The following is a 115,343-nucleotide window of genomic DNA, read 5'->3' on the forward strand; positions in this document are numbered from 1 at the left end:
TGATGGCGGTAGCAACATTCTTAACCCAAGCTCTCAAGATCGATTTGTCTCTCTACGTTGAATACCCAATTGCCGCCAGGTTCCAATCCTACAAAAATCTTTGAGATCGAGAGTGGGAGCAGAGAGAACCGAAATAGTACGTCACTGCGAACCGGAGTGTCACAGACGCTGTTTTGGCATCGTATTTACATTCCGATTTTCGTTCGTGTCGTCAGAAAGGATAAGGCGGTTGGCGAGTGGAAAAAGATTCAGATGTTGCTCGACACCGGGTCTGACCACTCAACGTTGCCGCCCCCTAACTCGCTTCATTATCCATTTCTTCGTGATTGGAAAAAACACGCCCAGGGCAGTCAGAGGGTTCACACCGACTGCGGTGACTATTCGACTCAGATCGTTGATGTCCTGTACAAGATTGACGGTTTCAACGACGTCATGTTTTGTGGTTGTTTTGGATTCCGTAACGATCTTTTTCGCGCGAAAGAACGTGGCCTCGTCCATGGGCTGCAAGATATGCTTAAGAAACTTCGAAGCACGAGAAATGTTTCAAAGACTGACGAAGCCGCCAACCAGACAATGGAGACATGGTCGTCTAACCCGCTAAATTACTGTGGCCTCCTAAGCCTACAAAACGTTTTAGTGCACTTTGACGTTCGTGCCTATTATGACAAGCACTCTCCGAGTGGGTACATGCTCTCGCTTGAGTATCGCGGCGGCGGGAAACCCGATTCCCCGTAATGCAGAGATTTCCCAGCCGAGCATTGGAGCCACCTACGAACCACCAATCCGATCGAATCCTTGTTCGCGACTCTCGCAAGCCAAAACCGGAAAAACTTCCTTTCCGCTGTCTGACAGGCCCTCGATGCCGCGATCCGGCGATAATCGGCTGCAGCGTCGTTAAGTTTGATCTAGACTAAAAAACGCAGGATCGGATAATCCAACCCTGCGTTTGGGAGTTTTGGCTGGGTGCGATCAACAATCAGCCAAGGTTCTTACGATTTAGACCGCGAGCGGCCGGCTTTTGAGCTAGTCGCTCGTTTTTTTGTGCCCCACGGTGTTTTTCCAAAAAGTCACTTGAAAGCTGCCACTCCTGCCCCAGTCGCTCCAGTGGACAGCGAATGTCGCAATAGCGAACAGGCCAAGAACCGCAAGCAGCCCAAGTGCCGGAAAAAACAACCACGGGTCAGAAAGAACAAACATAAGAAGTTCATTCATGGCCGCGTCTCCTTGTTTTTAGGGAAATGAAACGCGAGAAAACCGATTTCCCTCGCTCAATAACATGTATTAGGGCTTTGAGTCTTCTATCCAAGTAAATTAAGCAAATTAAGCAAATTTTTTGGTTATTACTCGGGCCGGGAGTTACAGGATCTGCTGGATATGCGTCAATGCTATGGATTCCCTTTACTTTTCCAAGGATCGAAAAAATTCAGCGACCGGGTTCTTCGCACCGCACATTGCCCGGCCAAGACAAGGGTATAAAAGCTAGACAATAAGGCAATTACCCCCCCCGCTGTCCCCATGCTCGACAGTCGAAACCAGGTTTTTGCTGGAAAAAACAGGTGTAAAGCACCTTCCGAATATCCAGAAAACAATCAAAAAACATTCTGAGAACTCTGAAAAAAATTTCGGCCCAGCCGGACATTTTTTGTTGACGGAGCGTCGTATTGAGTATTTATGGTTCAAATTATGGATGAAGATCAGAGAATAGATGACGAACTCCGTTCGCAAATTGCCGAAGAACACGGTTCGCAAATTGCCGAAGAACTCACGCCGATGGATCGGTCCGAGACGGCATTAGAAATGCTGCGGACGCTTGAACACGAATTTCGCGGAGAGCTACTCAGCCGACGGCAAATAGGTTTGTTTTCGGATTCGTGCGGGCTTCTCCGAAGAATCGTTCGCGGATTCTCCGGAAACACGCGGCTTCGCGAGAACATCCTAGGATTTATGGACGGATTTGAAGAAACGGCGTTAAACGACAAACAACTTGCGGCTTTAACGGATATCTTGGACGACGGAGCAAGTTTAGGCTTTACCCTCAACGACGGATTCAATGAAACAAGATCAATCGATGAAAAAGGTACCTCCTGGACCGAACGATCTACCGAACGTGAATCAGGAAAACAGCCAAAATCCGGACTTTAAGGATCGAATCGCCGACAGGACACTATTGAAGCCTGAATTCCATCCCATTTGCACTCGGGGTCAGGTCAACAAAAGAAGGAGCGAACGGAACAACGAGGCTAGATACGCAAAATTCAAAATAGAGTTGCCCGCTCTTGAAACTGCAAATTTTTACAACTTGATTGGGTTAAAAACGGGACGGGGCATGTCCTACGACAATTTTGTCGAAACGGTCACGTTTCTTGCCTTCTTGTTCCCAGATCAGTTTCGAAACAAAACATTTTCCGACGTAGCATCGCATCCAGATGCTTTCGAAGAATCTGAAGCTTGGAAACTGATTTGCAACAAATTGATTTCAAATCACGTTTCAGAGAAACGATATTTCAAAGCCTTCAAGAGAGCTAGAGAGGCGTCAGCGGCTACAGATGACGAAAACCGGAAACCCTGTGTTAAACCGATTGGCGTTTCAACGAATTCTTTGGCGACCAGAGATAACACACAAGTCGAACAGTCCGGCTTCTCGGATTCCGACTCAGCCATCGTTGCAAAACCACCCTGGCCTGCAAATGCCCCATTCGCGGAAGTTATCTTGAAAGCCAGTACGGCTAAGCGGGGCGACGCCACGCACTCCTCCCAGCCAGATGGAGTATCGACATCTGGCCAAACCGATCAGATGTCGAAAGATGAAACTGACGGCGATGCAGAAGATCGGCCGGGCGAACAGTCAGTGGTCGAGACTCCCTCCAAAGACTCTCGCGTAGGCTCTGGTCACAACAATCTCAATCCCGGTGACGATACGAGAGCTGAACAATTAGGGAACGATGAAACAAATGAAAGGATTCCCGAATTCCCGACTGACGATTCGTCACGTCATCAAGCAAAGATTGAGAGGGCAACCGTTGATACCGACGATGCCCCATCGCCAGCCAGTAAGCTCGCTCCAAGTACCGATGCCGGCGAGCCGCTGGCCTCGGAAGAAAAGCGAAGTAGACAATATGTGGCACCAAAGGAGAATCACGACTACCGCCGAGTGCTGGTGGTCGCAATTGGAATCATCGCATTTCTGATTACACTGTCGATTATCGATCGGCAACCTCCCTCAGCTCCGACCGACCACCTGACACCATCATCTGAAGAAAAGTACGCCGAAACGGTTGAAGGTACTGGAGACTTGTTGGTCACGGGCAAACTAACAGGCCAAGTGGTGGATGCAAAAACAGCTCAGCCCATTGTCGATGCTACAGTAACGGTTTACGAAGTTAACGGTCTGAGGCTACCTGACCTCGAAATTGTCACCGATGATCGCGGCGAGTATAAACTGGCTATTCCTGGTCGCTACGCCTCATTGCAGATAGATGTGCAAGCCGCGAAGCCTGACTATCGACAGCGTAGTAAACGCATCATTTCACTTGACAGTTATGACGGATCTCCTGTCGAAATAGTGTTACATCCGGATGAGACGAATGAATAAGTCACGAATCGCGATATTGGTACTCGGCTTTGCTTTTTTGGGATCAAACATCGCGGTGGCCCAGAATCGCTTAAGTGGTAAGCTTGTTAGAGTGCTATCTGACACTAATGCTAAACCGACTTACACCGAGCTTGTTGAGCTAACCTTGAGCCAAGGCATGTCATCTGAAATTGGAGAACTCGTCGACAATGGCAGGTTCTCTTTTTCCCTGTCCGATGCCAAGCCTGGCGACATTGTGACGTTTGATTTGGTAAGTGACGATGTCGCCATACTTTACCCGCGATACGGCGAATTCACCATTCCTGTTGAACAGGAACGGCGAGAGAACATTAAGATTGAACTGGTCGAAATTGGCTCGGATCTTCTTGTTAGAGAGAAAAATATCGAAACAGAGTTGCGGTGGCTCTGGCAACGACTTGAAAAATTGGAAGACGACAATCAACGACAAGAAGAGGCGAATAAATTAGTAGCCAGACTGATCAAATTAACCGATCGCCCCGAAATCGTGATCCGCTTTAAGTTCGAACTATGGGTAGTTCTGAACAAAGACAATAAACGACTTGCAGACTTGGTGGAGTTGGCTCTTGAATATTTTGTCCCTCAAGACTCAAAGGCCGTAGCGTCTGGTCCATTCCCAGAGGGCTCTAAGTGGCACGGCACCATTACCTACACGCCTCTCAATTTATTTTTGAATGTAAAACCGAGGACGGCTCTGCCCCAGGAATCGGAAGATATTCTCATTGCCGTAACCAGTTCATCCGAGACGTCGTTTTCTGGAATCCTTAACAGCAAGTCGTTTAAAGACGTGAAAATCTCTGGGAAGATTCAGAAACATCGACGATCCCGGACGGATTATAGCATCGTCATCATGCTCTACACGTTTCCGGTCAAGAAGTTTGAGGGTCCCCTGGATTCCGCCGCAGTCGGCGGCGAGCAAGAAATGCCGCGTCTTGGTTTCCCTACTAACACCGACAGCATCGGGTTTGAACGAACGCCGTAGGACGCCCACTAGAAGCTTCCGTCGGACGCTTCTATGGGTGGATAACCAAATCAGTGCCTATATTCGAACCCTTTCGATTTCGTCTAAGCTGACCTCGTCACTCGTCCGGTCGTATAGCTTTGTTGTCCTAGCAGACTCATGAGCTGCGATTTGCATTGCGTGTTCAAGCGAACCGCCATTTTGCAGATAGTTGGTGATGCCGGTGGCACGCCAACTGTGACAACAGGTTGACACGGGCAGGCCAGCTTTTACCGCCCGACGTTTCACCATCCGCAACGCATCGGTACGGTGCATTCGGTTGTTACTTAGCTTCTTATCGCGTGCGATCGTGCGAAACAGTGGGCTTTTTCGTTGGCCACTAAGTCCAGCCGCAAGGATATAGGCGTCGACATACTCTTCGACCAAGTGATGGGCTGGCACCTCGTGGTATTTCCCGCCCTTTTCGTGCAGCCTAAGCCACATTCGTCGCCCCTGCTGATAGAAGTCGTCTACGTTCATGCCAAGCGTTGCACTGACCCTGGCAAAACTGAACACCATCACGCCAATCAACGCCCGGTCTCGAAGACCGCCAATCGTTGACAGGTCGATCCCATCCAGCAGTAGCCTTGCTTCTCCAGCAGATAAAACCGGCGTCTTGCCTTTCTTCGCCACATGCTTGGGACCGCGAACAGAAGCAGCCGGATTAAATGGCACGATCTGGCCTATCACTAGATAGTCATAGAGCATCCGAATTGCCGCCAAATGAAGTTTGACAGTTGGGGCGCTCAGCTGCAACGTGAGTGATTCAATGTAAGTTGCGATCACAATCGGTTCGATCTTCTCAAACTGAACTCCATGACGTTCGCACCAACTAAAGAATCTCTTGACTGCATGCAAATATGCTTCGCGGGTTCCTTTATTTCGTATTTGTGCCGTGAAAAATTCGATGAAGCGCCGTTTCGTATTATCGCCGGCACGGTCGATGAGCAATGGCACTTGCAGGGAAATGCGGGTTACGAAGTTATTTGGGGCTTGGATCGTGAACTGGTTGGCCATATTTGAGTCCCATTTTTTTGTTCTCTTTCACGATGCCACAAACTGAACGCTTCAAAAAGGACATTTTGATACATGCTTGGAAATTTCGTGCAGGGTGTTGCACCGGTGCCACAGCAGAAATTGCTTGCGCTAAGCTTATGTTAGTGGCACACTGGGCAATGACTGGCAATTCAATCAAGGAGGAGAAATGACCGGACACATGCCAACAGTAGCTGAAGCGTGGAGATGCAAGCTCGATACGTCAGGGCGGATTGTTCTACCGCAAGCGATTCGCATGGCGAAGGGATTGGCTAATGGCGACGAGCTGATAGCCAGCTTTGAGGAAGGTACGATCGTACTTCGCACCTACGAAGAGGCGATGCAACGTTTGCAAGATGCGTTTTGCACCGGAATCGACGGTGACGTTAGTTTAGTTAGCGAATTGCTCGCCGAACGCCGCCAGGAAGCAGAGTATGAAGAGGGTCGTTGACGCTTCGGCGGTCCTTGCTGTTTGCAAACAGGAAGAAGGGGCCGTTGAAGCGAGACGAAAAATGCGGGGTGGTCTTATCTCCGCCGTCAATCTCTCCGAAGTGTATTACAAGGCTGCAAGTTTCGACAAGCAAGCGATTGCCAACGCAATCGTGCAAACAGCCGAATTGCAAGTAATTTCATTCGATCAACAGCAAGCGTCCATCGCTGCGGACCTTGCCGCCAGAACTAAAGGGGCAGGCGTCTCATTTGCCGATCGAGCCTGCCTCGCTCTCGGACTATCAGAAAATCTTTCAATCTTGACTGGAGATCATCTGTGGATCGAACTTAGGCTCGAAATTCAACTCGACTTTTTCCGTGAAAAGCCAAGTTGAACTCTGTGTCCAGCACTGGAGAGGACGACAACGAATAGATTCGGGGCGACAACCACTTCCATACTGTTGCCCCTTCTGATCCAATTCCCAGCCTCGTTATTCAGGATAGAATCTGTTATCTGGAGTGAACACTGCCAGATGCCAAGTCCTCGATCAAGCAATTTCTTAGCTCAGTCCATATCGCCCGCATCATAGAAACAGTAGAGCCCCTTTCCCTTTAGGTAGTCCACGACTGGCCCCGCAGTAGCACTTAAGTGAAGGTCGCCTTGAAGCGGCATTCGATGTGTCGAAATCAGTATTTTCGTATTAGTTTTCCGACAGCGGTAACCCCTGTAGTGAACTGATATTCCCGCCCCCTTTACTGCGCAGCCTGATGGTGACAAAGCATCAAAGGCTTCGCACAGATCAAACCACATCTTCTCCGCGTCCTGAATCAAAGCTTTGATCTCAGGCTTCTCCAAATCCTTTTCCCGCAAAACATCGCTGCTCATAGCTGCCTCACTAAAGAGTTACGCATACTTACTCTGAGCATGTCGCACGGAAAGGCTCAACGCAATAAAATAACGCGTTTGTCGCCAAGAGATTCTGAATTACGAAAACGCCCGACCGGGAAATCGGGTGCATTTCCATGTTCGCGTAATTGATGGTCGAGTATTCAGACTAGTAAGTACATCCAGGATCGACTAGCACATCTCCGAGTGCCTCGTCTGCTAATTCTCCGAGTTCGTCTAGTGGGTGATCTGAATTACCACAACAATCGGTCACTCCAAATCGCGATCGAATAGAATCGACGTCACTTGCCAACATGTTGCCGTGATTCGACTCAAACTGTTGCCGCAGCTTCTGAAATTCTCCAACAATCCCTTTTCTTTCTTCAGCATCCGTCGCGGACAATGATGACCAGCGTCGCTCAAAGTTCTCTATTGCCGCGAGTATTCTATCCCCGTCTTTCTTTCCGATCGAATCAGACGGAACGAACCAGAGGAGAAAACTCACGAGAGACGCAATTCCAAAAACAATTCCAAGAATCGCGACGAGGGAACCTCTACGGACATGCCAAGGTTGTTTGATCAGCCTTAAAAGTTCGGATCTGTCGTGTGCCAGGAGGTTCGCTATCAGTGCCTCTTTTGTTCGCCCCGAATGACTCACTCGCAACGAGCGACAAATCGCTCGGAGCTCATCGATACGCATCGTTTGAAGCTTTGCCACTGTTTTCATATTACGCACCTAAAGGACGTTCGCCTATGGCTACGGATACTTCACCGTCTTCGCGGCAACGCCATCGATTCGACGAACGATCGTGATGGCGAGCTCACATTTGGCAATTACATCAGTAGCCGCTATCACGAAGTGTATCCGTGTAGGAGTTAGCGTGGGTAGCACTTCCTCAAACGTCTTACGTAATGACACGAGGTTGGGCATCGAGTCGATACCGTGCGCGAGCTCAGCAATCCTTTCCGCGTGCGGCGAAACTTCCAGAGTCTGTCCTTCATAGGCATGTGCAAAAACGTTTCGCATGCGACGAAATATGTGCAAAGCTCGCGCAAGGGACGCGTCAATAATCCCTAATCGATACGCCATTATGATTCGGTTAGAAAACGTGCCAAGACCACGTTCGGAGTCAAGAAATTCATCCTTCTTCTCAACGCAGGGCAGCAACCGTTCACGAATTGCAGCACCTAGCAACTCATCCATTTTCGATGTAGCAACAATGACAGCTGCATGGTCGGGCATCCCTATAAAATGCTGCATGAACGTGCTGGCGCGGCGTAAAGCCTCAGCCAAAAGCGTCTTTGCGGTTTCCTCAAGTTGTTCGCGTGTTGGTTCGGTCATGCAGGAACTTGTTAGGCGAACGCCAGCAATGTGCTTCAGCGAGAGTAGGTTTCCAAGCAGACCAAACGGCGCTGCCGCCGCTCAGTACAATTGCTTGGTTATCGCGGCAAACTTGTGAGCTTGCCGACACTCAGATCATCGTAGCGACTGGCACCGCGCAAATCAAATCTGCGGTCCCCCGAACACTGAGCCAACATGTAGGACTCGAGCGCGACACGGGACTGTCGAGGAAGCGATCGGTCGGCGCAAGCAAGCGATAGAGACGACCAGGAGGCGCACACGATGCTGCCACCGGAACCAACGAGGCGACCGTAGCTAGAGACGATTCACGGCCAAACCGCACACCAATCTAGGACCGGGATAACCATAACTTACCAAACATACTGGGTGAGAATGAGTGGTTTTGGGGTGTTTTTTTTGGACTTGGCGGTGAGAACAAGTCTTCTTGAGGTGACTTGTTCTCACGTTTTCCTTCCCCAAGCGGTCCTTATTCATCGCTGATGAATCGGACAACGGCAAATTTTAAATTTCGCTTTGCTAGCGTTCAAATGCTCTTGAGATAGAAATTCAAAAATGTCGAGGTGAACGGTTGACACCGACTTGCCTGATGAAACTGGTGGACACATTGACCGATTTCCGGCAACTCTGTCTCAGGATGAGAGATTCAATCCACCTGAGTCACTTGTCCTCAAATTGCGAGCTAAACCTCGGCATTACCTGTTTTTCGGCGATGACAAGTCCAGTGATTACGGGATCGCCATCCTCAACTAACTTACCAGTCGCGTGGTCGGCCTCCGCGATGAAAACGACTCTTTGCGAAGCCAATTTCTGAAATCCTTGATCCAATCGCCTGCCCGTGATCGTGATGATGCATTCGATGTAGGTCAACGTAATGCCCTCGGATGGATTGAACGAAAGTCGACGCAGGTCGCTATACGGGAGAGCCTCACGCTGGCCGGTCTTCAGGATGAAAACAATCATGGGTTCTCCACCCCAAGCCTTTCGGGAAATCCCGAAAGCCCGATACGGAGCTTCTTCTTCGAATTGATCCGATTCCTGATTCGAAGGGTCAGTCGTTAGACCGAATCGATCTAAGATGCCGGTGGATTCTGGACGGCCCATATTTACCTCGCATGTTGTGGCTGGTGTGCTGATACCCATTCCCTGATTCGTTCAATCTGCTTGGCTGCAAAGCGTTGGGCTTGCGTCCGAGCACGTTCAATGGCTTCTTTCAGTCGGCCATTCGCCGCGATTTCTTCCTGGACTGAATTGGGAATGAGATCGCTGGCGTTCATCGCCTGATGGCTTTGCTTTACTGCTTGGCGGAGTGCCACACGATCGTCGGTATAGATGGTTACTTGCTCTCGACCACGGCTGACTGATACGTATGCCTGCTCGGGCGACGATGCCGGGAAGGAAAGGCTACTTTGGGCTACAAGCACTCGGTCGAAGGTCTGCCCTTGCGATGCGTACGAAGTAACTGTGGTCCCGTGGTCAAAATGCCCCCACTCTGCCGGCACGGTTTGCCCGTTGCTCAGCTTGAGGTCTCCCGATCCCGTAAAGCCTTTGAGCGTCAATACTGTTCCGTTGTTAAGTCGTTTTGCTGAAGAGTTTCGGTCGGGTCGGCGATTCTTGGTGATCCGCAGTAGATCCCCTTCCGCAAAATTTGAGTTGTGCGGTCGATAAACATCGAATGACTTGGGCGATTCGATAGGCACTGAAGCCATGCCATCCGGGGTGCCAGCAAGCACGCGGCCGTCAGCAACGGACTCGATAGTCAATCGGTCGCCCGGCTTATAGCCCCCTTTTCCCTTGGTCACAAATTCGACGACGTCTCCTGGAGAGTAACTAGTCGCATCGCCTCGCTGAGCTTCGGTAAGACGTTTGGACCGGAGCGTCACAATGCTTTGTTCTTTGCCGGTGATCTTCCCACGCGACCGAAGTTCACTTCGAATTGCCTCTGTTACCGATTCCCGCTCGGCATGGGTTGGGGCAACGACCAAACACGATTTTTTCACTTGAATGGAATCGGCATAGTCACGCGCAAGTTGTTCGTTGCGTTGTTGGTCATCATCGATTTCCTTGATGAATCCAAGTTTCTCCAATTGGTCCAATCCTGCATCGACATCGCCGCGACTCAGCGAGGTAACCGCGTGACGGTACTCGCCTCGTTGACGCCGAATCGTCGACACCTGATGGGGTTTGATCCCTGCATCCGACTCTAATAGCCTGAGAGGAAGCCCGCGAGCGACGGGCTGATGCTGCTGAGAGTCACCGCTGAGGATAATCCGTGCGTCGATCTGGCTCGCAACCCTGGTTAGCTCGGCCAAGTCTTGTGTCCCAATCAAGCCGGCCTCATCTACCCAAATGACCCCATGTTTCGCATCGTTTTGTTTCTGTTCATTTTTAAGAAAATACGCGAGCGTTTCGGCATCGAAGCCTTCTTGCTCCCGAAGCACACCATGAGCGGCCTTGGCCGTTGGCGCGAGAACCGTGACATGATTGCCATTCTTTTTCATCGCGTCGATTGCTTCGCTCATCAGGGACGTCTTTCCGCTTCCTGCAACGCCACGCAGGATCTGCAATCTGTCGTTTGATTCTAGAAGTCCGGTCACGGCTGTTTTTTGTTCGTCGCTGAACCACTCTCGCTCAATAGCGTGACCGAGGGCGAGTGCTGAAACCTGGCCGCGTCCACTGCGAGCGAAAGCCAGCAAGGCTTGTTCTTCGGCTAGCACTTTTCGTGTACTGAGTAAAGTGTTTTCACCCTCCCCTTCCTTTATCCAGTCACGATTGGCTACTTGCTGGTGAATATCCGCAACGCTTGTTTGGCCGATTCCGTGGCGAATTGCCTCGCGAAGCAACTCCCGTTCGCGAACGACCGATTTCAATTCAAAGCAGTGGTCTGTCGCAAAGTCCACTGCCTTTCCCGCCGCCTCCTTTTGTTTTTGTGGCACGTAATCTTTCGCAGCAATCGCCTTAAGCGTTGCAGCCTCTTCATCAGTCAGCCGCTGGCGCCAGAATGCCGGCAGTTGTCCCTCGGGAACCAGGTTGGTTGACTTTTTGTCGCGTGTCTGGGCTCCAAGAGAGCCTTTCGCCGCACTGTCGGTAACCCCTTTTTCTTCGGCAAGTTTTTCAATCAGGCTGGTACGCCGCGAAAATTTTTCGATAGTTTGCCGTGTGACTCCAGCGATCTCAAAGTCACGCTCGCTTCGTTCAACCGGATAGCCAATCGACGCGATTTTCCCAGCCAAGCGAGACTGAAAAATGGCCTCGTAATATCCTGAATCACGGACAACGGCGGACAGGTCGGCCGCTGTCCAGCGATTACCCGTATTCGTGGCGTTTAAGACAAAACCGTGTACATGCAACTGAGGGTCGGGGTGACCATCCACGGGCCTGGCGGTTGTGTGAAGCCAGCTCGCGCCTACCAAGTTGCCCGTTTTAGCGAGCGTCATTGTCCCCCGCTTCTGATTCACCCTGGTCTGAACATCCTGCTCTAAGCATGCGTAGGTCTCATGAGCGGCATCTTGCACTGCCTGGAGGATCTCTTGATCTTGAGTGACTCCCCAGAGCAGGGATACGGACTTAGGAGCAGAAAGCGTGATGTCGGTTCCGACTCGCCTATCCGGCCGGTTTCGTTGGGTAAGGCGTTTGTCTTCAAACGGCAGAAGGTTATCGATTAATCGATCAAAAAGTTCTTTTTCGACGTCACCTTCCAGCCCAAGCATCGTCGCCCCACGTCCGAACCATGCGCCCTTAAGTTGAGAGGGGCCAGAATCGTAGTAGTCACTGAATGCATAGTAATTCTTGGCGTCTCGCGAGCTTTTTGAGTGAGTAATCCGCATCGCGATTACCTAGCAGAGCAATGTGACAATTGTATGACAATCGCTGCTCTAACCCGATGCAGCGTCCGCAGGCTTAAGCGAACATTGACATTCACACTAGCCAGGCTCTCGATCCGGTTCGTTAATGGCCGTCGTGGATGTTGCTCGCTCAGTCAGATTGGCGAGGATCGACGTTTCTTGGTTTGCTCGATCGATCTGTTCAAGAGGTGCTACACTCGCATTCGCAACTCCAAACCCTTCCATAAGACGCCCAAACGTCATCCGGTGGTCGTCCGCAAAGTCAGTCGCAGCCTCAGCGAGTTGAGTCAAATCTCGGACTGCAGGATCATTTTGATTTTTAAGATTCAAAATCGTCGTTCGAATACCCTCAATGACCAATTTCAGCTCGTAGTTCATGTTGGCCAGTGACGCAACTTCACTCGTGGACCAGTCATCTCCCTCCCAGGCCCCCTCCGTATCGGCCTGATTGGTGCGTTTGACGCTGGGTATTTGGCGTCGCTTGCGAGTTTGTTTGCTCATTGTTCGTACTCCATTTCTGGCGGTTGCATCTGGGCCGTCTGCTCGGCTTGCGCCACTAGACCACCGAGAATCGAATCGTCGTGGGAAGGGGCGATTGCCGGAGCAATTTGCATATCCACCGCACTTAGCGGTTCAGTGATAGGCTCAACGCTCAGCGCGTTCGCGTCGGGCGATTGAAACGGCGGCGAGGACGAACCGCCATAAATAGTTGCTGTCTGACCATGAACCACAACATTTGCAGCTTCGTTTGCACCATGGGCAAGCCATTGGTCAAACGTGCCATCATCTCGAAAGAAGTTGTCTTTGGCGACTTTCAAGGTCACCACATCTTTGATGTATTGCGCCGCCGTGCTGGTCAAGTTTCGCAGAAATCCTTGCTTGGGAGGTTGACTGCTCATTTATCACCAGTTCTTTCGTTGTGGAGACCAGTAGGACGACCGAGACGCAGCAGCGGAGATCCGGGAACGCTTAACGTTTGATCGAAGCAAGAAAAAGCCGTGCCAGACGATTGAACCCAACGCCATCAACACGAACCATCGAGCCTGAATCGGTGAGCTGAGCGATGAAAACAATGCCACCAGTGCCAAAGCGACCGCCAGGTCAGATAACACGCCCACAGTAAGCTCTGATTGGTGCGGAAAAAAGCGTTTCAGTGTCCCCTGCCCCAGGCCGATTACTGAACCAGAGTGACTGCGGAGCAACGTACGGAACAGCCCGATACTCCACGCGACTAAAGACGCCAAGCACACAAACGCGGGTCGAATGGCGTCAGCCGAACCGGTACGCCGTTCCATTTCATCGTAGAACGCCACAAACAGGGCAACCGTAAAGATCGAGAGCCATGAGGCCATCGGCCCGGCAGTTCCAGGGCTCCGGGAAAAAAAGTGTAGGTTGCGGATCAAGCAGCCGGAGCAAACCAGTAAAATCGCAATACCGGTGCGCGCACTTTGTAGTTCCTCTTCCAGGTATTCCTCAGCTTCTTTTGTTGGGGGTGGTCGGTCAATCATGGGAACCTTAGCGTTGTTTGAAGGAAACGAGTCTGAAAGGGCTTCTCTCCTTACCAAACGTTCTGCCGCCCTGAGTAAGAAAGGCGTCCACGATTTTCTTATTGGATTTTCCGCCCCGCCGAAGTGCTAGAAAAAAGTCCGGCGGGCAGCGTGGCGTCAGCTGCTGACTGACCGAGACGGTGTATTCATCGATTCCGAACAGCATGTTCATTGGGTCGATTTTTCTTTCCGGCTTGGCTTCGCTGACCGTCACGAAATTCTCTCGGCTGGAACCCCATGCGTCTGAGAAATAAGAATTCGTACGGCTACAGGAATTTGCCAGAACTAACCGCGTATTAAAGTTCGCAAAAGTAGCCAACATGTGCTGCTCTGCGACGCTATCCCCTCCCATCGCTGACTGAATGAGGGGTAAATTTTGTGCCGAAGAAATGAACGCAAGCTTATGCGAACGGGCAACCGACTGGACTTTTGCTTCGAAGTCGGGATCCGCGATGAGGTACTGGCATTCATCACGCACGAGTGCCGTAATCTGCTTCGGATTTTTTCTGCGCAGCGCAGCTTCCATCACCATGAGCATGATTAGGCTCTGGAAAAGTATGCCGCCCTGTTGATACACAAGTACGGGAAAATCCATCACTACGCAGTAACCGTCCAGCGGCATCTCAGGCGTAAAGTTAGACGTTTCAGAGCAGACAGTTGAGTAAAGGGGATCGACCAAAAAGGGTGAAAGAACGGACGAGCATTGAGTGAGGACGGACCCCCTTCCTTTACTACCGATCGATATAATTTGTTCCAAGATGAATGACGCTGCTTGTGTGTACTGGCGACGTTCAGAGTCGGTTTGCAGGTTCCTTTCGGCAGCGGAAAGCACTTGGTAACAAAATGACGATTTAAATAACTTGGTTCCAACCTGTTCGAAACTACTTGGACTAGTGACAATAAATTGATAGACGTCTTCAACCGAAATTGGGGAACCATTTTTCTTCGCCATGTGACACAGCGTAATCGCGTACGTCATCATTTTTTCGAACAAGTTTGCCCAGTAGGCCTCCTCCTTACGCCCGCTCGATTTTGTAATCAAGTTGTTAAGACGCTGAAAAAGTTGCGTGGCAGTCGCGGGCGTACCCCCCGTTCGGGTGAGCTCAAAATAAAGGAAATTGAAAGTGAATTTTCCGGGAACCAAGTGTTTCAATTTATGCTCTTTGCCTGCCTTTTTAATGACACGAATTGCGTTTTCAGATTCATCGGCCTTGACGCAGGCCCATAGTACGGAAACGTCACGACGAATGATGTCCTCCATTAGGATCTTCAACAAAGAAGTCTTGCCGCTCCCAGAAGCGCCAATCGCAAAAATGTGTGAGCAGATGTCTTCTGTAGACAGACCAAGCATCTTGAGTGAGTCGGGTCGACGGAAAGGCCACATGAGAGTCTCCTAATTGATGACGTCTTGAAGCAGGTGAAAGGGAATGCCGTGTTTTCGATGCAACTGGATTTTCTTGATCAGTTGCTGCAACGATTCTTGCAACTGGTCATAACTCTTTTCGGCAGGAACCGTTACAGAGATGGAGATGCCGTCGATCGCAGTCTTGACCGTGGACCGTTTGATTTTCCGGCTGTCGTCTTTCCTAACCGCGTTAGCAATGTCTTGACGGCTCATGGTTCGGTTGGCGTGTGCGGTCAGCCAATCCAACTGCTCGGCTTCGTTGCGTGCCTTCTTTGCAACTTCGTAGAGTACGCCGATGCCAATCTTTTTGTCGCGAGCCAACGCCATCGCATCTGGGGAGAGTTTTTTGACAGACGTTTGGATTTTGCTCAACTTTGACTTGGAAATGTCGGCAAGCTTGGCTGCCTTTCCGAAGCTGCAGGCATGAAATGCCGCCAACGCCGCGACTCGATTGAGCGTGTCTTCGACGGTCTCTGAACTGCGAATCGAGTTCTCGTGCAAACTCCGAATTAGCATTTGCGCGGGCGGCGTACCGGCTGGAAAGACTTTTGCCTCAACGTACTCATCCCCGAGGGCAAGTATCGCGGCGAGTCGATGACTGCCAGCAACGATGGTAAACCGACTTTCACAAATTTGGACGACGATTGGTTGCAGTAAACCGTGTTCTGCAATGCTCACCTGCAATCGCTGAACGATCTGCAGGTCGAGATGCCGGCCGTTTTTGGGCGGGTTGATGAGCTTCGCGAAAATTCGTCGTGTTTCAACAACCGATTGCTGGCTGTCTGTTTGTGGAACAATCATCCTGATGGGGTCCTCGAAGGGTGAGCTGCGGTACTAGGTGTCCGTTACGTCCGCAAACCCCATTGGCAAGAAGGTTGCCAATGGGGTGACGGAATCAAATTCGACAAACCAACACGCTATTTGGCGATCGCTCGTTCAAACGCCAGGCGAGCCGTTACAAAAAGCGACCAGAGTGTTTTCCGAAAGGCATCACTGGTCGCAGCTGCCACTGCGACCGTGAAAAGGCCTCCCGTAAAAAGAAGAAACCCGAGTCCCGAAGCGATGAGAGTCGTCGGTGCAGCAACCGAACTAACCGTGGACTGGACGGCCGGCTTGACGACGTACTCACCTCCCGCAGCCAAGACCTTGTCGGGGTTGGCGAGCACTGCGGAAACCGCAGCGCCGCCAACGATCGTTCCTTTGTTGCGCCAGAGGAAGTCAAGTACTTCATCAGCCTTGCCACCTTTCGCCAGCAATTGGATGACTTCGCCCGATTTACCCGCTGCCTTCAAATCAGGTGCGAGCATGAGCAAGCGTCGCTGATTTTGTGGCGTTAGCCTGGATGAAGCGACTGCAAACTCGTCAGCAAAATTTACGCCACGGGTTACTGAGTTCTTTGTAGCGGTGCTTGCCGTTTTTCCAAAGTACCGCGATGCGTTCGAGGCACTTCGACGGGTTGCAGCCTCAGCCGATTCCTTTGCAATTCTCGTAGTGACAGTTTTGCTGGTGGCTTGAGTGGCCTTCTTTGTTCCTTGCGACGCAACCTTGCTGACGATGAAGCGACGCCCCGCCTTCAGAGCTTCCGACGCTGTACCCGCATGTGCAGGCGAGTTCGAGTGCCAGAACGTCAAACAAATGAATGCGACTGTAGTGGAAATGTGAATCGTTTTTGTCATGTGGCAGTTCATAATTGTTCCTTGTATGAAATTGGTAAATATTGTTTATTGTGTTGCATCCGGTTACGGCTACGGTTTAAGGGTCCATTGCGAATCAAGGCCGAGTCGCTTGAGAACGTCGTTAGCCCAATCCAAATCAATTGCTTTTTCACGCGTTACTGCTCTGAGCAGTTGGTTGTTGTGAGTCTGGAAACAAGAGAGCCACCGAGTGCCAACAGGACCGGTCGGCTGGGTGCATCGCTGGAGTACTGTACGAGATTGAACTCGAACTTCCTGCTTAAGCGTTTCCCCCGGCTTTACCGTTTCTTCGATGACTTTATCGACTGCTAGGTCGACGCCAATTCCAATCGCTAGGGCGCCGATCCGATTCCAGAATGAGATTTCACCGTTTTCATCGGTCAAGATTTTTCGGGAGATGCTTTCACCGACAATACCGCTAGCTGCGCTGGCTCCGAATTTGGCGAGCGAGCGGGAGACGGCACTGTCCACGCTTTCGCAGACGTCATCAATGACAGAATCGATTGCCCGGTTGATGTCTGCAACGTCAATCGCTTCGCACTTGATTGACATCGGGTCGAGCGGCACATCCGAGCGAATTTCAACAAGCAGGTTACTGTCGATATCAGCCAAAGTTCCATCCAATTCCTTCGAGAGGAGCTCCACGACTTCGCTTAGTTGAGCTGTAGACAGAACGTGCTTACGGAAAAGTCCTTCAATAAACTCCCGGTGCCCGCTCCGATTCGCCACGTACATTGTCTTGGACTTGAAGCTCAGAGCTTCCGAAACGAATTGGTCCAACCCATCTTCGGTCGTCAACTCGTTTGCCGAATTGACAAAACGCGAAAACATGGAATTGATTGCGTCCGCACGTTTAGCGTGCGCATTGTGAAGTGGCTGAATCGTCCCCAGCCAAGTAGCCTCGGCTCGATTCCGGGGGTTCGGAATCGTCGTGGGTTCCGGCTCGGACTGAGCGTGGAGCGGAGCGGCGGACGAAACTGCCATGACGATGGCGAGTGCCGCGACCAAACGAAATTTAGTGTGCATCAGAATCTTCCTCGAACAAATAGGAACTGGAAAAGCCGCACGAGTGACAACTCGTGCGGCGGATACTCAAAAAGACGCATCCGAATGCGCCCGTGGGAAACTCGGCTCAGGAGTTTTCGTGAGAAGTCCCGTCGATGATCGGCCGCAGAATGCAGTAAACCTTTTGCAAGCGGTTGTAGATCGTCTTGCGAGTGACGTTATGGCACGCTTCAAGCTGAGCCATGGTCAACTCTTCAAGGTGTCGCTGCTTAAGAAGCTCCACTTGGTGAGCTGTCAATTTCGCCATGCCGGAATGCAACCGCTCCACACGTTCTTTGTGGACAAGGGTTTCATCTGGCGACTTGCTTCCGTCGACACAGTCGTACCACCCTGGCAAATGCACTGGGTGAGCGAGTCTTTTCGACTTACGGGTGAAGTCTATCGCCTCATTGAAGTTGATCCGATTTAAGTACAGCATCAGGTTTGCGGGAGGTTCAACCCCATTCGCCTCCCAGGCAGCTTCCGCTTTAAGGAACTTTACGTAGCCACTCTGGACGACATCCTCGGCGTTGTGCTCCCCAACAATGCGACAATATTTTTCATGGAGTCGCCGTCCTGTTTCGCTGTCTAAAAACGATTTCGTTCGGCTGGGATCTGGTGATAGGGATTCATCAGATGTATTATCGATTTCTCGCCAATCTGAAACCGGTGATTCACGCACGCCTTGCGGTGGCGTGCGGATTCCAGTGGAAATATTCTCGACTTCGCAACTTCTTCGCAAATTTAAACGCATGATTGGATTCCTAACGGTGGAAAAACTTGGCCCCGTAGAAATCAATCCCAAACCGGCGGAAAACGTGCGCGAGAAATTATGATTTTTGGCGTCCGACCACTGAATCTATGGCCGTGATGATTGCCGCCTGGAATCGATCACAGGTTTCCCTAGCTGCATGCTCGCCGAGGCCTGACTCTCGCTTGATTGCACCGATAAAGTTTCGTCGTACGGTCGGTAGATCGTGCTCGGATGGTTGAGCCTCCCCCAACGATGCGGTAATGTCGCCCAATGCCGCTACAATGCTCCAGAGCTTTCCCTCTTTCGACTTGCATTCAGGATTCACGCGGTCACTTGCTTCTTCCACCACGCGATTGAAAGGAGCGATTTCGAGAAAACCTGCATCTAGTGTCGCTTGTTCAAAGGTCTGCTTGATGAATAGGTTCATTGCTTTGTTGAGGGCTGGATTGCTGCCAATGAAAGAGCCGCTGACGGCATGTTGTCCGACTTTCATGCCTTCTAGTGATGCGGACACGGCATCACCGATTTCAATTAGTTGCGTGGCGTTAAGGTGTTGGTGCATAGCTCATGCCTCCGTTCTCTGATGGGGTTTGCAAAACTTTAACACACAGAGATTAAAGAATACTTAACTAGAACCCGACCTCACATTTTGCATTGACAACATGGTGACAGCTTCAACTAAACCGATACGCTTGATTCGGATTGCATCCGTACTTGCGAACGAAGCACGTACTGTCGAAGATATTCGACAAGCATTCGCTGGCCGACCTGTACCACGGATCGTCAGACATTGGCGGGAAAATCAGGTCGCCATGTGCGTTGATGCCTGCTCCGTTTTTTGTGCTGAAGAAGGCGACGATCGTCGATCAATTGAGGAGAAATTGTCGATGGAGGATGCCATAGCCTTGGAGCGTTGCTGGGACTCAGAGGAAGCGACGACTAAGGCAGTCGCGCAGGAAGCTGCTCGTCAAGTCAACGTGTTTTTTGAGAGCATTTATGCCGAGCTTCGTGAAAAACGGATCCGCCACTTTTTAGGCCTGCTCAAAGCGACCCCGGAAGAACTAAAACGAATCGGGAGTTCGGTAATACAGATTGGATTCATAGATGTCTGGGAGAAGGGAATCAAGAAAGGGTTTGATAGAAATCAGTTCAACACTATCGATGAATGGCTTGGGTTTTGCGTCGTGTGCGCTGTCCATGGCTGGAGGAAAGGACATAGAAAAAGACGCATCGTGACTGAAAACGGGGTAATGTTTAGCGATCCTCCCTCTGAAGATTTACTTCCTGCAATTGAATTGGAAATCAGCGAGACGGCCAGAGTCATTACTGAATCGTGTATCAAGGATGACATAGACAAAGCGATTGTTCGAATGAGCATTGATGGCGCGAGTGTGTTTGAGATCGCAAAATACGTTGAACTTGATCCTGCCAACGTGCGGCGACGTCGGAAGAAAATTGCAGACTGTGTCAACAGCCGAATGGATACTGACGAATAAATGATCCACTCCCACGACCATATGTCTGAAGTCGCATTGGGCGAAAGCCAGGAGTCGGAATTCGTGCGTTTGCTAGGTGACCAGAACCTACAAGCACCGGAAGCAGTTGAAGCAATATCCAGGCTTACTGACAATAGCCAGGATCGAAACAAGCTGTTTTCGATGCTTTTAGTTAGTAAGGCTTTCGCTGGAAGCAGAGGTCTAAACTCTTTTAAGACCAACGATTTCTGTGGAATGCATGATTCGAGTTCCTTCTGTGAAACGTGCATTCAGACAGCGTACCGATTGGAATTTGTTGCAGCGAAACTGCGTTCTCCGCGATTGCTGGTACGGAAATTCATAGAATCACATGTGCACTCCTCCCACATGGTTCTCGCCACGGCGGAGTTGGACTTCGAGTCAAAGTACGAGGTTGAACTAGAACCGATTGGCAAGGGCTCGTTCGGCACTGCATATCCTGCCGTTCAGCTAAGGACGGGGAAGAAGTTCATAATTAAGTTTTTGAGAAATTTGAGAGCCGCAGATGCTGACCGATTCGACCGAGAAGCAAAGATTCTAGGGCAGCTTAAGCACAACCACATTGTGAGCGTTACTGATGCTGGGCACCGCGGAGTAGCTACCCCAGAGGCATACATCGTGATGGAGTATTACGAAGGCGGAGCACTTCAGCCGTCTTCGTTTAAAGATAATCCACTTCGAGCCGTGGATATCATTGCCAATTGCTCCTTGGGCATCTCGGTAGCCCATGGACTATCTGTAATTCACCGTGACATCAAGCCGCAAAATATTGTACTTGATACTGAAGGCAAGCCTGCGGTGGTTGATTTTGGTTTGGCGTACCAAGAAGGCAATTATCAGACAAACCCCGCCACGCTTTACGGCACACGTGGCTACATCGCTCCAGAGCAGCTAAAGAGTGAGTTCCCCTCAGTTGCTGGTGACATTTATGCGTTAGGGGCTACTTTAGTTTCGCTATTAACTGAAAACGACACGAACCCGTTTGTCCCTACCGATCAGCTCCATGCTATCGGTAACCGGTCCATTCGTGCTGTGTGCTCAAAGGCACTTATGACCGAGCCGGAAAAGCGATACGAAACGGCTCATCAGTTGGCCGAAGACCTGCGGCGAATTTCGGAGTATCGACCAACGAAGGCAGAATCGGCATCGATATACCGTCGCGGGCGAATGTTTGCGGTAAGGAATCCGTGGGGAACGCTTACATCAACGATTCTCGTTGCTGCGTTCTTGATACTTGTCGTCCTTATACAGGCAAATCGACGGACTGCCTTGGAGCGAGACCAGGCAACCCAACTGGAGGCGGTGCGTTTGCTTGATAGAGGTGAAACGCTCTGTGCAGCGGGTGATACAGCAGCGGGGCTTTTGACGATTACGCGGGCCCTAGGTGTTTGTGTTCCAGAACAGCAAGACGTAGTCACCAAGGCCCGCTTAGCTATTTCGGCTGAACTGAACAATTCAATTGAGCTTCAGCACATCGTTGGCGACATGCCCGGATTGGTGATGTCGTGCAGCTTCTCGCCAAATGGACGACTCGTAGCACTCGGTGACGACTCTGGGGAATTGCGTGTATTGAGGGTCAAAGATTTTTCAATGGTGAGTCGAATTGACCTCATGGATGAGTTCTCAACAACGTCGTTAACATCAATCAACTGGCATCCCACGGAGAGTCATCTGGTCCTTGTTAGCTGTGGGTCAGTTCTTCGATTGGTGGACATCGAATCCAGCCGCGTGACTGCAAGCTGGGATCACCAACAACACATTCACTCGGCCACATTTTTGGATTTGTCGGGCAGCCGTGTTCTCGTTGCCGGTTTTTCTACCGGTGAAGACTCGGTCTGTGCGGTGTACGGTCTTGAGGGCGAGCAATTTTCCAGTCATTCCATGCAGTTGGGGCGAGCTCGAACGGTGACCGTTGATCCCAATGGAAAGTTTGTTGTGACAGGGGGAAATGATCGGGTTGCAACCGTGTTTGACCTTGATGGCGAGGCAGGCTCAAATCGCATGAGTTTTCCTCACCCAGGGCCCGTTTTCTCCCTAGCTGTCGATGGAGTTAATAACCGGCTTGCAACTGGCTGCTTAGATGGGAAAATCCGGATTTATGATTTGCGAACGGGTGATCGGTTTGGCGAAATACTGCGGCATCAGGGGCCGGTCCGCAGCCTAGCATTCGATGATGCCGGTTCTTACCTACTAAGTGGAAGCGAAGATGGAACGGCCCGACTCTGGAGTGTTGCAGAGCCGTCATCATTCCGACCTGTTGGGCAAACGCTGTACCATCAAAGTGACGTTCGTTGCGTTTCATTAAGTCGTGAGGCCAATAGTCTTGTCACGGTAGGGTTTGACGGCGCCGCTAGGTTTTGGCAGCAGTCTCAAGACAGAGAAGTTGTTCTTGTGCATCCGGCCATTGTTTCTGCCAGTACGTTCAATTCGGATGGGACACAGATCCTTACGTCATGTTTAGATGCGACAAAAGAACGAGGCGGAGCGAGGGCATGGTCACCGCAGGGAAAGCAGCTTTCATATTTCCCTCACGAAGGGGAGGTGCTTGCTGCCAACTTTGTGGGAAGGAAAGAGGAGCATTGCGTGACCGTTGGTGTTGGCCCAATCAAACTGTGGAAAATTTCCGGTGCAAGCCCATCCAGACCAATTCGCGAATGGCCTGCAGCTGGGCTTATCGCATCGCTGGCAGTATCACCTAATGGTGAAAAAATTGCTTGGGTCGCCAAATCAAGTAAGCCCAGCCCAGGATCCAAGAGTTTGTATTTTTGCGACAACATCTGGGAGCCGGAATCCAAGCTGTCCGAAGTCGTCTTTCGTGCTGGCGGTTGGGTCGAGAATGTCAAATTCAGTCCTGATGGCACCAGGATTGCCGTTGATGGAGGTTATGTGGAATCTACAGCGAACGAGGTTGGGCAAGACAAGGCTGCAACCGCCAAGGTATGGGAAGTACCCGAACTCCGCGAAGTCAAACTCGATGCTGCTCACTCGGTTGAGGTTCGCGGAATCGAGTTTAGTCCCGATAGTAAATGGTTCGTAAGCCTGTCCTTCGACGGCTCTGCGATTGTATGGGATGCATTGAACGGCAAAGTTCATCGGAACTTGACTAGTTCCACTGCTCGAGTTTCAGCGGCAGCCTTCTCCCCTGACAGCCGATGGGTTGCCCTTGGAGGAGCGGATCGAACCGTAAGAATCTGGGACCTGCTAACCGGTGATCGAGTATCCGCGTTTACTACGCAAGCATGGGTTCGTCGAATTGCGTTCGGCAGTGCGGGGATGGTTGCAGTTGGAAGTGATGACGGCTTGGTAGAATTGCTAGATGCGAGAACCGGCGATTCGTTGGGGCCATTGATCAGGCACCAAGCCGCCGTAACATGCCTAAGCTTCTCGCCTGACGGGAGTAAAGTACTTTCCGGAAGCCGTGACGGCACAGCAAGAGTAGCAAACCTTCCAAATCCGATGACCGGCAACCCTGGATTGATCCAGAAACAATTGGAGCGGACCTTCGGCGTCGCCCTGTCATCCGACCTTTCGATTTCTGTTCTCAACGCAATAGAATGGGAAAAATTACCCGAGTAACTTGTTGGGCAAACTACCGCTTCAACCTACTTTCGCGGGAGCTATCGCCAATTGTTCGCGGGAAATTCCAGTCGGATGCTGTCGCGTATATTCAGCGGGCCCCCTAAGCTTCTTTAAGCCGACAGTCGAATTCTTCGGCGGTACGCCCATGCTCATCATATAAAGTTAAGCTATATTTTCTTGTTTCGCAACCTCCGGCACTTACGCGAACGAACCCTTGTTTATCCTTCAATGAGATTCCGTTGCCTCTCACATTTGAATTTAATGTGACTGAACTGCCGCATTGTTGATCCATTACGCTAATTGATGCTCCTTCGTCATCAACCGAAAGTGTTAGTCGTGGACAGCCTTCATTGTCCAGCATATGCATCACAACCGCACTGGATGCTCCAGTGCCAGTTACTTCAAGCGTGCACCGCTCCTGGCCAGCGTCATCAACTAACGCCAACAATCTTGTTTCGATTCTCTTCGCAGAAATCGTATCTTTCACCTTACTATACCCCAGTATGAACAAGAAAACTAAGTTTAGGCTACCTCAAAATCTCAGTATCATATCTCTGTGGCTATGCATGACAATAAGCTGCCGATACGCCCTGCGCTAGGCAAAAGCCTTAGTCTTGAAGTCATGCATTTTGGAATGGCGTGCTCCCTATCGTGTGCGATGGAAGCGACAGCGACCAACACAGAAATTTTAAAGTCCATCATTTTCAGTAAGCAGAAAACTCTGACGCACAGGCGTTATGCACTTTGATGCCCATGTCCATCAATCGAGCTGGGCCAAATCGGTATAATCAATGGCAATATTCCACCTCTCGGAAAGCTGTACTGGATCGACGGCAAAATAATCCAGGGGCGTGGCTCTGCAGGCAATGGCAACCATGGGTTTGGCTGTACCGGCAATGTTGTTGGGGTCGGGGGTACGATAACCGGTACTGGAACACAGCCAGGGGGCAGAGTATATGGCAGGGTGTCCGGTGAGTCAACCGGATCGACATCGGGGGGTGTGACCGGAATCGGGAGGGGGTCAGGTCTCCAGACCCAAGTATAACACAATGGTCGGTTGGGACGACGATCGAAGCAGGGCCTGGAGTAGTATCGGTATTCTTCTGGCCAACTTTTTGACGTTCCACTCGGACAATAGCAGTTAAAGTCACACAGCCCCGACGGTAAGCGAGTTCTCCGGCATGTTGCGAAAGCAACACCTGTCCACACGTACTCCTCGCCCAAATAGTCAACGCGGACAGGTGGGTTGCCGCCAGTATATTCATGCAGATTCCACGGACTACCTTCATACCCAATCGGATCCCTGGAGCTGAACCTTCCGAGCATTGCGTCGTACCATCGATTCCTGATGTAATACAGTCCGGCTGCAGGCGTCCATTCTCGGCTGGTGTAGGTGTAGCGAGTACCGTAGGTGCTGACAGAGCGGGCGGTGAAGTCAGCTTCAAAATAGCTGAGGTTTCCGTAAGGGTCGTACTCATAGCGCTCTTTGACCGCTCCCGACGCATCCACAACGGCGGTCGTATTCCAGTTTGCATCGGCAAGGTAATACAGCCGCTCGCCCAGGACTCCACTTGCTGGAGACAACGCTCGATCTCGCTCTACTAGATCGTCGATGTAACGCATTCCCCAAACGTACTGACGGTCAGGCGTGCTGGACACATCGACGTCTTCCTCGACGCACTGCCAAGCATCCGTAAAGTAATATCCACGGGTCCTAGCGAGCGCCCCAGATGAATACTCCTTAGCAACAACCCTGAAGTTGCGTCCGTCAAACTGGTTTTCTAGCAGCGTGTCTGACGTGGCGTCGTCGACCAACTTGGTCATCCGGTTCCAGGCGTCAAACGTTGCCGACATTGTCGCGTTTGTGCCCAAGTCCGGCCGCGGATTGGTTGTCGTGTTACCGTTTTTGTCGTACGCGGGAGTTGCCCAGATGTTGGTGGGCGTATTACTGATATCAGTAATCTCGTTCACCGCATTGGCAGTACGGGTTTGATTAAAGTCCCAGGTACCATTGCCGTTGTCATCTTGGCGGAAGGCTTTCCAATTGCCTGTTGGATCTAGCGTCCAGCACTGAGCGAGGTTAAGCGTATCGATCGCCGTATGTCCGGCATTCAATTCACCGCGATCAGCCGATTGCAATCGATCCAGCCCATCGTAATTGTATAACCAGTCATGCTGACGATTCGGGTCGGATGGATTTTCTCGCCATGTTCGGTTGCTGGCGCGGTCGTATCCGTACTCGATTCGCGATAGATCACCACTTGCTGATACGTCCTGCCAACGAACGTCTTTCACTCGCCCAAAGCGATCCATTCCAGAATAAATGTCGCCGGTATCGGGATCGTTACTCAGCGAGGGTGAAATCAACGTATACCGCAAATCCGCTTCGGTACTGCTCTGCTGGACAAACGTTCCTAAACCTAGATAGTCGTAAGCTGCTAAAACCGTTGTGTCATCATCAGCTAGGCTGGACACTTGGTTCAACTTGTCGGCAATCGATCCGCTACTGCCATAGTCGAGAGTGACTTCACGGCCGTTGGGATAGATTGTTGCTGTGGGGCGAAGCAGGTTCCCGCTTCCATCGGTGTAAGAGCGTCCTACACTGGGCGTGCTTACCGGATTCACTGCACCGCTATGCGACTGGAACGTTTTTACCACCTGCCCAAACCCGTCAAACTTTCGCGTGACTTCGTTGACGATCCATCCGCTACCGACCGTAGAATTATCGTAGCTGGTGATGTCCGAGACATTGCCCCGAACGTCGTAGGTTTGCTGGATTCTGCGGACATCTCCGTCGACGCCCGCCCCTAAGGTGGTCACGCGATCCTGCGTCTGACGCCCCAGTAAATCATAGTCGAACTGACGCGTTGAACCATTTTGATCGGTCAAGCTTGTTCGCTGCGATAAGCGGTTGTAGGTATAGCCAACCTGATCGGTCGGACCACTGGAGTCAGGGTAAATCTCTGCTCGCAATAATTGTGACGAAGCGATCTGGCTGTCGGCGAGCGTTGTGCCGTAGGTATACTGGGTCACTTGGTTACCAGTCGACGCATTAACAGCGATCAATGTTTTTAGTAGACCATCGGGTGTGTATGCAAACTGGGTCGTTTGGTTCTGGTCATCCGAGGCAGAGCACCCACCACTTGAACTGGAGCTTGCGGGCGACTCTACAAAATTGTCAACCGTTTCTGTTTGACGCCCTGCAGCGTCGTAGTTGATCCGTGTGATCTTGCCGGCCGGGTTGATCGAATCACGAAGCTCTGCCGCGCTGTTATAAATCTGTTGCGAGACTAAGATGGTGTCGCTGCTGGCTGGAATTGTCGCCGAGCGAGTTAGGCTCGCCCCACCGTTGGTTCCGCAGTTTGCTGTCGCGACCAACCGTCCAATTGCATCGGGATAACTGGCCATGTACTGGATGCGAGCGTTGGGGGTGACCGAAGGAGAGCCCAGTGCACCGGTCTGGGCTGCCGGAGCATTGTGATATCGCTGCCGAGTGGACGCCTGGATGACACTGCCAGCGTCATCATAAAGCATGTCAGTCTGCGTGAGGATCACATCCCCGGTAACATTTAGCACGTCGGCATAAGTTGTGTCGTTGCCGTAACCGACATAGGACTGAATAATGCGTCCAACGCTATCAAACGCTTGTTTGGTAAACTGTTCGGAGCCCCCGGCCATTGATTTGACTTGGTTGCCTGCGGCGTCGAACCAGGAGTTGCTGGTGAGGGGATTGCCAAGGGCTCCAGTGCTTGGATCGACAGCGTAGCGAATCGAGCGATAGACACGGCCCAAATTGTCGTATTTTGTTTCACTGCGGTCGACTAAATTCCCGGCTGCCGAGGTGTCGTAGCGGTCTGACTGAATAACTTGGTTGAGATTGTCGTAAACTACGCGCTGAAAAGCATCCAGCTCGCCATTGGTATCGACTCGGCGGTTTCTCCAGTCGTATAGGAACGAAGTGGTGCGGGTATTAACCGCATCGACGTACGCGATCTGGCTCGTCAGGTTGTTGTCACCTCCATCGGAACCATCGTCAAATACCGATGCACTGACTTGAACCATGTTGTTTCCAGCAGCACCGCCGCCAGTTGGGTCCGAAGCGGTAGCACCTGTGTCATTGGTTCCGACATACTTAGCAATAATATTGTCACGCACGTCGTAAACACTGCTTGTGATTGTGCCACCAGGAGAAATCTCTAAGTTGCGACGTTTTAGGCTATCGTAGCCGTAGGTGGTTTCGTCGTAGTTCGTCCCGCCCCCCCCTTCACCCGATGCAGGGATAGAATGGTAGACTCGCATCGAGGAGACAAAGCAGCAGTCGGTGTACTGCCATGTCGTCCATCGCGTAAAGGATGGCTGTGAAAAAGTGTCTGTCGGCTGCAGGCGACCAGAGGTGGATCCGCGAGGGACTTGAATCTCCTGAAGGGTGTTTCCCCGAGCGTCCCGCTGTTGGATACGAACGGGATTGATCAGTGTATACGTGTAAGCAGGTCCGCTGCCCGTTGCGTATCCACTTGCGGTCCAAGTCGCATGCTCGGAATCCTTGTAAACCGTCCAGTTAGCACGACGAACCACTGTCGCAGTCCCAGCCAAATCGATCGTGTGGGCTGGCCCCAGATCTTGCGTCGTGCGGCCCAGGGAATCGATCTCATAGTCATAAACTAAATGTTTGCCCCCGCCGCTAGGCGTGCTCCATCCGGAAGGCACTCCGGAAAGCAAAGAGGTATCGGCATCCACGATCCGCTGCAGAATGGATCCCAACACTGGATCATAAACAGTATGGGTAATGAATCCCCGAGCGTCCATCGACCAAGTTTCATTGCCTTGCTCATCAAAAGCCTGTTTCTGAGTTGTAGCGGTTCCTGGTCCGTTCTGCGCAGTCGACACAACCGGCAGAGTTGCCGTCAGCTGGGAGACTTGGACCTTATCGGTGTACCAGTCGAAGGCAAAGCTGGTCGCAATCGGGTCGGTGCCAGCATCGTCACGGAAACGTGACTGTTTTGAGACTGGGTAAATAGTCGCCCCGCCCCCGGATCGCTGCGTGTACTCCAGCTCGCTTTGTAAGACGGGCGTACCGCCACTACCCTTTTTAAGCGAGGTCGATTCTAAGTAACCTTCCACGCCGCCGCCGCCTGTCGAAGCATAGTAGCTGCGAAGCTGGATCAGGCCCGCATTCGTACGCAAGGTAACACCCAGGTCGGCATTGCTGGGATCGAAACTAACAATTGACGAAGGAGAAGCGACTTGAGCCAAGCGTCCGTCACTGTCATAGGAGCTAGCGGTCAGCCATTGGTCGGAGCCTGACTGCACTTTACTGAGTAAGGCTTGACCAATGTAATTCGTGTAAACGGTCTGGACACGCCCATCAGAGCGGGTTTCGGTCGTTTTGCGACTCCAGTTATTGAAAGCATCGGCGTGAAGACTTTGTTCATAGGCAAAATCGATGGTGATTGCCCCTCGGTCGACAATCTCACGGCTAACGCGATGCTGAGAATCATACTCAAAACAGTACTTTGAGTACTGCAACAAGACGGCATTGCTGACCGCAGTGGGGTCAAGCGAGTTAGCAAGCATTGCCGCATAGCCGTCAGGCTCGACAACGTAACGCAGCCCATGCTCAAACCCGCTTGTGGCCCCAGATTTGTAATAACGATAATAGCTTTGCTGAATGTTTGCCCAGGTAACGCCCGACGGTTCCTGAATGCGGACTCGCATCAAATCGCCAGAGGATCCATTGGCGTTGGAGCCATCGTAATACTCGTACGTCGCTCGACGAACATTGACCCAGCCGTTATCGTCGACTTGCCGCCGGTAGGTAACCGACGTTGTTTGCCCCATCGCATCAAAGTCATACTCGAATTCGGTCGTAACGGTTTCTGTATCGACAATCGTTTGGCGTTGGATTGTCTGAATTCTCCCTGAGTCAGAATACTTCACGACTTCGGTCTGTTGCCCAGCTGCATCGGTCATGCCGAGCAACTGTCCTGGCATTGGCAACGAAGAATTCGATGACGACGAGCTCATTGCAGAAGAAGAACTGCATGGTTCATCGCCAAAGTCTTTAAAAAACCAAACTTCCCCGGTGGGTTGAGAAAGCACGTAGCGACGGTTGTCGCAATCATGCGTCAAGGTCGACTTAGCGCCGAAGCGGCCAACAAACGACGGGCTGCCAGGTGAACCAACATCGTCAAACCATAGAGCATTACGAGTGCTCCTGGCAAAAGCAATTTCGCCATCCTGCCCCTTGAGCAAGTACGGCCAAGCTTCCGTAATCCAGTTATAGCCGAGTCCGATATCGGTCTGTCCACTTAGTTGGTTGCTGTACTGCCTGCGCTGCGCCCAGGGGCCACTTGCTCCGGGAGCTCGAAGATCCGTAACGGCTAGTTGTAGCTCACCATTGAAGTACCGGACCGGTCGTTCGCTGATGGGAAGCGGGCCGGGCGGCGGCATTTCGCAAGTGTCTTCCTCGGGGGGGAAATGGACCGAACCACGGCCCGGGGCCGACCCAGTAGCTAGACGACGAACTACTTGAGGGCGAGCCTCCACCGGACGACGAACTACTTGGAGTGCCTGAACTCGACGACCAGCCCGAACTACTTGAAGAGGGGCCGTCGCCAGAGGATGAACTACTTGGAGTGCCTGAACTCGACGACCAGCCCGAACTACTTGAAGAGGGGCCGTCGCCAGAGGATGAACTGCTCGGGGTGCCTGAGCTTGATGAAAAGCCAGAACTGCTTGAGGACGAGCCATCACCGGAGGAAGAACTACTCGGGGTGCCTGAACTCGACGACCAGCCCGAACTACTTGAAGAGGGGTCATCGCCAGAGGACGAACTGCTTGATGAACCTGAACTTGACGACCATCCGGAGCTACTCGACGACATTCAACCTGCCCAGTTTTTGGAATGTGGAAAGAGACCAACGTTCTTATCATCAGGCCTCGCCTTGCCACTGTCGACCCCCCCTACTAGGCGATTTTCGTTTTTTCTATTACTCAAGCAGGCGAACGATTCATTTCCGTTTTCGAAAGGGTCTCGAAAAACCCAAGCCATTGCTCGCCGGCTAGCTCAAGAGAGTACCTTTCGTTTAGCCACTCACGCGCGTTCTTTACCATTTGATTTCGTTCTTGGATTTCGTATGCCGCTCGCGATGCGTAGTAAACGAAGTCCCGAGGGTCTTTGCACAGATAACCTGTTTCGCGGTGTTTTACCAACTCTTGCCAACCTCCTCGGTCATCAACGATCAAAAGACATCCGCTGGCCATCGCTTCAAAAGCAATCCGAGGTAAATTTTCGTAGGTTTCTGATGCAAGAATCAGGCAGTGTGAACACTCGTAGACCGATTTCACAGAAACTTCGCCCGCAGGAAAAGCCCGGATCCAGTCTGGCTCTGTACCAATCTTCTCGCGAATTTTATTGTCAACTCCCAGCATGATTCCACTTTTCAAGACAGGAGCAACCATTGTCTCATAGATCCACAGCTGGGAAGGATGGAATTTTGCAGGATCGCTACGGGAAATTCTCGCGAAACGAAAGGTTTCGTCAGAGCGTTCTTCAGTGAAGGGGAAATCGCTTAAGTGGAAATATGGGTCGATTTTTATCGGACGGTAGCAGGCGTTGATTGCTCGCAGTTCTGCACCAACCTTGTCAATGACGTGATTCGTCTGGTAGACAAAGAAGTCAATCAACCCTCTCTTGTGTGCCTCTTTCTCCTTCTCAAATAACCAGGTCATGCAATTAACGAAGGTTGTCGTTCGTGCCAGTGCCCGAATTGCCTCAATGTTCTCCAAAAAACCGGAGTTGCAATAGGCGATCACATGCTTTCCTTCGCAAGCTGCCCAGTCACGGGGCCGATGGACGACGCAACCACGTTTTTCCATCTGCATCAAGTGACAGTTGTGATCTAACGGGAAAGTGTGAATCAAATGCACCTTCACTCCTAAGTGCTGCCAGACCCGAATTTGGTGATCTAGTTCCGTATCTGCTCCTCCCAATCGTGAAGGAAACCCAATTACGCAAATTTCGTCTATCACGCAAAACACCCTTTCGTGCGGTAAGCTGCTTGTTCGGCCTGCCCTCCAAGGAAGGCAGCGGAACCGATTTCTTGATCTACCACGAATTCTAGCCGGTACAGAGTAGCAGCCGATGCCAGCGAACACGAGCAATGCTCGCAGAAACCAATTGCAGGGCCTAATTCTAAAACCAATCCGAGGTGATTTTTTTACCTCAGGCCATCGGTGGCACCATGGAAACGTAGTGATTTAAGGCTCTATAGTCAGCTGTGCAAATTCTTGTATCAATTCAACAGGATTTAAGATGAACGGTCTAATCACTATTGCGACAAACGGTGAATGCCTACAGCGTGCGGTTGCCTTGTCAATATCCGCCAAGCGTTTCGGCGTCCCTACCGTGCTCCTCTACGCGCGGATTCAGCCAAGTCGCTACTCGACTTTTTTTGAAGAAGTAGTTGATGTGTCAAAGCACATGCCGATAAACCAAAGCAGCACACATCGCGATAGAGAGCTGAAGAAACTGTGCTATCAGTATTCGCAGCGATATGCGGCTTGCGCGTTCGCCAATGCGAACTCATTGGTCATTCGTGACCCTGCTCCCATGTTCCGTGTGCTATCCGAGTTTGGAATCCATACCCCTGGCGGATCAGTCGTGGCCGCCAAGCAAGCCTGGGCAACGCCAAGCGGCCTCTCGGCTCGCGAAGTAGCAACTGCTGTTGGGGTAGGAGAGAGCTCACCAATTCATACGCTCAACAGCGGGTTTTTATTTTGGACTCGTGGCCATCGGGCAGAGAAATGGTTTCATCGATTCGAATCTCTTTTTCATGACATCCTGGAAACGCCGCAGTATTCCGCGACAAAAAGTGTGAATGATGCCTTGTGCATGTCGCTGGCATTTGCCCACTTAGACATTCCACTTAACTTTTCTGACAGTTCAATCGGAGTTTGGGATGCAATTGATTTACAGTTGTGCATTAAGTCCGAGAAATTTCGGTGCAAAAAAGGGCACTTCTGGAATGGGCACGTGTTTCATCCATTTATTGCAAATTTCGGGGACGGCGCGCCGTCTGCGCTGTACAGGGAGTGTGTAAAGTATCTGCAAGATACGATCGAAGCGGCATCACTCCCCTTGTTTGCCCCCAAGCCTACAGGCGATGCCCCGAACGTTCTGTCTTCTTTTATTTGCCGGGCAAAGTTTGATGCGTATTCCATCAGCAGGGAAGAATACTCAGCGATCATTAGATATGTAAAGGAAAATAATATCTGCTCAGTGCTAGAGTTTGGCCCAGGAGCGTCTACGTGGGCATTTTTAGAAGCCGGCTGCAAAGTTGTGACCTGCGAAAGTAATCCGCGCTTCCTAAAGCACTACCGTGACGTTTTCAAAGAATACCCTGAAGTAAAAGTAATTGAGTACAAGGACGAAGCGGAGATTGAAATCCCGCAGCTTGGTTCGGCGTGCTTCGATCTTGGGCTTGTTGACGGTCCGGTTGGTTTAAGGCCTGAGGACCCTCGTAAGTTCTCGCGACTGAACAGCAGTGAGTTTACTTCAAGACGTTGTTCGAAATGGGTCTTGCACGATTCGCTGAGGCCTGGAGAACAGGAAACACTGAGGATTTTTCGAGAAAAGGGTTGGAGCCTGCGTCCTTTGGCAGGGCACCCTAAGTTAACAGAGGTTTCTCGCGGCTTGGACACTAGTGCAATCAATTCTGCTCAGCATGCGACTCACAAAATAAATAGCTCTGAGTCTATCTCTTATCGTTCATACGATTTTTCACACTGGAGCTCCCTTCCCAAAGTTTCGTGCCAGTGCATCACCTTTGGAAGGCCTGAATTGCTGAACGAAGCTGTGGAGTCATTTCTCCGGCAAGACTACCCGGGAGTAAAAGAGTTAGTCATTCTGAACGACTCCGAGAGCGTTTTGCTTGAGTGCTATGACGATTCACAGATTTATGTAGAAAATGTCCGACGTCGGTTCCGTACTATTGGTGAAAAACGCAATGCGTGCTGCGCGTTGTCCACCGGGGACGTGATTCTTCCCTGGGACGACGACGACATCTGCCTGCCCTGGAGAATATCGGTAACGATAGAGAAGATGATCAATCGACAGTATTCGAAACCCTCGCAGCTGTGGTACCTTGGTACTGATGGATTATCCATTCGCAAATCCATGGCCCATGCGATGGGTGGGTGGAGTCGAGAGCTATTCGATTCTGTTCGGGGATATCCTCATATCCAAAGTGGACAGGACCAAGCGATCGAGGGTTTGTTTGGTAAAACAGGACTGCGAAACGTGACACAACTAACCGAACACGATGTTTTTTACATCTACCGCTTTCCCGGCACAGGTAGTTACCACTTATCAGCCCATGGATACGGACAGGGCTACGACCGTGCTGGCAAGTTCGTTTCGGAGAACGTGCGACAGGGGACTTACAAAATTTCCCCGCACTGGAAATTGGATTACGTTGCAATGGTCCAAGACGCGATTACTTCACATTCTGGAAAGAACGGGTGCTGAATTGCGAGCAGTATGTCAAGAGGGGATGAGAATGAGATTTCTCAGCAAAACTGAACATCGAATTTCGCGACCAAAACGCGACCAAAATGGCACATTTGGTTGCCATTCTGATGCCATGCGAACTAAGTGTCCAAATGGCGTTAAGTCTGATTTTACCGGCCTTCTGACGCAAACAAGATGTGTATACCATGTGCTTTCCTGGCTAATAGCTAGATTCAGGTTCTAGTGCCCGCAAGGGCGTGGAGGTTCAAGTCCTCTCATCCGCACTCAAAACAAAAAACGGGATGTTCGCAAACCAGCGAACATCCCGTTTTTTCGTGTCTCTAGTCCTGGCGAGGTCTGCCATAAGACATTGTGTAGCTTTCAAGTCGCCGTTTGATCGTTTGGGTTCGGGACGTGACGTTTATAATTGAAGGGTTTGCAGCCGTTGACGAATCTACACGGGGCCGAGTGAACACGTAGCCCGGAGGGCGACAGATACTTGCCGGCGTCGCAAGCCGCCGGAGTGGGGATCGCGAAAAGGAAAGCCCAGCGGGCGACAGAACCATCCTTGTCTGTCGCCCGCTGGGCTTAATTTCGCACTCACGCAAGGTTTCCGTTGGCTTATGCCAACGGCAAGTATCTGCCGCCCGCTGGGCTAAAAGCACTGCACTCAGACTCGGATGGGCAGGGATGAAATCGTCACCTATAAGTTTCCCGTCCCGAGTGAAAGTCGTTTTAAGGGGGCGTTCTTTCGCAGAGCGAAAGGCGACAATCATTAAATCAGCAAGCCGTTACGCAGCGGGTTAGGGCTAGTTGCGTCGACGCTCCTAGCCCGCAGGCCTCTGCAAGAGTTCCGTTTCCGAGCTTGGCCCGGCGGACTCGCAATTGGCAGCTACCCTCATTGGGCGATCAAAAGGCTGTTCTCCGCCAGCCCCAAATCGCTTAGGCGATTTGGGGCTGGCGGAGAAGGATGAACTAGCAAAGAGGCATGGGGGTAGCTGCCAGTTGTGGCCCCGGACCGGGACAAGCCCGGCGGAAGCAAAGTAGCCAACTCCAAAAAGCGCAACTTCAAAATGCGTAAGCAAGGGACCGGGAGCACGGTCTGCAATCCTTCGCTTACGCAGCGGGTTGGGATTCGGCCCCGAGAGTCAGCCTCATTAAATGCCGGGTAGTAGCAATACAAGCCGCTTCGGTGATCGTTAATACGTCACTATTAGATTTCACGTCGCTCGCGAAAGCCTACGCTCTTTCTTCGCTTTCGATTAAGGCGACAATCCGGTTCGCCCTCGTGCGACACACGCACTGAGCTTGAACCGGCACGACAGGCATCGCTGTCCGAGGAGCGTTGCAAGAGCGAGCAAAAGTATGAAACCAATCACAGCGATCGGATCCTGTAGTCAACTTCTCTTCTTTCGACCAAATTCGCTCCCGGCGAATTTCCTGCCACGCGATGCATCTGTTGCTCAGCGGACAACGCTTAGATCCGCAATCAATTGACCTAGCTTGCGAAACACGGGCTGCGTTTGTGAAACTTGGAAACTCTTTCCACCTGCATATTGCATGTTACCGGGGCCGCCCAGCGGTGCCCAGGAATCAGGTTCCACCAAATTCATGATCGATTGGATGATTAGTGAAGAGGCTTGTGGTGAACCAAAGGGAATCGTGACGCGCCGTTGTTCGAGTTGCTGGCTCGCCTGTTGCTTGGAAACCAATTCCAGGCCCGCCGGATTTTCCAGCCATTCACCATCGATCCGATTTGCCGCCACCTCAAGGGCATCCGCAGCAGTCACGTTGGTAAAATCGGCCGTTAGTAAGGCGTTACGAGCGTTTGAGTCTGCCAAGGTGATGTTGCGTTTTAGTTGGTCTCCGATCTGTTTCGCGAATGCCTCCAAATTTCCACGCGTGATTTGAACCGAGACGATCTGATTGTCGAGTGGTTGGACGTAACGATGAGGCAGCGGGCGGAGCTTGAGTTGCCGAGCGAGTTGGCGATGGATTTCCGGCGATTGCCGAATCATCATAGCGCCTGGCAGGACTGCGATAGTGCCGTCGCCACCCGACGATTCCCAGCTGGAAGGTTCGACCGTTTCGAGTCGCGCTTTCACTGCCGATACATCGTTCCTAGGGATCGGAATTCGGTAGGCTAAGGTTTCCATCCCTTTTTTCTCCGTCGCTTCTTTGGTGGCGACAACCAAAACGGTGCGGAGGCGATACCATGTCAAACTGAGTGGCGCCAAAGCGGCATCCAGTTGGTCGGCCAGTGATGGTGCAGGTACGTCCGTGTTGATTTCCACCTCAAGCGTTAAGCCGATTTCCTCCAAACTGGCGCGGTCAATATAAAAGGGCGTGCCTATTCGGCTAAGAAAGTCAGGCAACGTTTCTTTGGGCTTTCCTGCAGTCGGCTCTCCATTTAATTTTGCCGTCAGCATCTGTTCCGCTGCCGCCGCAGAAGGTGTTGGGGCCGTCGCTGGCAGTGCCTGCAAGTAGTCCAGGTCGCTCTTGCTTAGTTTGCTTTTCGGAACGTTCATCAGCCTGCCATCGACGGTTTTCAGGCTAACAGAATTTTCGTCCTGAGAATTCAACACCGCGTCGATAGAAAACTGCCCTGTTGTGTCTTTCCAGGTTCGCTGTTCCTGTGAGGACCCAGTTGATTGGCAAAACAGAGCTAAGCCAATCGCAAGGCATAGCATCACCGCGTTACATTTTGACCAATGCATTGATTTAATTCCCATCAAGTCCTTAGCGGTGTGGGTGTGCCTTCAAGTTTCCTATGGCACAACCTCCGATACAAAGAGAAGTATCGCCAACTGCTCCAAGCTCTGGCGAGAGTGACTGCGTTGCTGCTAGGCCGAAATTCTCTAAAATCACACGAAGAACGGTCTTAGTCTTTCTTGCCCGTCGCTGATTTTACTGGAGGCTGCGAACGTTTTCTACTTCCTCGACCAGGATTTTTGCGATGTGAAAGGGGGCACGTCGTCGATGATCGAACTGTCTTGCGTGTGCTGGTCAAAGGTCAGTTCGGGCACGGGCGGCTAATGTTAAACGGCCTCGTGCAGCGGAGACTGTTTAGGTCGGCGCGGCCTCCGCATCAGTCAGTGGCTAGCCTCTTTGCCTCCGTGATCTAGGTACCCACTGTGGCTCATGAAGGCGGTGGCGAATTCGGTGGGCGCAATTCGCTCACGCGTCCTGGTTCGTCAATCGGTGTACGTCGTGCGAAGCCCCTCACCGTTCATCTCTCCTCTTTGGACCTAAACTGCTTCTGGTCGTGACCGTTTTTCCTGATTGCCCCCTTTTCCTTTCCGAAAAGTCCAAATTAGAATTCGGTAATTCGCGTGTGGAAGTAGTCGTCTTGCCGCCGAACAGCATGTCGCGCGACAAGTTGCCAGGTGCAAGAAATGCGAAGTTAGTCGCATGCGCATCTCCGCTACTCACGTTAGAATATCTTGAGCAACATCTAGCTTACGCAATGGGGACAGCTCAGAGTGAATGACACCGAAATAATGGAAGTTTTGTATAGGCTCGAATCGAAAATCGATGAAGGACTAGCGCAGATTATTGAACGTATCGACGCAATTGAAAGGCGTCGGCATCCGTCTCCCAAAACGAAGGAAGAATTGGTTCAAACGGTTCGGGACTTTTATAAATACCGATGCCCTTGCTGCGAACTCACTCAAATTCTAAATGACCGTGGAACTCCAAAAGAAGTTGCGCAGTACGATCATTGGATTTCTAAATCGCGGAATAAGGCAGATCAGATGTGGATCGTATGCCGAAAATGTAACTCGCGGCTTGAAGTAGATTCAGAGTTCAAGAATCGATCAGCGAATCGATTCAAGTCATTCCAGGAGCGAAGAGAGCAAAACGCAAAACCGTTGTTGGACTAGGGGCTTGCCACGCCGACCGGTTGACAGCTTCGCGTTCAAAGAACGGCAAGCCATCTCTAAGGGGGATTTCCCTCAGCGCGATCGTCTTTCCCACCGGCGCATATTTCGTACGCGCGTTACAAAGCATGCCCAGGTGATTGCACCCGCGTTAATAAGTGGGTGCCCTTTCCTTCTCTGTGATTTCGGTGCCCTCTATGGCACATTCGAGCGGTTACAAATTCGGTAGTCTCGCAATTCTCGCCAATTCGCTCATGCGCCCTCGTTAGACGATCAACGCACGTCGTGCGACGCCAACATCGTGTCGGCGTCGCGTAGCTTCTTGATAATCTGTTCAGGTGAATGTCGTCGTCGTTTCTTGCGCATGAAAAATCCTTTGCCGAAATTGGTTCTAGACTTTCATAGCACCTGGCTCAGGTTTTGGGGAGCATTCCAGTGACCCCTTCAACGGGATCCCTGAATTGATCTCGCATGCGAATGAGATGAGGATTGGCGGAATGCATTGAGAGCTGTAGTGGCACGCCGTCTTGAAGTTGATGGTCACTTTGGCCGGGCTCCCATGCCGCGACACCTTCTTGGGGATGAAAAACCCAAATGCGGTCAACCTTTTCATCTGCGGGCACCCATGCGGTCGCGTTGCCATCAGAATCCGTTTTCGTCAAGCTAAGCGGACGGTTTTGAATTCCAATTCTGGCCGCGGCCACCGGTTCGCCATTCTTGCGGATTTCAAGTTGGATCGGCCGTGCGTCGCGAAGTTGAATTCGGATCGGCTCGTTTTGTACGCTACGCAAATCGGCGGAGGAGATTCGCAGTGCCGCCTGCTGACGCAGGTCATTGCTCGCTGCTGAAATTTGCGTATCCCAGTGGCCTTCAACCCTTAAGAGGAAGTCCCCATTCTCATCGGTCAGAACTCGCACAGGTTCTGGCGAATAATCGTCGCACAGGATGGTTGCACCAACTGCTGGTTCCCCGTTTGCCATCCATACCTTGCCGGTCAAAGTAATGTCAGTCGCCAACGGAGACTGCCCGCAAAGAGTGGAGCAACACAAAAGCAGTGCGAATAGGATCGATGAGCGGAACCGCATCATTACTCTCCAAAGGATGTTCGTTGGTGTCCATTTCGAATGCCACAACGCGATTCAGAACCGATCTCGCCCAGACATGGAGTTCACCAAAATCTTCATTCTGGGAGGATGCAATATTTTGACCGTTGGTTAAAACAAATCGCGTCCAAGGATCGCTAATGAAATATCGTGGCCGTCAAGGATAACGGAACGACAGGGCCGTGCAACTTAAAAGCACTGCGCACGGAACGGTGGTTTAGGCGTGAATCACAGAATCGACCCGAGGAGGAAAAGGTGTTCAGGATCGTTTGGGAGCCGATGGTGGCAGGGGGGCGCACCGGTCGATGCAGCTGAATCACGCTGCGACGGCTGTTGCACAGGACGGATGGACAGTGGTCTGGCAAATGCTTTTATCTGGTTGTCCGAATCCAAGGTATCTATAATTCTTCGCACACTCGGTGCAATGACCTGCTGCAATTGGCGATCTTTTCTCACTGTTTGCGATCGATGCAGTCACAGTGATTTAGACGACCATTCAGTTGGGATCGTCGCGAGTTACGATGGTTGCGGATTGGTGGACGTGACGCTGGAAGGAAAGAACGTTCCCTGTTGGATGATCGGCAGCAGTCAAAGGTCATTCAATTCGGCAGTCCTAATTCAATCGTCCATCGATCAAGCACAAAACTGTCGGGCACCCCCTGAAAAGCTCTGTTCCCCAAGATCAAAGGTTCGATAAAGAACGATTCGCAGTGCTAATCGCAAAAACGAATTCCTCATTTTGTTTGTAGCAAAGTAAGGTGTTTTCGCTTGTTCTATCGCTGAGCCATTCTCGTCCTGGAATCTCTTGATTCCTCAATAAACAAGGAACATGTTGCAATGGATGAAACGAAACTAAACACGCTTGTTGGCAGTGTGCTTCACGATCTAGGGGGGGCATTCATCGTGCCGCTTGTACAGATCGGAGAACGCCTAGGTATCTACGAGAAACTGAACGAATTGGGACCGAGTACGTCGCACGAATTGGCCGAGTCGACGGGGTTGGCTGAACGCTATTTGGCCGAATGGTTGTGCGCTCAGGCCGCTTCAAACTACATCGCCTACGATGCGGAAGCCGGGAAATTTTCGATGACCCCCGAGCAGGCTTTTGTCTTCGCGAATCGCAGTAGCCCGTTTTACCTTGCTCCAGCTTTCGGAGCCGCCGCCGCATTTCAGGACAACGAACCGCAAGTGCGAGAAGCGTTTCAAACCGGGAGCGGCGTTTCGTGGGGCGATCAGACTCACTGCTTGTCATGTGCGGTCGCAAGGTTTTTTCGGCCGGGTTACGAAAATCACCTCATTCAAGCTTGGTTGCCATCGATCGAAGGGATGATTGCCAAACTAGAAAAGGGAATCCGAGTTGCCGACGTGGGATGCGGGCACGGAATAACGACAACAATCATGGCGCAGGTATTTCCAAATTCCGAATTTATCGGCTTCGATTTTCATAAGAACTCGATTGAAGAAGCTCGCAAGCACGCAGCGTCTCACGAATTAACGAACGTCAGGTTTGAAGTCGCTCTCGCTAAAGAGCTGCCTGGAAAGTACTCCCTCGTAACCGTTTTTGATTGCTTACACGACATGGGGGATCCGATCGGCGGCATGGAGCATATTCACGCCGCATTGGAGTCCGATGGCACGTGTATGATTGTTGAGCCGATGGCTGGTGATACGGTCGCGGAAAACATGAATCCAGTTAGTCGACTTTATTATGCTGCGTCGACGATGGTCTGCGTGCCGACCTCGCTAGCGCAGGAGACCGGCGCAGCATTGGGGGCTCAAGCCGGAGAGAAGCGATTGAAGGAAATCATCCTCGAAGGTGCTGGATTCTCTCACTGCCGTCGAATTGCAGAGACGCCCTTTAACATCGTGTTGCAAGCTCAGCCGTAGCACCAGAGTTTTCGGTGCTGCGAGTGTCGAGCCGACGCCGAATTGATATCCGGCACGTAGTCGAGTCTCTCCGAGACTCGTGCTTGCTGAGCTCTCCGCCTCGGAGAGGCGGAGCTACGAGGGTTGGTCCGCCGTGAAATTGCTGCCTAAGTATCGCCATTCGGTTCGGTGCATTGGCACGTAGTCGAGTCTCTCCGAGACTCGTGCTTGCTGAGGTTTCCGCCTCGGAGAGGCGGAGCTACGAGGGTTGGTCCGCCGTGAAATTGCTGCCTAAGTATCGCCATTCGGTTCGGTGCATTGGCACGTAGTCGAGTCTCTCCGAGACTCGTGCTTGCTGAGCTCTCCGCCTCGGAGAGGCGGAGCTACGAGAGAGGCAGAGCTACGAGAGAGGCAGAGCTACGAGAGAGGCAGAGCTACGAGGGGCGTGAAAAGAATAAGTGAAGAAAGTCTGGCTCCCCTCGCCCTCAAAACAAGCTCGCCTAATACCGGTTTGGTACTGGATCAACGGTTCGCCAGCTAATTCAATTAAGTACGATTCAAAGGCTTGTTTTGGGGGAGAGGGGCCGACAGCGTTGGGCAAGGAGTGGCATAACCGCTTGAAATCCGAGGCGTTCGCAGCGTCTTCGCCGCAAAATCGCCGCCTGGAAATCTCCCCCTCTCCCCCAAGCAAGCTCCACTAAATCAAACAAAGAGGCAGAGATCACGCAACGAACTAGCAGAGATTTCTTCCGCACCAAAGAGCTCGCTTAGGGGCGAGGGGAGCCAGACTTTCTTCACTTATTTGTCGCACGTCCCCCCGAGGCTCGTGCGATTTATTAGTTGGCGGTTTCCTAGCGGATTGCTGTGGTGTATCAAGAGACCGAAATCTCAACTGGCAGCTACCCCCATTTGCAATCGAGCCTGGCGGAGAAGGATGAACTGGGACGCAGCAATAGGGTAGCTGCCAGTGGTTGTACCGACCGGGACAAGCCCAACGGAAACAAACAGCTGCCGAAATCTTAACCCGCTGCGGCAGCGACCTAGGATCCTTCGCCGCACGACAGCAGCCGTCATCAATACTTTTCATGTCCTCCGCGAAAGAACGCTCCCTTCAAGCAACTTTCGCAAAGCGAAAGGCTACAATCTTTCGCCGCTTCCGATTAAAACGGCAGCCTACGGGCCCCGTCGATCTATTTAAAACGGTTTGGATTCGACGCGGGGCGGAGCCTAGTTGTCCTCTTTTGTTATAATTAGATGCATGGAAGAGACCTATCGAATTGATCCCAGCCTGCCCGATGACGAGCTGTGCGAACAAATTAAGGCCGCCTGTGCGCGAATGGAACAGACCTATGAGGACGGCTTCTATTCTAAGTTGACCGTGTACCGTCATTGGTCCAAGCATAACCCGGAACTGTCGGGTAAGATCGCTAGGCCGCGCGCCTACCGGTGGTACTTGCGCCGCGAGCTGTTGAAACTGGCTCGTCGAGGTGCCGAGATCACTGTCACGCGGTCGAGGCCACGCGTCGATCTCCGTTCGCCTCGTTTGTTGGAATTGGTCGATGAGACCGATTTCGATTTGACTCGGAAAAAGGTGTTTCTGTTCGGGCCGGAACGCTCGGATCTTTCCATTGAGCGACTGGAGCACTACACGGGAACACGGGCCGAAGATTTTCAGCGATATGTGCTGTTGACGAATTACAACATGCATATCGAAGCCTTCATGAACCAATTCCCGGATTGTGAGAAACCGAACCGCGACAATGTGCAAATGCCGGCACTGCATCACAAGCAGAACGACAACCTGGGCATCAGCATCGTGAACATCGGCGTCGGTCCCTCCAATGCCAAAAACCTGACGGATCATTTGGCGGTTCTTCGTCCCGATGCGATGTTGATGGTGGGGCACTGTGCGGGCGTTCGAAATCACCAAGAGATTGGCGATTTTGTCTTGGCGTCTGGATACATGCGCGGCGATCACTTGCTTGACGAATCGTTGCCCCCCTCCGTCCCGATTACGCCAAGCTTTTTGCTCAACCGAGCACTCGCCAGTGCGCTTGACGAAGCGGATTTGCCGTATCGGATCGGAGCGGTTTTCACGACGGCCGATCGCAACTGGGAACTGTCGCTGCAAAGAACGCTCGAGCATCTTCGTGTCAGTCGCAGCATCGCCGTTGACATGGAATCCGCGACCGTTGCGGCCAACGGCTTTCGCTACCGGATCCCCAATGCCACCCTGTTGTGCGTTTCCGACAAACCGCTGCACGGACAACCAAAGTTACCGACTTCGGCAAAAGCGTTTTATGCGGAAACTAAGAACCAGCATCTTGCCGTCGCCACCAATGCGATCCAAAGAATCAAACAAGAATACCCCGACGGCTTGCCCAATAGCGACATTCGAGCCCCCGAAGAATCCCTCCTAGAAGGTCCTGATGGGAGTTGTTAACCATCTGTCAGGTCAGGGGATTTGCGATTAGAGAGGTAGGCTTTTGGCTCTCCCCTTTTCTCTCATACTAACCGGACTGAATAGTGTCACCTTTCGCTCGGGACGTGCGAAAGAACGTCTTTTGGGAGCTACTTTCGCGGAGCGAAAGGCGACAATAAAAAATTCACAGTCTCTCCGCGAAAGAAGGCACTAAAAGATTTATGCCCAGCGGGCGACAGATACTTCGAATCTATTGGTACCCCTTTTCTCCATCATGGGTTTTCCAACCAGTCGCCGTTTACCAGTCTCGCGTTTCCATCGTGCCGATAAGCAGACCTTGCAACTTGGAGTCCTCGATTGTTTGGGAAATGAACCTCACCGCTCCGTCGCGAAAACCGACGTTTGTTCCGCCCGGATGAGGGCTCCCTATTCCATCGTTGTTCTGATTTATTCCTTCGAGGGCGACCGATTGTGGTAGTTCCGATGTTGGGTCCATCCAACACACCGATTGCTCGCGCTCGACAACCAGGATCAGATGCATGCCAAAGTCGTCGAGAGATTTTCCTACACCCTGTTGAAAGGCCGTGTTCTCACCTACGACGACCGAGTAGTTGGTCTGCCCGGGTTGGAGTTCCGCACTGGGGCACTGATACCTGAAGACGTTCAGGTCGTGGAATTGTCTGTTGTGTTCGCTGTCCCATGGTTCGTCGATCCGAAGTTTTCCCCACAGTTCCTGCTCGCCGAGATACGGTAGCAGCAGCACACGCCAACTGTGCAGTGGTTTGCCAGTCGCGTCGACGCTGTATGCCGGTGGAAGCGTGCCGTGCTCGCGTTCGTACAGCAGCATGCCCAGCGTAATCCGTTGGACGTTTTCCACACAGTCGATACGGTCATTGGCTTCGATGCTCGTCTGAAGTGCCGGCACATAAAGTATAGAGAACAGTTCGGCGACTTCCCGCGAACGCGCGCCGATGAAGAGATTGCTCAGCAACTTGTTGTTCCGTGGATCTAAGATGGGCCCGTTGATGTGTCCCGTTTCCAAGTCGTCAAATTGCTGATTAACCCGCTGCATGACGATATTCCAGTCGACAGAAAGATTTGCGATCCCGGTGTTAGGGATGGAGCCGTTGTTTTCCCATTGCGAGAATAGCTCCGCGAGCGATTTGTCGCCGTAAGCCATCGCCTGAAGGAAATCAAGCGATTGGTAGCGTTCAGCCAACAGCGTCCGGGACATGGGGATGCGAGGCGGAATAGCGTCTAGTTCATCAATTAGACGCCGTATTTGCTCTTTCGAAGGTTGCCTTTCTAGGAGGGAAGCAACACCGACCGTGGGAGCGATACCCTCGACCGCAATTCCGACCAGACGGTCCATTATTGTCCCTTGGTAGGTCGTGTGGCGTCCGAGGCGAACGCACGTAATCACGTCGTCGATCGCGCCGTCGATTTCGCCTGTTCCCAACCGATAGTTGGCTCGCGCAACGAGCATCCGGGCAAAGGAACGCGTCTTTTGAACTTCATTCAGCGAGGTCGTGTTTACAAGGGTTCCGTTTTCATCGATCCGTACGATCGGAAAACGGTACGCAGGATGTCGAACCGCTTCTGTCAACAGGTCCAGGATGGGGCCGATTTCTTCAAGCCACGGCTCCATCATCGGCAAGTCGTCGAGTGTCCAGGGTTCGTTTAGTTTCGCATCGAATTCAACTGCCTGAGTCTCTTCAAGCCCTTCATCGCTACAGTACTTTTTTAGGAAATCGTACGATTCGATATAGCTCATGCTGGGCGCGATTTCTGGATCGAGTCCGAGCTTCTCGTAGAATTGGCTGGCAGTGGACCGTTTCTGCCCGTCCTGCGTGACATCGCCTAACGCGCGGACAATAAGCCGATAACCATTGTTCTCGGTTTTTATCTCGGGCCCATAAAACTCGTCCTCAAACGCTGCGAAGTAATCGACTCGCGTACCTTCGCGGGTTAGCGGTTCGGTGATATATGTCGTCGCCCTCGATATCTTTAGCGGTGGCTTGCGAAAGAAGTTCCAGTAGACGAACACAGTGAGCAAGAGAAGCAGGATGCCGCCGTATTTTGCTGATCGAGCTAGGCATCCGAATGGTTTTCTATGCAGTATCGCCATTGCTTCGTTGACGTCTTTGATCGCGTCATCGGGATCGATCGACGTTGATTGGTCGTCCGGCAACGGCGGAGAGCTTGATCTATTTTCGGCCATAGTGGAGCTCCTGTTTGAGTTCATCGAACAACGCTCGCTCCTGTGGTGTTAGCGACGTCTCGTTCACCAATAACATCCGATCAAAGGGCGAAGCCGTCAGGTGATGCGACTGCGTTGGAGGAGATGATTCTGTGTAGATGTGGTTGAGAGAAAGGAAAACGCCCAATCCGCCCAGCAGTGCGCCGAACAATAGCCCCAGTAGCAGGCCGCTCGCGGCCGCATTGAACTGGGCAATTCGGATGTAGTGGGTCAGCGGGACCCTAACCGTCGCGGTCAGGCTCTCACAGGCCGTACTCTCGCCCAACAGTTCCGACCTCGCTCGGCTTTTGACTTCGTCGGAGAATCTCGCCTCACGACGTGGCCGCAGTTGAGCCAGCGTGGCTTCGATGGCGGAGATCTCTGGACGGTTTTTCGAGAGGTCTTTGTTTTCACGGTTCATGGCTTGCTCCTCCAATTCAAGATAGACTCTTGCGAAGCGTTTCGAGTCCTGAAACGTATCGGCGATGGACCGTTGACCGCGACGATTTCGTCAACCTGGCAATCTCCTCGAATGAGAGCTCGCCCCAAATTCTCGCGACGACGGTCTCACGCTGTTCAATCGGTAGTATTTTTAATTGTTCGGCCGCACGGCTCGCGTCAAGTCGTGTATCGACCGACGGTTCAAACCACATGGGCCGGTCCGTAGCGACGGACTCCTCCCGGGCACGAGAATGCTGACCTTTGTGGTGCATCGTGATCAGTTCATTACGAATCACGCTGTACAGCCACGCAACGACATTCTCGGGTGAATCGTTTGCCTTAACGCGACGGACTAATCGAAGAAAGGCCTCCTGAACGACATCTTCCGCCGAAACCTTGGACCACTGTCTTGCGAACAGCAGCAGCGCATCGGCGTGTGCATCCACGATTTCGGCAACGTTTTCATAGGAGCACCGCACATTCACCTCGTCACTGATTCGCCTGACACCTTGATGATAGACCGCGCCGCGACGAAGACTTCCCACTAAAAAAGCGAAAGGATTAAAAATAATTGCGGAATGGAGAACTACGAGCTTGTTTGGAGGCCGAGGGGAGCCCGGTTTTCTTTGCATGTCTCTAGAGACGAGGGTTCCGTAAGCATCCAACCCAGCAAGGCAATCAACCGGGCTAAACAGTGTCGCCTTTCGCTCCGCGAAAGAACGCCTGCAAGCGAAACTTTCGCGGAGAAACTATGAGGGGGGCTTGGAAGAGAAAAAAGGTTCGGCACACTCGTTGGGAGTTTGAATAGCTTTACAACTTCCACAACGAGGTACCGAACCCATGTCTAATGTTATCATGATTGGCTGCGATTTACACGGCCGTAACATGTTGCTCCGCTATGCTGTGGGCAATGGCGAAGCGCAGCAACTTTCCTACGACAACGACTCTAGCGGGCGGCGACGAATGGTTAATCGCCTCAAGAGTCTGGCCCAGAAACCAATCTGCAAGATTCGCCTTTTGCTTCTCACGCCTGCCTTAAAATTCACGCCCCGATCGGAAGGCTACAACTGTTTTTTGCTTTCGATTAAGTCGACTGGCTGTTAAATCAGGAGTTTCCGATTAGTGTTCAAATTGCAGGCGATCATCTGAACGGGGGCATGAGCCGATTAGGTTGATTCGGCCGGCGCACAGGGCAAGTATTGACTTCATCGACTGAGGGGATTTCATCTGGCAGGCTGGCTTTGTCCGGTTACTGATTCTCCCAGGTTCTGTTGTTATGGGGTTTCAGACGGCTCTATCGTCCCCTCGTTTGTCACGCGGAAGGTTGCATCGGAACGGACTGTTTTCGATTCGTCACTTCTGGCCAGCGAAACCTTTGTCGGCAAGCATCTTGTCATGGTCACGGTCATCTGTGGCTGCAATTCAACCTCGTCTCTCTGGTCGTTTGCTTCGAAGCGGATCGTTTCGGTTTTTTGGGAGTCATTGGTTAGCTTCAGCTGAAACGCCGCCGACTGTGGACGTCCAAATAATTGCACCGCATAGTAGGTGACACCATCCGTTGTCGCGACTGCTGCGCCCGTTTGGGTGATATAGTCGGCGAGCATGTTTTCTCGATGTGGAGGGGAATCGATCCAACCTTGAACAAATACTTCGATCAGGCTGGCAGCAGTAACGTCGCCGGTGTTCGTGCGATAAGCGATGTTCTCACGGACGATGCAGTAGTCGTAACCTGCCTTTTCCGCACGTTGTGCAGGTGTCATGCCGTTTGCTCGGTGCCCGTACTTGTCGGTTCGTGCCATGAACTCTGCAAACTTCTTAGCAGCTTGCATCAAGGGTTCATTTCGCTGCACCGCTTCTAATTGATTCGATTTGCGAAATTCATTGGTTTGATCAACGATGGCTCGCTGAACGGCCGTAATTATCTCCGTCGATTTCGCGCTTCCAGTTGCCGTCGAAGCTGGACGCGCATCTTGTCCGCTGGCGATCCCCATGGTTATGATCGACATCAATGAATAGAGTGAAATATGCGATATAAGATGGTTCATCATTGTCTCATCTTCGCCTTTGCTTAGAAAAACGGTGCGAGAGTTTAGTAACGCCGAGAATGGTGGGGGGTGGGATTGTCGATCGTCGTATTTGCTGCGATGCGTGCTTGCTCAGGTTCACCGGATATCGTCGAATTGTAATGCTCGATGCGGCGAATCATTTTACAACGCTCTTCTCCAGACTCTGCCTTCACGCTTCGCCGGTCGCAAAGGTTTTCCAGACAGTGTAAGTGCAAGCTCTACTTCATGCTCTTTGCGGTTGGAGTTGTACTCCAAGTTGGGGTACAGGATTTGAGCCGGGAAGTTTTGCACGAACGGTCGATTTCGGCTGCGCTGATTGAATTTTCTGCGCCGGTAAGCGTGAAGCCTTCAATATCCAGATCGGTGTCGAAGGTGGGTTCGGCAAAGTCCATTGGTTGCTTCTTATGTAAATCCGATTTTAGATGCAGCGGATGCTTAGTGATAATCCGTGAACGAGTTCGAACAAACTGGGCAACGATTTCCTAAGCCCCTTCTTCTACAGAACGTGCTTACGACAGTTCAGTAGCTGTCTCTAAAAGCGTAGAATCGCGGCGACGACGTCGGCGTCAGGGGGCATGAATTCGGGGCTGCATTGCAGCACATCGCCTCCGTTTCGCAGTGTTTCTAGGACCGCCTGATTCGTTTGTTCGCAGCGACCATCCCTCTGGCAAACCATCAACGAATCGACTTTGCCGGATTTCGCAGCTGCCAAGACCTCATCCAATTCAGCAGAAGCCTTGGAGTTCGCCAAAGCAGTCCCGAAGCGTTCATTGAAATCGCTATGGTCTGCCTTTAAGTGAGGGGTGATCGCCTTCTTAGCATGCTCGCGAAGTTCATCAGCGGTGCATTCGGAAGGGCTGCCATCGGCTTTTGCGTCTACGTGTACCTTGCCCGTTGCCTCGAAATGCCCGGTCACTTCGCTGGTGGCAACTACGACTAGCGGCAAACCTGTGTTATAGATCGCGGCGGCTACGTCATCGCCGACTAGGCACAGATATTGATCGCGGTCGGCCTCGATTTTACTCTCGCCTTCGCCTTGCCCGTGAAACATCGCAGTCGATGTCCCGGCGGTGTTGCCGACACTGCGATGACTGGTGTTCTGCAGGCTTACCTCCGGATCACGCGGCAATACCAATTCTTCGAATTTCGCTGGCAGTGTGGTCGTTTCGACCACGCTGAGCGATTCCCCGACAGCGCGGAACAGGCAGGCTTCGTCCCAGGAAAGCGAAAGCACGAAGTATTCGCCACCGGAATTGGATTCGCGGATCAACGGTTGAATAAAAAACGATTCGCCAATGAAAACCTTCTCATCGACGGCGCGATTGAGTCGAAACATACGGCAATCATCCCTGTTTAGGAAGATTGCTAGCCCCTCGCCTTGATGCTGCCAGAACTCGTTTTCGTCGGGTTTGGAAGCGAGGCTGTCCAGAAGGTCGTCATTATGCCCAGCCGCCTTCAGTTTCTCGCGAGCTTCTTTAAGCAAGTTCTTTAACCGAATAGGCCCTTGTTGAGTCTCACGTCCGCTGCGGTGTGTCGGCATCAATATAGAAACGCAGGGATCACCCGAAACCGAAGCGAGGTTCTTTAAGGCGTCCGGCAAAAGGGATTCAAGAGTCGTTGCGTCGCTTATGGTAGGCATGAGAGAATCCTTGGTAAGTGTAGCCGTGGTTGTTTCAACCACATCGTTCTGAAAACACGGTTGAGTAACCGCAGAAAACCTGTGCTGCAAACGAGGGGCCGCTTTCAGCAAATCGGCCGAGTTCGTCGGGGCGTTAAATCAAAAAGTGACCGTTTCCGAGTGGGAACTAGCGTCTGGTTACGGCAGGCACGATCGCCAGAGCGTGGGCAGACCGGTGATAAGTCACGAATCGATTTCACGTCTCCTCAAGCTTTCTCGATAGCAGCGGAGCTTGCGATCAGCCCGGAGAGAAATGCGGCATGTAATGTGCACTGAACTAGTGGAACCGCATTCAAGTTCACGGCATTGCCGCATTCAGTTTCACGGCATCAAGGACTGGGTTAGGTTGTTTCAGACGTCAAGTATTGGAGAGAATCTGTCGGAGCAGTAAGAGAGCCTGTCGGAGCCGTGCAAGGCCCCGACGAGACCGCGTCAGATTCCCAGCCGCCCGGATTGAGCGTGTGGACAATCGACAGCCATGCGGCGATCCCCCGCATTTCGATCGTAGGGTGAGGTCGCCTGCCAGTTGTGAGCGCGAAAGGTGCACCCGTGGAAACGGGCTCTTTGGGCAGCGTGCGGGCTCGATGGGGCGGCGCAATGAATGCCAGAGCAAGCGGACGGAAGTAGGTCGTGTGGATGCGGAGGCTGTTAACACGCCAGCTATCAATGTCACATCTCCAGCGAAACGCGATGTGAAGAGCTTCACGCCCTTAGCGGCCTACTATTTCTCGTTGGAAAGCACTTGCGAACAGGATGCATTTTCACGTCAATCTGGACAACACGGTTCCCTGCAAATTCTTTTTAACGAGCAATCGTCCGCTCTCGTACTTTAGTTGTTTGTGCTGCTGCGAGTCGTTTCATCGTGCAGGACCTGATCGATGACGATGCATGCACATAGGATGGCGACTTCGTTTTCGCCTTCGATCACATCTACGCCGTAGCTGTCGGTCCAGGACCATAACTTCTTGCTCACTCTTGCCACCGTCCGTCCCGATCGTTGAAACGTAAACTCATGCTCCCAAAAAGATCCGTCGATTGTGTAGTCGTTCGGGCCAGGCACGTCCAATGTGAACTTCTTTTTCAGCCAAGTCCATTCCTTGATCACCTCGGCAAATAGCTGATTGTTGATGAGGATTTGGTACCGAGGCTTCCATGACAACAGCTTTTGGCTAATGAACGCCAGCTCGTTGCGGTTGGGATCCTGGAAGGAGAGCTTGTTACCCCATGAGAACGCCACGCCATCGACGTAGTAACGGAGGTTCCCTTCGGCGTCATCAATGCTGAAATCATTGCCCCATGACCAGAACTTCTCTTTGATTCGAAAGATCATGTTTGCTCCATGTGTGAAATGAATTCCCGGCAGACAACTACAGGCTGATCCACAGCGTTGTGGGGGCGCTCCTTTTTCGAAGAGTGCTGCGGAGGAAAGCGTACGCGATCATTTTTCACTTCGTTTTAAGTACGCACATTGGGCTGGACTATGCAGCGGAAAACCCGTTCCCCTTCGTGTTCGAAGGCTGGGCAGTAACGTCCGCTTGAACGTGTGACGGTTTCCTGCGTCGCCGCCACTGCAGTCAGCTGAACTGCATTGAAGGTTCAAACGTTTTAGATCGCAAACAGATACCGGCATGCGGCAACTGTTTCAGGACGATTTTTACTGGTTGTTTTTGGCAAGCGGTTTTGACATGAGCACAAAAATGATCACGATCGATGCCGCTGCTAGGCAGGAGAGTCCTGTCACCATTGCTGGTGAAACTCCAAGTTTGAGCGATTGAATTCCGATCGCTGCCAGTCCCGCGATGCCGACTGCGGTTAGAGCCTCGCCTGCAATGACTCCCGATGAGAACAGCACGCCGCGGTGCAGCACGGTATCGTGCTCTTTCTCTGGTTTGCCTTTCGAGTAGAAGTGGGCGATCAAGCCGCCGATCAAGATGGGGGCTGCCAATCCAAATGGCAAATACATCCCGACCGCAATCGGCATCAAGTGAGCTCGGAACTTTGCTCCGCTGCGTTTCAGGGCTCCGTCGATCAATAGGATTGCGAATCCCAGGCCGGCACCGATTCCGATCATTTTCCATGGTAGTTCCCCTTCGCCTGCAAAACCTTTGGCGAGGCTGGCGAATAAACCGGCTTGAGGCGCGGACAGTTCCTTGCTTCCGATCCCGCCTCCATGTTCGTGAAGCAACGTCAAAACCGGCGCCATGACCAATGCCGCCACAGAGACTCCAGCGATCTGCATCATCTGCTGCCTGAACGGAGAGGCACCAACGAGGGAACCGGTTTTCAAGTCATTGCAAACGTCGCCGCTGGTGCAGGCAACACAGCACACGATCGCCGCAATACCAAGCGTGGCGACCATCCCGTCCATGCCGGTGTAATTAGCCAAGTACAGCAACGCACCGGCGACCAACACGGCCGTAATGGTCATTCCTGAAACCGGACTGTTTGAATTGCCAACCAAGCCGACGATGTAACTGGCGACCGCCGTGAAAAAGAAACCCATCACCAATATGACGACGGTCGATAGGAGAGTGATCCCCGTGTTGTGGGTGAACCAGTAATTCATCATCGCCAGCAACACGACGCATACCGAACCCAGCGTTAGGATGGCCCACGAAGGAATGTCGCGTTCCGTGTCTTTTTGCGTGACATCTTTATCGCCGGTCATCCCCTGCCATAGGTGTGCAATGGCAGCCACCAAACCATGTCGCACCGCGATCAGTGCGCTGAAACCGCCAACGACCATGGCTCCCACGCCAACATAGCGAAGCTGACTGCTCCAGATGCCATACGCTTGATCGACGGCGCTGTCAGCCCCTTCGCCGGTCAACCCACCGCCCAGCAGCGGAATCCCGATTAACCAAGCCATCGCGCCACCGATAAAGATCAAGATCGCCACGTTCAGTCGAACGATAAATCCAACGGCGATCAGCATCGGCGAAAGGTCGCCGCCGAAATAAAAGATCCTGGAACCGGCGACGCCTGCTGTTTCCAAACTGCCGCTAATAAGCCCCAGAAATCCACCAACAAGCTTTACCACGCCACCCAGAATTCCGCCGACAATCAAACTGGTTCCGGCGCCGTCTTTCTCCTCGGATGCGCCGGCTTGGAGTACCGCGGCACAGGCAACCCCTTCGGGGTATTTCAATTCGTCATTGTCGACGACAAATACTTTCCGCATGGGAATCATAAACAGGATTCCCAACAGGCCACCAGTGAACGCAACCAGCGTCACGGTCCAGTAATCGAATTCGGTCCAGTATCCGATCAGAATCATCGCAGGCATCGTAAAAATAATGCCCGCCGCCAAGGACTCGCCAGCCGAAGCACAGGTTTGAACTTGGTTCGCTTCAAGGATGGTTGAATTTTTAAAGAATAACCGGAACAACAGCATCGCCATCACCGCCGCTGGAATCGACGCCGAAACGGTCATCCCAGCTTTTAGCCCGACGTAAACATTGGCGGCGCCCATCACGACGGATAGGATCAACCCCAACACAACAACGCGAATGGTGATCTCCGCCGTTGATTTCAAGGCGGGGGCGGCGGGCTTTTCGGAAAGATTGTCGGACATGCGTCGGCTCGAAGGCATCTTGATGGCGTGAGAAACGGCAAAGCGAATGGGTTGTCGATAATTGTGATGCCACAAACGAACCGTGCAATCCGGGTCGTGTTGCAGAAAACGAAAATCCAAAGGAGAGCCAATTGTAGGGGAAGCGTTCCAGCAATTGTTGAAAGTGGTCCGGCAGAAAAAATGAGTGAACTCTTTTGTTGTTTTGCATCGCCCATTTAGGCGGCCGAGCTGGCAAAACCACGCGTCCTAGAGTGCCATCGATCGCCGCACTACTTTCTTAGCGGCACGGCGCAAGCCGTCCGGCCCCTCGCCCTGGAAATCCCACGTGCTCGCCGGTCGGCTCGCGCCGATCCGCTAACAAAGATCGCCGCACTACTTTCCTAGCGGCACGGCGCAAGCCGTCCGGCCCCTCGCCCTGGAAATCCCACGTACTTGCCGGTCGGCTCGCGCCGATCCGCTAACAAAGATCGTCGATCTACTTTCTTAGCGGCACGGCGCAAGCCGTCCGGCCCTCGTCCTGGAAATCCCGCGTACGTGCCGGTCGGCTCGGGCCGATCCGCTAACAAAGATCGCCGCACTACTTTCCTAGCGGTACGGCGCAAGCCGTCCGGCCCTCGCCCTGGAAATCCCGCGTGCTTGCCGGTCGGCTCGCGCCGATCCGCTAACAAAGATCGCCGCACTACTTTCCTAGCGGCACGGCGCAAGCCGTCCGGCCTCCGCCCTGGAAATCCCGCGTACTTGCCGGTCGGCTCGCGCCGATCCGCTAACAAAGATCGGCGAAGATGCCAAAAGCGTGACCGAATCGTGGATTCCTCGCTTGTCTTTCATGCGAACGTCGTTGCCGAGCGTTGTGGCATCTATAATCAGACCATTCACGGTTGGATCGGAGGGATTCGATCGCAGCCGTGATTACCTGAACAATGATCCCGTTACCAGCTCCCACAGACGAGTTCGCCATGAATACACGACCTGAGAAAAACGCGTCCCTTGCATTGACTCGGCGGCGTTTGCTAATTGCTTCAGCGGCAAGTGGCGGAGTGCTGTTATCTGGAATCGACAGAACTTGGGCAGATACGACGGACGCAAAATCGACCGAACATTTCTGGTATCGCTTGGCTCCTGACGGCCCTTACATTGATTCGCAGCGAGACAATAAGGCGTTCGGTTTTGGCATGGGCAAAGTGTTCTTGTCGGAAGATAACGGGAAGACTTGGCCGCATGATGCGATCTTCCGTAATGCGGACAATATCACGTTCAGTTGCATCTTGGAAAACGGAAACATTCTGTTCGCGACGCGGACGCGTCTGTATCTCAGTACGGATAACCTCGGCAGCTACAAAGAGATTATCGTCAAAGACAAGGACGGTAGTGACTATCTTCCGCATCGACCGATCGATCCAGAGAAACCGGGTTGGTACTTTCACTCGCTCGACGGTGTCCATACTTGGGACGTCGACGGATCCGAGATGCTGGTGTGGGGCAACTACTGCAACGTTTTAGGCGGTGCGGTTCCCATTAATATTTACTATTCGACGGACCAAGGGCAGACTGTCAAGATTGCGTATTCGTTTGGCCAGAGTCCCTCCTTCCAGCAACCTGGTGGGACGCCGAGTGATCTGCTGGGCGATCCGGACAATCCTGTCGTCTGCCGGCACATCCACTGTGTAACGTACAACCCCGACGAGAACGCGTTTTACGCTTGCACTGGTGACCATGATCGGACCGCCCCTGATGGCAGCAGCCAGCATGAATGCCATTGGCTTCGAGGCACTTACGATGCCAAGAATGATTCATGGGATTGGAAGGTACTTGTTTCAGTGAATTCCAATTCACGGTTCAAATCGGGTGGCATCAACTTTGTCGATGGGCAGCTGTACTGGGCAGCCGATGCGAATGGAAAGAACGGCACGATGCCTCACGATCGTGGCATTTTTCGATGTGATCCGGCTGATCTGGCGGACACGACGAAGCACGAATTGCTGTTCAATCCTCATTACGAATCGGCCAACATGATCATCGAAGATGGTGTGATTTTGTCGGCACACTACGCGCCTGCGTCGCCTTACGCGACAGGATTTATGATTTCACCAGACATGGGCAAGACGTGGGCACAATACGATTTGAAAGAATTCGGGCAACGCAGCGGTATTCGATTTCATAAAAAGAACAGCGACGGATGGTTTCGCGTCGACCTGCGTAAGGGCTGGATCGAACGTGGCGAAGTTCTTTTCATCAAACCAAAGCCCAACTAGAGATCGATCAACCGAAGCTTGCTTCAAGGCGAATACAGATTCCGCTGTGCCACATTCATCGCGATGGAATCCGAGCAATCACCGATCGACAGAGAAGCGTTCTCGTCATGGTTGAACGTTGGGATCCCGGGGACCAGGTTCTGCGCTGCGGGATTCTTTTTGATTTTCGTCTGCACGAAGGTCTGGGGCCGCTCATGTTGAGTGGCGGTTGTAGTCCACCGATCGGTCGTTCCCTAAGCCTCTCGTCGCAGGCGACTTTCGTAGCAAGACGCCCTCGCCACAGAATCTTCCCGACACGCTAGGATAGGAAGCGATCCGCCATGTAGCCCTCCCCCGGCATGGCGGTTGGTCAGTCATCGTTCTGGGAATAGGTTCGGGCACCAAAGCCAGGCTCCGAAACGCCAAACACTTGCCCGAATCTTTTGTCTCGCACCCGAATAGCGGCTCGGGAGCGATTCGATAGCGGTTTTTGGCATTTAGCTGCTTCAAGACGCACTGCACGCGATTATCTGGATACTCAAATGGATCTAACCGACGTCCCTCAGCTTGTTCGCAACGCGGACCGGTTTCGCGAAGTCGTCGCGGTCCTGGGTAAACATGGATTGGCCGATTGGCTGTCGGCGGTTCCCGTCCCATGGCTTGATCGATTTCGAGGCGCAGCACCCGAGGGGGGGCTGACAACCAACGCACGGATACGCGTCGCGTTGACCGAACTGGGGACGACGTTTGTGAAGCTGGGGCAGGTGCTCAGCACGCGCCCCGATCTGGTCGGCGAACCACTTGCCCAGGAACTGGCTCAGCTGCGAGCCAACACGCCAGCGGACGATCCCGAATCGGTGATCCATATGGTTGAGTTAGAACTGGGAGGAAGAATCGACGAATTCTATGCTCAGTTTGATCCCGTCGCCTTTGCCTCGGCATCCATTGGCCAAGTGCACTATGCCACGACGTTGGACGGAAGATCGGTTGTCGTAAAAGTGCAGCATACGGGTATCGAACGCCGGATGGTGAACGATTTAGAAATCATGCAGAAGCTCTGCGAGATCGCCGAGCAGCAGTCGGAACGACTTCGTCAGTACCGTCCGGTCAAGACGATGCATGAGTTCCGTAAAACGCTTACAAGTGAGTTGGATTTTGGGCGTGAATTGAAGAACATGCAGCGGTTTCGCCGCAACTTTGAAAACGCGGAAGGCGTCCGGTTCGCCGAGCCATTTCCGGAACTTAGTTCGCGGCGTGTCTTGACGATGGAGCGGTTCGATGGTGTGAGCGTTTCCGACAAAGCACAGCTTGATGCGTCCGGATTCGATCTGGAAGAAATCGCCTGTCGCGGGGCGAATCTATTTGTTGAAATGATTTTCCGAGACGGGTTCTATCATGCCGACCCTCACCCGGGAAACTTGATGGTTTTGTTCGATAGTGAATTGGCTGAGGAAGCGACGTACTGTCCGGTGTTGGGGGTGCTGGACTGCGGGATGGTTGGGCGAATCGACGATAGCTTGCGTGAGGATCTTGAATTGGCGTTGATCGCGGCTGTTGGACAGGATGCCGAAAAGATAGCCGAAGTGGTTGCCCGTGTTGGTGAAGTACCGCTTGGCTTTGATAAACCCGCGATGGTGTCGGCAATTGCAGACTTGGTCGACGACTACGGACAGCAATCCCTGGAAAATTTTGACCTGAGCGGCTGCCTGCAGGAGATCGTCGATATCATTCGTGAGCATCGTATCTACTTGCCCGCCAAAGTTGCGATGCTGCTAAAAGTGCTTGTCATGTTGGAAGGCACGGCCCATCAGCTTAGCCCTACGTTTAGCCTCGCCGAATTGCTCAAGCCGTATGGCGAGCGAGCGATGTTGCGGCGGTTTTCGCCAAAGCAGTTGTACGGTCGACTGAAATCGACTGCAGAGGATTGGCAGAATCTAATCGGCATGTTGCCAAGGGACGCCGCCGAAATTCTGCATAATTTTAAGCAGGGGAAGTTTGACGTTCATTTGCAGCACCGACGGCTGGAGCCGATCGTTAATCGCTTGGTCATGGGAATCCTGTCGGCGGCTTTGTTCGTCGGCTCCGCATCGTTATGGAGTAACCAAGTTCCGCCCGCGATCAAAGGTTTTTCTTTGCCTGGGTTCTTCGGTTGTGCAATCGCCGTCGCGATGGGCTACAGCATTTCTCGGCAAATTCGACGTTCTTCACGATCGACGCAGGATGACTAAGCGACCTGCGATCTTTTAAAATCGCCGCTCGCTCGGGACGTGAAATTTAATAAGGACGGTTTCCGAGCGGGGGTATTGCTGTGCGGCAATCCATCAGAAAATCCCAACCCGCTGCGTAAGCGAGGGACCGGGAACACGTTCTGGGAACCCTCGCTTACGCATTTTGAAGTTGCGCTTTTTGGAGTTGGCTACTTTGCTTTCGCCGGGCTTGTCCCGGTCCGGGGCAACAACTGGCAGCTACCCCCACGTCTCCTTGCTATTTCATTCGTCTCCACCAGCCTTTTGATCGCTCCATAAGGTAGCTGCCAGTTGCGAGTCCGCCGGGGCAAGCCCGGAAACGGAACTCTCGATACTTGGGGCTAAAAAGGTGCTGGAATAGCCGAATGATTTGAGGCATCTGCAAGCGTACGGAAATCAGGACGATTGACCACAGCAATCACCTCAAAAACGCAATTTCAAAGCTTACGCAGCGGGTTGCGATTTCGACAGCCTGCGGGCCCGAAGAGTCAGCCTCATCAAACGCCGGGCAGAAGTAAAACGAATCGTGTCGTATTGCCGGTCTGTCGACGCTCTGGCGCGTATCGCGACGTAACTGCCCTAGCCAGTATCGCCAGACGGTGGTTCCTGAAGCATGATTGTCCCGACGGCACTAGCCGCGTCGCTGGCTTGTAATCGGCGAGGAACCGCCACTACCGCATTGCACATCTCCAGCCTTGAGGAAATTCACGCTTCGGGCAATCGCACGCGTTATCACCGTCTTGTGGCGAGAGGTAAACGAGTGATTCGATCGCCCGTTGGGGCTAGCGCGACCGGTGGGATCGCCTTTGGTAAATCGCTTTTCGCAAACAGGTATCCAAGGCCATGGCTGGCGTTATATAGTTTTCTCGCGGTAGCGATTCTTTGTTTGCAGACGGTTTCAGGCACCTTGGCAGAGGCCCATGGAAAGGTCTCAAAGGTTCCGTTATCTCGAAGGCAGACTGTCCCGTCGGCAAACATCACGTAGTCCGTTCCGACGGCGATGAAAGCTTTCTTGCGGCGAAATAGGTCCTGCCCGAGCGACTTGTATTGATAACCTTGCGGGGCAAGTAATTGTGTCAAGGTCGGAGTGATGTCGCAGTGTCCGCCAACGACGTTCTCGGCAAATTTCTTGCCTTTTAGGATCTTCGGTCCGTACAGGATTAGCGGGACGGCGGAATGTTCATAAACACGGTTGTCTTTAGTGAAAGGCTGGCGGCCGAAGTGATCTCCGGTAATTACGAATAGTGCTCGAGGGAACCGTTTGGCCATCTTGTCGACAAATTTGCCCAGGCAGCGATCGGTATATTTTAGATGTCCGTAGGCAATCCGGCGACTTGCTTCGTCATGATTTTGGTCGCTGCGAAGTTCAGGAGGATAAGGGGGGACCACGCAGTCGACCGCTTCTAAATCCATGTCGTAAGGAGCGTGATAGGATTGCGTGTAGACGACGTTGAAAGTCGGTTTGTTGAAATCCAGTTTTTCAATAAAGTTGTATAGGGTTTGGTCGTGCAGCGTGTGGTGATTGGTTTCACCACCATGCTTGATATCCTGAGTGAAATAGCTTTTTTCAAAACCTTGCTCGGTTACCATACGATCACCAACGATCGTATGCCCGCTGAATGCATTGATGCTTCTTGTTTGGTACCCCAGGTCTTGCATGATGGTAACCATCGACGTGGGGAGTCGCTTCTGCTGATACTTGTCGGTTTGATGAAGGCCTTGGATGGTCGCAATGTAGGAATCGACCGATGTGTTGGCAGCCGGTAGGAAGCGTCGAACATGAAGCCCTGCTTTCGCCAGACGACGTCCCTCCGGGACAAGGTTTAGTTGGTGGTACTGCGGTAGAAACGGCCAGGCGTCATAGCTTTCAAGAAATAGCATGAACACATGGCTGGGGGGGCCATTTGGGTTTCCTTCGGCAACTCGGTCGAGGACAGGGTGTTCCCACCCTTGAACCTCGGGTCCTTGGGTGAGTCGCGAAGGGAAGGCTGAAGAAGCCGGCACCATTTGGTGGTCGCTCGCTGCGCTAGCTTGGGTAAGTTCCGCCAAGATGGCGACCGATTCGGATGATTTTTGCTGCACCAAGAAGCGTTTGCCAAACTCATTGTTTTTTACCGCACATCGCTCTTTCCATGCGCATTTTATCGCAAAATAGGGATTGAGCACCGCTTGGTTTAGGCACCACTGCGAAGTGACACAAGCGTCACGATACATGATTGGGCGTGGGCCGGGCGATCCTCGCAGCAGCATGGGCGTAAGGATCCCCAGCAGAAGGACGGCTGCGACGCGGGGACGAAAGTCTTGGCACTGAAATGAACACCAATCGGCTAGTTTTGATGGTCGCCCGTTCAGCCATACGGCTCCCGCTGCTATCCCCAGCGAAAGCACAGCACCGATCGGCAGTTTCCATAGCAGTCCGTATTCTTCAACCGCGATCGAATAGATTAGGCCCAGGTTCCCATCCAAAATGTCGAACATCCGAACATTGTAGGTTTCGCCGAATGCCTGGAAGTAATTTAGGCTGCCGAACCACAGTGGCGGGTACGAGACTGCAAACAGGACGACGACAACATTTCGGTAGAGTGTCGAAATTCGATAGGCACTTTTCCATTGGAAGAACAGCACCATCATGACCATCGCGGGGAGAACCGCATAAGTCGCGACAACGGCATCCATTCTTAAGCCTTGCAACATCGCAATGGCAACATCTGCCGCTGTCCCGGTCTCGCTCCAGTAATCCTGCAAGCAAAACATCCAGGTAATGCGTCCCAGAGAAAGGAGAGCGACCAAGCTAAACAGGACTCGGAAATTCCGAGCTTGCTCAGCGATGCCACGCTGAAACCATGTCATGTGGCGCATTTTCAAGAAACTCCAAAACGATAACGATGCAGTGCCTCAGGAGTCGCCGTACGATTCCATCCTGGGTTGTTCGGTCCCCCAGCAGGACTGGTTTGTTAAGGAGTGATTCGGCGAGATTTAACCGGAATGATTAGTGATTTCTGCAAAAACAGAAAAACTGTTAAGCTGCGGGCGTGAGTCTTCGGCCCGTGAACGGTTCGTGCTGCCGGTTGTTAGGCGAATCGACATTAGGACCCGGGCCGTCAACGCGGCCTGAAAAGAGGGCGCTCGATGCACCGGGGAATCTGGGGAGTCCCGTTGGCTTGAGGGGCGCCTGTTTCGTAGGAAAGACTACGCAGCGACGAAGCTCAATTGTGTCGTCGTTCTGCCGCTTGCAGATGTTTCGACACTTTTATTGGTGAGCTCTCGCTTGCCGCAAAATCGAGCTCGACGAGTTCGGCTAGCGACGACGGTCGGGCTAGCGGAGTGGTTGGGTTCGTCGACTCGATTTGAGCGTATGTTGTGTGGCAGCAGCCACCGAGCAAAGGCATTAGCAGATCATTCGGCGTCTGCGTCGGGAGATTCTTCTGTGGCAGGCTCTCCCGCGTGCATTTGAGGTTGTAGTTCCTCCAGTAACTTCGTTGCAATCGCTTTGCGTTTTGCTGGCGTTGCGGCTTGCAGTTCGGCCAGTCCTGATTCGAGGATGTCGGCTCGCTTGGGATCGGTTTCGCGGACCTTTTCGACCAGGACGGGATAGCCCATCGATTCGCTACCGATAGCCTGTCCTTCTGCATAGCGTGTTAGCAACGAGCGAGGCTCGGACAGCGGGTCGTTGGCAGCGTTGACTTGAATCGTTTGTTCTTTAACGCCCCCGCCGCAACCGACAGCAAGCGGCACTAGCAGCAATCCGGCGGTCGCCAATAATAGAGAGTATGATTTCATCGTTGTTTACCTTGATTGGATGATTCTTATAATTCGCCTAATGGTTGCCCATCACGACGATTGCCCAGGCGTTGGAAGGTCAGCAGGTTGATGGTCTCGGTGATGAAGCGAACCGAACCGTCACCCAGCACTGCGTTAACACCACCGGGATGCATACTCCGTGGAGGCACAATCCCAACACCCCAGTCATGGGCACCGCCGGGACAGCAGTCTCCGCCGGTTGTTGGGTATTCCCAGTTTGGCGGAGCGGCGGTCGTGAGAGTCGATTGACCGGCACCGTACCATCCCCACATGGTTCCATTGTTGGACCGCACTCCCGAAGCGCTGTCACGTGCTGCAATTCCAATCGCTTGCAGTTCCGCTTGGGTGGGGAAGTCTTTGTCGACAACCGCGTTGAAGGGACCGTTGCTGGAGTAAAAGAAATCGAACGGGTACTGGCCCGATGATCCCGTTGCGCCGGAGCCGGACAGTAGTTCCGATGCCAGCAGGGTGTTGGACAACCCGTCGGTAACATCGCTCATACGCATCGCTTCGGAATAGGCGATCATTCCATTGAATCGAGTTCCTGCCCAAACGGTTTCGGTCCGGCTGCCTGTGCTCCAGCCATAATTAACCCCTGGTCCATCCCAACCGTTGGGGTGCGTCCCACGGCGTGGAGCGGCCAACGCCGATGGGCATTTGTAGCCGTCGATCGGGGTGTTGAAGAGTGTTCCATAAAAGAAACTCCATCGCTGGCCTTCCGTCAAAGAGCTATCCATGATTTTGGCTTGCCCTTGATCGTAGAGATTGTTTTGTTCGATGTATGGCAAGATATGGAAATTGGCACTTGCGGCCTCCCATGCATTCGGGCCGATTTTCGTGTAGTTCTTAGGGAATTCACGAAGGGTGTCGTGGAAATTATGACTCGCCAACCCCAATTGCTTGAGGTTATTGGAACACTGCATTCGCCGGGCCGCTTCACGGGCCGCTTGCACTGCAGGAAGTAGAAGCCCGACTAAGACTCCAATAATCGCAATCACAACTAACAGCTCGACAAGCGTAAAAGCTTGTCGACCATTACGTGACAGTGGTTTCATGGTTGACATGAATAAGCTCCTGGTACGGTGGGATGATTATGGCGGGATACCTATGGTGAGATAAAACACTGTTGTGGCGTCTCTCGGGGGAGAGTAAGCACCCTAAAGTAGCAAGGGCGAAATGCTATTTCAAGTTAATTTGCAATCGCCTGCCCCTTTTAGAAAAGAAGAGAGGGCAGATAACGGGCGGGAGGGCCGTTAATTGTTTGACGCTATGACAGGCTTCCTACCATCTTTTTTATGCAACCGTTGGCAGGCGGGAGCTTGGATCGGGTGCGTGTTCTGGATACCCGTCGGCTTGAATGAGGCTTGGAAGCGTAGGTCAAAAGATGTGTAAGCGTCTTGCAGTCTCCTATGCCAGGATTCCATGCGGATGCCGCGTCATCACGTCGAAGAAACGTTCATGTGCTCCCTTTTTGGGGGGCGACATGTAGTCATCGCAGGCTGCGAATGGGGGCCTTTGGGTGTGCGGATACGCGCTCTTTGGTCTGCTAAACCGTTTGCTGGCCGTGGTTTGTGAATCTATGCGGCTGGTGGGATATCTTTGGAAGCCTGTCGTTTTTGCGTCCGATAGGGTGAGTATCAATAAGCGCGGTTGCAAAAACGTCCGCACAATTCAGCTTCAGCATTAGGGTAGTACATCAGAGTGACTAGATACTTAACGACCATGCTTTTGGCATCCGCGGCAATTGTCATTTCGGCTTCATTGGCCAATGCAAGTGATTTGTTCAGTCACAATACGTGCGACGACGCTTCTTTTAAAACCGTTTGCTGCGATGAGAGTTGCGACTCGTTATACGACTGCGACTCGTGTGAGTCTTGTGATTCGTGCGGCGTTTGTGGAGCCAGCGGCCTGAGTTGCGATTGCCTGGGCCGTATGAAGCTTTTAGGTTTCATTAAACCAAGCGATCGTTGCTTTGATGATTTCATCAGCCCGATGATCAATTTTGTGTTCTTTGAAGACCCGCGTACATTGAGCGAGATCCGTCCGATCTTTGTGCACCACAATCTGCCCGACAGCGTCGGCAGTTTGGGGCTTCCCGGCGGCTCCGTCCAGTTGTATGCGATGCAGGTTCGAGTCGCATTGTCGGAACGTCTGAGTTTGATCGCCGTCAAAGACGGCTACGTTGTGGCCAACATGGATCCAGGTCCGCTAGACACCCTGCTGAACGACGGTTGGGCTGCGGTTACGGCGGGTTTGAAATACAACTTGGTTAGAGACACTTGTCGTGGACGATTGGCATCGGTCGGTTTTACTTATGAAATTCCGATTGGTTCGCAGCGCACCTTACAAGATGTCGGCGATGGTGAATTCCATGTCTTTGGAACGGCTGGCCAACGTTTGTTGAACGGCAACGCTCACTTCCTGACGAGCGTAGGTTATCGCTTTCCTGTCGACCGCGAAGCTCAGACGACTTCGATCCATTGGTCGAATCACCTTGATTATCGCGTAACCGATCGGCTGTATTTGTTCACGGAACTGGCTTGGTGGCACTGGACGGAATCCGCCACCGGAGCTGGTGCATTGCCGTTGGGCGTCGCGGGGCAAGACTTGTTCAATTTGTCCAGTAGCAATGTCGAGGGGAACAACCTGGTCACGCAGAACGTTGGCCTGAAGTTCAAGCCAAAGAGCAACACCGAAATCGGTTTGGCCTATGAATTTCCGTTGTCCGATTTTAAAGACATCATTCAAGACCGTGTCCAAGTCGATTTGATCTACCGCTACTAGCCCAGTGCCATCCATTTTCTTAGCGGAACGGCGCGAGCCGTCCGGCAATCGCATCGAAACCACAATGAATTTGCCGGTCGGCTTGTGCCGATCCGCTAGGAAATCCGCCCGCAGATGCCAAAGTCGATGGCCTTGCCGGTACCAGAGTCACACTCTGTTCCTATAAGATGATTTCCTTCACGACTCGGCTTGGTTCCACGCCGGTTAGTTTTTGGTCCAGCCCCTGGAAAGGGAAAGTTAACCGTGTGTGGTCGACGCCCAATAGGTGGAGCATCGTGGCGTGTAGGTCGCGTACGTGGACGGGATCTTCGACGACGTTGTAGCTAAAGTCATCGGTTGTGCCGTACGTCATTCCGCCTCGGACTCCACCACCGGCCAACCAGGCAGTAAAGCAGCGGGGATGGTGGTCGCGGCCGTAATTGTCCAGTGTTAATTGACCCTGCCCGTAAACGGTCCTGCCGAATTCGCCTGCGAAGACGACGAGGGTGTCTTCTAGCAGTCCATGCCGCTGGAGGTCTTCAAGCAACGCAGCGGTCGGTTGGTCGACGTCGCGGCATTGCCCTTCTAGGTTTTCGGGCAATCGCGTGTGGTGATCCCAGCCTCGATGGAACAGTTGGATGAAGCGAACGTCTCGCTGGGCCATTCTTCGAGCCAGCAGACAATTTCTGGCGTACGAACCTGGTTTGTCGATGTCGGGTCCGTACATCTCGAGCGTCTCTTTTGACTCGTCCGATATGTCCGTTAGCTCGGGGACCGAGGACTGCATCCGGAACGCCATCTCTTGCTGGGCGATCGTGGTCTGGATTTCGGGGTCGCCGATTTCTGAAAAATGTTTGCGGTTGATGTCGCCAAGCGAATCGAGCATCCGCCTGCGAATTTCAGAATCGATGCCGTTCGGGTTCGATAGGAACAACACCGGATCGCCGGTCGCTTGGAAGCTGGATCCTTGGTGTTTCGATGGCAGGAAGCCACTCCCCCAAAGCCGCGAGTAGAGAGCCTGGACATTTACCTTGCCGCTCCAGGTTGCCGACGACATCACAACATAGTCGGGAAGATCGCGGTTCATCGACCCGAGGCCGTAACTCAGCCACGCTCCCATGCTCGGTTTGCCAGCGATCTCCGACCCGGTGCAAAACGAGGTCTTGCCGGGGTCGTGGTTGATGGCATCGGTATGCATCGAACGAATCATGCACAGGTTGTCGGTCTGCTTTTTAAGGTGCGGCAACAGTTCGCTCATCCATAGCCCGCTTTGACCGGCCTGCGCAAACTGGAATTTTGAAGGCGCGATTAGTTGTTCTTTACCAAGGGTCATGGCGGTGACGCGTTGCCCGTTGCTTACCGATTTTGGAAGTTCTGTCTTGAACAGTTTTTGCAAGTCAGGCTTGTAATCAAATAAGTCCAGTTGGCTGGGGGCACCGGCCATGAACAGAAAAATCACTCGTTTGGCTTTTGGCGCAAAGTGAGTCCCTTTCGTTTCCGCGGTCTCGGAAGCATGAGTTGCCCCCGGGATCAACGAAGCGAGTGCCGACGTACCGAGTCCCATCCCTGTGTTGGTTAGGAATCGACGACGCGACTGTAATAGCTGGGATTGCTGATGTGGCGTCATGGGTCAGTCCAAAGTCTTGGTGATGTCAAGGTTGTAGAGAGTGTTGGCAACCACCGTCCAGGTTGCCAGTTCCGCTTGCCGTTTGGCGTCATCGATGTCGGTTCCAGCAACGCCAGTTCCCTGGCATAGCTGCTGAGCAAGTTCCGGGTGCTGGCCATACCTTTTCATCAGATCAGCCACCAAAGATTCGATCGCCTTGTTTTCTATTTCGTCGGGTTCGCGAAGGGTGATGGTTTGCCAAAGGTGATCGACGCGGGATTTCGTGTCAGGGGACTGCTCGATCGTATCCTTTGCCAGTTTGCACGCCGCTTTGAGGTATTCCGGTTCGTTCAGCAGTAGCAACGCCTGCGATGGCGTATTGGTTCGCTCGCGGCGTGCGACGCAGTAATCGCGGTTCGGTGCGTTCAAAATCGTCATCTGCGGCGGAGGCATCGCTCGCTTCCAGAATGTGTAGAGGCTACGCCGATAGATCGCGTCGCCTTTGTCTGGGCTAAATACTTCGCCGGTCATGGAAACGGTTTTCCAGAGTCCAGCAGGTTGGGGAGGTTTGACGCTGGGGCCGTACATTTCGGGCGACAGCAGGCCACTGGTAGCAAGGATTTGGTCACGGATCATTTCGGCATCCATCCGGTATCGCGAGCCACGTGCAAGCAAGCGATTTTCGGGGTCCGCTTTGAAAATGTCAGGCGCCGCGACCGAGGATTGTCGATAGGTCTTGGACATGACAATTTCCTTGATCAACGCTTTGGTGTCCCAGCCTGATTGCACGAAAGAAACGGCCAGGTAATCAAGCAATGCCGGGTGACTAGGGACCTCCCCCTGCCCGCCGAAGTCTTCAGAGGTTTTGACCAATCCAACGCCAAAGAACTGTTGCCAATATCGGTTCACGGCAACGCGAGCGGTCAACGGATGGTTCGGATCGACAAACCAATTTGCCAGATCCATTCGTGTCGCGATTTCACCCTGTGTCTGCATGGGCGGCAGGAAGCCAGGAGTCCCGCGTTGAACCTGTTCGCCGGGGGCATCGTATTCGCCGCGGACCAGTAGGTAAGTTGGACGCGGTTCCTTGCGTTCTCGCATCACCATTGCCCCTGGAATTGATTGTTCCAGTTGCTCACGCGATTTCTTGGTTTGGTTTTGCTGTGAGGTCAGTTCTTTTACTTTCGACGTTTCCTCTTTCGCGTCGCCCTGCTCTGCTTTCGCTTTCGCGATCTTCTTGTCCAGTTCGTTTATCCGCTGAGTGTACTCTTGTAGCTTTTTCTGCTGTTCCGGCGTCGCTAGGGAAATGAATGGTGCCTGCAGGCCCTTGGCGGGACTTCGGACGGTCTCGGGAGCGGCATCAATATTGTTGAAGAATGCGTATAGTGAGTAAAAGTCTTTCTGCGTGATCGGATCGTACTTGTGGTCGTGGCACTGGGCGCACTGCACCGTTAATCCCATGAACGTGGTGCCGACCGAAGCGACTCGGTCCAGAACGTTTTTGTAGAAGCTTTCTTCGGGAAGTGCCGTGCCACGATCAATGATCAGGTGCAAGCGGTTGAACCCGGATGCGATCAGTTGGTCGGTAGTTGGTTCAGGATATAGGTCACCGGCAAGTTGGTACTTGAGGAAGTCATCGTAACCAAGGTTTTCGTTAAATGATCGGATGACCCAGTCGCGGTAGGCCACGTGATTGCGGTAGAAATCTTTGTGCATCCCATTGGTGTCAGCGAATCGAACAAGGTCCAGCCAGTACCTTGCCAGGTGTTCGCCAAAAGCTTCGCTGGCGATCAGGCGATCGACGAGGGTTTCCCATACTTGGTCGTGGGGGTGGTTTTCCCAGTCACTAACAAATTGGGTTGTTTCTTCTAGCGTGGGCGGCAGTCCTGTCAGACCGAGCGTCACGCGTCGAATCAGGGTTCGCGGATCGGCTTCGGTTGCGGGCTGCAATCCTTTCGATCCCAGTTTGGTAGCGACGAACTGATCGATCGGATTGGTCGTGGATTTATCGTTGTTTACATTGCCCAGTGCTGCGGCCGCTGGCGGAGTGAAAGCCCAGAAGGTTTCGTAGTTTGCCCCCGCTTCGATCCAGTCGCGAATTAGTTGTTGCTCGGCCTTCGTCAACGAAGGTTTGTGAGAGTTTGGTGGTGGCATGATTTCATCTTCGTCTTCGGACGAAATGCGACGCCATACTTCACTCTCCTCTGCGGATCCCGGTTCGATCGCCCAGGCAAGGGCTCCCTCGTCTCCGTCTGGAATGTCTAATCGCAAATCGGCTTTTCGCGATTCGATGTCCGGTCCGTGGCAGGAGAAGCATCGGTCGGAAAGAATCGGGCGGATCTGCTGATTGAATGAAATCGCTGACGAGCTGTCCTCGGCGGCCTGGAGATGGCAGCCAAGAAGGGCGAAAACTAGAAGGAGGACAAGGGGCGATCTGCTGGGGGCCAGTCGAGCCTGCCACGAGGCAACGTGAGATCGTCGGTCGGGAAGCCAGCAACGAAAAGCATCGTAAGCCATGGTCATCTCGTGAGTGTTTTTAGAGGGCGCATCACCGGATTATACCTCAACTTTCGGTGCCGACCCGACATTTGGTAGACTTGAGGATTGCGGCGAAGTCCGTTCACTTTTCCGTTCTGCCTTGCTTCTCTTTTCAGTGAAATCCGTTCCCCCGTGAATGCTATCCAGACGTCCGATCCGATTACCTATTTCAATCGTTACTCCGGTGAGCTTGAACAAGAGGAGATCTATGGCGAGTCGTTTCTTCGTTGGACCTACCAGAGTTTTCCAGGGCAGATCGCATTAGCGGTCGCCGCCAAGCGAGTTTGGTTTTCAAAGTGGTACGGACGCCGAATGGATTCCGCTGTCAGTCGCGAAAAGGTTTTGCCCTTTATCAAAACCTATGGACTGGATCCGGCGGAATTTCTGGATCCTCCCGAATCCTTTCAGACGTTTAATGAATTTTTCTACCGCAAGCTGAAGCCGGCAGCTCGCCCGATCGATGCGGCTGTCGATAGTTTGGTGTTTCCGGCGGATGGTCGTCAGTTGGTTGTCCCCGATATTTCGCAGGCGGATGGGTTTTGGGTAAAAGGGCAGCGAATGGATCTGGCTCGGCTGCTGGGAAGTCGTGAGCTTGCGGAGCGTTATCAGCATGGGAGCCTGTTGATCAGTCGGCTTTGTCCGGTCGACTACCATCGTTACCACTTCCCCATCGCCGGAACGGCGGGAGCTGCCAAAATGATTCCGGGGTCTTTGTCTTCGGTAAGCCCCATTGCGCTGCGAAAACGGCTGGCCATTTTGTGGGAAAACAAAAGGACGCTGACCGAGATCCAAACCGCCACGATGGGGACCGTGCTGATGATCGAAGTCGGAGCCGCCTGCGTTGGTGGGATCCATCAAACCTTTTCGCCCGGAGCGGTCGCGAAAGGAGATGACAAGGGCTACTTCACCTTTGGTGGGTCGATGACCATGGTCCTGATGGAGCCCAAGCGGATCCGTTTCAGCGACGATCTACTCGAGCATTCCGCTCAGCAGCGTGAGGTTTACGCAAGGATGGGCGACGTCGCGGGGCACATGGTCGACTAGTTCGCGTGTTGAGCTTTGATGCCGTCAGAGCGATGTTTTTTCGCAGCGAGCAAACCGCTTAGAAGGTTGTCGTCTTTCGCTCGGGACGTCGGTTTTATCCGTAACGGTTTTGTGGGGAGCCAAGCGGAATCGGCCCCATGCCAGCTTGTCTGGCATGTAGCAAAGATTTGAAGTTAGATTACTCGTAGCTCCGCCTCTCCGAGGCGGAAAGATCCGCAAGCACGAGTCTCGGAGAGACTCTACTACGTGCCTGTCGGGTAAACCGACAGGGGGGCGCTGTGCCATGACGTAGGCCGGACCAAAGAGCAATAGCGATGCCGTTCCGGCGCACTGTCTTCTCGTAGCTCCGCCTCTCCGAGGCGGAAAGATCCAGATGCACGAGTCTCGGAGAGACTCTACTACGTGCCTGTCGGGTAAACCGACAGGAGGACACTGTGCCATGAAGTAGGCCGGACCAAAGAGCAATAGCGATGCCGTTCCGGCGCACTGTCGCTCCTCGTAGCTCCGCCTCTCCGAGGCGGAAAGATCCGCAAGCACGAGTCTCGGAGAGACTCTACTACGTGCCTGTCGGGTAAACCGACAGGGGGGCGCTGTGCCATGAAGTAGGCCGGACCAAAGAGCAATAGCGATGCCGTTCCGGCGCACTGTCGCTCCTCGTAGCTCCGCCTCTCCGAGGCGGAAAGATCCGCAAGCACGAGTCTCGGAGAGACTCTACTACGTGCCTGTCGGGTAAACCGACAGGGGGACACTGTGCCATGAAGTAGGCCGGACCAAAGAGCGATAGCGATGCCGTTCCGGCGCACTGTCGCTCCTCGTAGCTCCGCCTCTCCGAGGCGGAAAGATCCAGATGCACGAGTCTCGGAGAGACTCTACTACGTGCCTGTCGGGTAAACCAACAAAGGGACATTGTGCCATGAAGTAGGCCGGACCAAAGAGCAATAGCGATGCCGTTCCGGCGCATTGTCGCTCCTCGTAGCTCCGCCTCTCCGAGGCGGAAAGATTCGCAAGCACGAGTCTCGGAGAGACTCTACTACGTGCCTGTCGGGTAAACCAGCAAGGGGACACTGTGCCATGACGTAGGCCGGACCAAAGAGCAATAGCGATGCCGTTCCGGCGCACTGTCGCTCCTCGTAGCTCCGCCTCTCCGAGGCGGAAAGATTCAGATGCACGAGTCTCGGAGAGACTCTACTACGTGCCTGTCGGGTAAACCGACAGGGGGACACTGTGCCATGACGTAGGCCGGACCAAAGAGCAATAGCGATGCCGTTCCGGCGCACTGTCGCTCCTCGTAGCTCCGCCTCTCCGAGGCGGAAAGATCCGCAAGCACGAGTCTCGGAGAGACTCTACTACGTGCCTGTCGGGTAAACCGACAGGGGGACGCTGTGCCATGACGTAGGCCGGACCAAAGAGCAGTAGCGATGCCGTTCCGGGGCACTGTCGCTCCTCGTAGCTCCGCCTCTCCGAGGCGGAAAGATCCGCAAGCACGAGTCTCGGAGAGACTCTACTACGTGCCTGTCGGGTAAATCGACAGGGGGACACTGTGCCATGACGTAGGCCGGACCAAAGAGCAATAGCGATGCCGTTCCGGCGCACTGTCGCTCCTCGTAGCTCCGCCTCTCCAAGGCGGAAAGATCCGCAAGCACGAGTCTCGGAGAGACTCTACTACGTGCCTGTCGGGTAAACCAACAAGGGGACATTGTGCCATGACGTAGGCCGGACCAAAGAGCAATAGCGATGCCGTTCCGGCGCACTGTCGCTTCTCGTAGCTCCGCCTCTCTGAGGCGGAAAGATCCGCAAGCACGAGTCTCGGAGAGACTCTACTACGTGCCTGTCGGGAAAACCGACAGGAGGACACTGTGCCATGACGTAGGCCGGACCAAAGAGCAATAGCGATGCCGTTCCGGCGCACTGTCGCTCCTCGTAGCTTCGCCTCTCCAAGGCGGAAAGATTCAGATGCACGAGTCTCGGAGAGACTCTACTACGTGCCTGTCGGGTAAACCGACAAGGGGACGCTGTGCCATGACGTAGGCCGGACCAAAGAGCAATAGCGATGCCGTTCCGGCGAATTGTCGCTCCTCGTAGCTTCGCCTCTCCGAGGCGGAAAGATTTGCAAGCACGAGTCTCGGAGAGACTCTACTACGTGCCAATTATGAACTTCACGTCCCCCGCGAAAGGCGACATTTAATCGACAGCCCACAGGCGTGGCGGGTTTGGATTTCCCGACTCTTCTCTTATCCGTACTTTGAACTATTCCGCTCGCGGGGTGATCTGATCAAAAACCTTGTTCAGCCGGATGCGAGCGGCAGCCGCTTCGCTGTCATCTGGGTTCGCCGGAGTTTCGGCAGGTAGGTTTCTTGCATCCCATAGCGAGCCTTGTTTGCGCCACAGTCGCCACGATCCGTCGAATAAATTCTCCTTGCCATACAGTCCTTGGTGAGTCCACTCGCGTGGATTCCCCTCTTTCCCATGCATCTGAGCGAGAAAGCTCCGTCCGTCTATCTTGACCGTTTTCGGAATCGAAGTTCCTGAGAGTTCACAGAAGGTTGGGAATAGATCGACGACATCAATCAAGTCATCGCAGACCTGACCCTGAGGGACCCGTTCGGGACCCCAGACAATCAGCGGAACGTGCGATCCTGCGTCCCCTAGGTTCGCTTTGCCGCCGTTGACGTTGCCGGCTGTTGTGTGTCGAGTGTTTTTCAGCTCGGCGGAATTGTCACCAAAGCGAGGATTATGGAAGTCACGTTGCTCGGTCCCATTGTCGCCCATGAAGATGACATAGGTGTTGTCGCGAATCCCTAAGTCGTCGACGGAGCGTAATACCTTGCCGACTAATTTGTCCATGTAGTGGATCATGTTCCCCAGTGAACCATTGCTGCCGTTGGCTTTGTCATCCGGGGTTTTGATGATCGGATTGTGGGGCAACAGTTCGTTGTGCAGGATAAAAAAAGGCTGTCCAGCGGCCGTGGCTGTTGTCATTTGGTCGATCACGTAATCGGCCAAGACATCCGGCCCAAAGCGATCTTGGATGTCGCTGCGAATTTCACCATCTTGATTAAACGTCGGTTGCCAGTGCCGTCCGGTCTTCTTTCCATCCCGCCAGATTTGCCACACACACCACGAATCAAATCCAGCGTCGTGGATATGGTTTGGCCAAGCTTCTAGGGTCGCCAGTTGCCATTTCCCGGTCACGCTGGTCGCGTATCCGTTAGCCCTCAACAGCTGAGCGTAGGTCGGCATTTTGGAGAAATCGACCTTCTGCTTTGTCCCTTTGTGAACCGGTAGGACCCCATAGTGTCGATGCCGAGTGGTGTACAGGCTGGTGTGCATGCTCACACGACTTGGGGTGCAGACAGGGCTGGTGTACGCTCGACCGAAGCGAAGCCCTTCGTTTGCCATTCGGTTCAGGTTAGGTGTCTGGAAATCAAGACCTCCATAGCTTTGGATCGCTTCGTATCCGATGTCATCTGCGAAAATGAACAGTACGTTCGGACGCGACGATTTCTCTTTGGCTTGGGTGATTTGAGGCAAGCCAATCGCAGCTGCGCACAGACAAAAAGCGAACAGCCCTGACGGACTGCTCCACAGCCGTCCGCTGGACGGCCGGAAGCGAAGTGCGGTTAGGAAACGGGTCAATTGCCAAGTTCCTTGACGCGAATGTTTTTCCATAACACGGTCCCTTCTTGCCCTTTGTGGATTTGTAAACCAAAGAAGCCGGCGGGGTAGGTTCCATCGTCGACCCAATGAGACGCGGGGACTCCGTTCAGCCAGGTCTTAACGACGTTCCCTTTGGCTTCGATCGTCAACCGATTCCAGCCCGTCTTGTTTAGAGCTTCACGAGCGTTCTGGTGTTGATCTAACCATAGCGGATAGAAGTAACCACCGCAGCTTTGCCCGTAGATCCCGCCCGACCAGCCACGATCGCCCGTCGTTCCTTCCATTTCGGCTTGCGGTCCAAAAACGATTTCACCATTTTTGCCCGGTTTCGTTTGGGCTCGGAACATGACGCCCGAATTGCCGCTCACTTCCCATTTCATGTCACAGGTGAAAATGAAATCGCGGAAGTCGTTTCGGTCGGTTGAAAGGTAGGTGCTGTTGGATCCTGGGACGCAGGTGCCGATTAGCAGGCCATCGCGAGCTTCGAATTTGCAGGTTCCGCCACGCGGGGTCCAGCCGCTGAGGTCGGTTCCGTTGAACAGAGGTTCAAAACCAGTTGTCAGGTCTGGTTCTGCGCTGGTGTTCAGCAGCATCTCGGATGGTTTGGGGATGTTGGCCTGTTTCTTGTATTTTTCGTACCAGTCGCTTTGCTGGTCGGCGACCTTGTTCTGTGCGTTGCCCGTTTTCTTGTCCGCATTCGGTTTGTCCGCAGATCCGGTGGAGGCGACGAGGAACGCAAATAGAAGCGTTAGAGGGAGGAGCTGGGTTCGCATGCGTTATCTCTTTAAGATTTAGCGAAGAGGACGGGAGAATAAGGAGGTTTGTTTATCATAATCCTTCGCGAACGAACCGGGGCATCGATCGGATGGGATCGTGGGTTTGGCTTGTCCTTTTTGGAGTTTGAAGCTGCGTGACCTCAAGCCATGCAGCATTTGTCTTTGTGCCGGCGCTCGGCTTGGGGGCTTTCGGGCCTTTTGTCCGGTATCGGGCGTCGCTCCGAGTGTTTTTGCCTCTGCCATTGATGGCGTCGACGCTCCGCGTCCGCTCAGAATGGCCGCTATCGGTCTTCGCTTTACGCCGCAGCGGGCCCCGTTTCGATCGGCGAATTTCTTGGTTTCGTTCGTGAAAGCGTGTATCTGCGGTAGTGGTACAGGGTTTGCGTTCTTCGAGCGGGGGGGGCTGGAAGCACTTCGTGTGGGGCTGCTGCTTGTCAATTCTGTATAAAAGAGGTAGCCTCACGCGTTCGTTTTTACCGTTTCAACCAGCAGGAAAGCACCCTGTGTCTCTGTCTGATTCCTCGCCGTCCCCACGTGTTCACTCGTTGCCAGACAATCAGCGGATTGTCATTACGGGGGTCGGATTGACCGCCCCGAATGGGAACGATTGGCAATCGTATCGTGATGCGCTATTGGAAGGCCGCAGCGGCGTTAAGCCTTACGAAATTCGCTATTTCGGTGAGACTTTGGCCGGCGTCTGTGACTTTGATGTCCGTAAATATCAGACTCGCAAAGAGATCCGCCGCGGGACTCGGGCGGGAAGCGTGGGTGTCTACGCTGCCAGTGAAGCGGTTGCGCACAGCGGCTTGGACTGGGAAAATACGGATAAATCGCGAGTCGGGATCTACGTCGGTGTGACGGAACACGGCAACGTGGAAACCGAAAACGAAATCCATGAAATCAAGGGTTACGACTACAACACCGACTTCTGGTCGCACCACCATAACCCTCGCACCGTCGCCAATAACCCCGCTGGCGAAATCGCTTTAAGCATGGGGATCACGGGGCCTCACTACACGATCGGAGCTGCCTGTGCCGCCGGAAATGCGGGCTTGGTGCAAGGGGCTCAAATGTTGATGCTGGACGAATGTGACGTCGCATTGGCCGGTGGGACCAGTGAAAGTATCCATACCTTTGGGATCTTTGCCAGTTTTAAAAGCCAGGGGGCGCTGGCCACTCACGAGGATCCGACCAAAGCCTCACGGCCATTTGATACCAAACGAAACGGGATCGTGGTCGCGGAAGGTGGCTGCCTGTATGTCCTGGAACGGCTGAGCGATGCAAAAAAACGAGGCGCCGAGATCTACGGCGAACTGGTGGGGCACGCCATCAATACCGACGCGACCGATTTCGTGTTGCCCAATCCGGAACGGCAGGCCCAGTGCATCCGCTTAGCGCTCAAGCGAGCGGGGCTGCAGCCCGAGCAGATGGACATCGTCAGCACCCACGCTACGGGAACCAGTAGCGGTGATGCACAGGAATGTCTGGCGCTCCGCGAAGTCTTTGGCGAGTGTAAAACCGTCCGTTTTAACAACACCAAAAGCTACATCGGGCATGCGATGGGGGCTGCGGGGGCTTTGGAACTGGCGGGCAACCTGCCTGCGTTCCGTGATAATGTTTGTCATCCCACAATCAATGTGGATGAGCTAGATCCCAAGTGTGCGTTGCCGGGGTTGGTTCTGAATGAATCGCAGTCGGTTCCGCAAGTCAAATACATTTTAAATAACTCGTTCGGGATGCTGGGGATCAATTCGGTCGTTATCATCCGTCGCTTTTAGTCATCTGTAAGAATCAGAAAGTCATTAACTGCCATGACCAACGAAGAAATTCGCGAAGAGATCATCGATATCCTCGAAGACATCGCTCCTGATGAAGAAATGGACGATCTGGATGATGAAAAGTCTTTTCGTGATCAACTGGAATTAGATAGCATGGACTTCTTGGACATCGTGATGGAGCTGCGCAAGCGGCATCGCGTCCAGATTCCTGAAGAAGATTATTCGCACCTGGCTAGCATGGCCACCACGGTTGCCTATCTTGAGCCCAAGATGCGCGATATCGCCAAGAACTGATTTTTCTGGAGCCGACGTTGTACGACACGATCATCATTGGTGCCGGGATGAGTGGCTTGGCCGCTGGAATTCGGCTGGCCCATTTCGATCAGCGTGTCTGTGTCTTGGAACGTCACTACACAATCGGTGGCCTGAATTCGTTCTATCGCTTGAATGGCCGCGACTACGATGTCGGCCTTCACGCGATGACCAATTTCACTCCGAAAGGAATGAAAAAGGGACCGTTGGCAAGGCTCCTGCGACAGCTTCGCATTCGCTGGGATGATTTTCAGCTGGCGGAACAGTTAGGGTCCGAGATCCGCTTTCCGCAGGTTTCTTTGCAGTTCGGCAACGATGCGGAACTGCTTCGAGCCGAGATCGCTGAACACTTTCCGATGCATGTCGATGGCTACGACAAACTGGTTTCGCAGCTGCTGGATTATGACGATCTGGATGGTGACGATCCCAACTTCATGCGTTCAGCAAGAGAGGTCCTAGCAGAGTGTATCTCCGAACCGTTATTGGTTGAAATGTTGTTGTGTCCACTGATGTGGTATGGCAACGCGCGGGAAAACGATATGGATTTCGGACAATTCTGTATCATGTTTCGCGCCTGTTATCTGGAAGGATTTGCACGTCCTTTCAAAGGGGTGCGATTGATCCTGAAGAATTTGGTCCGCAAGTTTCGTGGTTTAGGCGGCGAGCTGAAACTGCGTAGTGGGGTCGCGAGAATCAAGACCGAGAACGGTCGCGCGGTCGGCGTTGTACTAGACGACGGTACCGAATTGGAAGGTCGCCGGATCCTTTCGTCCGCAGGGGCCGTTGAAACGATGCGGATGTGTGACGACATCACCGAGGTGGAAGTCGCCAAGGCTGGGCAGCTTTCTTTCATCGAATCGATCTCGGTGCTCGATAAGCAGCCGCACGAAATCGGTTTTGACAAAACGATCCTGTTTTATAACGACAGCGAACACTTTCACTGGGAACGGCCTGACGATTCGCTTTGCGATGTGCGAACCGGTGTCGTCTGCTCACCCAATAATTACAGCTATTCGCCGGATGAAGGGAATCTGCCAGACGGAATTGTGCGGATCACGACGCTGGCCAATCATGATCGTTGGTGTGCCCTTAGCGATTTGCAGTATCGAGCCGAAAAAGTGGCTCAGCATGATGCGGCCGTTCGCTCGGCGGTTCGGTACATGCCCGACTTCCGTCGCCACGTGATCGATAGCGATGTCTTTACGCCAAAAACCATTCGGCGTTTTACGTGGCACGACAACGGGGCCGTCTACGGAGCTCCCGAAAAGCAGTGGGATGGGACGACCCATTTGGAAAACGTTTATCTGTGTGGAACCGATCAAGGTTTCGTAGGGATTGTGGGCGCAATCGTTTCGGGGATTGGAATCGCGAATCGGTATTGTCTGCAGCCCTGATTCTTCGGGGCAGACGCCGCACGGGATCGAGGTCGCTTCTGGAATGGCGCTTTGCCAAGTGTCTGCTAGACGATCGCAGGAATTTTCTGCCAGAGGGAACGCCTACTGCGACCGGTCTGCGTTCTAGCCCTCTGCGGGCAAAATGGCTAAACTGATGGACGACAGCGCAGCTGTCCTAATCCTATTTTCGGCCATTTATCTTTCCGTTTGTTGAACCCCCATGCCTTCCGTTCCCGCTGCCCAGAATGCTTCTGATGCTTCAGCCCCTCTGCGTTATAAGCGGGTGATTCTCAAGTTGAGCGGGGAGAGTTTGTCAGCGAGCGGCGATCGAGGAATTGGAGCGGTCGAAGTGGCCCATATCGCGGCTCAGATTCGCTCGGCGCTGGACAGTGGTTGTCAGATTGCGGTCGTCATTGGCGGTGGAAATATCCTGCGTGGGGCTCAGTTTTCAGGGCGAAACAATAACGTCCAGGAAGCGACGGCTCACTACATGGGGATGTTGGCGACCACGATCAATGCGTTGGCGTTGCAGGACGCACTGGAAAGTGCAGGCTGTCAGACTCGGGTCATGTCGGCATTGGAGATGGATACGGTTTGCGAACGGTTCATTCGCCGGCGTGCGTTGCGGCATTTGGAAAAAGGGCGAGTCGTCGTTTTGGCGGCAGGCATTGGCAGCCCCTTTGTGACGACCGACACGGCAGCCGCACAGCGAGCTCTGGAGCTGAACGCGGATGTGGTCCTGAAAGCGACCCGCGTCGATGGAGTTTACAGCGAAGACCCCGAAAAGAACCCGCATGCGGTGATGTACGAGTCGCTTAGCTATGCTGAGGTGATCGAAAAGAACCTTCGAGTCATGGACGGGACCGCAATTGCACTTTGCCGGGAACACAGCACGCCGATTTTGGTGTTTAATTTCAATAAAGACGGCAATATCGTCAAAGCCGTCGCAGGGGAAAGCGTGGGAACCTGGATCGGTGAAAAACCGGTTGGGTAACCTCCCCTTCCCTGACGATTCTGATCACGTGCTGCCGTTTTAAGCGGATTCGTGATGGACTGATTTCCTCTGTTTCAAGGATTGCAACGATGCCGATGTCGACTGATGAAGTCTTGCTAGATGCTGAACAACGTATGGAAAAGGCGGTCAGCGTGCTGTCCCATAATCTCACCGGAATTCGTACCGGACGAGCAAATCCAGGACTGGTCGATTCCATCCGCGTCGAAGCGTATGGGTCGCAGACCCCGCTAAAACAGTTGGCCTCGATCGGGACACCGGAACCGCAGCAGATTGTGATCCGTCCTTACGACACCAGCGTGATCAAAGAGATTGAAAAAGCGATTGTCGCTGGCGATTTGGGCCTGAATCCCCAAAATGATGGTCGTTTGATCCGCATCAATATTCCTCCTTTGTCGACCGAAGTTCGTAAGAAAATGGTCGCTCGGATCAAGGAATTGGCAGAAGACGCGAAGATCTCCATCCGGAATATTCGCCGCGATGCCAATAAAGCGGCCGATACGGCTGAAAAAGAAAAAGAGATCTCCGAGGACGATCGAGATAAACTAAAGAACGACGTCCAAGAACTGACTAAAAAGTATGAAGCTCAGGCGACCGAAGCTGCGAAGGGACGCGAAGCCGAGGTTCTGGACGAATAGGTTTCTCTCCTCGACTCGAATGGCTTTTCGTTGAACGCTCCGGATTCGATACGACTGAAATGTCCACAGTGCGATTCCCCGGTCCGCGTCCCAGCGTCGGCCGCCGGTCGTCGTGTTCGCTGCCCTAAGTGCAAGGCTCCGTTTAAAGTCCCCGGCGTGACGCCGGAGACTCCGGCTGACGACGATGATTGGCTGAATCTGGATCAGCCTCTGCCCGCGGCGGGGCCGCCGCAGCAAGAACCGGCTTCGGTGCCAAAACCGGTGGTGAAGGCTCCGCATGCGGCCAACGTTCCGCCTGCGGCTATTGTCCCGCCTGCGGCCACGGTTCCCGCAGTCCCTGCCTCTCCGCCCGCGGCGAAAACTCCGGCAACGCCTGCGGCGGACGATCTGTTTGCAGACGATTTTCCGCTTTCCGAACCGGCCAGCGATCTACCCGCCCCCGCTGCAAACGGATCGGGAGGTGCGTTTGACGATGGCGATTGGTCGGCGCTACAGGGCGCCATGCCCGAAGGGGCCGAGTTCGATCCGTTTGGCGCCAGTACCACGTCGAATGCCGATCCTTTGGCGGCCGAGATGTTGGGGGAGGACGATGTTGTCACCGATTTTCGTGTCACTTGTCCGATCTGTGCATCGATCACCTATGCCCGCCCCAACCAGGTAGGAAAACAGATCAAGTGCAGTGACTGTTATTCCAAATTTGTTGTCCCCCCGCCTCCGAAACCGAAGAAGGTCTACAAGCCGGATATCGAGAATGCGGAAGTCTTTCAGGTGTCCGATTCCGGGGCGTCTGGAAAGGACTACACCAGCCCGTTTCATAAATCGGCTCGTGAGCTTTTACAGGAAGCGGAAGATGCTGGGTTTGAAGAGGAAGAGAGCTATGAAAACCCCGATGTTAAGAATTGGTTTTTAAGTGTCTTCCGAATCTTTCTTGATGTTCAGGTCCCCGTGCATTGGATGTTTTTGTCCCTTGTTGGCACGATGATCGGTTTGATCGCGTGGGCATTTCGGGATGCGATGTTCTTATTGCCGATGTCGTTTGGTGTGTTGACGCTATTCTTTTGGGCGTTTGTTTGCGCATGCGGATTTTCGGTCATGGAATCGGTTTCCAATAACGCAAAGAAGGTTGCCGCTTGGCCTTACATGGATCCGGCCGAGTGGTTTGGGCAGATGGTGACCGTCTGGGCAGCCGCTGGCATGTGTATCGGCCCCGTTCTCATACTTTCGATCCTGACGATTGGGCTGCATCCGTTGACCGTGTTGTTTGGGATGTTTGCGTTGTTTATTTTCTTCCCATTCGTCCTGATGTCGATGCTCGATTCGGAAAGCATTTTCATTCCCTTCTCGTTGGAAGTGACCAAGTCGGTGACGCGGTGCCAGGAACAGTGGGGAGTCCTTTACCTGACGTCCGGTTTGCTGTTCACCGGCCTCTTTTTCATGTATTTGGTTTGCTTCTTTCTGCCCGGTTGGATGGCAGTTGGTCTGGTTAATTTTATCACGGTCGGCGGTCTATTCGCCTATTTCGCAATGTTGGGACGCTTGGCCTACGCAATCGGTTACGTAGTCCCCTCCCACGAAAAATCGCCGCAGTAAAAACTCCGTGTCTCCGTGTCTCCAAACTCCCCAGCTCACAATGTTGCTACGTCTATTAATCGTTCCCCTGTTAATGGGGCCACTGTCGATTCTCTCCGCTCAATCGCCCAATGTGCTTTTGATCTGCGTCGATGATTTGCGACCCGAGTTGAATTGCTATGGGAAGGACTACATTCAATCGCCCAACATCGATGCACTGGCCCGTCGGGGGCGGCGGTTTGAAAGGCACTTTGTGCAGGCACCGACTTGCGGCGCCTCTCGCTATGCCATGTTGACCGGTACATACGGACCAAGCGGAAATCATGCGTTGTTTGCTCGCGCTGACGAAATGGGTAAACCTTCCGCCAGCGTTCCTCCCAGCATGCCAGCCTGGTTTCGGCAGCATGGTTACACCACGGTATCGGTCGGTAAAGTGTCCCATCATCCCGGTGGCCGCGGAGGTCCTGACTGGGATGATGAGGCGTTGCTGGAGATGCCACTTAGCTGGGACCGTCATCTGTTGCCTGCAGGCCCTTGGAAGCACCCTCGCGGGGCGATGCACGGTCTAGCGAATGGGCAGATACGTGAGGATGCCAGCAAGATGGATTTGTTCGAATCGGAGGAGGGTGACGATACCATTTATCCAGATGGTTTGATTGTTGAATCGGCGCTGCAGGAAATGAAGGATCTTGCCGGTACGGGGAAGCCTTTCTTTTTGGCGTGCGGTTTGATCCGCCCTCACCTGCCGTTTGGGGCTCCTGCAAAATACATGGAGCCCTACAAGGAGGCTTCGTTGCCGCAGATCGCCCATCCCGAAAAACCAAGCGGTCGCACGACTTGGCATCGCTCGGGTGAGTTCATGAAATACAACCGCTGGGGCAAAGACCCGAACAAAGATGCAGCGTTTGCGATTGAAGTTCGAAAGCATTACGCCGCTTGCGTTACCTACGCCGATGCACAGGTCGGGCGACTGCTTCAGCAGTTAGAAGATCTGAAGATGGCCGATAACACGGTCGTCGTGTTATGGGGAGACCATGGGTGGCATCTCGGTGAGCACGCTATCTGGGGAAAGCATGCTCTTTTCGAAGAGTCGTTGCATTCGCCATTGATTATTTCCGTTCCCGGAATGGATCAGCCTGGTGTTTCCAGTAGCGCAATTGTCGAAACAATCGATCTGTTTCCCACGCTATGCGAGCTGGCCGAATTGCCGCAGCCAAAAGCTTTGGATGGTGTTTCCCTGAATCCGATTTTAAAGACCCCGGAAGAAGCGGGGCATGATGCCGCGGCCTATGCAAAAGCAACGACTTTGAGAACCAATGATTATCGATTGGTGTTGCACCCAGGTGGTTACGCGGAACTGTACGACCATCGTACAGCGGCAGGCGAAACCAAGAACATAGCCGCCGAACATCCCGGCGTTGTTAAGCAACTAAGCGAGCGGTTGAACCGTCGGTTGCAAGGTCGATAGGTGGGCTGTCGAAAGCTTCGTTTTAGTCAACCAAGACGGAGTTGACGACGCGAAGGCCGTCGGCAACGTTGCGGATCGTTTCCTGAGCCACTTGCTTGTGATAGAAGCAGCAGACCCGGCCGCTGATCAAGAGAGACTCTTGGTCGCATTCGATTCGGAGGTCTCGTAGTTCGTTGATCGGACTGTTGTCCAACAAAGCTTGGGCTTCGGATTCGGTGTCAACGTGCCGCGCAATAACGTCTACCATGGTTCACTCCATTGTTCACAGACGACTGTGCTGAAAAATTGTTAGCCCATAGCGTAGGATCCGACCTAATAGCTGTCAAACAGATTATTAATGCTAGCAATTACGGCTCTATTTGCATGATCGGTTCGCCGCCTGGGCCTTCCATTAGCTCGTTTTCGTACAGCTCGTTTTCATACATTTCGGTTTCGGAGCCGCCCGGTTCCATTTCCATTCCCGATCCCATCATGCCACCGCGTGCGTTGCCCGCACGGCCGCCGAGCTGGGCGACTTTCATGATTAACGGGGGAAGGATTTCATCCAGGCTGATGTTAAATTCTTCGCGGGAATTTGCGGATTCTAGGGGAGCGACATAAGAGTCAACTACTTCTTGCATCTGAGTCGAGTAAGCCCGCAGTGGTTCTAGGCTTGCGGGCATGTTCGCGATTCTTTCTTGGTTGGTTTTAATGGACCGATTGATGCTGGCGAATGCCGAATCGGCGATCCACTGCCCTTCCACACGTGACCATTTTTCGGGACGGGACCTTGGTGTTTGACGTCCTCTTTGAGGAGTGCCTTGGGGAGCCGCTACGGAGACCGTTCCATGCGTATCGTCCTTGATGTCGACCGAGATACGCGGCGGTTGCGGAACGTTCGCCAAATTCATCAGGTGATAGACATAGCTGGCGGTATCGCTGTCACGCTGATCGATCCACTCGTCCAGGTTGCCCTCTTTGAGGCGATCGAGCGAGGCGGCTTCGGGTTTCACCAGTTGTTGAACCAGTCCGACGCCTGAGCGATAGTAGTGGCGTGCATTTTCGCCGAGGATCGGGGTGAGCATCATGACTTGCGGATGTTCGAAAATCCAATCTTCGCGACTTGCCAGCAGGCGAGTGGTTCGATCTAAGTTTTCGATCAAGCCATTCCATAATGCTGGATCAACTTTTTTGGCGAATTCGACCACCAACGCCTCGATTTCCGCTTTCTGTTTTGCGGGCATCGTGTCCCAGTAGACTCGCACGTGCCCGGATCGCCACTGCGACGCGATGTGTTCTGCGGTGATTTGCAGCGAGGCATTTTCATCCAGCGTTTGGTAGCTGGGGGCCGTTTCGGGAGCTGGAGCCATTTCCGCTGGCCCGGGTGCCCTAGCCTCTTCGGTTTCGGCTTGGATTTGCTCTTTGAATTTTTCTAGGTGGGCCGCACGTTCCTCGGCTAGGTCGATCGCTCGCAGCCGGCTTTCCGCTCGCAGGTTTTTCAGTTCGATCGACCGGCGTTGCCCGCCCGGGAGCGCGAAAACCGCCTTCCCTTCCCACATTCCCATGAACTCAGCGGTCATGGTGTGTTGGCCGGATACGTCGGTCCATTCGTCTGCCGTGCCGATCTGTGGTGTCCCGGCCAGGGCACTGATTCCGCACCCGACGACAAGTAATAGATGACCAAACGAACGCATTCCAGGAACTCCAGACAACGGGGAAACAGCTCTTCTCAGCCTCTAAAATAACCTATCAACGGTTCACATTCTTCTGAAGATCGTAAAAATCAACGAACGAGGCATATTCTTTACGATAAACTTAAAGGCCCTTCTTTTTCCCACCTGTCGAGAATCCGATGAAATCCACTTACATGGTATGCCGGTACTGGATGTTTTTGTTGGGCGTGCTGGGGATAATCTGTGGTGCGTCGGCGTCCGTTTCAGCAGCCGAGGGATCCTTCTTTGCCGATCAGGTATTGCCGTTATTGGAAACGCATTGTCTTGATTGTCATAGCGAAGATGCGGGCGAAGGGGATTTGCGGCTTGATTCGCCACAGGCGGCCTTGCGAGGAGGGAATTCCGGAGAACCGCTGATTGTTCCTGGGGATAGTCAACGCAGTTATCTACTGGCTCGGATTACCACGTCGGATTCTTCCCGTCGGATGCCTCCTGAAAGCGATCCGTTATCGGATGCTGAAATCGAAGTTCTGCGAAAATGGGTCGAAGATACAGCCAGTTGGCAACCGTTCCTTGATTCGCAGCAAACGGAAAAGAGTGATCATTGGTCGTTTCAGCCGATCCATCGGCCACCTGTTCCCTCCAGGACTGGAAAAGCGGAGGCTGGAAAAGCGGACGCAGGAAAACCGATCGACGCATTTGTGGACTCCAAGCTTGATCTTGCGCATCTGCAGCGGTCTCCTCGCGCGACTCGCCGGGATCGCATTCGGCGGCTCTACTTGGTGATGCATGGGTTGCCGCCGACGCCGGAGCAAGTGGATCGTTTTTTGAATGACAGCCGCCCCGACGCGTGGGCGATATGGGTTGATCAGGTTCTGTCTAGCCCGCGTTACGGCGAACACTGGGCGACCCGTTGGTTGGATCTTGTTCGCTTTGGCGAAACGCACGGTTTTGAAATGAATCGTGAGCGTCCTCATGCTTGGCGGTATCGAGACTGGGTGGTCGACGCTCTGAATACGGACCTTCCGTACGATCAATTTGTCAGTCAGCAGATCGCTGGTGACTCGTTGGGCGCCGATGTCGCGACCGGATTTTTGGTCGCCGGGCCGTGGGATCAAGTGAAGGGGCAGGACAAACAGCTGCTGTTAACGCAACGTCAAGATGAACTGGCGGACATGGTTCATACGACGGGAACCGCATTCCTGGGGTTAACGATTGGCTGTGCTCGCTGTCACAACCATAAGTTTGATCCGATTTCTCAGACCGATTTCTATGCCATGCAAGCGGTTTTTGCGGGGGTGCTCCATCGCGATCGACCGCTCCCGTTGGCCGAAAGTGCTCGGCTTGAAATTGAAAAATTGGATCAGCAAATTCAAGACCAACGGGCGCGATTGGCGGTTTACCAGGAGGCGGTGAAAAAGAGCCCGAAGCGGCCATCGGTCACGGCCCAAAAAAATGTTGAATCCTTTTCGGCGGTCCCTGCTCAGTTCGTCAGGATGACGATTGATGCGACCAATGGAGGGAATGTTTGCCTGGACGAATTGGAGGTCTTTGCTGCCGAGGATGACCGTAACCTTGCACTGGTAAGCAACGGCGCCAAAGCATCGTCCGGAGGCGATTTTGTCCATCCCCTGCATAACCTGGGGCACCTGAATGACGGGCAGTACGGAAACGCGCACAGCTGGATCGCGGCCCAGGCTACCGCCAGTTGGGTGCAGATCGAATTCGCTTCGGCGCAGCCGATCGATCGAATCGTTTGGGGACGAGATCGACAGGGGGAGTACCGCGATCGGGTCGCAACCGAATACCGATTCTCGATATCGCTAGACGGAAAATCATGGACGGAAGTAGCCAGTTCGGCCGATCGTCAGCCGTTTGATCCAGCAAAGACGACCGAAGTTGAATACGACTTCAGCACGCTGCCGGAGGATCTTCGGGTAAAGGCAAACAAAGAACTGCAGGTCCTAAAAAATTGGCAAACCGAACGCGCGAAACTGGCGCAACCTGTTTTGGTTTACGCCGGGGCGTTTGCGGAACCTGGCCCAACGCATCGACTATACCGAGGCGAACCGACGGCACCGCGTGAACAGGTGGCACCTGCACCCTTGCACTCGCTAAGCGATTTGCAACTTCCGATGGACGCTCCCGAAAAAGAGCGTCGTTTGGCAATTGCAAAGTGGATCGCCGATCGCGCTAATCCACTTACCGCCCGGGTCATGGTGAACCGGATTTGGCAGTCCCATTTTGGAACAGGTCTGGTCGATACTCCGAGTGATTTTGGTGGCAATGGAACGCTGCCGACCCATCCTGAATTGCTCGATTGGTTGGCTAGCGAATTCATGGACCAGGGGTGGTCGATGAAGCAGATGCATCGATTGATTCTGAATTCACAAACCTGGCAGCAACAAAGCAGGCCGGTCGAAGAAGCGATGGCGGTCGACGCCAGCACGCGACTGCTTTGGAGATTTCCCCCCAGACGACTTCCCGCGGAAGGGATTCGTGACAGTATTTTGGCGGTGACTGGAAAACTGAATCTGCAGTCTGGAGGCCCAGGGTTTAGTCCGTTTCAGATCGAAAACGAAAACGTGCGACACTATTTTCCAAAGCAGGAATTTGGGCCTGACGATTGGCGAAGGATGATCTACATGACCAAGGTTCGCCAAGAACAGGAAGCGGTTTTCGGCGTCTTTGACTGCCCCGATTTCAATCAGGTCGTCTCCGCAAGGAATCGTTCAACGACTCCCCTGCAAGCCTTGAACCTTCTGAACAGCCGTTTTGTTTTACAGCAGGCCGATCTGTTTGTGGAGCGACTGGAACAACAGACCAGCACGCCCGAAGAGCGGGTGTCGCTCGCCTATCAACTCTGTTTCGGACGTTCTCCGGAACCGGATGAATCAGAGGCGGCCCTCGCTTTTAGTAAAGAGTATGGCTGGCCTGCTTTCGCGCGAGCGATCTTAAACGCCAACGAGTTCGTCTTCATTCCATAGGGCTCCCATGAATCGAAATAGTCGACGTCAATTATTAATCGATACGACTCGCGGCCTGGGGGGCATTGCGCTGGCAAGTTTGTTGGCAGCGGATCCCGGTTCCGATCGTGGTCGTTTGCAGGCGGCTGATGTTTCGGGTCGTCCCGCGATCGACCCCGAGCATCCGTTTGCTTCGCGCCCTGCCCACCTGCCGGCACGCGCCAAAAATGTCTTGATGATTTTTTGTTCTGGAGCGTGCAGCCAGATCGATACGTTTGACTATAAACCCGAATTGATTCGTCGGCATGGACAGCCGATGCCGGGCGCCGAAGAGTTGATCACGTTTCAAGGTGGTCAGGGAAATCTGACCAAAAGCCCATGGGAATTCAAGCCTCGCGGGGAATCGGGCAAGATGGTTTCGGAATTGGTTCCGATGCTGGGGGAATTGGCAGATGAAATGTGTTTCATCCATTCTCTAACGGGTAAAACGAATACCCACGGCCCGGGTGAGAACTTTATGTCGACCGGTTTTACGCTGGATGGATTTCCTAGCATGGGAGCCTGGATGACCTGGGCGCTGGGGACGGAAAACCAAGACCTGCCGGCGTATGTCGCGATTCCCGATCCGCGAGGGACCCCTCAGTCCAGCGTCAATAACTGGGGTGCCGGTTTCTTGCCCGCCGCCTTTCAAGGGACCGATTTCAATGCCAGTAAGCCGCTGAGGAATTTGCAGCGTCCAGAAGGTATCGATGCGAATACCGACCAGCAGACGCGGCAGTTCTTGCAGCGGATGAATCGGAAGCACGCCGAACATTATCCCGGAGATACGGAATTAGCGGCTCGGATCGCCAGCTATGAACTCGCTGCACGAATGCAGTTAAGTGTCCCCACGGTCGGGGACCTGACGACGGAATCTTTAAGCACGATGCGCATGTATGGAGCGGACGACAGCACAAATACGCTGAAGGCGGCCTATGCTCGCAACTGCATTCTTGCGAGACGACTGATTGAATCGGGGGTCCGGTTTGTGCAGGTCTTTAACGGCGCCTATCAGACGGGCGGCGAAGGGGTTAGCAATTGGGACGGACACAAGCATCTGGCGGCCCAGTATGAAAAGCATGGGCCGGTTTTGGACCAGCCCACCGCTGCCCTGTTAAAAGACATGAAACAACGTGGGTTATTGGAAGACACCTTGGTCGTGTGGTGCACTGAATTTGGCAGAATGCCGACCTTTCAAGCGGGGGCCAGTGGACGCGATCACAATCCCGAAGGGTTTACCGCGTGGCTGGCGGGCGCCGGAGTTAAAACGCCGTTCACTTATGGCGCAACGGACGAATTTGGCTATAAAGCGGTCGAGGACGTCGCGACCGTCTACGATTTTCATGCCACGATTCTAAGAATCTTGGGACTGGATCATGAGCGATTGACGTTCTACCACAACGGGATTGAACGTCGGTTAACCGACGTTCATGGCAAAGTCATCGAAGAAATTTTGGCGTAGTCGCTGTCGTTAAACCAGCGTGTCTTGCCAAGGGCCTGTGATGGCGACCGTGAATCCCGGGGTCTGGATGTTCACGAACAACCATTTGCCGTCAGGGCTGAAGGTTGCGCCGGCCCATTCTTTGGTTCGGAAATCCCCTTTGATGTTGTTGTGTTGGCCGTTTAACTGAACGTTGTTTTCAGCAAATAGGCTTAGCTGTCCTGCCTGGGAGAGACCGAAGATCCGTTGAGGATATTCGTTGGCTCCGTAGTCATTGTCTTCGCACAGCAAGATCCCGCCGCGTGGGCTGACGCATAGGTTGTCGGGCATGTTCAGCGTTGGTTTGTCTGGCGATTCAAAGATCAGCTTTAGTTTTTCTGTCTGTGGGTTGTACTGCCAGATCTGGCCTGCCTTGGCGGCGCCACCATCGGTTGCGTCAAAGGTAATGACGCCGTTCCCTGCCCAGCAGCCTTCCAGCCGAGAGAACGTGGACCCGCCCGCTTTTTGACCCTGCTTAAACACTCCCAGTTCGTCGGCGGGATCGATCCCCGGGGTGTGTGCCAGTGTCGGGTCTTTGATGGCGTGCCAGCGAACATCGAACTCCGTCCCGTTGGTGAAGCCGCCGCGGAGGTCCGGTTGTCCGATGACCTCAGCGATTTCCAGTCGCCCGCCTGCGGCCAGTTTGCCTGGCGTGTTCGGGATGAAACGGTAGAAGCCGGAGGTTCCGCGGTCTTCGGTCTCGTATACGATTCCGGTTTCACGATCGATCGCGACGGCTTCATGAACAAACCGCCCCATCGCTTCGATCGGTTCGGGGGCTCCAACGCCGTCGGCGGGGACTTCGAAGATCCAGCCGTGTGACTTTTGGAATTTCCTCGCTACCGAGTCTTTGTATTTGTCCTTGTCGCCGACTCCGAGGACGGTTTCTTCGGCGGTTAACCAAGTTCCCCAAGGGGTCACGCCGCCGGCGCAGTTGCGGCTGGTCCCTGACATGCTGACTCGGCTGGATAACCAAGTTCCTGCGGCACTGTCGAATTTTAGCGTGGTGCAGCCTCCTCCAGCGTAAGGGTCGTAGGGGGAACCGGAACTCAGTTTCAAAGCCGGGTTGTCGTCGCCGATTTCGTGATTTCGGATCAGCGTTAACTGCTCGCCGTCCGCTTTAACAACGCCCATGCCGTCATGGCTAGAGGGAGTTGCAACGCCGTCGGTCATGACGTCCCCGGTCCAGCCAAAGGTCCGGTAGCGAAAGCCTGCTGGTAGTCGTAAAAGTGGAAGGCCTGTTGTTTCATCTTTTACCGCAACCAGATCACTGCTTCGGGTTGCCGCTTCACCAAGGGCGTATCGGTGCCCCAGTGAACTGAATGCAGCCGCAACAGCGAATCCACTGGCTGAAGCAAAGTTGTCGCTCAAAAACTGACGTCGATTGGTAGTGCGGTTCATTTTTATTGCAACGAGAAGTGAGAAGGAAAAAGTTGCGATTTTGCGCGGGCATTCTAATCGTTGTTTATAAAGACAGCATGAAGAACAAAATTATTAGCCATGTTCGTACCTTGCCTCCCCCCCCAACACCGTAACAGCATGACAAACCCCATCGCATTCGTGAACGCTTCCGCGGTTTTGCCCGATCAAGTCCTGCGCGACGCGGTGGTGATCTGTCAGGAAGGAAAAATAGTTTCTGTTTCGGAGAGAGGTTCGATTCCCGCAGATGCCGCGATTGTGGATCTGGCAGGTCGTTACTTGACGCCAGGTTTCATTGATATCCACGTCCATGGTGGCAGCGGTGCGGACTTTATGGATGGCGATCCTCGCTCCATCCGGCAAGCGGCCGCGGCCCATCTAACGCGTGGGACAACCACTCTGTTTCCTACGACGACCACCGGTGCCCCAGCCGAAATACAGAAGATGCTGAGTGCATGTCAGCAGGTGGCCGACGTGTCGACCGCAAAGCCTGCTGAGTTGGAGGTGCCTCACATTCCAGGGATCCATTTGTACGGACCCTATTTTGCGGACGATAAGGTAGGCTGCCATGACAAAGGAGGACGACGCGATCCGGCTGTGGAAGAATTTCAGCACTACTTTGAAACCGGATTCGTTCGCGTCGCAACCTGTGCAGCCGAATTGCCGGGGGCCAAAGCGTTCTACCAGATGGCTGCAGCGCACGACTGCCTAGTCACCTGCGGGCATTCCAATTCCAGTTGGTCAGAAATGCAGTCGGCCTTTGACGCAGGGATGCGGCATGTGGACCACTTTTGGTGCGCGATGAGCAGTGTCCCGTCGTTGCGGACGCGTTTTCAAGTCCCTATGCAAGCCAGCATGACGGAGTTCGTGCTGATGAACAAAGCGATGAGCACCGAAGTGATCGCCGATGGCTGGCACCTATCGCCTGAATTGCTCGAATTTGCATACCAGATGAAGGGGCCCGAGCGGCTTTGTCTGGTAACCGATGCCAATCGAGCGCTGGGGATGCCCGCTGGTGAATACATTTTTGGGAATCAAGATTCCGGCAGCCCAATCTATAGTGACGGCAACGTTGGGTGGTCGAGCGATCGGACCAGCCTTGCCAGTTCCATTGTCGGAATGGATCACATGGTCCGGCATTTTAAGAATTCCACCACTGCGCCTGTCGAACATGTCATCCGCATGGCAACGCTGACTCCTGCAGAGCGTGTCGGGATCGACCACGAAGTCGGAAGTGTTCAAGCAGGGAAACGAGCCGACCTATTGGTGTTGGACACAGAATTCAACATCCAGCAAGTCTACAAGCAGGGTCGATTGGTGATCGATTCCGATTCCACGGAATGATTCGCATGGGCTGTCGATTTAAAGGTTGTTTGTCGTCCTGCGCTCCGCGAAAGAACGTCCTTTTGGAGCTGCTTTCGCAGAGCGAAACACTACAGAAAACGTCACTTCTTAATTTCACATCTCCCGCGAAAGGCGACAATCATTAACCCAGTTGCCCGCGGATCGACGTTCCGGCGGGCAGATTAAACGCTGTTATCTTTTAGCGAAATAGCTAGTTTTGAGGTTCGTATCCCTGCCACATCCAGACCAATGTATCCGCAAGCGTTTGTTCAAAAACTTTGCGATCGCAGTGTCGGGTGGCTTTGCTGTAGACGTAGCGGTAGTCGTAACCTTTGGCTTCCAGAGCCGCTGCGGTCCGTTCGTTTGCCATCACCCAGTTGTGGTAAGTCGATTCAGGGTCTTGGGCGCGATTGTCGTTTTCTGAAACGTGCAGGAAGATTCGCAGCGGTTTGCGTTCGCTTGATTCAATTAGTTTCTTGCTGGAGTGGTACTCCCACGCACCGAGCGGGTATTCGACTTCTTCAGCAGCATCATGATCCTGTTGATCGACAAACGTTCCCGAGTAGGTGATCAAGCGCCGGAACAGGTCGGGACGAAACCAACCCATCGTTAGTGCCGCGGCGCCCCCGGAACTGCATCCCATTGTGGCGCGCCCCCAAGGGTCTTCGGTGAAGGCGATTTTGGGGTAAGCCGCTCGCACTTGCTTGTTCGCCAGGACGGCTGGTAATACTTCGTCATTGATGAAACGGGCAAAACGATCGGACATTGTGTCGTATTCCAGACCGCGTTCACTGCCGAAACTATCGTTCCCGCCGTTCTGTACGGCGATTGCGATAAAGGCCGGTAATTTGCGTTTGGGGTCTTTGGAAATGGTTAAGTTGTCCAACGCGTTTTTCACCAGATCCAGTCGGCTGGGGCCATCGTGGGTAACCAAGATCGGAGCCGCCGTGCCGTCTTTATATGCCGCGGGAACATAGACAAAGATCTTTCGCTCTTCGCGAACCGGTTTTGCTGGGTCCAGAGTGGACGCGGTTCCGGGGAACAGGGCACTCTCGGACATACGCATCGTAAATTCAAACGATTGACCCTTGGGGTTTCCTTGGTCGGTTAGGTCGGCAGCGACGCTGTATTCCGGCCCAATCACATGCTTTCCGTTTCCGCTTTTGTCTGCAGCACCCTGCTCTTTTGGGGTTTCGCGAGCTTCGGGGGCGGTCGGATCTGCGGCGTGCGTGCTTTGGGATACTGGCAGCAGCCCGCCCCACAGGATCGCCAGTAAGGCGGCGGTGAAAGTACCTAAGTGCTGAACGGTCTTCATAGGAATTCCTGGTTGGATTTCGGAATGCAATGGGATGGTTGAAGCGGATACGTCCCGCGGTTCCGCATATCCGGAACGATTTCCGCAAGCGTATCGAATGCAGGGCGCACGAGCACCAGCCGCAGGGGCAAGGTCGCCCCTACCTAATGGGAAACCCATTTTAACCCAAGGATCGATACCGTTAGCAGGATGATAAAAAAGATCCTGGCCGGAGCCACCGATTCCCCAAGATAGACCATCCCAAAGATCGCGGTCCCTACCGCTCCGATGCCAACCCATACGGGGTAAGCCGTTCCGGTTGGCAGGTCGCGGAGGGCAAGGGCAAGCAAGCCCATGCTGGCGACCATCGCCAAAACGGTCCACACGCTAGGCCAGAAACGGGTAAAGCCGACGGTGTATTTCAGCCCGACCGCCCAGCCGGTTTCTAGCAGCCCCGCAATCACTAATAAAATCCACGCTTTCATGACATCGCTCCCATGGAATGAAAAACCATAAGTGCGTCGTCTTGTCTTGACCGGGTACGGCGCGTCTCGTCCGAGGACAGCATGTCCAGAAGCCTTCACTGTACTTATTCAAGCGAGGGAAACAAGGCGGTCCCTGCAAGCCACTGCTGGATCATTGGAAGGAACAGCGTCTGGGGAAAAGGGGAAAGCTACAAAGAGGAAAGGTAGGCCGCGACGGAGCGTTCCACACTTCGCAATCCATACTCTAGAATGGAGGCTAAGGCCCGGGGAGGACTTCATTCCCGATGCGAGGCCTTCAGTGCCTGAGAAGAGCAATGCTTTGTCAGGTTTTTACCCGTCAATTGAATGAAAAGGAAGCGGAAATGTCGTTTAGCGTTACGGAAATTGAAAATGGCAAAACCATTGAACTGTCCCTCACTGGAAAACTATCTAGTGAAGCCTACGAAGAATTTGTGCCCGTTATTGAGGCTCAAATCGCGGCACACGGTAAAGTTCGAATGCTGGTTGTCATGCACGATTTTCATGGGTGGGATGCGAGCGCTTTGTGGGCAGACACCAAGTTTGCAATGAAGCACTTCAAGGATATCGAACGCTTGGCAATTGTTGGTGAAACCAAGTGGGAAAAGGGGATGGCGACATTCTGCAAACCGTTCACGACCGCTTCGATCAAATATTTCGATCATGCGAAAATCGACGACGCAAGAGCTTGGCTGCAAGAATCGGCATAGGTCCTTGGGAGCGCGAATAGCTCTTGCACGTATCAACCTAAAGTGCCCACGGACAATCCGTCATCCCGGTTGTCCGTGATCGCTGCAGGTCTCCTGAACTTTAGTCTCACCTGTTCCGGTTCGAAAACACATGTCCAGCAACGACGGCCACGAAAAGATCAACTACGTCGAATTTCCCTCGAGTGATCTCGCCGCAACGAAGGCCTTTTTTCAAAACTGCTTTCGCTGGAATTTTACCGACTACGGGCCGGACTATATCGCGTTTGACAAAAACGCTGGGATGGATGGCGGGTTCTACCGTTCGCCATTGGCCGCAAAGACAAGCAGCGGGTCGGCTCTGATAGTTTTCTATAGTGAGCAGCTTGAACAGACTCAGCAGAAGGTCTGTGAGCATGGCGGAACGATCGTTCAGGAGATCTTTTCGTTCCCCGGCGGTCGTCGCTTCCACTTTACCGAGCCAGCTGGAAATGAGTTCGCCGTATGGTCGGACAAAACCAATGACGCCGCTGGCGGCGGTTCGAAAGTCGCAGAGGGCCAGTAGGTGTTGATCTGCCCACATTTCTTGTTGGTAAAAATCGATAACTAAATCGTTCAAGCGTTCTCTCCCGCGACCGCTGTTCGTTGAGGGAATCACTTTTGATTGCCATTCGCTTGGGACGTGAAGTTTTAAGCGACGAAAGTCTGGCTCCCCTCGCCCCTAAGCAAGCGCTTGGTTGCGGCAGGAATTCTAGATCGCTCGTTGGGGTATCTCTGCCTTTTGTTTGGTTTCGTGGAGCTTGCTTGGGGGAGAGGGGCTGGGGGGAGAGGGGGATTTTTGCGAGGTGATCTTGCTGCGAACGGCCGGCTAACGCCTTGTTTCTTAAGCGGTTATGTCATTCGGTGCCCTGCTTCTCTTTCCAGTCTGGGCAGACGAAAAGGTTTCTTCTGACCGCGTTGCGAGGGACTTGATTCCACCAGCCGCGTGGGAGACTGCTGAATGAGTAATGAGTAATGAGTAATGAGTAATGAGTAATGAGTAATGAGTAATGAGTAATGAGTAATGAGTAATGAGTAATGAGTAATGAGTAATGAGTAATGAGTAATGAGTAATGAGTAATGAGTAATGAGTAATGAGTAATGAGTAATGAGTAATGAGTAATGAGTAATGCAAAATTCTTTGCAGCAATGGTCGTTTTTCAATTCCCCTTTACCGCGTGCCCTCCGGCGCGGTAACCAATCCGCTGAAGAATGCCTCTTAAAACATGCTTTCCCGGGGGATGCGAAAAGTCTTGGTGACGGTTTCGGAGCAGGCTGCTGATGTGCGTCATGGCTTCAAATGGTCTCAACCCGCTTCGTCACTTAGGAATCGGGACCCAGAAATACTGTCTCTTGCTAACGCGTGAGTTTGCGATTTCGACAGTCAGTGACGCTTGTTTGTTTCCGCGCAGCTTGTCTCGGTCGGTGCAGCAACTGACAGCTACCTTATTGCTGCGTCCCATTCCATCCTTCTCCGCCAGCCTGCGGGCTCGAAGCGTCGATGCAGCTGATTCCAGAGCAAGCGGCGCCGAAGCAATCCGAGCCGATTCGGATCCAGACTTTCGTCAGGCTATTAATCGTACGTCCCGAGCGAAAGGCTTCAAACTTTCTCCGCTTCTGATTAAAACGCGCCCTCGCTGAGGCAGCGGTCTGGGAAGTTGGTGCTAGCATCAGCGATGCTGGCCGAGCGGTTTCGTTTGGAAACGGTATTGCACAAAAACTAACGAATTAGTAAATTCGAGTCATCAACGCACATGGAAGTTACGATGATCTCACACGGCAGTACCTGCTCGTCCGCTACGCAATACCGTATTCGCACCGCTTTCACGGTGCTGGAATTGCTGGTATCGATTTCCATTCTCGGAATCTTGTTGGCGTTGCTGCTGCCGGCGATTGGAGCAGCCCGCGAGTCGGCGCGTCGCGTTCAGTGCATTGCCCATCTGCGTCAAGTTGGCATTGCCTTGCACGGCCATCATGATACTCAGCAGAGCCTACCGGCGGGATGGAAGTTTGATCCGAGTGGTCAGACCGCTTTTGGCTGGAGTGTTTCTCTGTTGCCGTTTATGGATCAGATGCCGCTCTCTGATCGCATTGATATGAAGCGATCGATCGACGACCCCTTGCACTCGAGCGCGCGTAACGCAGTCCTTGACGTCATGCTCTGTCCATCGGACATCACCGAGTCCACGTTTATCCTATTTGCCGAGACCGAGGAGCCACTGGAAGGTGGGGATGCATTGGGGGCTGTCGGTGTTGCAGAAGATGATGACGACGATATTGCTTTGGTTCGTTTACCGACTGCCAACTATGTCGGTGTTTTTGGGACGTTGGAACCTGATGATCGCATCCCCGCTCCGCTTGGTGATGGGGCATTCCTCGAAAACCGACCGGTTCGATTTCGGGAATTTGGTCGCGGGTTGTCAAACACAATGGTGGTCGGGGAACGGACGATGGCTCAAGTCCCTTCGACTTGGTTTGGAGTCAGTCTTGCTGGTGAAGACGCGGCGGCCCGGATCGTTGGATCGGCACTCGAAGGGGTCAATAACCCACTTGCAGACGAATGTGATTTTTCAAGTCGACACCCTGGTGGTGCGAACTTTTTGTGGGGCGATGGGCATGTCTCTTTTGTGAGTGAAGAAATCGATCTGTATCAATATCATGAATGGTCAAAATTGCGATCCAGTTCGTCGCTATAGTTGCCCAGGACGGATAACACCTGTCCGCGACATCCTCGCTTTTGCCAAATCCAACGCTCCCTTGTTTTGAAGATTCCACGGAATTCGCTATGCCACGTTCATCGAAGAAACTTGTCGAACTGACGAAATGCGAAGCGGAGGTGATGGACGTTGTCTGGGAAAAAGAGAGCGTTACTGTGAACGATGTTGTGGAAGCGATCGATCGTGATCTCGCTTACACGACCGTGATGACCACCATGAAAATACTGGAAGACAAAAAGATCGTCCGCCGTGGAGAAAAGATTGGGCGCGCGTTCACGTATACCGCAAAGGTTTCGCGAGATCAGGTTCGCGAGGGAATGCTGAAATCGCTAACCGATCAATTGTTTGGTGGTTCGGCAAAATCGCTGGTGCTTAGTCTGTTGCAGTCAGATGCGGTTTCGGTTGATGACATCGAAGCGGTCCGCAAGGCGGCTGCAAAGTTAGAGGATTCGTGATGGATTTTCGCTTTGCATTTGAAGTGGGCGCTACTTTGTGCTTACAAATATCTGTGGTGATCGCCCTGACCGCTGCGTTGCAGCGATGGATTGGGGACGCCCGTTTTGGTTGCCGGCTGTGGACCATCTGTTTCCTTTCGATCATTGCCTTGCTGGCCGTCGGGGTGTTGCTGCCTCATCGAAGGCTTTTTGGAGGCGCCGTCGATTTTCAGCGAGAGACGGTTCTTGCCATTGTGATGTGGCAGGGACGCCTGACCATCGCTTTGGCTGCGGTCTGGGGCGCAGGAGTGTTGGTCTTTCTGGGGCGGCGTCTAGTGCGTTGTTTGCAGTTGCTTCGTTTTTTGAAGGACCGTTGCACGCCTGTTGATTCGCCTGGATTGCTGAAGCGACTTGAGTGCTCGTCAAATCTGCCGGATGGTTTGAAAGTTCTGACTTCCCCGGAAATACAGGGGCCGTTCTGCTGGCAGTTGCATCGCCCGCTTATCGTCCTCCCGACGTTTTTGCTTGAAGAGGACGACACGACTTTGCGGCATGTGATGCTGCATGAGCTGGAGCACTTGAGAACTCGACATCCCATGCAGCATTTCTTACAAGGTATTTGTTCCATGGTGTTTTGGTTTCACCCCGCGATACGATTAGCGGGACGAAACGCGGAACTGACTCGCGAATTTCTTTGTGACGAAGTCGCCGCAAAAACAGCGGGTAAATTTGGTCCCTATCTGCGCACACTGGCGATCGTCGCCGAACACTGTGGTAGATCAGCCTGTACGGCGGTCCCCCAAGGGACTCTCGCTTTTGGAAATCAAAAAAGTGCTTTGGTGCGTCGTTGTGATCGGCTGGTGGCGTTGGCACACAATCGTGTCCCCTCGCGACAGTGGCGATCGATGACCGCGATAGTCGTGTTACTGCTTAGTGTCGTTGTGGTGCAGCAGGTCTGGTTGCCCACTAATGTCATGGCATCCAGTCGAAGCCATTGGTCGCCGTGGCCGACCTGGACGGCTAACGTTTTGCATCAGTGCAATATTCAAGTCCGCGACTTCGAACTGTTCGAAGAACGTGTGCAATTGCACGAACTGATCAAAGCGAACGACTGATTTGCATTACGGTGATTCGTCGCCACACGGGGAGCTCCGGTTTGCCCCATGATCCCCACTTCTTGCGGTACAGTCTGTGCCCATCGTCCCAGTGAATTGTCGTTCCAGTTCGCTCGCATGAAACAATTACTAAGACTTTAATATTTGGTCTTGTCTGCTTTCAGTGTTTCCTCGTACGCTCTCATTTCCTGTTAATTACTAAGTCTATCGTAGTGTAGGAGAGCACGGATGCACGCCCCCACCCTTCCTCCAAAAGAAGGCCGTCCATCGATCTCGCTGGTTTTGCCGGCTTGGAATGAAGCGACCGTGATCGCGGATGCGGTCCATGAAGCTGACGCCGCGTTGCGGCTGGTCACTGACTGTTATGAAATCATTGTCGTCGATGATGGAAGTACCGATCAGACGGCTGCTATTGTCGACGCAATCGCAGCTCAGAATGATTCCGTTCGACTGGTTCGGCATACACCGAATCAAGGTTATGGTGCGGCCATTCGTTCGGGATTCGCTGCGGCGGAAAAAGACTTGGTGGTGTTTACCGATGCCGATTGCCAATTTGATTTAACCGAACTTGATCGTTTTGTGCTGTTGGCCGAACGGTACGACATCGTTTGTGGGTACCGTATCGATCGCAAAGACACCGCACTCCGTTGTTTGTATTCCAAGGTCTACAACCTGCTGGTTCAGACGCTTCTGGGAACCGGAGTGCGCGACGTCGACTGTGCCTTCAAACTGTTTCATCGAGATGTTGCCAGAGGTTTGAAGATCACCGGCAATGGCTTTTTAGTCAATTCCGAGATGTTGGTTCAGGCGAATCAGCAGCAGCGTAGCGTGGTGGAGGTGGGAGTAACCCATCGGCCGCGGACGCTTGGTGAAAGCACCGTATCAATCCGGCATATTCCCAAAGTGTTGGTCTCGTTGGCAAGGTTCTGGTGGAATGAGGTTCAGTTTCCGGGCGTCGCTGCAGGGGATGTCACGCAGGGTTTAAACGCATGCCAAAGCACGCCTCCAGACGCCTCGGGTTCTATTCGCTGGCCGAAGTGTTTGGCAAGTTCCACAGCGAAGTACCGCTGTCTGCAGTTTGCATTGTTGTTGGTGGCTATGGTTTTCCTGTTTTCCAATCTTGGATACCCGCTGATCGACCGTGACGAAACGCGATATGCCGAAATTCCTCGTGAGATGATCGCGACGGGAAACTGGATTTTGCCTCAGTTGAACTTTCAGACTTACTACGACAAACCGCCAATGCTGTATTGGTTGTGCGCGATCAGTTACCAAATCTTGGGCGTCAGCGAGACCGCTGCTCGGGTCGTCCCCGCGTTATCTGCGTTCGGGATGATTGCCATGACCATGTTTTTCGGGGCCCGTATTTTTGATCGCTGGGTTGGCTTGGTTTCCGGTGCCGTTTTGATGTTGTCGGTCGGGTTTGCGTTTACCAGTCGCTACCTATTGCTTGACGGTCTGTTGTCACTTTTTGTTTCGATGTCGTTGTTCTCCGCGTACGAAGCGGTTCGCCCCCGTCATCGCAAGAGTTCCGGTCCCCAACGTTTGAAATCGGTTGGGAGCCGAAATTCGATACGCTTGACTGCCAAGCTTCAGCTTGGCTGGTGGTTGTTGTCGGCGGTCTGCATTGGGTTGGCGTTTTTGACCAAGGGGCCGATCGCGATCGTGCTCTGGTTGCCTCCGGTTTTTGCGTTTACTTGGTTGTCGGACACTTATGTAAAGCCTCGATGGTGGCACTACGGGGTTCTTGGCGGCGTCGCAGCTGCGGTCGCCGTCCCGTGGTTCGTCGCGGTTTCACGCCAAGATCCCACGTTTCTAGTAGAGTTCTTTTACACACACAATGTCGCGAGATTCGCCGGCGAATTTCACGCTCGACCGATTTGGTATTTTGTCCCTGTACTGTTGATCGCCGGACATCCTTGGTCTTTTCTAGCCGTCCCTTACATCCGGTTTTTGTTCGGGCGTACCAAAGCCTTGTCACGGCAGCGTCCGCCTGCGGTCGGGTTCTTGCTGTTATGGAGTGCTTGGTGTTTTGTGTTCTTTTCGGTTTCGCAGTGCAAGCTGCCGACCTATCTGTTGCCTGCAGCACCTGCATTGGCACTGACGATTGGACACTATTTGGGGCAGGTGCTTCGTGACGCGGATGAATCGAGCCGTCATTTCTTTGCTCGCTTCTGGTCTGCACGAACGGCGACGGCAACGACCTGCCTGGCGGGAGTCGGATTTGTTGGGTATGCGATTTTGGCGACGCCCGATGTATCGGTCTATGTTTACGCCTGGGCCATGTTCTGGACTTCACTGTTGGTCGCTGCGGTTCTAATGATCAATGACCGATACCAGGCAAAGATCGCATGGGCAACGTCAGCGGGAGTCATGTTCATATTTGCCGTGATGATCATGCACGAGATGGTGCCTGCTTACAGTCGTTCAGAAACCTTGTTTGGAGAATCCTCGCCTCTTGCTGAACAGTTGTCTGTCGACAAACAGCCTGCGATTGCCACCGTGAATCATGAATTCTCCGAAGTTCCGTTTTACCTTGATCGTCGCAATATCTCGCATTTTGCAAACGTCACCGATAGTGGGCTCTCTGATTTTGTTAGTCAGAATCGGCAGTGCTATTTGATTGTCGAGGAGGGGATCGCGTCGCAAGCGATCCGCGCTCGTCTGCCGTCGGGGCGGAGGTTGGTTGAAGTCGCCCAGCGAGGAATCGCCAGGGTCTATCAGGTTCAAGGATTATCCGGAGTGGAGCCGCAAATCGCAGGGACGCAGGCTCCTGTGATTACGGAGGTGTTACGGTGAACCGGGCGTTAAGATGGATTCGATTCTTGGGGGCGGAGTCTCTGATGGGGCCATGGTTTCCAATGTGTCGTTCTCGCCGCAATGACCGTTGCAGTGAGCAAGACTTGGCAGCGATACGATCGATGGCAACCGCACTGAACGCAAGCGAATCCGACGTGGCAGGAAGCGATCGTACGAGTCGTTCTTTTAGTGTCCCCTTTCACTCAGGATGTGAAATTTATAGTTGACGGTTTTTGTCGCCTTTCGCTTCGCGTAAGTAGCTCCAAAAGGACGTTCTTTCGCGGGGGACGTGTGATAAATAAGTTGCGAGTGTGGCAGGGAGAAAAGACCCCATGCCAGCTTGCCTGGCGGAGAAGGATCGAGTGGGGGGAAGCATTCAGGTAGCTGCCAGTTGTTGTACCGACCGGGACGAGCCCGGCGGAAACAACCAAGAGCAGCCTAAGCGGAAAACGTCAACTTATTTATCGCACCGCCCGAGTGAAAGGCGGCAATCTGTTCGGCACGCATTGCCGGTCTGTCGACGCTCTGGCGAGCGTAGCTACTGGCTTGCGTCACTGCCCTCGTTATCCTCGCCAGACGGTGGTTCCCTGGGAAATTCCAGGGAACCAAAAAGGATTCGAATCATCAATCCTCTAGCGGATCGCCTTTGGGGGCGATCGTCACTTTGGCGGCAACCCAGGGATAAATCGCAGGGATTACAAGACAGGTTAGCAAGGTGCTAGTGATCAATCCTCCAATCACGACCGTCGCAAGAGGCCGTTGTAATTCCGCTCCGTCACTGCTGGAGAGTGCCATCGGTAGGAATCCTAAACTGGCTACCATTGCGGTCATCAGAACCGGGCGAAGTCGATCGTCGGCAGCTTTATAAGCGGCATCACGTGGTTTCGATCCGGCACGGCGATGATGTTCGGCATCGCTCACCCAGACTAGGCCGTTCAGGACTGCGACGCCGAACAGGGCGATGAATCCGACTCCGGCGGCGATGCTGAACGGCATGTCACGCAGCATCAACGCGAAGACACCGCCACTTGCTGCGATCGGCACGCATAAGAAGATTAGCGATGCTAATCGAACGGAATTAAACGACGTGTAAAGCAATAGGAAAATGACCACCAAAACAATCGGCGTGATCAACGCTAAGCGACGACTGGCCGATTGAAGGTTCTCGAAATCGCCACCCCAACGGAGTTCGTAATTGGGAGGAAGTTTAATATCGGCTGCAACGGCCGCTTTGGCATCGGCGACGAATGACGCGACGTCACGTCCTCGTACGTTTGCCGATACAAAAGTGCGTCGTCGCCCATTCTCGTGCTCGACAGTAGGAGGAGTCTGTTCTAGTTTGATCGAGGCCAGTTCGTATAACGGAACCGGTTTACCACCCGCGTCGGCAACCGGCAATTGCTCCAGCTGGTGAATGTCCTCTCGCCAGTGTTCAGGGATGCGAACACGGATAGGGAATCGTGCGCGTCCCTCAAGGACCTCGCCAACGGGGCGTCCGCCCAAGGCGTCGACCACGTCCATTACCTGTTGGGCGTCGATGCCATAGCGAGCCAACGCATCGCGATCGGGCCGGATTGTTAAGGTTGCCAATGTCGACTGAATGTCGGCTTTGACGTCGGCGGCTCCGGGAACGGTCCGAAGTGTCCGTTCGATCTGTTTCGCCTTGGTGGCAAGCGTTTCCAGGTCGTCGCCATACAGTAGGACGGCAACATCCGCTTTGACACCAGCGACCAGTTCATCGACTCGCATTTCAATCGGTTGCGTAAATCCGAAGGAAACGCCTGGAACGTTTTCTGTCAGGCTTGCTTCCATTTCGGAAATAAGTTCTTCTCGAGTCTTCTCCGTTGGCCAAGTCGCTGGTGGGTTTAGCATGACCCACACATCGCTTTGGTGGACGCCCATCACATCGTTCGCGATTTCCGGACGGCCCGTTTTTGTGAAGACGGTTTTAACTTCGGGCATTTTCAAAAGTTCGGATTCCACCTGTTGTGCCATGATTTCAGCACCTTCAAGCGAGGCACTCGGCAATCGAACAGCTTCGACCAGGAGGTCTCCTTCATTTAGACGCGGCATGAATTCCGCTCCAAGGTTCATTGCGACCGGGAGACTGATGGCGAAGATACAGGCAGCGATGATCGCCGTGACTGCGGGCCAGGCGACCGCTTTCCGGACCGATGGAAGGTAAACCTTTTTCAGCATCCGAATCGGCCACAGGTCATGGTCATGCGGCTTTTTGGGAAGCGATAAAGAGGCGAGAGCCGGCATCAACGTCATCGATAGGATGAAGGAGCCGAACAAGGCGAACAGGACCGTTAGTGCCATCGGTCGGAACATTTTGCCCTCGGTCCCTTGCAGCAAGAGCACTGGGACGTAGACAACCGCGATGATCAATTCACCGAACATGGTGGGACCACGCACTTCCATACAAGCGTCGCGGATGGTCGCTAAGCGGGACTTTTGAGCAGGTGGTCGGTCGCCAGGGATCGACGAATCGGATGGGTTCAAGTCGGAGGTCGATTCGTCGGTGTCTCCGTTTCGCTGCGCCAATCGACGCACGCAGTTTTCTACCATGATCACTGACGAATCGACGATTAAACCAAAGTCAATCGCTCCCAGGCTCATCAAGCTGGCCGAGATTCCAAACGCAAGCATCATGTTAGATGCGAACAGCATCGACAGTGGAATCGCTAGTGCGACGATGATACCCGCTCGTAAACTACCCAGCGTGATCAGCAGGACGATTGCGACCAATGCGCCACCCTCTAGCAGGTTCTTCAAGACGGTGTGGAGGGTTCGGTCGATCAATTCTTCGCGGTCGTAAAGGATTTCCAGCGTGACGTCGGCGGGTAAGGTCTTCTGCACTTCTTGGATACGTGTCTTTGTGCGGCTGACCACATCACGCGAGTTTTCGCCGATACGCATCATGACCATCCCCGTGACGGCCTCGCCGCGACCGTCGCGGCTGACTGCACCTTGGCGTGGCATCGGAGCGATGGAAACGTCTGCCACATCGGATAGCAACAGCGGTGAACCGTTTTCGCTGCGGCGAATCACGATGTTCTGTAAATCTTCGACTCCGGTTAGCAATGCTTGTCCGCGAATGAAGCGTTGTTCGTCGTGGTGGATAACGTAGCCACCGCCCGCGTTTGCGTTGGCAGCTTCGATCCGGCTGTACAGTTCATCGAGGGTCAGCCCGTGGTCCATCAGTTGGTTGGGATCGGGGCGAACTTCAAAGGTTTTGTAAAACCCGCCCATCACGTTGATTTCGGTAACGCCATCGATCTCACGCAGTTTGGGAGCGATGTCCCATTCCAGCAAAGAACGAAGTTCCATCGGTGATTTGGTATCGCTGCGGACTTCGAATTGCAGGATTTCACCGAGTGCGGTGGTCATCGGTCCCAGTTCCGGTGGACCGTATCCTTCGGGCAGACTGGCTGCCGCGGCGGAAAGACGTTGGTTGATTTGCTGGTTGGCAAAATAGACGTCGGTCCCTTCGGTGAACACGATTGTGATGACCGACAGGCCAAACTTTGAAATGCTGCGTACCTCTTCGACGTTGGGCAGGCCTCCCATCGTCCATTCAATCGGATAGGTGACCTGGCGTTCGACTTCGACCGGTGGCAAGGAACCTGCCGTGGTGATCACGGTGACCTGTGTGTTGGTCAAATCGGGAACGGCATCGATCGGCAATAACAGAGCGCTTCGCACGCCCAGGCCGGCCATCAGCACCGTCCCGATGATGATCAAGAAGCGATTTCGTAGCGAAAATTCGATTAGTTTTTGTAACATTGAATCACTCCTCCCCTACGAGCATTCGTTCGCTCTTGAGCGTGAAAACGCCCGAGACGACGACGGTCTGGCCGACGGTTAGCCCTTTGCGGATTTCGACTTGATCACCGCTGCGTGAGCCAACTTCAACGGCTACCGGGAGGAAGTTATCTTGCTGACGGACGAACACACTCTCCTGCCCATCCAGGTCCACCAAGGCCGATTCAGGAATCACGATCGCATCCTGTATGGTCTCGGTTGGGACAGCGACTCGAGCAAACAACCCAGGGCGAAAATGGCCGGCGGTGTTGTCGATGGTCGCGACCAACGGGATCGATCCTGACGATGGGTCGACTTGACGACCAACGTAATAGAGCGTTGCGGCTTGTGGCGGCACGTTGACCGAGGGGGTGGTGACCATCACGCGGCTTCCTGCTGCGACGTTGATGGAATCCCAGTCGCGACCGCGAATGTCGGCCTCGACCCATAAACGGCTGGTGTCTGCAATCACAAACAATTCGTCTTGTGCGGTGACTCGTTCGGTGGCAGAAAACGTTTTGCTTTCCACCGTTCCCGCCAGCGGAGACGTGATCGTTAACCGCGACATTTCGGAAGTGTTGGGCGAAATGTCCTCGTCGCTAGTCGCTCTGGCGGTTGCCCCCAATAGCGTGCTGAGCGTCTGCTTTGCGATTTGCAGTTCCCGCTCGGCCGCGTTGACGGCCGCTTCGGCTTTGGCCTTCGATTGTTGTGTTTGAAACAGCGATTGTTCGATCGCCGATTCGAGTGCCGCGGTCGTTTGTTCGACTTCGCTTTGTCTTTGCTGGACCACTCGACCGCTAACCGCGCCGGTCCCACTGACGCTGTCGATGGAAGTGGCAATGGTTTTTGCTAATTCGGATTTACTGTAGGCGGTAAGCAGTTGTCCGCCAAAATCACCCAACGTTTTTCCTTGAAGTCGCTTTTTGATCGTGGCAACCGGTTCTCCGTCGGCGATCAGTCTGGCAGTTTCCGAGACGCCGTCATGGATATCCGCTTCCCAGTAATAGGCTTTGCGTGCTAGGTCCAGTTCCGTTTGACGAGTGAGGATCTGGCCTCTCGCCACTCCGATCGCGGGGCTCCGCAGGACGGCGACCGGTTGCCCGACCGACACCGAGTCCCCGGTTTTGACCAACACCGATTCCAGAACGCCGTCAGTCGGGGTTCGGAGTGCAACGTGATGGGCATCGTCATAAGCAAATCGGCCCGGTAACGTCCGGGTCAGCTGCAAAGTGGTTTGGCGAACCGGTTCGGTTTGGATGCCGGCGATGGCCTGTTTCGCTTCGCTAAGCCTGACGAGGAGCTGACCGGTGGCGATGCTCGGATCTCCCGCGGATTGATCGTTGGGAGCTTCGGAAACGGAATCGGTGTGAGGCTTCTGCGAACCGTTGCCAAGCGATTTCCACGCAAACCATCCGGTCGCGCAGACGAGGGCGAGCGCAATGATTGCGCTGATCAAGTGTTTTGATTTCATGCTGCTGGTGTTAAATGAGAGTTCTCGGATGCAACCACGAATCAAAGTGTTCGCGGGTTAACAATCAAACGAGAATTCATTTCAGCAGCGCATCACACAGCAGAGAGTGCAGCGGTGATGTTGGTCCGCGTCCGCTGCGAATCGGTGACGAGGATCTTGGGTCGGATGCGCCGGATCAAAGATCAAATCAAGCGATACGATCCCTATCGTGGATAAACAATCCAGTGGAAATAATTGTGCGGTTGGCCCGCACCCAAGCGAACCAGCATCGGAACTGACATAGTCGACCGGGCGACTGGGTAAGCTGCAGTCGTGCTTTCCGTCGGGATCACCCTTGGACGGCAACACGAAATGCCAGTGAGACTGATCGAGAGGCGTTTCTTTGAAACTTGCATCGCGATGGCGCTGTGCAAGGTGGCTCGAAAGTGCCTGCGGAGCCTCGATCGTGTCGTGCCGGTGCATGATCGGCATCGGCAGTGGAAGCAACAAAAAGCAAACAAACCAAGACATCAGGCGGTGCTCAAAAAAGCATCGTTGAGTCGTCTGTCGTGGCTGTTTAGGTAATTTTGTCACAGCTCAATTCTAGTTCACCAAGGTGTGATGGAACAGATGCAAGATTAAATAATCTGGTTTCTCGGCTCTGGGTTTTCCTCAAACAGGGTTCCCGATATTTAGAAAATGGCTTTGATCGGTTCCCCCTCATCCAGCAAATTGTAGGGTCTTCCTTGGGAATCGGTCGCTCGCAGGTCGTTGACTCCCGTTGCATAGTAGGCGGTTTTGGCGATGTCGGCGGGGGTTACAGGGTGTTCCTCGGGATAGGCTCCCAGTCGATCACTTGAACCGTACACTTGGCCTCCTTGGACGCCGCCGCCGGCCATTAACACGCTTTGGCAGTGTGTCCAGTGATCGCGTCCTGCCCCGCTGACTCCGCCTGATCGGACGTCACCGATCTTTGGCGTCCGTCCCATTTCACTGGTGACAATCACCAAGGTTTCGTCAAGCAAACCTTTCTGATGCAGGTCTTCCAACAAGGCGGAATAGGCCTGGTCGAATTCGGGCAGTAGGTGGTCTTTCAGGCAATTGAAGTTGTTTCCGTGGGTGTCCCAGCCTCCGGCACTTTTGCACTGATTTTTAATCGCGGTGTCCTCTTTCCAGAAAACGGTCACGAAGGGGACTTCCGCTTCGACCAGTCGTCGGGCCACCAGCAGGCTCATCGCGTTAACCGATTTGCCGTACCGTTCTCGTACGGCAGCCGGTTCGCTTTCAACATCGAAAACTTTGGTCGCTGCAGAGGAAAGCAGAAGATCAAGCGTGCGCTGCTGATGTTTTTCCCACAGTTGCCTAGCCGGATTTTTGTCGAATTCTCGTCTGGCGCCATCGAGTTGGCTTAGCAACTGGGTGCGGGAATGCATTTGTTGGGCGGTGATATCTCCCGAGAGTACCAGCGCAGGTGCATGGAACTTAAGTGGAGCCTCGCGGTTGCTGCTGACGTACAACGGATCAAATTCGACGCCTAATCGAGCCGCAAATTGTCCTGGTCGAGTATAAGGCGCTTTGCTTGGTTTATGCGGTAGGGTGATCGCTCCAGGTAGGCTGGAAGCGGTCGCTTTCTTTGCCGCGATGACCGATCCCATGAATGGCCAGTCGTCGGAATAGGGGCGACGATCATTTCCGAGCGTCAAGAAAGTCGTATCGGGAACGTGACCGGTAAGGTTGTAGTAGTAGCCCGCGTGATGGTCATTGGTGTTGACCGTGCCACCGACGGAGTTAATCACCGCCATGTGATGTGCTTGTTTGGAAACCATCGGCAGGTGTTCGCAGAATCGGACTCCCGGAGCCGATGTTTGGATCGGCGCAAAGGGGCCTCGGTATCCGTCTGGGGCATCCGGTTTCATGTCCCACGTGTCAACATGGGAAGCCCCGCCACAAAGAAAGAACAGGATGACCGACTTCGCTTTGCCTGCTTTTGCTGCAGGCTTGATTTCGCTTGCCTGAGCCTGTTTTGGCGTTCCAAATTGAAGGCCCGCAAATCCAGTCGCTGAAGCAACCATGAAAGCGCGGCGACTGGGAGAGTAACGGTTTGGCTGCCAGTTCATTGCAGAACCCAAATCGGCGGGAGTGGAGGGGCTACGGAGGGAGTGCCTTTCGGTTTTCTTGCCTGTTGGCAGCCCCGATTAGGGCGGTTCGCACCGCCCTGTCGTTAGAGCCTCGGCTCCACTGCAAGCGGTTTCAGTGCATAAGAAATTCGAAAGGCGGTGCCAGCTTACCACATTCAAATGACGTTTTCACACAAAACCTTACCAAACGCAGAATGTGCCGAACCCTTACCGATCACGGCTCGATGTTCCAGCTGCAAAGGACCGAGCGGTCGTTGCGATTGGGAAGCGTTGGACCGCATCGCCGTTCGTTAGGCGAACATGGAATTGAACGTCAGCCAACGGGCTGTCAACAGCGTCAGTACGAGGCAGCTCCACCAAGTTGCCCGTCGCGCTAGTGGAGTCTCGCGAAGCCAGTACAGCAACCCGACAGCGGTCCCCGTCGCCATCGTTTTGAACAGGAAAAGTTGCACAGGGGAATGAACCAGTTCATTGCCAAGAGGATTCAATTCACGCATCGTCCCACTTTGGTGAGCCAAAAGGGTCCAGACCAGGTCCAATAGAGACATCAGTGACAGGATGGTTAACAGCACGATGGTTGTTCGCTTAATTGTGGGGAGCCCATCGGACGGAACTGTCGACAAATTGACGCCAGCGATCATCTGTTCAGCGTTTGTCATCAAATGCCCGAGTGCGGCCACCACAAGAAAAAACGCAAAAATGGTGAGCGGGTATTGAAGTCGTGCAGTCCATTGATTGGCTGTAACCTGTTGCTGGTTCGATAGGAGGAGCGCGCGATGCTCAGCGAGCTGAATTCGAGCATGTTCTAAAAACGCAGCCGAAATCTGAAGTCCCGATACGGCTTGTCGCCAAGCTTCGCGATTCATTTCCGAGTGAATCAGTCCGCCGAAGGCAAGGTTGTTAATCGCATCAGGGTCGTCGCTCGCGAGCAGTTCAATCAATTCAAAACTGGCAATCCCTGGAGGCGTGAACGTGGGGCTGGCATTCTTTGCTAGCAGAACGACGACTCCGGACCGCAACATTTGAAGTTGGCTAGCTAGCGTGCTGAGGGTGGTCTGCCGAGCCGATTCCTGGGACCTCCCGCCACGGATGCCAGGTCGTCGCCGGTGTTGCGGGTTGCGCACCTCATCCGCTTGGAGGTTGAAGTCCTCCGCTAGGTAGTTTTTTCCGTTTACGGAGAATCCGTCGGTTTGGAATTCGATCTGATAGGGAGCTTCGATGAACGTCCCGTCGATGAACAGATAGCCCTTGTCGGACTCAATGCCTCGCAAGAATCGATAGGTTTGTGAGAAGTTCCCTCGCATTGCAGAAGATTCTCTGCCTTGAGAGAAGGCAGGGCCAGCAAACCAACCGGCAATCATGAACGCAGCGATCGTACCAGTGAGGAACGGGCGGTATTGAGGTCGTTTTGGAAGCACGTCATTCCTCCGTTCATGGAATCAAAAATGTTGGTAACCATGAAACTCCGCTCGCCGCCCATAGTTTCGCACCAGCACCCGACTGACGAAATGAAAATCCGAAATGGGTTCCGCTGTTCCCGAAGTGTTTACAATGCTCTACTTCTCACGAACGTTGACTAACGACTTTCTTAAAGGACTGCAGATGATTCGGAACGGTGCCAGGCTAGGCGTATTGGCCCTTTGCAGTTTGGTCGTGCCGGCGGAGGCGACCGAATCAAGCTGGCTGCGGTGGATGGGGAACGCCGAAAATGGCGTTTCCGAAGAATCGGGATGGTCCACCGATTGGCCCAAATCGGGTTTGGAAGTCGTTTGGGAGCAGGCGATTGGTATCGGCTTTAGTAGCGTTTCGATGGATCAGGGGCGCCTGTTCACGATGGGGCATCAGGATGGCATTGAAACGGTTTACTGCTTGGATCAGGCTTCTGGAAAAGTAAACTGGACCCATACCTACCCCTCCGAATTGGTTGACAATCTGTATGAGGGCGGCCCCGGCGCCACCCCGACAATCGATGGTCAGCAGGTTTACACCCTCGGCAAAGAAGGCCAACTGTATTGCTTGAACGCTGCCGATGGAAAAGTCCAATGGCAACGGAATCTTCAAGAGGATTTAGATGTCGGCCTACCGGAATGGGGGTTCAATAGTTCCGCAACCATCGTGGGGGATCAGCTGATCGTGCAGGGAGGAAGAGTCGTTTCTTATGACAAAACGACTGGCGATCTGAACTGGAAAACCGACAAGCATACCGCGGGCTATGGAAGTGCAGCGGTGCTAAACGTCGACGGGCAAACACTGCTAGCGACCCTTGATTCTGACAGCCTGCGAATTCTCCGTAGCAGCGACGGGGAACTGCTGGATTCCTTTCCGTGGTCATCCCCTTTTCGTACCAATTCGACGACGCCGATCGTCAAGGATCAGACTCTGTTTATCTCGACAGGGTACGGCGTTGGGTGCGGTTTGTTTCAAGTGGATTCGGGCAAACTGGATTTGGTGTATGACAATCGAGAGATGCGCAATCACTTCAACAACAGCATCTTGTACGAAGGGAATTTGTATGGATTTGACGGCAATTCAAATCTCGGTCGCGTCGTCCGCCTGGTCTGTATGGATCATAAGACAGGCGAAGTTTTTTGGGAGAAGCGAGGTCTTGGCTGTGGGTCCTTGATGATCGCAGACGGAAAATTGGTGATCCTTAGCGAGCGAGGGGAACTGGTGATCGCCGAGGCAACTAATCAAGGCTATCGCGAGCTTGCTGAAGCCGAAATCCTTGATGGCCGCTGCTGGACCGTCCCGGTCCTTCTGGCAGGGCACGTCTACGCACGCAATGCACAAGGACGCCTTGTCTGTGTTCAATTGCCCAAAATAGAAGACAGCACGGATGCCGTCAGTAGTAACTAATGATCTAGAGCGGTGACTGAAGAGGCAGTGATCTTTTAATGTCGCCTTTCGCTCCGCGAAAGGCGATTCTTGAAGATTGGATTCGGGGCCGGAGGGCTCGCGACCAATGTCATCTACGTTATTGGTGGAACGACGCAAGCTGTCCGGCGCTCGTATTAAAAACACAACGAAACGACCGCGGACTATGGGGCTTTTGCTTTAGGGGCACGTTCTTGCCGCGTGGCGATGGGGACGTAGCCGACCTCCAGTCCTTTCGGCGGCGTGACAAGGAGTGCGGGATCCAGGTCGGCCAATTCACCTCGCGTGGGCGGTGGAAGGTAATCGCGATCCTTCGTCCAATTGCGATGGAGTAATTCTACTTTCTTCTGCATCGCTTCCCGTTCCTGGTCGGTCAAATCGGCATTCAGGATCGCGGGCTGGTCGGCGAATCGGTACCACGAATAAGTTAGGACGCTTCCATCACCCAGATCGATTCGGAAGGGACCCGCCGCCGGTCCCGGAGACTTCCACGGGCTGGTCGATTCTTCCGGCGTTACATACGGCTGGGCACTGTGGTTGATGGCACGGGGAAAGATGACGTTTGCCAGATCGGTTTCCGCCGGCACGTCTTTGGCTTGGACCGCAACCCATTGTTTTGCACCCTTGTTGTTGTCGGTCAACCGAAAATATTCTGGCAGCTTGACGAGGGCTTGGGCGCCGGCGGCAGGTTTGGTGACAAGTTCCTCATTCCAGCGATAGCCGTAGGTGGACGCATCCAGGTTGACGGGAGTTGCAAAAGCCTTCCAGTCGATGGTGATTCTTTGGTCCTTGGGCGTTCCAACCGGATATAGTTTCCATGTTGAGCCTCCGCGGGGTTCAAAAGATTGCACGACCGATGCGTTCGCGTCGACCTTTCCTGAGGCGGGATCGCCGCCAGCAAACCAAGCTTGAACGTCGTCCCATAACGCACTCTTTTCAAAAGCGGTAACGCGATGGACGACTGGAGAGTTGCCTTCGGCATCATGCGGAAAGCGGGTCGGTGCAATGCGTGCAAAAGTGACTCCGTTTGAATCAACCGCAGTGAAAGCAGGAACGTACTGCGTTTCCATCTGAATGGCTTTGTTTGGATTGGCCGGTCGTGAATCCAGAAACTTGCCCGCCAGTGAGGCATCCTTGAGCGAAGGCTTTGTCCAAAAATAGGGAGTGAAAAACGCGACGGGGCCTTTGAAATTTCCCGTGTTCAAAAACAGAGTCCAGCATTGGTCTCCCGTCGGAACGTCTTGGCCAGCCGTTGTCGGTTTGGCGTCGGCCAGTGGTAAAGGTAGGTATCCGTATCCGAACAGTTTTCCATTTGTTCCTTGCTCCAGATTCAATCCATCCGGTGGCCATACGATGTGTGGGCTTAACTGTGCCACGCCATATTTGCCGTTGGGCTTCGACCAGTCACGCCCCTTTCCCGCTCCGGGACCGTTGGCCCATTCGGAGAAACTTTTTGCGACGCCCCCCATGATGAATTTGGGCGTCTCGGTTGCAAACCGCGTGTCACGCCACCATCCCAGGCCTCCTTCGATGTCGCTGTAGGTATCCATGCTACGAGGGGTGTCTGACTGTGCAAACATCCAGGTTCCAAACAAACCGGTCTGAAACCGCTGTCCTGGGTAATTTTCCAGTAGTGGCCAGGCGTTGACGTAAAGCGAAAACCCCGCATCGTATTTCTTATCAACCCGCTCGTGTGGCACCAGCAAGTAGCCAGCCATTTCGGCCTCGGTAGGTCCGGCTGAATCTTGGCAGAAGAGCGATGTCTGCGGAAATGCAAACGTCACACAGGCAAGAAGGCACAACGATCGCACAATTCCGGGCATAGCTGACTCAGTAAAATACAAGGTACAGAAGACGCGTCCTCCGTCATTCTAGAGAAAAAAGGGGAAGCCACCCCACAAAAAAATTGGTTTGGTCGCACCGACCTCAGATTCATCGCGGAGAACGTGCAAAGCATTCGTGACGGTTCCGAGCGGGGTGCAAGTTAGCGACGCGCCGAGTGCCGTCGTGACAATAATGCAGCAAGTACCACTGTCTGGCGACACTCGTTACGGCAGTCAGGTCGCTACGCTCGCCAGCGCGTGGGCCGATCGGCAATACCTCATTTACTGATTTCACGTCCCAGGCATTTGGCTTCCGCGAAATCGATCGCTCCGGAGGTGCACCCATGACTATCAGCTGCCGTCGCTTGGGATGTGATATTTATTGAAGCCGGAGTACCACTGACCGACTGGGAGCGGTTACCATTGCCTGCATCGCAGTCTGCGTGGATTGGAAATGGCTGCGCGTTTCGCTAAAATCTAATCATGCGTTAAGTAATTTGGTATTCGCTGAACCTTCGTCTTGACCGACGTATTACCAACGATCAACTGGGGCGACACAAGCGTGCTTGCTTCACGCACGCGTTGTCTGCGTTCCTCGTTTGCTGCGGTTAAGGCAAGTTCGAGTGGTCGACTTTTTGCTGCCTTTTCTAGAGACATGATGATGGCTCGCCTTAAAACTTATACCGAAGCGACTTGGACTGCTGAAACCGATAAAGTGATTTCGGTACTGAGTGTCACCGAAGCTTCGCGGCAACTTGGAATCAGTCCCCGAGCTATCAGCAAGCGTCGGAAAGACTTAGAACTCAATTCCTCGCCCCGTGTTAGTGCCATTCGTTGGACGAAAAAGCGGGATAGTATTCTTGGCACGATGAATGACAAGGATGCAGCGGAGAAGATTGGCACGAACCAATACCATGCACGCAAACGGCGGATCGAACTTGGCATTCCTGCGTATCAGCAGCCCCCTGTTCCGCTATCCCAGGCGGTCCGGCGACCGCCTCATCGCTGGACGGCCAAGGAAGATCGATTGTTGGGGACGCAACCCGATCCGGTACTCGCTGAACGTTTTGATCTGGCTCCGACCGTCGTCACTCAACGTCGACACGAACTTGGCATCGCTCCCTCACGGCCGGGAGCACCCATCGAGTGGACCAAGGGGATGCTGAATCTGTTGGGCGACGTCCCCGACGGATATCTGGCTGCCGAGTACGAGATCAGCCACATCGTCGTGAAGGTGCGGCGAATCCAAGAAGGGATTCTTCCCTACGGCAAAAAGTATATGGACACGGAACCGGATTTGCCGAGGCACGTGATTTCACAGATTGGTAAGACCCCTGACAAGGTTATTTCGGACAAGTTCGGTGTCTCGCGACATCTGCTTCGAATCTATCGCGCCTTGCACGGCATTCCTTGTGCGGAAGCTCGACCATGGGCGCTGCACAAATGGACGCGTAAGGATGAAGCGTTGTTGGGCACAAAAAGTGATGGAGCCGTTGCGATCGAACTGAATATCGCCCGCAACCAAGTTCGAACCCGGCGCGTCCGTATGGGAATTCCTGCTTTTGGAGCGGCAGCATCCATTCGTTGGTCGGCAAAACGGATTGCACAGCTGGGGACCGAGCCCGACGCGACGCTCGCTCGCATGTGGAATTATTCACAAGGGGCTATCCGTGCGAAAAGGGAAGAATTGGGGATCGCTAAGTGTGAAAAATCCGAACATGAATTGACGCCGGAACAGACCGCTCGCTTGGGAACCCTCTCCGACGTGGCTCTTGGCAAAGAGTGGGGTGTTAGCTCTTCCCTTGTCCGTCAACGTCGGATCGCACAAGGGATCCGGCCGCAAAAGTCGGGCAAGAAATTCAACTGGACCGATGCCAAACTGAAACTTTTGGGCGTCATTCCCGACGAGGAACTTGCGGTCCGGCTTGGAGTCTCCTATCAGTTTGTTGTGGCGAAGCGGAGCGAGTTGAAAATCCCGGCAAAACGTCGCCCTCGAAAAGTCGATTGGTCCAACGAGAAGATCGCGGCGCTCCTGGGAACCATGAGCGACTACAAGCTAGGGGCAAAACTTGGCGTCACCAACGGAGCGGTGCGATCGCAAAGGCTGAAGCGAAAGATCCCCGCCTACAAGCCAACCTCTTAAACGCGATTTAGGTCACCTTTTTCGTCTCAAAACCCCGCAAAGAGGCCTGCACCCTTTCTGGCTTGAGAGATTGGTGTGTTAGCATGTCGCCATGCTTATCACTCCTGAATTCAATCGAGTCAATCGCCGCTGGGCGATTGGGATTTCCCTTGTTGTGGCTGCAGGGATCGCCGTGCTGGCGATCTCGCAACCCTGGTTCCTGGCAGCATTGCCTTTGCCCGGGCTGGTCTATTGGTGGTTGCGTCGCAAGACGGTGCGACGCTTAAGTATCATGGCGGCCCCCTTCCCCGAATCTTGGGAGGCGAC

At 53.3% G+C, this 115,343-nt stretch carries 83 protein-coding genes, 1 pseudogene and 1 riboswitch (2 of these 85 running past the window's edge); of the genes and pseudogenes, 35 read left to right on the top strand and 49 right to left on the bottom strand.

Annotated features, from left to right (window positions below; translation table 11 throughout):
• Together FF011L_RS00700 and FF011L_RS00705 are read left to right on the top strand one after the other, a co-directional pair.
• On the top strand, positions 1 to 61 hold the final stretch of the coding sequence (locus FF011L_RS00700) for an FCD domain-containing protein (RefSeq protein WP_145349486.1). Its footprint begins 1,034 nt before the window's first position; the window shows 61 of its 1,095 coding nt (coding positions 1,035-1,095); the start codon falls outside the window, past its left edge; it ends in the stop codon at positions 59 to 61.
• A gap of 191 nt (positions 62 to 252) precedes the next feature.
• Complete coding sequence (locus tag FF011L_RS00705; protein WP_145349487.1) at positions 253 to 735, top strand: hypothetical protein; 483 nt, start codon at positions 253 to 255, stop codon at positions 733 to 735.
• A gap of 288 nt (positions 736 to 1,023) precedes the next feature.
• Here FF011L_RS00705 and FF011L_RS00710 read toward each other — a convergent pair whose 3' ends face one another.
• A complete protein-coding gene (locus FF011L_RS00710; RefSeq protein ID WP_145349488.1) occupies positions 1,024 to 1,212 on the bottom strand; it encodes a hypothetical protein in 189 nt (62 codons plus the stop codon).
• 471 nt (positions 1,213 to 1,683) lie between these two features.
• On the opposite strand from FF011L_RS00710, the gene FF011L_RS00715 reads away from it, so the two are divergent.
• From FF011L_RS00715 to FF011L_RS00725, 3 genes are read left to right on the top strand one after another with little or no spacing between them, the layout of a single operon-like run.
• Positions 1,684 to 2,142 (top strand): hypothetical protein, encoded by a 459-nt coding sequence (locus tag FF011L_RS00715; protein WP_145349489.1) that lies wholly within the window; start codon positions 1,684 to 1,686, stop codon positions 2,140 to 2,142.
• Positions 2,051 to 3,592, top strand: a complete 1,542-nt coding sequence (locus FF011L_RS00720; RefSeq protein ID WP_145349490.1) for a peptidase associated/transthyretin-like domain-containing protein — start codon at positions 2,051 to 2,053, stop codon at positions 3,590 to 3,592. The genes FF011L_RS00715 and FF011L_RS00720 overlap by 92 nt, the downstream gene beginning before the upstream one ends.
• The gene (locus FF011L_RS00725; protein ID WP_145349491.1) at positions 3,585 to 4,592 is read left to right on the top strand and encodes a hypothetical protein; all 1,008 of its coding nucleotides are present in this window, start codon (positions 3,585 to 3,587) and stop codon (positions 4,590 to 4,592) included. The genes FF011L_RS00720 and FF011L_RS00725 overlap by 8 nt, the downstream gene beginning before the upstream one ends.
• Before the next feature lie 57 nt (positions 4,593 to 4,649).
• Here FF011L_RS00725 and FF011L_RS00730 read toward each other — a convergent pair whose 3' ends face one another.
• The gene (locus tag FF011L_RS00730; RefSeq protein ID WP_145349492.1) at positions 4,650 to 5,627 is read right to left on the bottom strand and encodes a tyrosine-type recombinase/integrase; all 978 of its coding nucleotides are present in this window, start codon (positions 5,625 to 5,627) and stop codon (positions 4,650 to 4,652) included.
• A 187-nt stretch (positions 5,628 to 5,814) separates the two neighbouring features.
• On the opposite strand from FF011L_RS00730, the gene FF011L_RS00735 reads away from it, so the two are divergent.
• Both FF011L_RS00735 and FF011L_RS00740 read left to right on the top strand, forming a co-directional pair.
• Entirely contained in the window at positions 5,815 to 6,096 is a 282-nt protein-coding gene (locus tag FF011L_RS00735; RefSeq protein WP_145349493.1) for an AbrB/MazE/SpoVT family DNA-binding domain-containing protein, read from the top strand.
• Positions 6,080 to 6,469 (top strand): type II toxin-antitoxin system VapC family toxin, encoded by a 390-nt coding sequence (locus tag FF011L_RS00740; protein ID WP_145349494.1) that lies wholly within the window; start codon positions 6,080 to 6,082, stop codon positions 6,467 to 6,469. Before FF011L_RS00735 ends, FF011L_RS00740 begins: the two co-directional genes overlap by 17 nt.
• A 170-nt stretch (positions 6,470 to 6,639) precedes the next feature.
• On the opposite strand, the gene FF011L_RS00745 is transcribed toward FF011L_RS00740, so the two are convergent.
• The 15 genes and pseudogenes from FF011L_RS00745 to FF011L_RS00810 form a co-directional block, all read right to left on the bottom strand.
• Positions 6,640 to 6,960, bottom strand: a complete 321-nt coding sequence (locus FF011L_RS00745) for a hypothetical protein (RefSeq protein WP_145349495.1) — start codon at positions 6,958 to 6,960, stop codon at positions 6,640 to 6,642.
• A gap of 169 nt (positions 6,961 to 7,129) precedes the next feature.
• A complete protein-coding gene (locus FF011L_RS26065; RefSeq protein WP_218932917.1) occupies positions 7,130 to 7,465 on the bottom strand; it encodes a hypothetical protein in 336 nt (111 codons plus the stop codon).
• Positions 7,466 to 7,570: 105 nt separating this feature from the next.
• Positions 7,571 to 7,687: pseudogene (locus tag FF011L_RS27315) on the bottom strand (SAP domain-containing protein); the annotation flags it as partial.
• 30 nt (positions 7,688 to 7,717) lie between these two features.
• Positions 7,718 to 8,302 carry a hypothetical protein gene (locus FF011L_RS00755; RefSeq protein WP_145349497.1) on the bottom strand — a complete coding sequence of 195 codons (585 nt, stop codon included), beginning with the start codon at positions 8,300 to 8,302 and terminating at the stop codon, positions 7,718 to 7,720.
• 678 nt (positions 8,303 to 8,980) lie between these two features.
• The gene (locus FF011L_RS00760; RefSeq protein ID WP_145349498.1) at positions 8,981 to 9,283 is read right to left on the bottom strand and encodes a hypothetical protein; all 303 of its coding nucleotides are present in this window, start codon (positions 9,281 to 9,283) and stop codon (positions 8,981 to 8,983) included.
• A 143-nt stretch (positions 9,284 to 9,426) separates the two neighbouring features.
• Positions 9,427 to 12,147 carry a MobF family relaxase gene (mobF, locus tag FF011L_RS00765; RefSeq protein ID WP_145349499.1) on the bottom strand — a complete coding sequence of 907 codons (2,721 nt, stop codon included), beginning with the start codon at positions 12,145 to 12,147 and terminating at the stop codon, positions 9,427 to 9,429.
• Positions 12,148 to 12,243: 96 nt separating this feature from the next.
• Positions 12,244 to 12,666 (bottom strand): hypothetical protein, encoded by a 423-nt coding sequence (locus tag FF011L_RS00770; protein ID WP_145349500.1) that lies wholly within the window; start codon positions 12,664 to 12,666, stop codon positions 12,244 to 12,246.
• A complete protein-coding gene (locus FF011L_RS00775; RefSeq protein ID WP_145349501.1) occupies positions 12,663 to 13,064 on the bottom strand; it encodes a hypothetical protein in 402 nt (133 codons plus the stop codon). Before FF011L_RS00775 ends, FF011L_RS00770 begins: the two co-directional genes overlap by 4 nt.
• 3 nt (positions 13,065 to 13,067) lie before the next feature.
• Positions 13,068 to 13,517 (bottom strand): hypothetical protein, encoded by a 450-nt coding sequence (locus FF011L_RS00780; protein ID WP_145349502.1) that lies wholly within the window; start codon positions 13,515 to 13,517, stop codon positions 13,068 to 13,070.
• 163 nt (positions 13,518 to 13,680) lie between these two features.
• Positions 13,681 to 15,096, bottom strand: a complete 1,416-nt coding sequence (locus FF011L_RS00785) for a TraM recognition domain-containing protein (RefSeq protein ID WP_145349503.1) — start codon at positions 15,094 to 15,096, stop codon at positions 13,681 to 13,683.
• A gap of 9 nt (positions 15,097 to 15,105) precedes the next feature.
• Positions 15,106 to 15,918 carry a ParB/RepB/Spo0J family partition protein gene (locus tag FF011L_RS00790; protein WP_145349504.1) on the bottom strand — a complete coding sequence of 271 codons (813 nt, stop codon included), beginning with the start codon at positions 15,916 to 15,918 and terminating at the stop codon, positions 15,106 to 15,108.
• Positions 15,919 to 16,034: 116 nt separating this feature from the next.
• On the bottom strand, positions 16,035 to 16,424 hold the full coding sequence (locus FF011L_RS00795; RefSeq protein ID WP_145349505.1) for a hypothetical protein: 390 nt from the start codon (positions 16,422 to 16,424) through the stop codon (positions 16,035 to 16,037).
• A gap of 438 nt (positions 16,425 to 16,862) precedes the next feature.
• Positions 16,863 to 17,837: a hypothetical protein gene (locus FF011L_RS00800; protein ID WP_145349506.1), complete on the bottom strand. Its 975-nt coding sequence runs from the start codon at positions 17,835 to 17,837 to the stop codon at positions 16,863 to 16,865.
• Positions 17,838 to 17,943: 106 nt separating this feature from the next.
• Positions 17,944 to 18,609 carry an RNA polymerase sigma factor gene (locus tag FF011L_RS00805; protein ID WP_145349507.1) on the bottom strand — a complete coding sequence of 222 codons (666 nt, stop codon included), beginning with the start codon at positions 18,607 to 18,609 and terminating at the stop codon, positions 17,944 to 17,946.
• Between the two features lie 76 nt (positions 18,610 to 18,685).
• The gene (locus tag FF011L_RS00810) at positions 18,686 to 19,171 is read right to left on the bottom strand and encodes a hypothetical protein (protein ID WP_145349508.1); all 486 of its coding nucleotides are present in this window, start codon (positions 19,169 to 19,171) and stop codon (positions 18,686 to 18,688) included.
• A 103-nt stretch (positions 19,172 to 19,274) separates the two neighbouring features.
• Between FF011L_RS00810 and FF011L_RS00815 the strand changes: the two genes are divergently transcribed.
• Both FF011L_RS00815 and FF011L_RS00820 read left to right on the top strand, forming a co-directional pair.
• Complete coding sequence (locus tag FF011L_RS00815; protein ID WP_218932918.1) at positions 19,275 to 20,105, top strand: sigma-70 RNA polymerase sigma factor region 4 domain-containing protein; 831 nt, start codon at positions 19,275 to 19,277, stop codon at positions 20,103 to 20,105.
• A complete protein-coding gene (locus tag FF011L_RS00820; RefSeq protein ID WP_145349510.1) occupies positions 20,106 to 23,699 on the top strand; it encodes a protein kinase domain-containing protein in 3,594 nt (1,197 codons plus the stop codon). It begins immediately after the preceding gene.
• A 103-nt stretch (positions 23,700 to 23,802) separates the two neighbouring features.
• Here the strand turns inward: FF011L_RS00820 and FF011L_RS00825 are convergent, their stop codons facing one another.
• The 3 genes from FF011L_RS00825 to FF011L_RS00840 all read right to left on the bottom strand — a co-directional run bounded on the left by FF011L_RS00825 (position 23,803) and on the right by FF011L_RS00840 (position 31,859).
• Positions 23,803 to 24,189 (bottom strand): hypothetical protein, encoded by a 387-nt coding sequence (locus FF011L_RS00825; protein WP_145349511.1) that lies wholly within the window; start codon positions 24,187 to 24,189, stop codon positions 23,803 to 23,805.
• Between the two features lie 248 nt (positions 24,190 to 24,437).
• A complete protein-coding gene (locus FF011L_RS00830; protein WP_145349512.1) occupies positions 24,438 to 30,152 on the bottom strand; it encodes an RHS repeat domain-containing protein in 5,715 nt (1,904 codons plus the stop codon).
• Between the two features lie 543 nt (positions 30,153 to 30,695).
• Positions 30,696 to 31,859: a glycosyltransferase gene (locus tag FF011L_RS00840; protein ID WP_145349513.1), complete on the bottom strand. Its 1,164-nt coding sequence runs from the start codon at positions 31,857 to 31,859 to the stop codon at positions 30,696 to 30,698.
• Positions 31,860 to 32,016: 157 nt separating this feature from the next.
• On the opposite strand from FF011L_RS00840, the gene FF011L_RS00845 reads away from it, so the two are divergent.
• Positions 32,017 to 34,230, top strand: coding sequence for a glycosyltransferase (locus FF011L_RS00845; protein ID WP_145349514.1), 2,214 nt, complete (start codon positions 32,017 to 32,019; stop codon positions 34,228 to 34,230).
• Positions 34,231 to 35,675: 1,445 nt separating this feature from the next.
• On the opposite strand, the gene FF011L_RS00850 is transcribed toward FF011L_RS00845, so the two are convergent.
• Together FF011L_RS00850 and FF011L_RS00855 are read right to left on the bottom strand one after the other, a co-directional pair.
• Positions 35,676 to 36,929, bottom strand: a complete 1,254-nt coding sequence (locus tag FF011L_RS00850; protein WP_218932919.1) for an SHD1 domain-containing protein — start codon at positions 36,927 to 36,929, stop codon at positions 35,676 to 35,678.
• Positions 36,930 to 38,506: 1,577 nt separating this feature from the next.
• Entirely contained in the window at positions 38,507 to 39,109 is a 603-nt protein-coding gene (locus tag FF011L_RS00855) for a peptidase associated/transthyretin-like domain-containing protein (protein ID WP_145349516.1), read from the bottom strand.
• A gap of 924 nt (positions 39,110 to 40,033) precedes the next feature.
• Between FF011L_RS00855 and FF011L_RS00860 the strand changes: the two genes are divergently transcribed.
• Both FF011L_RS00860 and FF011L_RS00865 read left to right on the top strand, forming a co-directional pair.
• Entirely contained in the window at positions 40,034 to 41,083 is a 1,050-nt protein-coding gene (locus FF011L_RS00860) for a class I SAM-dependent methyltransferase (protein ID WP_145349517.1), read from the top strand.
• A 1,237-nt stretch (positions 41,084 to 42,320) separates the two neighbouring features.
• Positions 42,321 to 43,505, top strand: coding sequence for a phosphorylase family protein (locus tag FF011L_RS00865; protein ID WP_145349518.1), 1,185 nt, complete (start codon positions 42,321 to 42,323; stop codon positions 43,503 to 43,505).
• A gap of 277 nt (positions 43,506 to 43,782) precedes the next feature.
• Here FF011L_RS00865 and FF011L_RS00870 read toward each other — a convergent pair whose 3' ends face one another.
• From FF011L_RS00870 to FF011L_RS00900, 8 genes are all read right to left on the bottom strand, one after another.
• Positions 43,783 to 45,705, bottom strand: a complete 1,923-nt coding sequence (locus FF011L_RS00870; protein WP_218932920.1) for a DUF1559 family PulG-like putative transporter — start codon at positions 45,703 to 45,705, stop codon at positions 43,783 to 43,785.
• A complete protein-coding gene (locus FF011L_RS00875; protein WP_145349520.1) occupies positions 45,692 to 46,144 on the bottom strand; it encodes a hypothetical protein in 453 nt (150 codons plus the stop codon). Before FF011L_RS00875 ends, FF011L_RS00870 begins: the two co-directional genes overlap by 14 nt.
• A gap of 16 nt (positions 46,145 to 46,160) precedes the next feature.
• Positions 46,161 to 46,709 carry an RNA polymerase sigma factor gene (locus FF011L_RS00880; RefSeq protein ID WP_218932921.1) on the bottom strand — a complete coding sequence of 183 codons (549 nt, stop codon included), beginning with the start codon at positions 46,707 to 46,709 and terminating at the stop codon, positions 46,161 to 46,163.
• Positions 46,710 to 47,438: 729 nt separating this feature from the next.
• Positions 47,439 to 48,170 (bottom strand): CAP domain-containing protein, encoded by a 732-nt coding sequence (locus FF011L_RS00885; protein WP_145354839.1) that lies wholly within the window; start codon positions 48,168 to 48,170, stop codon positions 47,439 to 47,441.
• A gap of 278 nt (positions 48,171 to 48,448) precedes the next feature.
• Complete coding sequence (locus FF011L_RS26070) at positions 48,449 to 48,622, bottom strand: hypothetical protein (protein WP_218932922.1); 174 nt, start codon at positions 48,620 to 48,622, stop codon at positions 48,449 to 48,451.
• A 140-nt stretch (positions 48,623 to 48,762) separates the two neighbouring features.
• On the bottom strand, positions 48,763 to 49,869 hold the full coding sequence (locus FF011L_RS00890; protein ID WP_145349522.1) for a baeRF3 domain-containing protein: 1,107 nt from the start codon (positions 49,867 to 49,869) through the stop codon (positions 48,763 to 48,765).
• A gap of 868 nt (positions 49,870 to 50,737) precedes the next feature.
• Positions 50,738 to 51,238, bottom strand: coding sequence for an LURP-one-related/scramblase family protein (locus tag FF011L_RS00895; protein ID WP_145349523.1), 501 nt, complete (start codon positions 51,236 to 51,238; stop codon positions 50,738 to 50,740).
• 324 nt (positions 51,239 to 51,562) lie between these two features.
• The gene (locus FF011L_RS00900; RefSeq protein WP_218932923.1) at positions 51,563 to 53,482 is read right to left on the bottom strand and encodes an OPT family oligopeptide transporter; all 1,920 of its coding nucleotides are present in this window, start codon (positions 53,480 to 53,482) and stop codon (positions 51,563 to 51,565) included.
• Between the two features lie 956 nt (positions 53,483 to 54,438).
• Between FF011L_RS00900 and FF011L_RS00905 the strand changes: the two genes are divergently transcribed.
• Both FF011L_RS00905 and FF011L_RS00910 read left to right on the top strand, forming a co-directional pair.
• Positions 54,439 to 55,734, top strand: a complete 1,296-nt coding sequence (locus FF011L_RS00905; protein ID WP_246109651.1) for a WD40/YVTN/BNR-like repeat-containing protein — start codon at positions 54,439 to 54,441, stop codon at positions 55,732 to 55,734.
• Positions 55,735 to 56,255: 521 nt separating this feature from the next.
• The gene (locus tag FF011L_RS00910) at positions 56,256 to 57,941 is read left to right on the top strand and encodes an ABC1 kinase family protein (RefSeq protein WP_145349525.1); all 1,686 of its coding nucleotides are present in this window, start codon (positions 56,256 to 56,258) and stop codon (positions 57,939 to 57,941) included.
• 750 nt (positions 57,942 to 58,691) lie between these two features.
• On the opposite strand, the gene FF011L_RS00915 is transcribed toward FF011L_RS00910, so the two are convergent.
• The 3 genes from FF011L_RS00915 to FF011L_RS00925 form a co-directional block, all read right to left on the bottom strand.
• A complete protein-coding gene (locus FF011L_RS00915) occupies positions 58,692 to 60,818 on the bottom strand; it encodes an LTA synthase family protein (protein WP_145349526.1) in 2,127 nt (708 codons plus the stop codon).
• 537 nt (positions 60,819 to 61,355) lie between these two features.
• A complete protein-coding gene (locus FF011L_RS00920; RefSeq protein WP_145349527.1) occupies positions 61,356 to 61,739 on the bottom strand; it encodes a hypothetical protein in 384 nt (127 codons plus the stop codon).
• Positions 61,740 to 61,765: 26 nt separating this feature from the next.
• Positions 61,766 to 62,824, bottom strand: coding sequence for a DUF1559 family PulG-like putative transporter (locus FF011L_RS00925; RefSeq protein WP_218932924.1), 1,059 nt, complete (start codon positions 62,822 to 62,824; stop codon positions 61,766 to 61,768).
• Positions 62,825 to 63,692: 868 nt separating this feature from the next.
• Between FF011L_RS00925 and FF011L_RS00930 the strand changes: the two genes are divergently transcribed.
• On the top strand, positions 63,693 to 64,544 hold the full coding sequence (locus tag FF011L_RS00930) for a hypothetical protein (protein ID WP_145349528.1): 852 nt from the start codon (positions 63,693 to 63,695) through the stop codon (positions 64,542 to 64,544).
• A gap of 160 nt (positions 64,545 to 64,704) precedes the next feature.
• On the opposite strand, the gene FF011L_RS00935 is transcribed toward FF011L_RS00930, so the two are convergent.
• Complete coding sequence (locus tag FF011L_RS00935) at positions 64,705 to 66,150, bottom strand: DUF1501 domain-containing protein (protein WP_145349529.1); 1,446 nt, start codon at positions 66,148 to 66,150, stop codon at positions 64,705 to 64,707.
• A gap of 3 nt (positions 66,151 to 66,153) precedes the next feature.
• On the bottom strand, positions 66,154 to 68,646 hold the full coding sequence (locus FF011L_RS00940; protein WP_145349530.1) for a DUF1553 domain-containing protein: 2,493 nt from the start codon (positions 68,644 to 68,646) through the stop codon (positions 66,154 to 66,156).
• A gap of 153 nt (positions 68,647 to 68,799) precedes the next feature.
• On the opposite strand from FF011L_RS00940, the gene FF011L_RS00945 reads away from it, so the two are divergent.
• Positions 68,800 to 69,711 carry a phosphatidylserine decarboxylase gene (locus FF011L_RS00945; protein ID WP_246109652.1) on the top strand — a complete coding sequence of 304 codons (912 nt, stop codon included), beginning with the start codon at positions 68,800 to 68,802 and terminating at the stop codon, positions 69,709 to 69,711.
• 2,247 nt (positions 69,712 to 71,958) lie between these two features.
• Here FF011L_RS00945 and FF011L_RS00950 read toward each other — a convergent pair.
• Positions 71,959 to 73,380, bottom strand: a complete 1,422-nt coding sequence (locus tag FF011L_RS00950) for a sulfatase-like hydrolase/transferase (protein ID WP_145349531.1) — start codon at positions 73,378 to 73,380, stop codon at positions 71,959 to 71,961.
• Entirely contained in the window at positions 73,344 to 74,141 is a 798-nt protein-coding gene (locus tag FF011L_RS00955) for a 3-keto-disaccharide hydrolase (RefSeq protein ID WP_145349532.1), read from the bottom strand. Before FF011L_RS00955 ends, FF011L_RS00950 begins: the two co-directional genes overlap by 37 nt.
• A 506-nt stretch (positions 74,142 to 74,647) precedes the next feature.
• On the opposite strand from FF011L_RS00955, the gene FF011L_RS00960 reads away from it, so the two are divergent.
• The 7 genes from FF011L_RS00960 (at position 74,648) to FF011L_RS00990 (ending at position 82,315) form a co-directional block, all read left to right on the top strand.
• Complete coding sequence (locus FF011L_RS00960; RefSeq protein WP_391560904.1) at positions 74,648 to 75,922, top strand: beta-ketoacyl-[acyl-carrier-protein] synthase family protein; 1,275 nt, start codon at positions 74,648 to 74,650, stop codon at positions 75,920 to 75,922.
• 33 nt (positions 75,923 to 75,955) lie between these two features.
• Positions 75,956 to 76,216 (top strand): acyl carrier protein, encoded by a 261-nt coding sequence (locus FF011L_RS00965; RefSeq protein ID WP_145349533.1) that lies wholly within the window; start codon positions 75,956 to 75,958, stop codon positions 76,214 to 76,216.
• A 17-nt stretch (positions 76,217 to 76,233) separates the two neighbouring features.
• Complete coding sequence (locus FF011L_RS00970; RefSeq protein WP_145349534.1) at positions 76,234 to 77,628, top strand: phytoene desaturase family protein; 1,395 nt, start codon at positions 76,234 to 76,236, stop codon at positions 77,626 to 77,628.
• A gap of 220 nt (positions 77,629 to 77,848) precedes the next feature.
• Positions 77,849 to 78,622 (top strand): UMP kinase, encoded by a 774-nt coding sequence (pyrH, locus tag FF011L_RS00975; protein ID WP_145349535.1) that lies wholly within the window; start codon positions 77,849 to 77,851, stop codon positions 78,620 to 78,622.
• 95 nt (positions 78,623 to 78,717) lie between these two features.
• Positions 78,718 to 79,278, top strand: a complete 561-nt coding sequence (gene frr / locus FF011L_RS00980) for a ribosome recycling factor (protein ID WP_145354844.1) — start codon at positions 78,718 to 78,720, stop codon at positions 79,276 to 79,278.
• 30 nt (positions 79,279 to 79,308) lie between these two features.
• Positions 79,309 to 80,868, top strand: coding sequence for a hypothetical protein (locus FF011L_RS00985; RefSeq protein ID WP_145349536.1), 1,560 nt, complete (start codon positions 79,309 to 79,311; stop codon positions 80,866 to 80,868).
• Positions 80,869 to 80,908: 40 nt separating this feature from the next.
• Positions 80,909 to 82,315: a sulfatase gene (locus tag FF011L_RS00990; protein ID WP_145349537.1), complete on the top strand. Its 1,407-nt coding sequence runs from the start codon at positions 80,909 to 80,911 to the stop codon at positions 82,313 to 82,315.
• Between the two features lie 22 nt (positions 82,316 to 82,337).
• On the opposite strand, the gene FF011L_RS00995 is transcribed toward FF011L_RS00990, so the two are convergent.
• Together FF011L_RS00995 and FF011L_RS01000 are read right to left on the bottom strand one after the other, a co-directional pair.
• The gene (locus FF011L_RS00995) at positions 82,338 to 82,562 is read right to left on the bottom strand and encodes a BON domain-containing protein (RefSeq protein ID WP_145349538.1); all 225 of its coding nucleotides are present in this window, start codon (positions 82,560 to 82,562) and stop codon (positions 82,338 to 82,340) included.
• Between the two features lie 100 nt (positions 82,563 to 82,662).
• On the bottom strand, positions 82,663 to 83,988 hold the full coding sequence (locus FF011L_RS01000; RefSeq protein ID WP_145349539.1) for a hypothetical protein: 1,326 nt from the start codon (positions 83,986 to 83,988) through the stop codon (positions 82,663 to 82,665).
• A gap of 158 nt (positions 83,989 to 84,146) precedes the next feature.
• Between FF011L_RS01000 and FF011L_RS01005 the strand changes: the two genes are divergently transcribed.
• Positions 84,147 to 86,954 carry a DUF1553 domain-containing protein gene (locus FF011L_RS01005; protein WP_145349540.1) on the top strand — a complete coding sequence of 936 codons (2,808 nt, stop codon included), beginning with the start codon at positions 84,147 to 84,149 and terminating at the stop codon, positions 86,952 to 86,954.
• Positions 86,955 to 86,961: 7 nt separating this feature from the next.
• Positions 86,962 to 88,434, top strand: coding sequence for a DUF1501 domain-containing protein (locus FF011L_RS01010; RefSeq protein WP_145349541.1), 1,473 nt, complete (start codon positions 86,962 to 86,964; stop codon positions 88,432 to 88,434).
• A gap of 9 nt (positions 88,435 to 88,443) precedes the next feature.
• On the opposite strand, the gene FF011L_RS01015 is transcribed toward FF011L_RS01010, so the two are convergent.
• The gene (locus tag FF011L_RS01015; RefSeq protein WP_145349542.1) at positions 88,444 to 89,853 is read right to left on the bottom strand and encodes a PhoX family protein; all 1,410 of its coding nucleotides are present in this window, start codon (positions 89,851 to 89,853) and stop codon (positions 88,444 to 88,446) included.
• Between the two features lie 138 nt (positions 89,854 to 89,991).
• On the opposite strand from FF011L_RS01015, the gene FF011L_RS01020 reads away from it, so the two are divergent.
• Positions 89,992 to 91,215: an N-acetylglucosamine-6-phosphate deacetylase gene (locus FF011L_RS01020; protein WP_145349543.1), complete on the top strand. Its 1,224-nt coding sequence runs from the start codon at positions 89,992 to 89,994 to the stop codon at positions 91,213 to 91,215.
• A 211-nt stretch (positions 91,216 to 91,426) separates the two neighbouring features.
• Here the strand turns inward: FF011L_RS01020 and FF011L_RS01025 are convergent, their stop codons facing one another.
• Both FF011L_RS01025 and sugE read right to left on the bottom strand, forming a co-directional pair.
• Positions 91,427 to 92,530 carry an alpha/beta hydrolase gene (locus FF011L_RS01025; RefSeq protein WP_145349544.1) on the bottom strand — a complete coding sequence of 368 codons (1,104 nt, stop codon included), beginning with the start codon at positions 92,528 to 92,530 and terminating at the stop codon, positions 91,427 to 91,429.
• A gap of 143 nt (positions 92,531 to 92,673) precedes the next feature.
• Positions 92,674 to 92,994: a quaternary ammonium compound efflux SMR transporter SugE gene (sugE, locus tag FF011L_RS01030; protein WP_145349545.1), complete on the bottom strand. Its 321-nt coding sequence runs from the start codon at positions 92,992 to 92,994 to the stop codon at positions 92,674 to 92,676.
• A 30-nt stretch (positions 92,995 to 93,024) separates the two neighbouring features.
• A riboswitch (guanidine-III (ykkC-III) riboswitch) is annotated at positions 93,025 to 93,086 on the bottom strand.
• Between the two features lie 270 nt (positions 93,087 to 93,356).
• On the opposite strand from sugE, the gene FF011L_RS01035 reads away from it, so the two are divergent.
• The 6 genes from FF011L_RS01035 (at position 93,357) to FF011L_RS01065 (ending at position 100,802) form a co-directional block, all read left to right on the top strand.
• A complete protein-coding gene (locus tag FF011L_RS01035) occupies positions 93,357 to 93,722 on the top strand; it encodes a SpoIIAA family protein (protein WP_145354845.1) in 366 nt (121 codons plus the stop codon).
• A 130-nt stretch (positions 93,723 to 93,852) separates the two neighbouring features.
• Positions 93,853 to 94,263 carry a VOC family protein gene (locus FF011L_RS01040; RefSeq protein WP_145349546.1) on the top strand — a complete coding sequence of 137 codons (411 nt, stop codon included), beginning with the start codon at positions 93,853 to 93,855 and terminating at the stop codon, positions 94,261 to 94,263.
• A 1,240-nt stretch (positions 94,264 to 95,503) separates the two neighbouring features.
• Positions 95,504 to 96,433: a DUF1559 domain-containing protein gene (locus FF011L_RS01050; protein WP_218932925.1), complete on the top strand. Its 930-nt coding sequence runs from the start codon at positions 95,504 to 95,506 to the stop codon at positions 96,431 to 96,433.
• Between the two features lie 89 nt (positions 96,434 to 96,522).
• On the top strand, positions 96,523 to 96,909 hold the full coding sequence (locus FF011L_RS01055) for a BlaI/MecI/CopY family transcriptional regulator (protein ID WP_145349548.1): 387 nt from the start codon (positions 96,523 to 96,525) through the stop codon (positions 96,907 to 96,909).
• Entirely contained in the window at positions 96,909 to 98,003 is a 1,095-nt protein-coding gene (locus tag FF011L_RS01060; RefSeq protein WP_145349549.1) for a M56 family metallopeptidase, read from the top strand. Before FF011L_RS01055 ends, FF011L_RS01060 begins: the two co-directional genes overlap by 1 nt.
• 228 nt (positions 98,004 to 98,231) lie before the next feature.
• Entirely contained in the window at positions 98,232 to 100,802 is a 2,571-nt protein-coding gene (locus FF011L_RS01065; protein ID WP_145349550.1) for a glycosyltransferase, read from the top strand.
• Between the two features lie 624 nt (positions 100,803 to 101,426).
• Here the strand turns inward: FF011L_RS01065 and FF011L_RS01070 are convergent.
• The 5 genes from FF011L_RS01070 to FF011L_RS01090 form a co-directional block, all read right to left on the bottom strand.
• The gene (locus tag FF011L_RS01070) at positions 101,427 to 104,591 is read right to left on the bottom strand and encodes an efflux RND transporter permease subunit (protein ID WP_145349551.1); all 3,165 of its coding nucleotides are present in this window, start codon (positions 104,589 to 104,591) and stop codon (positions 101,427 to 101,429) included.
• 4 nt (positions 104,592 to 104,595) lie between these two features.
• Positions 104,596 to 106,080, bottom strand: coding sequence for an efflux RND transporter periplasmic adaptor subunit (locus FF011L_RS01075; protein WP_145349552.1), 1,485 nt, complete (start codon positions 106,078 to 106,080; stop codon positions 104,596 to 104,598).
• Between the two features lie 81 nt (positions 106,081 to 106,161).
• Entirely contained in the window at positions 106,162 to 106,590 is a 429-nt protein-coding gene (locus tag FF011L_RS01080) for a hypothetical protein (RefSeq protein WP_145349553.1), read from the bottom strand.
• A gap of 161 nt (positions 106,591 to 106,751) precedes the next feature.
• A complete protein-coding gene (locus tag FF011L_RS01085; protein WP_145349554.1) occupies positions 106,752 to 108,176 on the bottom strand; it encodes a DUF1501 domain-containing protein in 1,425 nt (474 codons plus the stop codon).
• 311 nt (positions 108,177 to 108,487) lie between these two features.
• Positions 108,488 to 109,615: a DUF5658 family protein gene (locus tag FF011L_RS01090; RefSeq protein WP_145349555.1), complete on the bottom strand. Its 1,128-nt coding sequence runs from the start codon at positions 109,613 to 109,615 to the stop codon at positions 108,488 to 108,490.
• 103 nt (positions 109,616 to 109,718) lie between these two features.
• On the opposite strand from FF011L_RS01090, the gene FF011L_RS01095 reads away from it, so the two are divergent.
• The gene (locus FF011L_RS01095) at positions 109,719 to 111,053 is read left to right on the top strand and encodes a PQQ-binding-like beta-propeller repeat protein (protein ID WP_246109653.1); all 1,335 of its coding nucleotides are present in this window, start codon (positions 109,719 to 109,721) and stop codon (positions 111,051 to 111,053) included.
• 182 nt (positions 111,054 to 111,235) lie between these two features.
• Here the strand turns inward: FF011L_RS01095 and FF011L_RS01100 are convergent, their stop codons facing one another.
• Together FF011L_RS01100 and FF011L_RS01105 are read right to left on the bottom strand one after the other, a co-directional pair.
• Positions 111,236 to 112,894 carry a hypothetical protein gene (locus tag FF011L_RS01100; RefSeq protein ID WP_145349556.1) on the bottom strand — a complete coding sequence of 553 codons (1,659 nt, stop codon included), beginning with the start codon at positions 112,892 to 112,894 and terminating at the stop codon, positions 111,236 to 111,238.
• A gap of 477 nt (positions 112,895 to 113,371) precedes the next feature.
• Positions 113,372 to 113,551 (bottom strand): hypothetical protein, encoded by a 180-nt coding sequence (locus tag FF011L_RS01105; protein WP_145349557.1) that lies wholly within the window; start codon positions 113,549 to 113,551, stop codon positions 113,372 to 113,374.
• A gap of 4 nt (positions 113,552 to 113,555) precedes the next feature.
• Here FF011L_RS01105 and FF011L_RS01110 point away from each other — a divergent pair, with 4 nt between their 5' ends.
• Complete coding sequence (locus FF011L_RS01110) at positions 113,556 to 115,037, top strand: hypothetical protein (RefSeq protein ID WP_145349558.1); 1,482 nt, start codon at positions 113,556 to 113,558, stop codon at positions 115,035 to 115,037.
• 91 nt (positions 115,038 to 115,128) lie between these two features.
• Positions 115,129 to 115,343, top strand: the start of a protein-coding gene (locus tag FF011L_RS01115; RefSeq protein ID WP_145349559.1) for a zinc-dependent peptidase. The gene runs 778 nt beyond the window's last position; the window shows 215 of its 993 coding nt (coding positions 1-215); it begins with the start codon at positions 115,129 to 115,131; its stop codon lies off the right edge, out of view.

This window comes from Roseimaritima multifibrata, assembly GCF_007741495.1.
GTDB lineage: Bacteria > Planctomycetota > Planctomycetia > Pirellulales > Pirellulaceae > Roseimaritima > Roseimaritima multifibrata.

What these genes read in the sequence shown, in the direction of transcription:
- FF011L_RS00785 (WP_145349503.1), bottom strand. Translation starts at nt 15,096, where the DNA reads ATGTGGCCTTTCCGTCGACCCGACTCACTCAAGATGCTTGGTCTGTCT.
- FF011L_RS00705 (WP_145349487.1), top strand. Translation starts at nt 253, where the DNA reads ATGTTGCTCGACACCGGGTCTGACCACTCAACGTTGCCGCCCCCTAAC.
- FF011L_RS00715 (WP_145349489.1), top strand. Translation starts at nt 1,684, where the DNA reads ATGGATGAAGATCAGAGAATAGATGACGAACTCCGTTCGCAAATTGCC.
- FF011L_RS00725 (WP_145349491.1), top strand. Translation starts at nt 3,585, where the DNA reads ATGAATAAGTCACGAATCGCGATATTGGTACTCGGCTTTGCTTTTTTG.
- FF011L_RS00745 (WP_145349495.1), bottom strand. Translation starts at nt 6,960, where the DNA reads ATGAGCAGCGATGTTTTGCGGGAAAAGGATTTGGAGAAGCCTGAGATC.
- FF011L_RS01050 (WP_218932925.1), top strand. Translation starts at nt 95,504, where the DNA reads ATGATCTCACACGGCAGTACCTGCTCGTCCGCTACGCAATACCGTATT.
- FF011L_RS00845 (WP_145349514.1), top strand. Translation starts at nt 32,017, where the DNA reads ATGAACGGTCTAATCACTATTGCGACAAACGGTGAATGCCTACAGCGT.
- FF011L_RS00890 (WP_145349522.1), bottom strand. Translation starts at nt 49,869, where the DNA reads ATGCCTACCATAAGCGACGCAACGACTCTTGAATCCCTTTTGCCGGAC.
- FF011L_RS00810 (WP_145349508.1), bottom strand. Translation starts at nt 19,171, where the DNA reads ATGCACCAACACCTTAACGCCACGCAACTAATTGAAATCGGTGATGCC.
- FF011L_RS00910 (WP_145349525.1), top strand. Translation starts at nt 56,256, where the DNA reads ATGGATCTAACCGACGTCCCTCAGCTTGTTCGCAACGCGGACCGGTTT.
- FF011L_RS00955 (WP_145349532.1), bottom strand. Translation starts at nt 74,141, where the DNA reads ATGCGAACCCAGCTCCTCCCTCTAACGCTTCTATTTGCGTTCCTCGTC.
- FF011L_RS00885 (WP_145354839.1), bottom strand. Translation starts at nt 48,170, where the DNA reads ATGTCGATCATAACCATGGGGATCGCCAGCGGACAAGATGCGCGTCCA.
- FF011L_RS00775 (WP_145349501.1), bottom strand. Translation starts at nt 13,064, where the DNA reads ATGAGCAGTCAACCTCCCAAGCAAGGATTTCTGCGAAACTTGACCAGC.
- FF011L_RS00790 (WP_145349504.1), bottom strand. Translation starts at nt 15,918, where the DNA reads ATGATTGTTCCACAAACAGACAGCCAGCAATCGGTTGTTGAAACACGA.
- FF011L_RS00935 (WP_145349529.1), bottom strand. Translation starts at nt 66,150, where the DNA reads ATGACGCCACATCAGCAATCCCAGCTATTACAGTCGCGTCGTCGATTC.
- FF011L_RS01060 (WP_145349549.1), top strand. Translation starts at nt 96,909, where the DNA reads ATGGATTTTCGCTTTGCATTTGAAGTGGGCGCTACTTTGTGCTTACAA.
- FF011L_RS00830 (WP_145349512.1), bottom strand. Translation starts at nt 30,152, where the DNA reads ATGCCGCCGCCCGGCCCGCTTCCCATCAGCGAACGACCGGTCCGGTAC.
- FF011L_RS00730 (WP_145349492.1), bottom strand. Translation starts at nt 5,627, where the DNA reads ATGGCCAACCAGTTCACGATCCAAGCCCCAAATAACTTCGTAACCCGC.
- FF011L_RS00720 (WP_145349490.1), top strand. Translation starts at nt 2,051, where the DNA reads ATGAAACAAGATCAATCGATGAAAAAGGTACCTCCTGGACCGAACGAT.
- FF011L_RS01025 (WP_145349544.1), bottom strand. Translation starts at nt 92,530, where the DNA reads ATGAAGACCGTTCAGCACTTAGGTACTTTCACCGCCGCCTTACTGGCG.
- FF011L_RS01105 (WP_145349557.1), bottom strand. Translation starts at nt 113,551, where the DNA reads ATGTCTCTAGAAAAGGCAGCAAAAAGTCGACCACTCGAACTTGCCTTA.
- FF011L_RS01000 (WP_145349539.1), bottom strand. Translation starts at nt 83,988, where the DNA reads ATGCGTTCGTTTGGTCATCTATTACTTGTCGTCGGGTGCGGAATCAGT.
- FF011L_RS00950 (WP_145349531.1), bottom strand. Translation starts at nt 73,380, where the DNA reads ATGGAAAAACATTCGCGTCAAGGAACTTGGCAATTGACCCGTTTCCTA.
- FF011L_RS01075 (WP_145349552.1), bottom strand. Translation starts at nt 106,080, where the DNA reads ATGAAATCAAAACACTTGATCAGCGCAATCATTGCGCTCGCCCTCGTC.
- FF011L_RS00800 (WP_145349506.1), bottom strand. Translation starts at nt 17,837, where the DNA reads ATGCACACTAAATTTCGTTTGGTCGCGGCACTCGCCATCGTCATGGCA.
- FF011L_RS01095 (WP_246109653.1), top strand. Translation starts at nt 109,719, where the DNA reads ATGGGTTCCGCTGTTCCCGAAGTGTTTACAATGCTCTACTTCTCACGA.
- FF011L_RS00795 (WP_145349505.1), bottom strand. Translation starts at nt 16,424, where the DNA reads ATGCTCGCACCTGATTTGAAGGCAGCGGGTAAATCGGGCGAAGTCATC.
- FF011L_RS00870 (WP_218932920.1), bottom strand. Translation starts at nt 45,705, where the DNA reads ATGGCCGAAAATAGATCAAGCTCTCCGCCGTTGCCGGACGACCAATCA.
- FF011L_RS00925 (WP_218932924.1), bottom strand. Translation starts at nt 62,824, where the DNA reads ATGTCAACCATGAAACCACTGTCACGTAATGGTCGACAAGCTTTTACG.
- FF011L_RS00740 (WP_145349494.1), top strand. Translation starts at nt 6,080, where the DNA reads ATGAAGAGGGTCGTTGACGCTTCGGCGGTCCTTGCTGTTTGCAAACAG.
- FF011L_RS00965 (WP_145349533.1), top strand. Translation starts at nt 75,956, where the DNA reads ATGACCAACGAAGAAATTCGCGAAGAGATCATCGATATCCTCGAAGAC.
- FF011L_RS00920 (WP_145349527.1), bottom strand. Translation starts at nt 61,739, where the DNA reads ATGAAATCATACTCTCTATTATTGGCGACCGCCGGATTGCTGCTAGTG.
- FF011L_RS01040 (WP_145349546.1), top strand. Translation starts at nt 93,853, where the DNA reads ATGTCCAGCAACGACGGCCACGAAAAGATCAACTACGTCGAATTTCCC.
- FF011L_RS01065 (WP_145349550.1), top strand. Translation starts at nt 98,232, where the DNA reads ATGCACGCCCCCACCCTTCCTCCAAAAGAAGGCCGTCCATCGATCTCG.
- FF011L_RS01085 (WP_145349554.1), bottom strand. Translation starts at nt 108,176, where the DNA reads ATGAACTGGCAGCCAAACCGTTACTCTCCCAGTCGCCGCGCTTTCATG.
- mobF (WP_145349499.1), bottom strand. Translation starts at nt 12,147, where the DNA reads ATGCGGATTACTCACTCAAAAAGCTCGCGAGACGCCAAGAATTACTAT.
- FF011L_RS00710 (WP_145349488.1), bottom strand. Translation starts at nt 1,212, where the DNA reads ATGAATGAACTTCTTATGTTTGTTCTTTCTGACCCGTGGTTGTTTTTT.
- FF011L_RS00915 (WP_145349526.1), bottom strand. Translation starts at nt 60,818, where the DNA reads ATGCGCCACATGACATGGTTTCAGCGTGGCATCGCTGAGCAAGCTCGG.
- FF011L_RS00990 (WP_145349537.1), top strand. Translation starts at nt 80,909, where the DNA reads ATGTTGCTACGTCTATTAATCGTTCCCCTGTTAATGGGGCCACTGTCG.
- FF011L_RS01100 (WP_145349556.1), bottom strand. Translation starts at nt 112,894, where the DNA reads ATGCCCGGAATTGTGCGATCGTTGTGCCTTCTTGCCTGTGTGACGTTT.
- FF011L_RS01020 (WP_145349543.1), top strand. Translation starts at nt 89,992, where the DNA reads ATGACAAACCCCATCGCATTCGTGAACGCTTCCGCGGTTTTGCCCGAT.
- FF011L_RS00805 (WP_145349507.1), bottom strand. Translation starts at nt 18,609, where the DNA reads ATGCGTTTAAATTTGCGAAGAAGTTGCGAAGTCGAGAATATTTCCACT.
- FF011L_RS00735 (WP_145349493.1), top strand. Translation starts at nt 5,815, where the DNA reads ATGACCGGACACATGCCAACAGTAGCTGAAGCGTGGAGATGCAAGCTC.
- FF011L_RS00930 (WP_145349528.1), top strand. Translation starts at nt 63,693, where the DNA reads ATGAAGCTTTTAGGTTTCATTAAACCAAGCGATCGTTGCTTTGATGAT.
- sugE (WP_145349545.1), bottom strand. Translation starts at nt 92,994, where the DNA reads ATGAAAGCGTGGATTTTATTAGTGATTGCGGGGCTGCTAGAAACCGGC.
- pyrH (WP_145349535.1), top strand. Translation starts at nt 77,849, where the DNA reads ATGCCTTCCGTTCCCGCTGCCCAGAATGCTTCTGATGCTTCAGCCCCT.
- FF011L_RS00895 (WP_145349523.1), bottom strand. Translation starts at nt 51,238, where the DNA reads ATGATCTTTCGAATCAAAGAGAAGTTCTGGTCATGGGGCAATGATTTC.
- FF011L_RS00900 (WP_218932923.1), bottom strand. Translation starts at nt 53,482, where the DNA reads ATGTCCGACAATCTTTCCGAAAAGCCCGCCGCCCCCGCCTTGAAATCA.
- frr (WP_145354844.1), top strand. Translation starts at nt 78,718, where the DNA reads ATGTCGACTGATGAAGTCTTGCTAGATGCTGAACAACGTATGGAAAAG.
- FF011L_RS00770 (WP_145349500.1), bottom strand. Translation starts at nt 12,666, where the DNA reads ATGAGCAAACAAACTCGCAAGCGACGCCAAATACCCAGCGTCAAACGC.
- FF011L_RS00860 (WP_145349517.1), top strand. Translation starts at nt 40,034, where the DNA reads ATGGATGAAACGAAACTAAACACGCTTGTTGGCAGTGTGCTTCACGAT.
- FF011L_RS00755 (WP_145349497.1), bottom strand. Translation starts at nt 8,302, where the DNA reads ATGACCGAACCAACACGCGAACAACTTGAGGAAACCGCAAAGACGCTT.
- FF011L_RS01110 (WP_145349558.1), top strand. Translation starts at nt 113,556, where the DNA reads ATGGCTCGCCTTAAAACTTATACCGAAGCGACTTGGACTGCTGAAACC.
- FF011L_RS01035 (WP_145354845.1), top strand. Translation starts at nt 93,357, where the DNA reads ATGTCGTTTAGCGTTACGGAAATTGAAAATGGCAAAACCATTGAACTG.
- FF011L_RS01015 (WP_145349542.1), bottom strand. Translation starts at nt 89,853, where the DNA reads ATGAACCGCACTACCAATCGACGTCAGTTTTTGAGCGACAACTTTGCT.
- FF011L_RS00875 (WP_145349520.1), bottom strand. Translation starts at nt 46,144, where the DNA reads ATGAACCGTGAAAACAAAGACCTCTCGAAAAACCGTCCAGAGATCTCC.
- FF011L_RS00850 (WP_218932919.1), bottom strand. Translation starts at nt 36,929, where the DNA reads ATGCATTGGTCAAAATGTAACGCGGTGATGCTATGCCTTGCGATTGGC.
- FF011L_RS01070 (WP_145349551.1), bottom strand. Translation starts at nt 104,591, where the DNA reads ATGTTACAAAAACTAATCGAATTTTCGCTACGAAATCGCTTCTTGATC.
- FF011L_RS00905 (WP_246109651.1), top strand. Translation starts at nt 54,439, where the DNA reads ATGAATACACGACCTGAGAAAAACGCGTCCCTTGCATTGACTCGGCGG.
- FF011L_RS01055 (WP_145349548.1), top strand. Translation starts at nt 96,523, where the DNA reads ATGCCACGTTCATCGAAGAAACTTGTCGAACTGACGAAATGCGAAGCG.
- FF011L_RS00995 (WP_145349538.1), bottom strand. Translation starts at nt 82,562, where the DNA reads ATGGTAGACGTTATTGCGCGGCACGTTGACACCGAATCCGAAGCCCAA.
- FF011L_RS00780 (WP_145349502.1), bottom strand. Translation starts at nt 13,517, where the DNA reads ATGGCCTCATGGCTCTCGATCTTTACGGTTGCCCTGTTTGTGGCGTTC.
- FF011L_RS00760 (WP_145349498.1), bottom strand. Translation starts at nt 9,283, where the DNA reads ATGATTGTTTTCATCCTGAAGACCGGCCAGCGTGAGGCTCTCCCGTAT.
- FF011L_RS00820 (WP_145349510.1), top strand. Translation starts at nt 20,106, where the DNA reads ATGATCCACTCCCACGACCATATGTCTGAAGTCGCATTGGGCGAAAGC.
- FF011L_RS00940 (WP_145349530.1), bottom strand. Translation starts at nt 68,646, where the DNA reads ATGGCTTACGATGCTTTTCGTTGCTGGCTTCCCGACCGACGATCTCAC.
- FF011L_RS26070 (WP_218932922.1), bottom strand. Translation starts at nt 48,622, where the DNA reads ATGGACTTTGCCGAACCCACCTTCGACACCGATCTGGATATTGAAGGC.
- FF011L_RS01010 (WP_145349541.1), top strand. Translation starts at nt 86,962, where the DNA reads ATGAATCGAAATAGTCGACGTCAATTATTAATCGATACGACTCGCGGC.
- FF011L_RS01005 (WP_145349540.1), top strand. Translation starts at nt 84,147, where the DNA reads ATGAAATCCACTTACATGGTATGCCGGTACTGGATGTTTTTGTTGGGC.
- FF011L_RS01080 (WP_145349553.1), bottom strand. Translation starts at nt 106,590, where the DNA reads ATGTCTTGGTTTGTTTGCTTTTTGTTGCTTCCACTGCCGATGCCGATC.
- FF011L_RS00865 (WP_145349518.1), top strand. Translation starts at nt 42,321, where the DNA reads ATGGAAGAGACCTATCGAATTGATCCCAGCCTGCCCGATGACGAGCTG.